112 protein-coding genes, 1 tRNA gene and 3 pseudogenes (2 of these 116 only partly in view) are annotated in these 109,855 nt (G+C 62.1%); 59 read left to right on the top strand and 57 right to left on the bottom strand.

Annotated features, from left to right (window positions below; translation table 11 throughout):
• On the bottom strand, positions 1 to 357 hold the 5' portion of the coding sequence (locus VGN93_RS18010) for a group II truncated hemoglobin (RefSeq protein WP_327508533.1). The gene continues 60 nt to the left of window position 1, outside the view; 357 of the gene's 417 nt are visible here — the first part of the coding sequence; the start codon lies at positions 355 to 357; its stop codon lies off the left edge, out of view.
• Between the two features lie 126 nt (positions 358 to 483).
• Between VGN93_RS18010 and VGN93_RS18005 the strand changes: the two genes are divergently transcribed.
• From VGN93_RS18005 to VGN93_RS17990, 4 genes are all read left to right on the top strand, one after another.
• Positions 484 to 1,044 (top strand): TetR/AcrR family transcriptional regulator, encoded by a 561-nt coding sequence (locus VGN93_RS18005; protein ID WP_327508532.1) that lies wholly within the window; start codon positions 484 to 486, stop codon positions 1,042 to 1,044.
• Positions 1,045 to 1,100: 56 nt separating this feature from the next.
• Positions 1,101 to 1,442: a DMT family transporter gene (locus VGN93_RS18000; protein WP_319323998.1), complete on the top strand. Its 342-nt coding sequence runs from the start codon at positions 1,101 to 1,103 to the stop codon at positions 1,440 to 1,442.
• 110 nt (positions 1,443 to 1,552) lie between these two features.
• Positions 1,553 to 2,338, top strand: a complete 786-nt coding sequence (locus VGN93_RS17995) for a ThuA domain-containing protein (protein ID WP_327508531.1) — start codon at positions 1,553 to 1,555, stop codon at positions 2,336 to 2,338.
• Positions 2,339 to 2,346: 8 nt separating this feature from the next.
• Entirely contained in the window at positions 2,347 to 3,390 is a 1,044-nt protein-coding gene (locus VGN93_RS17990) for a Gfo/Idh/MocA family oxidoreductase (RefSeq protein WP_319324000.1), read from the top strand.
• A gap of 3 nt (positions 3,391 to 3,393) precedes the next feature.
• Here the strand turns inward: VGN93_RS17990 and VGN93_RS17985 are convergent, their stop codons facing one another.
• Positions 3,394 to 4,410 carry a LacI family DNA-binding transcriptional regulator gene (locus VGN93_RS17985; protein ID WP_327508530.1) on the bottom strand — a complete coding sequence of 339 codons (1,017 nt, stop codon included), beginning with the start codon at positions 4,408 to 4,410 and terminating at the stop codon, positions 3,394 to 3,396.
• Positions 4,411 to 4,717: 307 nt separating this feature from the next.
• Here VGN93_RS17985 and VGN93_RS17980 point away from each other — a divergent pair, with 307 nt between their 5' ends.
• A complete protein-coding gene (locus VGN93_RS17980) occupies positions 4,718 to 5,830 on the top strand; it encodes a hypothetical protein (protein WP_327508529.1) in 1,113 nt (370 codons plus the stop codon).
• Between the two features lie 10 nt (positions 5,831 to 5,840).
• Here VGN93_RS17980 and arsC read toward each other — a convergent pair whose 3' ends face one another.
• Positions 5,841 to 6,263 (bottom strand): arsenate reductase (glutaredoxin), encoded by a 423-nt coding sequence (arsC, locus tag VGN93_RS17975; RefSeq protein WP_327508528.1) that lies wholly within the window; start codon positions 6,261 to 6,263, stop codon positions 5,841 to 5,843.
• 133 nt (positions 6,264 to 6,396) lie between these two features.
• On the opposite strand from arsC, the gene VGN93_RS17970 reads away from it, so the two are divergent.
• The 3 genes from VGN93_RS17970 (at position 6,397) to VGN93_RS17960 (ending at position 8,207) form a co-directional block, all read left to right on the top strand.
• Positions 6,397 to 6,891, top strand: coding sequence for a MarR family winged helix-turn-helix transcriptional regulator (locus tag VGN93_RS17970; RefSeq protein ID WP_327508527.1), 495 nt, complete (start codon positions 6,397 to 6,399; stop codon positions 6,889 to 6,891).
• Positions 6,888 to 7,568 (top strand): GNAT family N-acetyltransferase, encoded by a 681-nt coding sequence (locus tag VGN93_RS17965; protein ID WP_327508526.1) that lies wholly within the window; start codon positions 6,888 to 6,890, stop codon positions 7,566 to 7,568. The genes VGN93_RS17970 and VGN93_RS17965 overlap by 4 nt, the downstream gene beginning before the upstream one ends.
• A 75-nt stretch (positions 7,569 to 7,643) precedes the next feature.
• Positions 7,644 to 8,207, top strand: coding sequence for a dual specificity protein phosphatase family protein (locus VGN93_RS17960; RefSeq protein ID WP_327508525.1), 564 nt, complete (start codon positions 7,644 to 7,646; stop codon positions 8,205 to 8,207).
• 118 nt (positions 8,208 to 8,325) lie between these two features.
• Here VGN93_RS17960 and VGN93_RS17955 read toward each other — a convergent pair whose 3' ends face one another.
• Positions 8,326 to 9,297, bottom strand: a complete 972-nt coding sequence (locus VGN93_RS17955; RefSeq protein WP_327508524.1) for a LysR family transcriptional regulator — start codon at positions 9,295 to 9,297, stop codon at positions 8,326 to 8,328.
• Between the two features lie 44 nt (positions 9,298 to 9,341).
• Between VGN93_RS17955 and VGN93_RS17950 the strand changes: the two genes are divergently transcribed.
• Positions 9,342 to 10,379, top strand: a complete 1,038-nt coding sequence (locus VGN93_RS17950) for a zinc-binding alcohol dehydrogenase family protein (protein WP_327508522.1) — start codon at positions 9,342 to 9,344, stop codon at positions 10,377 to 10,379.
• A 19-nt stretch (positions 10,380 to 10,398) separates the two neighbouring features.
• Here VGN93_RS17950 and VGN93_RS17945 read toward each other — a convergent pair whose 3' ends face one another.
• Positions 10,399 to 11,466, bottom strand: coding sequence for an aldo/keto reductase (locus tag VGN93_RS17945; RefSeq protein WP_327508521.1), 1,068 nt, complete (start codon positions 11,464 to 11,466; stop codon positions 10,399 to 10,401).
• Positions 11,467 to 11,550: 84 nt separating this feature from the next.
• Here VGN93_RS17945 and VGN93_RS17940 point away from each other — a divergent pair, with 84 nt between their 5' ends.
• Positions 11,551 to 12,135 (top strand): helix-turn-helix domain-containing protein, encoded by a 585-nt coding sequence (locus VGN93_RS17940; RefSeq protein WP_327508520.1) that lies wholly within the window; start codon positions 11,551 to 11,553, stop codon positions 12,133 to 12,135.
• Positions 12,136 to 12,247: 112 nt separating this feature from the next.
• Here the strand turns inward: VGN93_RS17940 and VGN93_RS17935 are convergent, their stop codons facing one another.
• Positions 12,248 to 12,679, bottom strand: a complete 432-nt coding sequence (locus tag VGN93_RS17935) for a helix-turn-helix domain-containing protein (RefSeq protein WP_327508519.1) — start codon at positions 12,677 to 12,679, stop codon at positions 12,248 to 12,250.
• Positions 12,680 to 12,749: 70 nt separating this feature from the next.
• On the opposite strand from VGN93_RS17935, the gene VGN93_RS17930 reads away from it, so the two are divergent.
• Positions 12,750 to 13,703 (top strand): aromatic alcohol reductase, encoded by a 954-nt coding sequence (locus tag VGN93_RS17930; protein WP_327508518.1) that lies wholly within the window; start codon positions 12,750 to 12,752, stop codon positions 13,701 to 13,703.
• A 135-nt stretch (positions 13,704 to 13,838) separates the two neighbouring features.
• The gene (locus tag VGN93_RS17925) at positions 13,839 to 13,979 is read left to right on the top strand and encodes a hypothetical protein (protein ID WP_327508517.1); all 141 of its coding nucleotides are present in this window, start codon (positions 13,839 to 13,841) and stop codon (positions 13,977 to 13,979) included.
• Between the two features lie 340 nt (positions 13,980 to 14,319).
• Here VGN93_RS17925 and VGN93_RS17920 read toward each other — a convergent pair whose 3' ends face one another.
• Positions 14,320 to 15,294 (bottom strand): GlxA family transcriptional regulator, encoded by a 975-nt coding sequence (locus tag VGN93_RS17920; RefSeq protein WP_327508516.1) that lies wholly within the window; start codon positions 15,292 to 15,294, stop codon positions 14,320 to 14,322.
• 130 nt (positions 15,295 to 15,424) lie between these two features.
• On the opposite strand from VGN93_RS17920, the pseudogene VGN93_RS17915 reads away from it, so the two are divergent.
• A pseudogene (locus VGN93_RS17915) lies at positions 15,425 to 16,113 on the top strand (alpha/beta hydrolase).
• A 422-nt stretch (positions 16,114 to 16,535) separates the two neighbouring features.
• On the opposite strand, the gene VGN93_RS17910 reads toward VGN93_RS17915, so the two are convergent.
• Positions 16,536 to 16,949, bottom strand: a complete 414-nt coding sequence (locus tag VGN93_RS17910) for a helix-turn-helix domain-containing protein (protein WP_327508515.1) — start codon at positions 16,947 to 16,949, stop codon at positions 16,536 to 16,538.
• An 11-nt stretch (positions 16,950 to 16,960) separates the two neighbouring features.
• On the opposite strand from VGN93_RS17910, the gene VGN93_RS17905 reads away from it, so the two are divergent.
• Complete coding sequence (locus VGN93_RS17905) at positions 16,961 to 17,926, top strand: NmrA/HSCARG family protein (RefSeq protein ID WP_327508905.1); 966 nt, start codon at positions 16,961 to 16,963, stop codon at positions 17,924 to 17,926.
• 384 nt (positions 17,927 to 18,310) lie between these two features.
• Here VGN93_RS17905 and VGN93_RS17900 read toward each other — a convergent pair whose 3' ends face one another.
• Positions 18,311 to 18,994: a glutathione S-transferase family protein gene (locus tag VGN93_RS17900; protein ID WP_327508514.1), complete on the bottom strand. Its 684-nt coding sequence runs from the start codon at positions 18,992 to 18,994 to the stop codon at positions 18,311 to 18,313.
• Positions 18,995 to 19,266: 272 nt separating this feature from the next.
• Between VGN93_RS17900 and VGN93_RS17895 the strand changes: the two genes are divergently transcribed.
• Positions 19,267 to 20,211, top strand: a complete 945-nt coding sequence (locus VGN93_RS17895) for a hypothetical protein (protein WP_327508513.1) — start codon at positions 19,267 to 19,269, stop codon at positions 20,209 to 20,211.
• A gap of 113 nt (positions 20,212 to 20,324) precedes the next feature.
• Here the strand turns inward: VGN93_RS17895 and VGN93_RS17890 are convergent, their stop codons facing one another.
• Together VGN93_RS17890 and VGN93_RS17885 are read right to left on the bottom strand one after the other, a co-directional pair.
• The gene (locus tag VGN93_RS17890) at positions 20,325 to 21,233 is read right to left on the bottom strand and encodes a LysR family transcriptional regulator (RefSeq protein ID WP_327508511.1); all 909 of its coding nucleotides are present in this window, start codon (positions 21,231 to 21,233) and stop codon (positions 20,325 to 20,327) included.
• 168 nt (positions 21,234 to 21,401) lie between these two features.
• The gene (locus VGN93_RS17885) at positions 21,402 to 22,139 is read right to left on the bottom strand and encodes an SDR family oxidoreductase (protein WP_327508510.1); all 738 of its coding nucleotides are present in this window, start codon (positions 22,137 to 22,139) and stop codon (positions 21,402 to 21,404) included.
• A 51-nt stretch (positions 22,140 to 22,190) separates the two neighbouring features.
• Between VGN93_RS17885 and VGN93_RS17880 the strand changes: the two genes are divergently transcribed.
• Complete coding sequence (locus VGN93_RS17880; RefSeq protein WP_327508509.1) at positions 22,191 to 23,129, top strand: AraC family transcriptional regulator; 939 nt, start codon at positions 22,191 to 22,193, stop codon at positions 23,127 to 23,129.
• Between the two features lie 265 nt (positions 23,130 to 23,394).
• Here VGN93_RS17880 and VGN93_RS17875 read toward each other — a convergent pair whose 3' ends face one another.
• On the bottom strand, positions 23,395 to 24,294 hold the full coding sequence (locus VGN93_RS17875; protein WP_327508508.1) for a LysR family transcriptional regulator: 900 nt from the start codon (positions 24,292 to 24,294) through the stop codon (positions 23,395 to 23,397).
• Positions 24,295 to 24,413: 119 nt separating this feature from the next.
• Here VGN93_RS17875 and VGN93_RS17870 point away from each other — a divergent pair, with 119 nt between their 5' ends.
• Positions 24,414 to 25,031, top strand: coding sequence for an FMN-dependent NADH-azoreductase (locus VGN93_RS17870; RefSeq protein WP_327508507.1), 618 nt, complete (start codon positions 24,414 to 24,416; stop codon positions 25,029 to 25,031).
• Between the two features lie 69 nt (positions 25,032 to 25,100).
• Here VGN93_RS17870 and VGN93_RS17865 read toward each other — a convergent pair.
• Both VGN93_RS17865 and VGN93_RS17860 read right to left on the bottom strand, forming a co-directional pair.
• A pseudogene (locus VGN93_RS17865) lies at positions 25,101 to 25,289 on the bottom strand (isoprenylcysteine carboxylmethyltransferase family protein); the annotation flags it as partial.
• 21 nt (positions 25,290 to 25,310) lie between these two features.
• A complete protein-coding gene (locus VGN93_RS17860; RefSeq protein ID WP_327508506.1) occupies positions 25,311 to 26,207 on the bottom strand; it encodes an NAD(P)/FAD-dependent oxidoreductase in 897 nt (298 codons plus the stop codon).
• 118 nt (positions 26,208 to 26,325) lie between these two features.
• Between VGN93_RS17860 and VGN93_RS17855 the strand changes: the two genes are divergently transcribed.
• From VGN93_RS17855 to VGN93_RS17820, 8 genes are all read left to right on the top strand, one after another.
• Positions 26,326 to 26,973 carry a TetR/AcrR family transcriptional regulator gene (locus tag VGN93_RS17855; protein ID WP_327508505.1) on the top strand — a complete coding sequence of 216 codons (648 nt, stop codon included), beginning with the start codon at positions 26,326 to 26,328 and terminating at the stop codon, positions 26,971 to 26,973.
• 336 nt (positions 26,974 to 27,309) lie between these two features.
• Positions 27,310 to 27,621: a hypothetical protein gene (locus VGN93_RS17850; RefSeq protein WP_327508504.1), complete on the top strand. Its 312-nt coding sequence runs from the start codon at positions 27,310 to 27,312 to the stop codon at positions 27,619 to 27,621.
• Positions 27,618 to 28,913 carry a relaxase/mobilization nuclease domain-containing protein gene (locus tag VGN93_RS17845; RefSeq protein WP_327508503.1) on the top strand — a complete coding sequence of 432 codons (1,296 nt, stop codon included), beginning with the start codon at positions 27,618 to 27,620 and terminating at the stop codon, positions 28,911 to 28,913. Before VGN93_RS17850 ends, VGN93_RS17845 begins: the two co-directional genes overlap by 4 nt.
• 23 nt (positions 28,914 to 28,936) lie before the next feature.
• Positions 28,937 to 29,461, top strand: coding sequence for a hypothetical protein (locus tag VGN93_RS17840; protein ID WP_327508502.1), 525 nt, complete (start codon positions 28,937 to 28,939; stop codon positions 29,459 to 29,461).
• Entirely contained in the window at positions 29,458 to 29,688 is a 231-nt protein-coding gene (locus tag VGN93_RS17835; RefSeq protein WP_327508501.1) for a hypothetical protein, read from the top strand. Before VGN93_RS17840 ends, VGN93_RS17835 begins: the two co-directional genes overlap by 4 nt.
• Positions 29,685 to 31,148 carry a type IV secretory system conjugative DNA transfer family protein gene (locus VGN93_RS17830; RefSeq protein ID WP_327508500.1) on the top strand — a complete coding sequence of 488 codons (1,464 nt, stop codon included), beginning with the start codon at positions 29,685 to 29,687 and terminating at the stop codon, positions 31,146 to 31,148. Before VGN93_RS17835 ends, VGN93_RS17830 begins: the two co-directional genes overlap by 4 nt.
• Before the next feature lie 15 nt (positions 31,149 to 31,163).
• Entirely contained in the window at positions 31,164 to 32,273 is a 1,110-nt protein-coding gene (locus VGN93_RS17825) for a hypothetical protein (protein WP_327508499.1), read from the top strand.
• A gap of 19 nt (positions 32,274 to 32,292) precedes the next feature.
• Complete coding sequence (locus tag VGN93_RS17820; protein WP_327508498.1) at positions 32,293 to 33,144, top strand: hypothetical protein; 852 nt, start codon at positions 32,293 to 32,295, stop codon at positions 33,142 to 33,144.
• An 80-nt stretch (positions 33,145 to 33,224) separates the two neighbouring features.
• Here the strand turns inward: VGN93_RS17820 and VGN93_RS17815 are convergent, their stop codons facing one another.
• The 7 genes from VGN93_RS17815 to VGN93_RS17785 all read right to left on the bottom strand — a co-directional run bounded on the left by VGN93_RS17815 (position 33,225) and on the right by VGN93_RS17785 (position 37,407).
• Positions 33,225 to 34,532: a DUF6602 domain-containing protein gene (locus tag VGN93_RS17815; RefSeq protein WP_327508497.1), complete on the bottom strand. Its 1,308-nt coding sequence runs from the start codon at positions 34,530 to 34,532 to the stop codon at positions 33,225 to 33,227.
• A 34-nt stretch (positions 34,533 to 34,566) separates the two neighbouring features.
• Positions 34,567 to 34,869 carry an addiction module antidote protein gene (locus tag VGN93_RS17810; RefSeq protein ID WP_327508496.1) on the bottom strand — a complete coding sequence of 101 codons (303 nt, stop codon included), beginning with the start codon at positions 34,867 to 34,869 and terminating at the stop codon, positions 34,567 to 34,569.
• Between the two features lies 1 nt (position 34,870).
• On the bottom strand, positions 34,871 to 35,167 hold the full coding sequence (locus tag VGN93_RS17805; RefSeq protein WP_327508495.1) for a type II toxin-antitoxin system RelE/ParE family toxin: 297 nt from the start codon (positions 35,165 to 35,167) through the stop codon (positions 34,871 to 34,873).
• A 258-nt stretch (positions 35,168 to 35,425) separates the two neighbouring features.
• Entirely contained in the window at positions 35,426 to 35,698 is a 273-nt protein-coding gene (locus VGN93_RS17800) for a hypothetical protein (protein WP_327508494.1), read from the bottom strand.
• Positions 35,699 to 35,763: 65 nt separating this feature from the next.
• Complete coding sequence (locus VGN93_RS17795; protein ID WP_327508493.1) at positions 35,764 to 36,321, bottom strand: hypothetical protein; 558 nt, start codon at positions 36,319 to 36,321, stop codon at positions 35,764 to 35,766.
• An 88-nt stretch (positions 36,322 to 36,409) separates the two neighbouring features.
• Positions 36,410 to 37,153, bottom strand: a complete 744-nt coding sequence (locus tag VGN93_RS17790) for a hypothetical protein (protein WP_327508492.1) — start codon at positions 37,151 to 37,153, stop codon at positions 36,410 to 36,412.
• On the bottom strand, positions 37,153 to 37,407 hold the full coding sequence (locus VGN93_RS17785) for a hypothetical protein (RefSeq protein WP_327508491.1): 255 nt from the start codon (positions 37,405 to 37,407) through the stop codon (positions 37,153 to 37,155). Before VGN93_RS17785 ends, VGN93_RS17790 begins: the two co-directional genes overlap by 1 nt.
• Before the next feature lie 277 nt (positions 37,408 to 37,684).
• On the opposite strand from VGN93_RS17785, the gene VGN93_RS17780 reads away from it, so the two are divergent.
• Both VGN93_RS17780 and VGN93_RS17775 read left to right on the top strand, forming a co-directional pair.
• The gene (locus VGN93_RS17780) at positions 37,685 to 38,281 is read left to right on the top strand and encodes a recombinase family protein (protein ID WP_327508490.1); all 597 of its coding nucleotides are present in this window, start codon (positions 37,685 to 37,687) and stop codon (positions 38,279 to 38,281) included.
• A 573-nt stretch (positions 38,282 to 38,854) separates the two neighbouring features.
• Positions 38,855 to 40,498 carry a DUF6119 family protein gene (locus tag VGN93_RS17775; protein ID WP_327508489.1) on the top strand — a complete coding sequence of 548 codons (1,644 nt, stop codon included), beginning with the start codon at positions 38,855 to 38,857 and terminating at the stop codon, positions 40,496 to 40,498.
• Between the two features lie 75 nt (positions 40,499 to 40,573).
• On the opposite strand, the gene VGN93_RS17770 is transcribed toward VGN93_RS17775, so the two are convergent.
• The 4 genes from VGN93_RS17770 to VGN93_RS17755 all read right to left on the bottom strand — a co-directional run bounded on the left by VGN93_RS17770 (position 40,574) and on the right by VGN93_RS17755 (position 43,597).
• Positions 40,574 to 40,867, bottom strand: coding sequence for a DUF3768 domain-containing protein (locus VGN93_RS17770; RefSeq protein WP_327508488.1), 294 nt, complete (start codon positions 40,865 to 40,867; stop codon positions 40,574 to 40,576).
• A complete protein-coding gene (locus VGN93_RS17765; RefSeq protein WP_327508487.1) occupies positions 40,864 to 41,112 on the bottom strand; it encodes a hypothetical protein in 249 nt (82 codons plus the stop codon). Before VGN93_RS17765 ends, VGN93_RS17770 begins: the two co-directional genes overlap by 4 nt.
• Positions 41,113 to 41,520: 408 nt before the next feature.
• Complete coding sequence (locus tag VGN93_RS17760; RefSeq protein ID WP_327508486.1) at positions 41,521 to 42,123, bottom strand: hypothetical protein; 603 nt, start codon at positions 42,121 to 42,123, stop codon at positions 41,521 to 41,523.
• Position 42,124: 1 nt separating this feature from the next.
• On the bottom strand, positions 42,125 to 43,597 hold the full coding sequence (locus VGN93_RS17755) for a hypothetical protein (protein WP_327508485.1): 1,473 nt from the start codon (positions 43,595 to 43,597) through the stop codon (positions 42,125 to 42,127).
• A gap of 248 nt (positions 43,598 to 43,845) precedes the next feature.
• Between VGN93_RS17755 and VGN93_RS17750 the strand changes: the two genes are divergently transcribed.
• From VGN93_RS17750 to VGN93_RS17740, 3 genes and pseudogenes are all read left to right on the top strand, one after another.
• On the top strand, positions 43,846 to 44,076 hold the full coding sequence (locus VGN93_RS17750; protein ID WP_327508484.1) for a hypothetical protein: 231 nt from the start codon (positions 43,846 to 43,848) through the stop codon (positions 44,074 to 44,076).
• A 144-nt stretch (positions 44,077 to 44,220) separates the two neighbouring features.
• The gene (locus tag VGN93_RS17745) at positions 44,221 to 44,565 is read left to right on the top strand and encodes a hypothetical protein (RefSeq protein ID WP_327508483.1); all 345 of its coding nucleotides are present in this window, start codon (positions 44,221 to 44,223) and stop codon (positions 44,563 to 44,565) included.
• A pseudogene (locus VGN93_RS17740) lies at positions 44,562 to 45,572 on the top strand (recombinase family protein); the annotation flags it as partial. The gene VGN93_RS17745 and the pseudogene VGN93_RS17740, both read left to right, overlap by 4 nt.
• A gap of 72 nt (positions 45,573 to 45,644) precedes the next feature.
• Here VGN93_RS17740 and VGN93_RS17735 read toward each other — a convergent pair.
• The 5 genes from VGN93_RS17735 to xylF all read right to left on the bottom strand — a co-directional run bounded on the left by VGN93_RS17735 (position 45,645) and on the right by xylF (position 49,654).
• The gene (locus VGN93_RS17735; protein ID WP_327508482.1) at positions 45,645 to 45,848 is read right to left on the bottom strand and encodes a hypothetical protein; all 204 of its coding nucleotides are present in this window, start codon (positions 45,846 to 45,848) and stop codon (positions 45,645 to 45,647) included.
• Positions 45,849 to 46,068: 220 nt separating this feature from the next.
• Positions 46,069 to 46,145 (bottom strand) — tRNA-Arg (locus VGN93_RS17730).
• Between the two features lie 139 nt (positions 46,146 to 46,284).
• Positions 46,285 to 47,070: an ATP-binding cassette domain-containing protein gene (locus VGN93_RS17725; protein WP_327508481.1), complete on the bottom strand. Its 786-nt coding sequence runs from the start codon at positions 47,068 to 47,070 to the stop codon at positions 46,285 to 46,287.
• Positions 47,071 to 47,084: 14 nt separating this feature from the next.
• Positions 47,085 to 48,398, bottom strand: coding sequence for a sugar ABC transporter permease (locus tag VGN93_RS17720; RefSeq protein WP_319324102.1), 1,314 nt, complete (start codon positions 48,396 to 48,398; stop codon positions 47,085 to 47,087).
• Between the two features lie 215 nt (positions 48,399 to 48,613).
• On the bottom strand, positions 48,614 to 49,654 hold the full coding sequence (gene xylF / locus VGN93_RS17715) for a D-xylose ABC transporter substrate-binding protein (RefSeq protein WP_327508480.1): 1,041 nt from the start codon (positions 49,652 to 49,654) through the stop codon (positions 48,614 to 48,616).
• A 244-nt stretch (positions 49,655 to 49,898) separates the two neighbouring features.
• On the opposite strand from xylF, the gene VGN93_RS17710 reads away from it, so the two are divergent.
• Positions 49,899 to 51,119, top strand: coding sequence for an ROK family transcriptional regulator (locus tag VGN93_RS17710; RefSeq protein WP_327508479.1), 1,221 nt, complete (start codon positions 49,899 to 49,901; stop codon positions 51,117 to 51,119).
• Positions 51,120 to 51,345: 226 nt separating this feature from the next.
• On the opposite strand, the gene iolG is transcribed toward VGN93_RS17710, so the two are convergent.
• From iolG to VGN93_RS17680, 6 genes are all read right to left on the bottom strand, one after another.
• Positions 51,346 to 52,338: an inositol 2-dehydrogenase gene (gene iolG, locus VGN93_RS17705; protein WP_327508478.1), complete on the bottom strand. Its 993-nt coding sequence runs from the start codon at positions 52,336 to 52,338 to the stop codon at positions 51,346 to 51,348.
• A gap of 138 nt (positions 52,339 to 52,476) precedes the next feature.
• The gene (locus VGN93_RS17700; protein WP_327508477.1) at positions 52,477 to 53,496 is read right to left on the bottom strand and encodes an ABC transporter permease; all 1,020 of its coding nucleotides are present in this window, start codon (positions 53,494 to 53,496) and stop codon (positions 52,477 to 52,479) included.
• 38 nt (positions 53,497 to 53,534) lie between these two features.
• The gene (locus VGN93_RS17695; protein WP_327508476.1) at positions 53,535 to 55,073 is read right to left on the bottom strand and encodes a sugar ABC transporter ATP-binding protein; all 1,539 of its coding nucleotides are present in this window, start codon (positions 55,071 to 55,073) and stop codon (positions 53,535 to 53,537) included.
• 99 nt (positions 55,074 to 55,172) lie between these two features.
• Positions 55,173 to 56,102, bottom strand: a complete 930-nt coding sequence (locus tag VGN93_RS17690; RefSeq protein ID WP_319324108.1) for a sugar ABC transporter substrate-binding protein — start codon at positions 56,100 to 56,102, stop codon at positions 55,173 to 55,175.
• 254 nt (positions 56,103 to 56,356) lie between these two features.
• Positions 56,357 to 57,169, bottom strand: a complete 813-nt coding sequence (locus VGN93_RS17685) for a TIM barrel protein (protein WP_327508475.1) — start codon at positions 57,167 to 57,169, stop codon at positions 56,357 to 56,359.
• Positions 57,170 to 57,330: 161 nt separating this feature from the next.
• Positions 57,331 to 58,362, bottom strand: a complete 1,032-nt coding sequence (locus VGN93_RS17680; RefSeq protein WP_327508474.1) for a LacI family DNA-binding transcriptional regulator — start codon at positions 58,360 to 58,362, stop codon at positions 57,331 to 57,333.
• 134 nt (positions 58,363 to 58,496) lie between these two features.
• On the opposite strand from VGN93_RS17680, the gene VGN93_RS17675 reads away from it, so the two are divergent.
• The 5 genes from VGN93_RS17675 (at position 58,497) to VGN93_RS17655 (ending at position 62,253) form a co-directional block, all read left to right on the top strand.
• Positions 58,497 to 59,582: a fatty acid desaturase family protein gene (locus VGN93_RS17675; protein ID WP_327508473.1), complete on the top strand. Its 1,086-nt coding sequence runs from the start codon at positions 58,497 to 58,499 to the stop codon at positions 59,580 to 59,582.
• Positions 59,583 to 59,607: 25 nt separating this feature from the next.
• On the top strand, positions 59,608 to 59,922 hold the full coding sequence (locus VGN93_RS17670) for a MocE family 2Fe-2S type ferredoxin (RefSeq protein WP_319324112.1): 315 nt from the start codon (positions 59,608 to 59,610) through the stop codon (positions 59,920 to 59,922).
• 11 nt (positions 59,923 to 59,933) lie between these two features.
• Positions 59,934 to 61,157, top strand: a complete 1,224-nt coding sequence (locus VGN93_RS17665) for an NAD(P)/FAD-dependent oxidoreductase (RefSeq protein ID WP_327508472.1) — start codon at positions 59,934 to 59,936, stop codon at positions 61,155 to 61,157.
• Positions 61,158 to 61,171: 14 nt separating this feature from the next.
• Positions 61,172 to 61,966: a 3-methyl-2-oxobutanoate hydroxymethyltransferase gene (locus VGN93_RS17660; protein WP_327508471.1), complete on the top strand. Its 795-nt coding sequence runs from the start codon at positions 61,172 to 61,174 to the stop codon at positions 61,964 to 61,966.
• 62 nt (positions 61,967 to 62,028) lie between these two features.
• Positions 62,029 to 62,253, top strand: coding sequence for a hypothetical protein (locus tag VGN93_RS17655; RefSeq protein ID WP_256117672.1), 225 nt, complete (start codon positions 62,029 to 62,031; stop codon positions 62,251 to 62,253).
• Here VGN93_RS17655 and VGN93_RS17650 read toward each other — a convergent pair.
• Together VGN93_RS17650 and VGN93_RS17645 are read right to left on the bottom strand one after the other, a co-directional pair.
• Entirely contained in the window at positions 62,250 to 62,735 is a 486-nt protein-coding gene (locus VGN93_RS17650) for a hypothetical protein (protein WP_327508470.1), read from the bottom strand. The genes VGN93_RS17655 and VGN93_RS17650 overlap by 4 nt on opposite strands.
• An 11-nt stretch (positions 62,736 to 62,746) precedes the next feature.
• On the bottom strand, positions 62,747 to 63,754 hold the full coding sequence (locus tag VGN93_RS17645; RefSeq protein ID WP_319324116.1) for a LysR family transcriptional regulator: 1,008 nt from the start codon (positions 63,752 to 63,754) through the stop codon (positions 62,747 to 62,749).
• A 255-nt stretch (positions 63,755 to 64,009) separates the two neighbouring features.
• On the opposite strand from VGN93_RS17645, the gene chvE reads away from it, so the two are divergent.
• From chvE to VGN93_RS17610, 7 genes are all read left to right on the top strand, one after another.
• Complete coding sequence (gene chvE, locus VGN93_RS17640; RefSeq protein ID WP_319324117.1) at positions 64,010 to 65,083, top strand: multiple monosaccharide ABC transporter substrate-binding protein; 1,074 nt, start codon at positions 64,010 to 64,012, stop codon at positions 65,081 to 65,083.
• 121 nt (positions 65,084 to 65,204) lie between these two features.
• A complete protein-coding gene (gene mmsA, locus VGN93_RS17635; protein ID WP_327508469.1) occupies positions 65,205 to 66,740 on the top strand; it encodes a multiple monosaccharide ABC transporter ATP-binding protein in 1,536 nt (511 codons plus the stop codon).
• A complete protein-coding gene (mmsB, locus tag VGN93_RS17630; RefSeq protein WP_327508468.1) occupies positions 66,740 to 67,948 on the top strand; it encodes a multiple monosaccharide ABC transporter permease in 1,209 nt (402 codons plus the stop codon). The genes mmsA and mmsB overlap by 1 nt, the downstream gene beginning before the upstream one ends.
• A 127-nt stretch (positions 67,949 to 68,075) precedes the next feature.
• Positions 68,076 to 69,071 (top strand): AraD1 family protein, encoded by a 996-nt coding sequence (araD1, locus tag VGN93_RS17625; protein WP_327508467.1) that lies wholly within the window; start codon positions 68,076 to 68,078, stop codon positions 69,069 to 69,071.
• A gap of 51 nt (positions 69,072 to 69,122) precedes the next feature.
• The gene (locus VGN93_RS17620; RefSeq protein WP_327508466.1) at positions 69,123 to 70,556 is read left to right on the top strand and encodes an aldehyde dehydrogenase family protein; all 1,434 of its coding nucleotides are present in this window, start codon (positions 69,123 to 69,125) and stop codon (positions 70,554 to 70,556) included.
• A gap of 50 nt (positions 70,557 to 70,606) precedes the next feature.
• Positions 70,607 to 72,346, top strand: a complete 1,740-nt coding sequence (gene araD, locus VGN93_RS17615) for an L-arabinonate dehydratase (RefSeq protein ID WP_327508465.1) — start codon at positions 70,607 to 70,609, stop codon at positions 72,344 to 72,346.
• A 175-nt stretch (positions 72,347 to 72,521) separates the two neighbouring features.
• Positions 72,522 to 73,202 carry a hypothetical protein gene (locus VGN93_RS17610; RefSeq protein ID WP_327508464.1) on the top strand — a complete coding sequence of 227 codons (681 nt, stop codon included), beginning with the start codon at positions 72,522 to 72,524 and terminating at the stop codon, positions 73,200 to 73,202.
• Between the two features lie 45 nt (positions 73,203 to 73,247).
• Here VGN93_RS17610 and VGN93_RS17605 read toward each other — a convergent pair whose 3' ends face one another.
• From VGN93_RS17605 to VGN93_RS17595, 3 genes are read right to left on the bottom strand one after another with little or no spacing between them, the layout of a single operon-like run.
• Positions 73,248 to 74,069 (bottom strand): transglutaminase family protein, encoded by an 822-nt coding sequence (locus VGN93_RS17605; RefSeq protein ID WP_327508463.1) that lies wholly within the window; start codon positions 74,067 to 74,069, stop codon positions 73,248 to 73,250.
• A 17-nt stretch (positions 74,070 to 74,086) separates the two neighbouring features.
• Positions 74,087 to 75,028 (bottom strand): alpha-E domain-containing protein, encoded by a 942-nt coding sequence (locus VGN93_RS17600; RefSeq protein ID WP_327508462.1) that lies wholly within the window; start codon positions 75,026 to 75,028, stop codon positions 74,087 to 74,089.
• A 5-nt stretch (positions 75,029 to 75,033) separates the two neighbouring features.
• Positions 75,034 to 76,443: a circularly permuted type 2 ATP-grasp protein gene (locus VGN93_RS17595; protein WP_319324126.1), complete on the bottom strand. Its 1,410-nt coding sequence runs from the start codon at positions 76,441 to 76,443 to the stop codon at positions 75,034 to 75,036.
• Positions 76,444 to 76,763: 320 nt separating this feature from the next.
• Between VGN93_RS17595 and VGN93_RS17590 the strand changes: the two genes are divergently transcribed.
• Positions 76,764 to 77,648 (top strand): DMT family transporter, encoded by an 885-nt coding sequence (locus tag VGN93_RS17590; RefSeq protein ID WP_327508461.1) that lies wholly within the window; start codon positions 76,764 to 76,766, stop codon positions 77,646 to 77,648.
• A 56-nt stretch (positions 77,649 to 77,704) separates the two neighbouring features.
• Here VGN93_RS17590 and VGN93_RS17585 read toward each other — a convergent pair whose 3' ends face one another.
• On the bottom strand, positions 77,705 to 79,126 hold the full coding sequence (locus tag VGN93_RS17585; RefSeq protein ID WP_327508460.1) for a DEAD/DEAH box helicase: 1,422 nt from the start codon (positions 79,124 to 79,126) through the stop codon (positions 77,705 to 77,707).
• 300 nt (positions 79,127 to 79,426) lie between these two features.
• On the bottom strand, positions 79,427 to 80,527 hold the full coding sequence (locus VGN93_RS17580) for a DNA alkylation repair protein (protein ID WP_327508459.1): 1,101 nt from the start codon (positions 80,525 to 80,527) through the stop codon (positions 79,427 to 79,429).
• Positions 80,528 to 80,741: 214 nt separating this feature from the next.
• On the opposite strand from VGN93_RS17580, the gene VGN93_RS17575 reads away from it, so the two are divergent.
• Entirely contained in the window at positions 80,742 to 81,191 is a 450-nt protein-coding gene (locus tag VGN93_RS17575; protein WP_319324130.1) for a host attachment protein, read from the top strand.
• Between the two features lie 68 nt (positions 81,192 to 81,259).
• Here the strand turns inward: VGN93_RS17575 and VGN93_RS31330 are convergent, their stop codons facing one another.
• Entirely contained in the window at positions 81,260 to 81,412 is a 153-nt protein-coding gene (locus tag VGN93_RS31330; protein WP_414714103.1) for a hypothetical protein, read from the bottom strand.
• 250 nt (positions 81,413 to 81,662) lie between these two features.
• Positions 81,663 to 83,264, bottom strand: coding sequence for a trimethylamine methyltransferase family protein (locus VGN93_RS17565; protein WP_327508457.1), 1,602 nt, complete (start codon positions 83,262 to 83,264; stop codon positions 81,663 to 81,665).
• A gap of 224 nt (positions 83,265 to 83,488) precedes the next feature.
• Between VGN93_RS17565 and VGN93_RS17560 the strand changes: the two genes are divergently transcribed.
• Entirely contained in the window at positions 83,489 to 87,145 is a 3,657-nt protein-coding gene (locus VGN93_RS17560) for a PAS-domain containing protein (RefSeq protein WP_327508456.1), read from the top strand.
• Between the two features lie 4 nt (positions 87,146 to 87,149).
• On the opposite strand, the gene mnmD is transcribed toward VGN93_RS17560, so the two are convergent.
• A complete protein-coding gene (gene mnmD / locus VGN93_RS17555; protein WP_327508455.1) occupies positions 87,150 to 87,872 on the bottom strand; it encodes a tRNA (5-methylaminomethyl-2-thiouridine)(34)-methyltransferase MnmD in 723 nt (240 codons plus the stop codon).
• On the opposite strand from mnmD, the gene VGN93_RS17550 reads away from it, so the two are divergent.
• The gene (locus VGN93_RS17550; protein WP_327508454.1) at positions 87,871 to 89,049 is read left to right on the top strand and encodes an FAD-dependent oxidoreductase; all 1,179 of its coding nucleotides are present in this window, start codon (positions 87,871 to 87,873) and stop codon (positions 89,047 to 89,049) included. The two genes, mnmD and VGN93_RS17550, sit on opposite strands and share 2 nt — an antisense overlap.
• A 7-nt stretch (positions 89,050 to 89,056) precedes the next feature.
• Here VGN93_RS17550 and VGN93_RS17545 read toward each other — a convergent pair whose 3' ends face one another.
• Positions 89,057 to 89,431: a PRC-barrel domain-containing protein gene (locus tag VGN93_RS17545; protein ID WP_319324135.1), complete on the bottom strand. Its 375-nt coding sequence runs from the start codon at positions 89,429 to 89,431 to the stop codon at positions 89,057 to 89,059.
• Between the two features lie 82 nt (positions 89,432 to 89,513).
• Between VGN93_RS17545 and puuE the strand changes: the two genes are divergently transcribed.
• Genes puuE through uraH form a run of 4 tightly spaced genes read left to right on the top strand, consistent with a single transcriptional unit; the run spans position 89,514 to position 91,859 of the window.
• Positions 89,514 to 90,446, top strand: a complete 933-nt coding sequence (gene puuE / locus VGN93_RS17540; RefSeq protein ID WP_327508453.1) for an allantoinase PuuE — start codon at positions 89,514 to 89,516, stop codon at positions 90,444 to 90,446.
• A complete protein-coding gene (gene uraD / locus VGN93_RS17535; protein WP_327508452.1) occupies positions 90,443 to 90,940 on the top strand; it encodes a 2-oxo-4-hydroxy-4-carboxy-5-ureidoimidazoline decarboxylase in 498 nt (165 codons plus the stop codon). The genes puuE and uraD overlap by 4 nt, the downstream gene beginning before the upstream one ends.
• 52 nt (positions 90,941 to 90,992) lie before the next feature.
• A complete protein-coding gene (locus VGN93_RS17530; RefSeq protein WP_327508451.1) occupies positions 90,993 to 91,487 on the top strand; it encodes an ureidoglycolate lyase in 495 nt (164 codons plus the stop codon).
• A 9-nt stretch (positions 91,488 to 91,496) separates the two neighbouring features.
• Positions 91,497 to 91,859 (top strand): hydroxyisourate hydrolase, encoded by a 363-nt coding sequence (uraH, locus tag VGN93_RS17525; RefSeq protein WP_327508450.1) that lies wholly within the window; start codon positions 91,497 to 91,499, stop codon positions 91,857 to 91,859.
• Here the strand turns inward: uraH and guaD are convergent.
• The 4 genes from guaD to VGN93_RS17505 all read right to left on the bottom strand — a co-directional run bounded on the left by guaD (position 91,856) and on the right by VGN93_RS17505 (position 95,886).
• Positions 91,856 to 93,163 (bottom strand): guanine deaminase, encoded by a 1,308-nt coding sequence (gene guaD / locus VGN93_RS17520; protein ID WP_327508449.1) that lies wholly within the window; start codon positions 93,161 to 93,163, stop codon positions 91,856 to 91,858. The two genes, uraH and guaD, sit on opposite strands and share 4 nt — an antisense overlap.
• Positions 93,164 to 93,167: 4 nt before the next feature.
• Complete coding sequence (puuD, locus tag VGN93_RS17515; protein ID WP_327508448.1) at positions 93,168 to 94,394, bottom strand: urate hydroxylase PuuD; 1,227 nt, start codon at positions 94,392 to 94,394, stop codon at positions 93,168 to 93,170.
• A 76-nt stretch (positions 94,395 to 94,470) separates the two neighbouring features.
• Positions 94,471 to 94,953, bottom strand: coding sequence for a transcription elongation factor GreA (gene greA / locus VGN93_RS17510; protein WP_319324142.1), 483 nt, complete (start codon positions 94,951 to 94,953; stop codon positions 94,471 to 94,473).
• Between the two features lie 39 nt (positions 94,954 to 94,992).
• A complete protein-coding gene (locus tag VGN93_RS17505; RefSeq protein ID WP_327508447.1) occupies positions 94,993 to 95,886 on the bottom strand; it encodes a LysR substrate-binding domain-containing protein in 894 nt (297 codons plus the stop codon).
• A 102-nt stretch (positions 95,887 to 95,988) separates the two neighbouring features.
• Between VGN93_RS17505 and VGN93_RS17500 the strand changes: the two genes are divergently transcribed.
• Positions 95,989 to 96,168, top strand: coding sequence for a hypothetical protein (locus VGN93_RS17500; protein ID WP_319324144.1), 180 nt, complete (start codon positions 95,989 to 95,991; stop codon positions 96,166 to 96,168).
• Here VGN93_RS17500 and xdhC read toward each other — a convergent pair.
• From xdhC to VGN93_RS17480, 4 genes are all read right to left on the bottom strand, one after another.
• Positions 96,165 to 96,980, bottom strand: a complete 816-nt coding sequence (xdhC, locus tag VGN93_RS17495) for a xanthine dehydrogenase accessory protein XdhC (protein WP_327508446.1) — start codon at positions 96,978 to 96,980, stop codon at positions 96,165 to 96,167. The genes VGN93_RS17500 and xdhC overlap by 4 nt on opposite strands.
• 2 nt (positions 96,981 to 96,982) lie before the next feature.
• Positions 96,983 to 99,328: a xanthine dehydrogenase molybdopterin binding subunit gene (gene xdhB / locus VGN93_RS17490; protein ID WP_327508445.1), complete on the bottom strand. Its 2,346-nt coding sequence runs from the start codon at positions 99,326 to 99,328 to the stop codon at positions 96,983 to 96,985.
• A gap of 265 nt (positions 99,329 to 99,593) precedes the next feature.
• Positions 99,594 to 101,063 carry a xanthine dehydrogenase small subunit gene (xdhA, locus tag VGN93_RS17485; RefSeq protein WP_327508444.1) on the bottom strand — a complete coding sequence of 490 codons (1,470 nt, stop codon included), beginning with the start codon at positions 101,061 to 101,063 and terminating at the stop codon, positions 99,594 to 99,596.
• Between the two features lie 8 nt (positions 101,064 to 101,071).
• Positions 101,072 to 101,845 (bottom strand): 3-hydroxybutyrate dehydrogenase, encoded by a 774-nt coding sequence (locus VGN93_RS17480; RefSeq protein ID WP_327508443.1) that lies wholly within the window; start codon positions 101,843 to 101,845, stop codon positions 101,072 to 101,074.
• A gap of 195 nt (positions 101,846 to 102,040) precedes the next feature.
• Between VGN93_RS17480 and glpK the strand changes: the two genes are divergently transcribed.
• Entirely contained in the window at positions 102,041 to 103,534 is a 1,494-nt protein-coding gene (gene glpK / locus VGN93_RS17475; RefSeq protein ID WP_327508442.1) for a glycerol kinase GlpK, read from the top strand.
• Between the two features lie 5 nt (positions 103,535 to 103,539).
• Here the strand turns inward: glpK and VGN93_RS17470 are convergent, their stop codons facing one another.
• Complete coding sequence (locus VGN93_RS17470) at positions 103,540 to 104,190, bottom strand: hypothetical protein (RefSeq protein ID WP_327508441.1); 651 nt, start codon at positions 104,188 to 104,190, stop codon at positions 103,540 to 103,542.
• Positions 104,191 to 104,193: 3 nt separating this feature from the next.
• On the bottom strand, positions 104,194 to 104,475 hold the full coding sequence (locus VGN93_RS17465) for a DUF2188 domain-containing protein (RefSeq protein ID WP_327508440.1): 282 nt from the start codon (positions 104,473 to 104,475) through the stop codon (positions 104,194 to 104,196).
• Positions 104,476 to 104,592: 117 nt separating this feature from the next.
• On the opposite strand from VGN93_RS17465, the gene VGN93_RS17460 reads away from it, so the two are divergent.
• The 6 genes from VGN93_RS17460 to VGN93_RS17435 all read left to right on the top strand — a co-directional run.
• On the top strand, positions 104,593 to 104,967 hold the full coding sequence (locus VGN93_RS17460) for a YciI family protein (protein ID WP_327508439.1): 375 nt from the start codon (positions 104,593 to 104,595) through the stop codon (positions 104,965 to 104,967).
• On the top strand, positions 104,964 to 106,262 hold the full coding sequence (locus VGN93_RS17455) for an RNA polymerase sigma factor (RefSeq protein ID WP_327508438.1): 1,299 nt from the start codon (positions 104,964 to 104,966) through the stop codon (positions 106,260 to 106,262). Before VGN93_RS17460 ends, VGN93_RS17455 begins: the two co-directional genes overlap by 4 nt.
• Positions 106,263 to 106,300: 38 nt before the next feature.
• On the top strand, positions 106,301 to 106,786 hold the full coding sequence (locus VGN93_RS17450) for an SRPBCC family protein (RefSeq protein ID WP_319324862.1): 486 nt from the start codon (positions 106,301 to 106,303) through the stop codon (positions 106,784 to 106,786).
• 118 nt (positions 106,787 to 106,904) lie between these two features.
• The gene (locus VGN93_RS17445) at positions 106,905 to 107,957 is read left to right on the top strand and encodes an LLM class flavin-dependent oxidoreductase (RefSeq protein ID WP_327508437.1); all 1,053 of its coding nucleotides are present in this window, start codon (positions 106,905 to 106,907) and stop codon (positions 107,955 to 107,957) included.
• 46 nt (positions 107,958 to 108,003) lie between these two features.
• Positions 108,004 to 108,756, top strand: a complete 753-nt coding sequence (gene map, locus VGN93_RS17440) for a type I methionyl aminopeptidase (RefSeq protein WP_319324864.1) — start codon at positions 108,004 to 108,006, stop codon at positions 108,754 to 108,756.
• An 86-nt stretch (positions 108,757 to 108,842) separates the two neighbouring features.
• A protein-coding gene (locus tag VGN93_RS17435) for a YbfB/YjiJ family MFS transporter (RefSeq protein ID WP_327508436.1) crosses the window boundary here: on the top strand, positions 108,843 to 109,855 show its 5' portion. Its footprint extends 178 nt past the window's final position; 1,013 of the gene's 1,191 nt are visible here — the first part of the coding sequence; it begins with the start codon at positions 108,843 to 108,845; its stop codon lies beyond the right edge, outside the window.

Genomic DNA, 109,855 nt, shown 5'->3' with positions numbered 1-109,855 from the left:
CAAGCCTTCGCTCGGCACGGTCTCCTCCAGCGCGCGGGTGAAGCAGAGCAACCACTCGTCCCGTTCCGCCGGCCCGATCGAGGCTGCGAAATGCCGGCGGCGCAGCATGGGGTGGCCGCGCTTGTCCGTGTAGAGCGGCGGTCCGCCGAGCCAGCCGGTCAGGTATTCGTAGAACTTCTCTTCGCTGCCGGAGAGATCCGGCGGATGGATCGCGCGACAGCGCGCAGCTTCCGGCAGGGTATCCATCAGTTGGTAGAAGCGGTGCGTCAGCGCCCGCACGGCCACATCGCCACCGATCGCCTCGTAAAGGGTGATCGTTTCGCCCTGCCGTTCCCCGCTGCCGGTCGTGTCCGCCATCGCCGTTTTCCCGTTTCTCCGGTCTTAACGCCGGGCCATCCGCCAGGCAATGGCGGCGTTTTGCCTGCGACGAAGCGCGCATTTCAGCCGATTGACAAGAAACCGTCCAGACGGTATGTTTAGAGCATGAGCAAGGCACATCATCGCAAGAAACACCCGGAAGCCGTCCGCCAGCAATTGCTGGAGGTCGCGGCACGGCTGTCGCTGGAGAAGGGGCCGGGAAGCGTGACGCTCGATGCGGTCTCGCAGGCGGCGGGCGTCAGCAAGGGTGGGTTGCTGCACCATTTCCCCAACAAGCTGTCGCTGCTCGACGGCCTGTTCAGCGACCTGACGGAAAAGCTCGACCGGGTGCTGGCGGAAAAGATGCAGTCCGACCCGGAGCCGAAGGGGCGTTTCACCCGGGCCTATGTCGCAGCGTTTTTCGTGCCGGAGGGCATGGACGACAGCGAGCAATGGAAGGTGCTGACCATCGCGCTGATTTCCGAGCCGCATCTGCGCGAACGCTGGCGACAATGGGTCGAGCGGCATCTCGCGGAAAACATCGGCACGGATTCCTCGCCGGATGCCGTGCTCGTTCGCTATGCCGTGGACGGCCTCTGGCTCGCCGATCTGCTTGGCGTGCCGATCCTGGAAGGCGAGACGCGCACCGCCATGCTGGGCCGGCTGCTCGCGCTTTCGCGCTCCTGATCCAACACGTCGCACCCGCAGGCACCCATTGGCGCGATGCGCGCCGGAGACACGTCATGAACCTGCCCCTCGTCTATGCCGCCCTCGTCGTCGCCATCGTCTTCGAAGTGCTCGGCACCTCGGCCATGCAGGCCGCGCAGCATTTTACCCGCGTCGTGCCGACGGTCGCGATGGTCGTGTGCTATGCCATCGCCTTCTTCTTTTTGTCCTGGAGCCTTCGCTACGTGCCGGTCGGCATCGCTTACGCGATCTGGAGCGGCCTCGGTATCGTGCTGATCTCCGCTGTCGGCTATTTCGCCTTCGGCCAGAAGCTCGATCCGGCGGCACTTTTCGGCCTCGGCCTCATCATTGCCGGCGTGCTTGTGCTGAACCTTTTCTCCAAATCGACATTCCACTGAAAGGCAGCCGGAATCGACAGGTCCCCCGCTTGCCAAGAAACGGGTCTGGTCTTAATCGATTCCGGCAAATTGAAAGCGATTTCAATTCCCGGCTTCAAGAGGAATGGCACATGGTTATACGCACCATCGTATGGGGTGAGAACATCCACGAGCAGACGAACGAGATCGTGCGCTCGATCTATCCGAACGGCATGCACAACACGATCGCGGACGCACTCAACAGCGATCCGGCGATCCGCGCCACCACTGCGACCTTGCAGGAGCCGGAGCACGGCCTGAGCGAGGCGCGGCTTGCCGAGACGGATGTGCTCGTCTGGTGGGGCCACAAGGACCATGGCGCCGTGGACGACGCGGTGGTCGAGCGCGTCGCCAGGCGCGTCTGGGAAGGCATGGGCCTGCTCGTGCTGCATTCGGGCCATTTCTCGAAAATCTTCAAGCGCCTGATGGGCACGCCCTGCGCGCTGAAATGGCGCGAAGCCGGCGAGCGCGAGCGCCTGTGGGTCATCAATCCGCGCCACCCGATCGCCGAAGGCCTTGGAGAAAACTTCGTGCTGGAAAACGAGGAAATGTATGGTGAGCAGTTCTCCGTGCCGGAGCCGCTGGAAACGGTGTTCATCTCCTGGTTTGCGGGCGGCGAGGTGTTCCGCTCGGGCATGACCTGGCGCCGCGGTGCCGGCAACATTTTCTACTTCCGCCCCGGCCACGAGACCTATCCGACCTATCACGACGCCACCGTGCAGAAGGTGCTCGGCAACGGCGTGAAATGGGCCTTCAACCCGCAGGGCACCTATGCGGCGATCCACGATGCGCCGAACGTGCCGGTGGAAAACGCGCTGGAGCCGATCGTCGAGCGCGGCCCGAAGCTGCATGAAGCCGGCGAAGCCGGTTACCGCTGAGGCCCATTATGCGTCTTCTCATCCTTGGAACCGGCGGGATGGCGAACAGCCATGCCCAGCATTTTTCCGCAATCGAGGGCGTCGAGCTGGTCGGCGCGGTCGATGTCGATCCGTTGCGTGCCAAAGCCTTTGCCGACACGCATGGCATTCCCAACGTCTTCACCTCGCTGGAGGACGCGATCGCCTGGAACGGTTTCGACGCGGCCACCAATGTGACGCCCGACCGCGCGCATCACCCGACGACGCTGGCGCTGCTGGCGGCGGGAAAACACGTCATGTGCGAAAAGCCGCTCGCGGAAAACTATGCCAAGGCGGACGAGATGGCGCGCGCTGCGGACGCCTCCGGCCTCGTTACCATGGTGAACCTCACCTATCGCAACGTGGCACCCTTGCAGAAGGCGCGCGAGATGGTGCTGGCCGGCGAGATCGGCCATGTGCGCCATGTCGAGGCGTCCTACCTGCAAAGCTGGCTCGTCTCGAAGGCCTGGGGCAACTGGGCGACGGAAAGCCAATGGCTCTGGCGGCTGTCCACCCGGCATGGCTCGAACGGCGTGCTCGGCGATGTCGGCATCCACATCCTCGATTTTGCGAGTTATGGTGCCGCAAGCGACGTGGAGCATGTCTTCGCGCGGCTGAAGGCCTTCGACAAGGCGCCGGACAACCGCATCGGCGAATACCACCTCGACGCCAACGACAGTTTCACGATGACCGTCGATTTCGCCAATGGCGCGCTCGGCGTCATCCATTCCAGCCGCTGGGCAACCGGGCATCTGAACGAGCTGCGCCTGCGCATGCACGGTGACAGGGGCGCGCTCGAAGTTCTCCATTCGACCGAGGGCTCGCGCCTGCGCGGCTGCCTTGGCGAGGATGTCGAAAAAGCGGTCTGGCGGGAGCTCGATGCCGGCACGGTGCCGACCAACTACCAGCGCTTCGCCGCCGCGGTGACCGCGGGCGAAAGGATCGAGCCCGGCTTCCGCCACGCCGCCGAGCTCCAGAAGGTGCTCGACCTCGCCATCGAGACCGAAAAGGACCGCTGCGAACGAAAGGTCTAAGGTTCAGCCCGGGGCAGGGCCCGTCGATCCGCGAATAAGGAAATCGACCGGCCAGACGTCCTGCAACCGTTCCGGCGCCTCGCCCTGCAACAGCCTCAACGCCATATCGCCGATCCGCTCGCCCGCAGCGCGGATCGGCGATTGCGTCGTGGTGACGGCCGGCACGAGATTGTCGGGGCTGAGATAGGGGAAGACATCGTCATGGGCGATGAGGGAGACGTCCTGCCCGACGGTCAACCCCGCAATGCGGATCGCCCGCATGGCGCCAAGCGCCGACATCATCGACCCGGCGATGACGGCTGTCGGGGCAGGGCGCTGCGCCAGAAAGGACTGCATGAGGCGAAAACCGGTCTCGTCCGTAAATTCGCCATGGCCGACCAGCGTCGGGTCGACGGGGATGCCGTGCGCCGCGAGTGCTGCGCGAAAACCGTCGTCCCGGTCGCGCGCGTAGGTGCTCACCGTATCGCCGTTGATGAGGGCGATGCGCCGGTGGCCGAGCCCGGCGAGGTGCCGCGTCGCGGTCTCGATCGCTCCGAAATTGTCGATGTCGAGAAAGGCGAAGGGTTTTTGAGCCTCGCTTCGCCCGTGCACGATGAAGGGGAGGTCCAGTGCTTGCAGAAGTGCGATGCGGGCATCGGTGCAGGCGGGCATGTGCAGGATCACCGCATCCACCCGCTTGCTGGCGGCAAACCGGCGATAGGCGGCTTCCTCCTTCGCCTCCGTCTCGACGGTCGAGACGAGAATGTCGATGCCGTCCTCCTGAAGGCGAGTAGAAAGCCCGCCCATGAATTCACTGGAATGCGGCCCAAAACGCCCGCCGCCCTGGAAGACGATGCCGATCGCGCCCGCCCGGCCGGTGGCGAGCCGCTGCGCGCTGATGTTCGGCCGGTAGCCGAGCCGCTCCGCCGCCTCCAGAACACGCGCCCGCGTCTCCGGCTTCACCTCCGGATAGCCGCTCATCGCCCGGCTTACCGTCGTCTGGGACAGGCCGATGCGGGCGGCAAATTCCTTGAGGTTCATCCTGCCTCCCTGGGGCCGGTCGAAAGTCCGGCCTTTATGACCGTTCGTGCGCGGGGCGGCAAGCGATGGCCGGAATGGTACATCCGGACATTTAGCGGAGGTTGTATAATCCGCCTTGATTTTTGATAACGGCAAGTTAGAGTCTAAATATTAACGATAAGGTTGTATTGCGCGGGCGCAAAGCGCCTGCGAAAAATCGACGTTCAAATGGTGGTGGGCCGAGGAGGCGAACCTGGCTCACCGCTCGATTCCTTCCGCGGCAGGGACGGCCCGGAAGGCGATTGGCGACCATTTTCGGGGGAATTTCATGCGAGCGGGCTCTGAGTTGCCGGCTGCAACGGGTCCGTCTGCGCGATCGGATCTACGGCCGGACAATCGTGGCACACCAGCAGGCCGGTGGCTGTGGCGGACGCGCAAGGCCAAGGCCCTTCCGGGCGCACCACTGCTTTATTCCAGGCGGGAAAGCGGCCGCCGTCCTGCCTATCTGCGCCTTCTGGAGCGCCTGTTCGGCGCCCGCCGGGCCGGGTTGCGCGACCTCTTGTTTTCCCGCGCGCCCGTGCTGTTCCTGATGGTTGAAGAGGCCTTCCTCCTCTATGTGGCGGTGGGCCTGCTGCGCGCACTCACCGGGCGGCGCACCGCCGGCCTGCTGCTGCGGCCGATGCCCGTCACCGTCTCGCCGCGCCGGCGCTACCGGTGGAAGCGACGGGTTCTCGGCTGGCTGAAGCGCTTTCACGCGATCGAGACGCTGACCATCCTGCCTTTCAGCGTGCTGCCGGCGTCTTCCGCCATCGCCAAGGGCTGGATTTACGATTTCCAGCTGTGGGATCTGACGGACGAAGAGCGCGAGGCGGTGGAACTGCTGCGCAGCGAGCGGCGGCCGGGCGACCGCCTGGTGCTGACGGCCATCGGCACACAGAGCCCGCACAAGGGTTTCGATCTCTTTGCCGACATCTACGCCCGGGTTGCGGGCCTGCGCACGCGCTTCCGGTTCATCGCCTGCGGAAAATTCGCCCCGGTGGTCGCCGATTATGCGGCGGCCTTCTGCGCGGCGGGCGGCGTCGCCGTCGATCGCGCCGTCTCCGATGCCGAACTGCTCGGCGCCTATGCGGCGAGCGATGCGGTCTGGTGCCTCTATCCCCCCGTCGGCGACCACGCCTCCGGCGTGCTCGGACGGGCCGCCCAGCTCGGTATTCCCGTCGTCGTGCGCCAGGGTTCGCTGGCGCATCGCCTCTGCATCGTCGAGAACCTCACGCATGTGCCCGCAACGGCGGACGGTGTGGCGGAACGGCTCGCCGGGCCACTGCCGCCGCGCGACGAAGCCCGCGGGCGTCTCGCCGCAAACCGCTTCGCCCGCCAGAGCGAGGCGACGCTTCGCGCCGCCCTGGGCCTTGCCGCAAAGCGGGGGCCGCCGGAGGGCTGACCGCCAAGGTTCAGATGAGGCGCTTGCCGTCCTCGCCAATCACCTTCTCGCCATCCTCCTTCGCAAAGGCCGCCTTGTGCGTGTCCGGCAGGATATCGAGCACCAGCTCGGACGGCCGGCAGAGGCGTGCCCCGAGCGGTGTCTTCACGAAGGGCCGGTTGATCAGGATCGGTTGGGCGACCATGTGGTCGAGCAGAGCCGCGTCGGAAAGCGAAGGATCATCGAGACCGAGCGCCGCATAGGGCGTGTCCTTCTCGCGAAGCGCCGCGCGCACGCTCAGCCCCGCCGCCGCGATCATCACCTCCAACTCGGCCTTCGAGGGCGGCGTGGCGAGATAGTCGATAATCATCGGCTCGATGCCGGCATTGCGGATGAGGGCGAGCGTGTTGCGCGAGGTGCCGCATTTCGCATTGTGATAGATGATCACGTCCATGTGTCCGGCCTTTCGAGAGCGGTATTTGAGCCAAGACGGCTTACGCGATGACGGTCGATCGTCAAGCCTCTTCGATCCCTTGACGCCATCCCCAGATGAAAATATAACGCGTTATATAACCTGGGATTGACCTATGACGGAAGACATCGTTCGCGCCCTCGGCTACCTCTGCCTCGGCAGCCGGCTCAAACGCATCGGCGAGCAGGTGCAGTCGGATACGCAGCGCATCATGGAGCGGCTGGACGTCCCCCTGCAGGCGGGCCAATACCCGCTCCTGGCCGCAATCGATCGGCTGGGTCCCCTTTCGATCGGCGAACTGGCCGCGGCGCTCGGCATCACGCAACCGGGGGTGACCCGGGCGGCGGGCCTGCTGGCCGAGGCGGGCTATATCACGGCGCGCAAGGAAAAGGGCGACCAGCGCATCCGGCGTCTCTCGCTGACGCAGGAGGGCCAGGCGCTCATCGACCGTTCCAGGCAAGACATCTGGCCGGCCATCGAGGCGGCGGTGCGCGATACCTGCGACGGGCTCGACGGCAGCTTCATCGCCCAGCTCGACCAATTGGAGGATGCGCTCCAGGAAAAACCCCTCCATCGCCGCGCGCTTGAAAACGAAGGACGCCGATCATGAACGCCCTGCTCGACAGACCGATCTGGAGCGCGCTCGCCACCCGACAAGCACATCTCGGCGAGGGCGCCGGCCTTGCGCGTCGCTACCGTGCCGGCATCTTGCCGCTTGCCGCGATCGGGACCGACGACCCGCAGGCGCTGGCGGACCTTGCGGCGCTCGCGCAGCCGGGCGAGACGCTCATTTTCCTGATGGCAGACCCCATCGTGCCGCCGCCCGGTTTCGAGGTGCTGACGGCGGCGCCTGCGGTCCAGATGATCGCGACGAACGTGCCGGTGGTCGCGCCGGACGAGGCCATCGTGCCGCTTGGCGAAAGCGACGCGGCAGACATGTTGGCGCTCGCGACGCTGACGAAGCCAGGCCCGTTCTCGCTGAAATCCCAGACGCTCGGCCGGTTCTGGGGCGTGCGCGAGGGCAAGACGCTCGTTGCCATGGCGGGCGAGCGCATGAAGCAGCCCGGCTTCGTCGAGTTGAGCGGCGTCTGCACCCACCCCGATCATCGCGGCAAGGGTTATGCGCGGCGCCTTTCCTTGCATGTCGCCGCACAAATCACGGAAGCCGGCGACCGCCCCTATCTGCACGCCTATGCCGTCAACAGTGCCGCCATCGGCCTCTACGAGGCGATCGGCTTTACGCTCCGCAGCCCGATGCATGTCGCCGCCCTGCGCAAACCGGACTGAGCTTGAACCGTAACGTTCAGCGCCCTGTCAGCCACCTGCCTGATCCTGCCGCCACCATTGGCAGGACAGGACCTCATGAACCGACATTTGAAGACAGCGGGCCTTTTTCTCGTCGCCGTCGCCGCCGCGCTCGGCCTCTACCTCACCGCCATCCAGATGACCGGCAATTTCGCCGCGGTCGTGCCCGGCGAAGTCTACCGCTCGAGCCAGCCCACCGGTGCCGACATCACGACCTACGCCGCCCGCTACAACATCCGCACCGTCATCAACCTGCGCGGCCGGCACGACACGGCCAGCTGGTACAAGGACGAGGCCGCGGCAACCAAAACCCTCGGCCTGAACCTCATCGATTTCCCCCTGCAAGCCGACCGCCGCCTCGACGCTGCAACTGCTGCAAAACTCGTGGCGATCCTGCGCGACGCCCCCCGCCCGATCCTGATCCACTGCCGCTCCGGCGCCGACCGCACGGGCCTCGCCGCCGTCATCTACCTCGCCCGCATCGCAAACATCGACGAGGAAACCGCCGAGCGCCAACTCTCCCTCCGCTACGGCCACATCGGCATCCCCTTCCTGTCCCCGACCTACGCGATGGATGAAAGCTGGGAGGATCTTGAGCAGGCGGACGGTGCGGCAAGCTAGCCGGCAAGGGCTTCGCGGGTTTGTGCTGCACGACGTGTAATCACGGCAGCTCCCGGCCTTGCGGCGAAACCTGAAAAAAAGATTGGCGCGCCGCGCCGGGCGATGATGAGAACTATGTCTACGCTATAGCACTCCCCGATCGCTCGTTTGATGCCTGCAAAAACGAGATCAGCGCGCGCAGGCCGGGCGGCGTCTGATGACGGCTGGGGTGATAGAGGTAAAAGCCCGGGATGGGCGGGCACCAATTTTCAAGCACCCGGACGAGCCGGCCGCTTGAAATATGCGGTAACACAGCCGCTTCCGGAAGATACGCCAATCCCAGACCGGCGAGCGCCGCATCCCGGATGAGCCCCGTATCGTTGACGACTATTGGCGCTTCGACATCGACCTCAATCTGACCATCAGGGCCCCTGAAGGACCATTTGAACAGTTGGCCCGTATTCGCCCATCGATAGTTGACACATCGATGCGCCGAGAGATCATGTGGCGTCTCCGGCCGCTCATGGACGTCAAAATAGCCAGGCGACCCGACCACTGCGATCCGGATTGGCGGCGTGAGACGCACGGCGATCATATCCTGGGCCAGCCTCTCGCCAATTCTGATCCCTGCGTCGAAGCCTTTGGCCACGACATCGGTCAATGCATCGTCGATCACGATCTCCAGCCGCAGGGCCGGATACATCGCGTTGAATCGCAAAAGGTTTGGCATCAGGATCAGCTCGGCGGCAAGGCGCGGCACATTGAGCCGAACGGTCCCGACCGGAGCGCCGTGATGTGCGACCGCATCGCTGACGGCCTCCTCAAGGCGGGCAACGGCAGGCACGAGTTTGGCGTAAAGCAGCGCCCCCGCCTCGGTCGGGCTGACGCTGCGCGTTGTCCGGTTGAGCAGACGCACGCCAAGTCGCGTTTCCAACCGACGCAGGGTTCGACTAAGCGCTGACGGCGTCACGCCCAGCCGAAGTGCGGCATCTCTGAAGCTTCTGGCGTCATAGATTTCCGTGAAAGCCGTAAGCTCGGCGTAATGGGCTCCGTCCAAGATTGTTTCTCCAAAGTCAACAGACCATGCCATTCTATCGACTTTTTCGAGCATAAACGAACGCCTAGCTTTCGGGTATATCCACCCGGAGAAAAACCATGACGAAAAAGATCGCCAATCAGGTCGCCTGGCAGCGCACCGCAGGACTGTCGCTGCAGATCGGCCCTGCCGACGTGCGAAAGCTGGAATCCAACGAAATTCTGATCCGCAATGCGGCAGTTGCGATCAATCCGATCGACTGGCTTTTGCAAGACGATGCGTTGCTGCCCTGGCTTGATTACCCCATGATTCTGGGCAGCGATGTTGCCGGGGAGGTGGCTGCGGTCGGCGATAGTGTGAAGCGTTTTAAAGTCGGCGACCGCGTGATCGGCCAGGCTGTCAGCACCACCGTCAACGAGGCTGCCCAGGGCGCCTTTCAGAACTATACGGTTGTGCTCGAGCATATGGCGGCGCCCATTCCAGACTGGATGCCGTTCACGGCGGCGGCCGTGCTCCCCCTTGGGCTGGGAACCGCCGCGGTCGGGCTCTACGGGAAGACCCACCTCGCGCTCAAGCCCCCGTCCCACGCACCGCAATCCCGCGAGGAGGTCGTCCTCGTCTGGGGCGGATCGTCAAGCGTGGGCTGTAATGCGATCCAGCTCGCAGCAGCGTCGGGCTACCGGTGCATCACGGTTGCGTCGCTTTCCAATAGCGGGATGTTGAAGGGCCTTGGCGCGGAGGAAGTGCTTGACCGCGGCAGCCCCAACATCGTCGAAGACGTGATCGAGGCGACGCGCGGCCGGCGTCTCGCCGGTACGCTGCATGCCACCGGCAACATGGACGACTGTTTTGCTGCGGTCACCGCATGTGAGGGTGCAAAGACAGTGGCTGCGACGTTGATGCCGCCGGAAAGGCGGCCGGGCACCGTCGAGGCGACCCACATCATCGGTCCAAGCCTCAAGGATGATGAAGTCGGCCCGCTCATATATCGTGATTTCATGCCGCGCGCACTGGCGGAGGGTTCCTTTGTCCCGGCCCCTCCCGCAAAGATCGTCGGGCATGGGCTCGGGGCTATCCAGAAAGCGTTGGAGATCCAGAAGGCCGGAGTGTCTGCCGCCAAGATCGTTGTGACGATCGATTCGAAGATGGACCTGTAGGGAACCGAACCGGCAAGGTTCATGACGCCTTGCCCGGTTCACGGACCGGGAGACGGCTGATGCTGTGTCCTGTGGCTGTTTCGGCGGCGCGACGCAGCATGGCCGGGTCCGACATGCCTTGATGGTCGAGCCGCGGCGTATAGGGCGCCTCCAGCCTTGCTGCCTCGTCGTCGGTGAGGCTGATCGACAGGGAAGCCACGGCGTCGTCGATATGCTCTGCCTTCAGCGCACCCACGATCGGCGCTGCCACCACAGGATTGCGACGCAGCCAGGCAAGCGCGATCATCGACCGACCGACGCCCCGTTCCTCCGCGATGGCCCCCACCGCGTCGACAATCCGCTTGTCGCTGTCGGCCGTGGCTGCACCCAGCTTGTAGACCGCTTCGGTTTCCGCCCTTGCCGTGACCGCTCCCCACGGCCGGGCCAGCCGGCCACGGTTGAGAGGGCTATAGAGAATGGTCTGCACCCCTTCGTCGATGCACAGCGGATGCATCTCGCGTTCTTCCTCGCGGTCGAGAAGATTGTAGGTATCCTGCATCGACACGAAGCGGGCCCAGCCCTCGGATTTCTGCAGGTGCAGCGCCTTGCCGAATTCCCAGGCCCTCATGGACGATGCGCCGAGATAGCGGACCTTGCCGGCCTTGACGACATCATTCAGGGCCTCGAGCGTTTCTTCCCAGGGGGTAGTGCGATCACGACGATGGATCTGGTAGAGGTCGATATAGTCCGTGCCCAGGCGCCTGAGGCTCCTATCGATCTCGGTCATGATCGCCTTGCGCGATAGCCCTATACTATTCGGTCCGTCGCGCATCGGTGCGCTGATCTTGGTGGCGATCACGACGTTTTCGCGGTGCGCAAAATCCGCCAGTGCCCGCCCGAGGATCTCCTCGCTGGAACCGTTCGAATACAAATTGGCGGTGTCGAAGAAATTGATGCCCGCCTCGAGCGCGCGGCGAATGAGACGGCGGCTTGCTTCCTCGTCCAGCGACCAGGAAGGATAAGCGCGCGACGGCTCCCCGAACCCCATGCAGCCGATACAGACAGGCGAAATATCGAGGCCCGTGCGGCCGAGCTTGGCATATTGCATGTCCGTCTCCACATGGGCTATATTCGGACAACTGTCCGCTTGTCGCTACGTAACGGACAATTGTCCGTTTAGTCAAGAGGCAATATGGCTGCACAAGAGGATGGATTGCGGGCAGACGCCCGCGCAAACCGCGATCGCATCCTTGAGGTGGCACGAAAGATGCTGATCGCTGATCCCGAAACGCCGCTCAGCGCCATTGGCAAGGCAGCCGGGGTTGGGCAAGGCACGCTCTATCGCCACTTCCCGACACGGGAAGCTCTGGCCCTGGCCATGTATCGCAAGGAGATCAGCGCCGTTGCGGCTCTCGAATCCACGCTTTTGCAGGAGCATCCTCCGCTTGAGGCGTTCCGTCTGTGGTGTGCCCAGCTGGCCGATTCCAGTGCGATGAAGCGCGGCGTGGCAAAACTTTTGCAAGGGGCCACGTCCGAGGATGATCAACGCGAGGCCTATCAGCAGATGGTGTCGGCGGTGCGTTCACTCATAACTGCATGCGAGGCCGCGGACGCGATTGATCGCGGTGCCAATGCCGAGGATGTTTTGATGCTTCTCGGCGTGCTCTGGCAGATCCCATCCCATGCCGGTAGGGATGCTCAGGCAGCGAGGATAATAGCGCTCATCTTCAAGGGGATGGGCGCCAAAAACGAGCCAGGCGGCCTTGCTGGACCATGAGGCTCGTTCTTGTCTGGGGCGCTTGCCGAGAGACCGGTTCGTCGGGAGCGTCGGGCGGGAACGGACCTCCGTCCGACGTCGAACGGAGGTCCGGCCTGCGATTGGCAGGCAGTCAGTGGCCATCGCTCCAGGCGTCGAAGGCTTCCCTGGACTTCCGGAAGCCATCCGCGTTCTCGACGATCCACGTCCACAACGGGATCATGCGCAGGAGCAGATCCATGCCCGTTTCGGACAGCGCGTATTCGACCCTCGGCGGGTTTTCATTGAAGTCTGTTCGGACGACCAGACCGTCACGCTCCAGCTGACGCAGCGTCCGTGTCAGCATGCGCTGCGTGACGCCGTGCATGCGTCTCCCGATCTCCGCATGGCGCAGCCTCCCGTAGACGCCGAGCGTGTGGATGATGCCGAGCGACCAGCGGTTACCGGCATGCGCCAGCACTTCGCGGCGCACGCCGTCGTCGTCGTCCCTCAACCCGTCGCAGACGGTCTGGGAATATCTAAGAACCTCTTCCCTGCTCAAAGTCCGGTTCACAGTATCACGCATGTACCTTCTTTCATGTGCTTAAGCGCATCGCTAGATCGGGGCCGCAACGCATTCTCGATGAGGCAAAACGATGAGCGATACAGTATACAACACAATGCCGCGGTCCATTCTCGTGCTCGGCGCCGGGGAACTGGGCCAACCCGTCCTTCGCAATCTGGCACGCCGTGCAGGCAAGGCACAGGGGACGACGGTCAGCGTCCTCCTGCGCGCCGGCACGGTCTCGTCCGATGACCCGGACAAGCAGCGCGCCGTTGCGGAGATCCGGGAGCTCGGCATCGAGATCGTCATCGGCGATCTGGTCAAGAGTTCCGTCGACGAACTCGCCTCGCTGTTTGCACGATACCACACGGTGATCGGTTGTGCCGGCTACGCCGCCGGGATCGACACCCCCATGAAGCTGGCGAAAGCGGCGTTGCAGGCCCGCAGCCCGCGCTATTTCCCCTGGCAGTTCGGCGTCGATTTCGACGTGATCGGACGCGGCAGTCCGCAGGACATCTTCGATGCGCAGCTGGACGTCCGCGAGCTGTTGCGGGCCCAGACCCGGACCGAATGGGTCATCATCTCGACCGGGATGTTCATGAGCTACCTGTTCGAGCCGGAGTTCGGCGTCGTCGACCTGAAAAACTCAGCGGTTCATGCGCTGGGAAGCCTTGATACGGCCGTGACGCTGACCACGCCTGAGGACATCGGCAAGCTGACCGCGGAAATCGTCTTCACCGAACCGCGCATCCGCAACGAGATCGTGTTCCTGGCGGGCGACACGGTGACCTACGGCGAGGTCGCAGACAAACTGGAGGCGGGTCTCGGACGTCCCTTCCGGCGCTCCGAGTGGAGCGTGCCCTTCCTGATGGAGGAACTGGCGAAAGATCCGCAGAACATGATGCGCAAATACCGCGCGGCCTTCGCCATGGGTCGGGGCGTCGCGTGGGACAAGGCCGGGACGTTCAACGAGCGATACTCCATCCCCGTCACGGACATCGATGCGTGGATCCACGCAAACCTGGATGCCTCCCGTCGTGCCTAGCCCGCGACGCTCTCCCGCTCCGAAGTGCGGCTGCCCCTCAGCCCGTCAGCTTTCGCTGCCGGGCACGATAATGAGCGGACAGCGCGGCTTCTCGATGCGCTCGGCATTGCGAGGGTTCACGTGGTCGGACGGTCCATGGGCGATACGGCGCTTTCCATCCCGCGTGCGATCCCTCTGCCGATCGAGGGCATGGGACACGATCTGCCACCCGAGTTCGACCAGACGGTGATCGAAGCGATCTGCGATGTGGCGAAACAGGGATCACATCTGTCGTGACGACCCATCGAACGCCAATCGATCCTGCCCAATCACCCGTGCTGATTTTGACAAGTCTGCGTACGTGCCGACGATGGCGGCGAGATATGCGACATCCGCATAAGGCGGAAATCGGCGGCCCGACGTTTGCAATCGAAGTAGAAACAGAGGGTTTTGGCGCGCCAACTACCCCTAGATTTTCTTTAGTTGCGAACGCCGAACGCCGCCGATTTCCCGCATAAAGTGGCCAGGAGCGGTCGCAGCAGTCCTGAGTCCGCAACCTCCACGCGCTGCGCAAGCGCACCCAAATGCTCCGGCCGATAGTCACGGATTTGCGACGGATCGATGTGAGACAAGCGGGTCAAGCTCCCCGAAAAGATCGCCGCCACTGAGCAGGACTGACACCAAGTCTGACGAGGAATTGTTCGCGGAAGGTCTTGGTATTGCCGAAGCCGGCATCGAGCGCGATCTGGTCAACCGACTCGTTGGTTGCTTCCAGATCGCGCCGAGCCTTGAGCAAGCGTTCGTTGATCAGCCATTCGCCAAAGCTGACCCCCATGATCTGATGAAAATGCCTCGTGAAACTGCGACGGCTCATCGCGAGGCTTGAGGCGAGCGTATCGATCGAGTGCTTCCGGCCAAGATTCCTGACGATTTCGTCAAGCGCGCTGCGAAACCGTGCGTCACGCAGGTTCTTTCCCAGCGGACGCTCGATGAATTGAGCCTGACCACCGGCACGATAAGGCGGGGCCAGAACGTTGCGTGCGATCCGATTGGCCTGGTGGGCGCCGTAGAGGCGCCTTGCGATATGTAGGCAGCAATCGATCCCAGCCGCCACGCCCGCTGACGTCAGGAGTTCGCCTTCATCGACATAAAGGAGCATTTCATCCAGTTCGACTGCAGGGAAGCGTTGCCGAAATTCCTGCGAAAACGCCCAATGGGTGGTCGCGCGTTTTCCATCGAGCAACCCCGTCTCGGCGAGGATGAAGGCGCCAAGGCATAGACCGACGATGGTCGCGCCGTTGGTGTGCGCTTCTATGAGGGCGTCGATGAGCTCTGGCGGCGGAGGTTGATAGGGAAGCCGCCAGCTCGGAATAAAGACCACGTCCGCCCTTGGCACATCGGCGAGGCTATGCGTCGTACCAACGGAAAAGCCGGAACTCGTTCGAAGCAGCCCCGGTTTGAGGGCGCATACCCAGAGTTCCGGATCCACGCCCTCGCAATGGACCTCGCCGAAAATCTCGCATGGCACCGACAACTGAAACGGGCGGACACCCTCATATGCGAGGACCGCCATCGTCGTGCGTTTGTAATCTGCCGCCGCGATTGTGCCCATCCTATCATCCATTGCCTGTCAGGCACGATTTGCAAATTGGCCCGATCGTTCCATTCTTTGCCCATCAGGCCACTGCGGTCAATGCGAGGTTGCGCTATAGTTCAGGCACGATGCCAAGAGGAGACGTTCCATGACGAAGCCCGCAATCATTCTCGTTCACGGCTTTTGGGGAGGAGCCGCGCATTGGGCAAAGGTGATCCCGCAACTTGCCGACCAGGGTTATTCGGATCTGCACGCCGTCGAAATGCCGCTTACTTCCCTCGCCGATGACGCAGAGCGACTGCGCAAATGATCGCGCAGCAGAACAGCCAGGTCCTGCTCGTCGGACACTCTTACGGCGGCGCGGTGATCACCGAGGCGGGCAACGAGCCCAATGTGGCGGGGCTGGTTTACATTGCCGCCTTCGCGCCCGATGCGGGCGAGAGTCCCGGCGGAATTTCGCAGGCCAATCCCCCCGCCGCCTTCGCCAATATCGCGCCCGATAGCGACGGCTACCTCTGGATCAAACCGGACCTATATCACGAGAGCTTCTGCCAGGATTTGAGCGCGGAGGAAGCGTTTGTCATGGCGGTCACGCAAAAGGCGCCCATCGGCGCGACTTTCGGAAATGAGATCAGCCTGCCTGCATGGAAGAATAAGCCGGTCTGGTACCAGATTTCGAGTGCGGATCGTATGATCAATCCCGAGAACCAGAAAATGATGTCGGCGCGCATGAAGGCGCGGAAAGTCATTACTCTCGACGCAAGTCACGCATCGCTCGCATCGCGCCCCAAGGAAGTTACCGCGCTTATTGTCGAGGCGGCCCGCTCTCTCGGTTAGCAGCCAGTCGCGTTAAAAGGTGTCCAGGCGCCCTTACCCATCGGGGCGCCTAGGCGCTTCTGGAGCGATCAGTCGCATGGTTGCAGCGGCGGAGTCGAGCAATCAACCTTGAGCCGTGATCTTTAAAAGTCGGGTTCCAGAGAACTATAGAGTAGACATAGTTCGAATCCCACTCCCTCCGCCAGCCCCGCCGATTGCCCTCTATCGCGCGATATCGCCGCCGGTTCCCCATCGCCACCAAGCGGCATGGTGAACCGTCGATTCTTCGCTACAGTCCGATATATCTTGAGGCGACAACGGCAACTGTCGACCCCAAGTCGGCCGTCCAGGGCAACGATCGACGATGCTGAAAGCGGGCGTAGCCGAGCATTGCTGACCTGGACCGACATCTGAGCTTCTCAGCCAATTTCGGGGATTTGGATTTACAACTCCGCCTGGTCGTAAGCGCGCCGGCGCGCCTTGATGGAGTCCAGCTTGTCGTGGACCCAGAAGTTGAATCCCTCAAGGGCGCGCAAAGCTCCGTGGCCGATCTCCGTCAGCTCATACTCGACACGCGGCGGCACTTCAGGGAAATAGTGGCGTATGATAAATCCGTCGCGCTCGAGATTGCGCAGCGTGAGCGTCAGCATCCGCTGGGTGATTTCGCCGACCTCTTTTCTCAAAGCTGAAAATCGGAGCCGATGATCCTTCGCGAGCGAAAGACGCCAAAGAACCGGCAGAGTCCATTTGTCACTCAGCAGGCTGCAGACCCCGTTTGACGGGATGGGTCTGAAGTGTCTGTCGTTTTCTGATCCGCGCAATGTGCCGGCATCGATCTCTTTAGCCAAGAGTATCATCCTTGTGCCTGATGCTGAAAAATGTGCCGTCTTCCGACGAAACATTATTCGTATATATGGATGGCCCTTGTTTAACGCGAGGGTTTCAAGTGACCAATAGCAAGCACCCCATTCTGGTTTTCGGCGCTACCGGAAGGCAGGGAGGATCAGTCGCCAAAGCCTTGTTGAAGGCGGGATGGCCTGTTCGCGCACTCGTTCTGGATCCCACCAAAGCTGCATCGCTGCAATTGCAAAATGCAGGCGTCGAGCTTGTGCAGGGTTCATTTGAAGAGATCGATGTTATCCGCTCAGCGATGAAAGACGCTTACGGTGTCTTTAGCGTGCTGCCAGCCAACCTTGCCGCCGAGGACGAAGTCCGTCATGGCATTTCGATTGCGGATATCGCTGCTGAAACCGGCATCAGCCATTTTGTCTACTCGTCGGGCGCCAGCGTGGGGAATGAACTGACAGGTGTTCCGCGTTTCGACGCTAAGCCTCGTATCGAAGCACATGTTCGGGAACTGGCCATGACCACGACCATAATCCGGCCGATGATTTTCATGGAAATGTTGGTGCGACCCGGCTTCGGTCTGGCTGAGGGCCGGCTGGTGTCCCTGATCCGACCGGAGCATTCCATTCAGCTTACCGCCGTGGAAGACATCGGCAGGTTTGTCGCTGCAGTGTTTGCCGACACGCCCCGTTTCGGCGGCAGGACGCTTAAGATCGCGAGCGACCGCCTGACCGGGCGCGAGCTTGAGGCAGCCTTCAGCGATGCAGCCGGCTGGCCGATAACCTATGAACGGTTTCCCGAAGACGTTCTCGCTGCAAACGCTGATCTCGCGCATATGGCAAAGAGCCTGGAAGATGGGCCGCTTGCTGAGCGCGTCGATTTGGAAGTCATGCGTGAGATCAACCCCGATCTTCTCACTTTCAGGTCCTGGCTTGCGGGCAATGGGCGCAAGTCGCTTGATGAAGCCTTGCGAGGATCATCCTGCTGACCCGCCTTCGTCCTCTTCAGAGTAATAGCGTTTCCATAGCGGACTGGCAGGAAACCACCCCGTTCGAGCCATTCGGTTGCAGTTCTATTTATGAGGGCTGTGGAGGGATAAGCGTAGACGTAGTTCTCGGCTTCGTCGGCTTCGGCCCGCCAAACACCGCCGATTGCCCTCTATGGCGCGATATCGCCGCCGGTTCCCGCATCGCCACCAAGCGGCATGGTGAGCCGCCGATTCTTACCTCCCGAAAGATGAAGTCCAGGCGTCGCGCGCTATGGCAGTTCTGCCGTGGGAACCGGTCAGCCCATCAAGCCGAGCTGTTTCATCAGGTCGAGCTGGTCCGCGCTCAAGGGTCTGACGGACTACGCCAGATGATGCGCCGCGAGGTCAAGCCACCTGCTTCTCGTTCTGCGGGAACATTGCCTTGCGCGCCTGGTCGTCCAGTTCACCCTTGAATACATGAGCCGATTTCATCTCCAGCGCGTGCTGGACGGCTGGACGGGCCGCCATCTCCTCCATGAACCGCTCGACATTGGGGTAGGCAGTCAATCCATCGACGCCAAAGACATACCCGGCCGAAGCAGCCCAGCCCCAGAGCGCCATGTCGGCAATCGTGTAGCGGTCGCCCGCGAGATAGCGGACCCGCCCCAGGCGTTCATCCAGCACCCCGTAGTGACGCGCGACCTCCTTGCGGTAGCGATTGATCGCATAGGGGATCTGTTCGGGCGCATAGTGCATGAAGTGGATGGCTTGGCCCGAGAACGGCGACAGGCCCGTCGCCACCAGCATGAGCCAGGACAGCATGGTGGCGTATTCGCGCCGGTCCTCCGGCACGAAGGTACCATGCTTGTCGGCGAGGTAGAGCAGGATGGCATGCGAATCGAACACCACCGCGCCGCCATCGACGATCGCCGGCACCTTGGCGTTGGGGTTGATCGCCCCGAAGGCCGATGTGTGCTGCTCGCCCTTGAAAATGTCGATCGGTTTGACGGCGAACTGTAGCTCAAGCTCCTGGAGGAGCACGGCCACCTTCATCGAATTGGGTGTGGCGTGGAAGTAGAAATCGAGCATCGGGTTAATCCTTGTTCTGCGCTTCGCATCACCCATCCGGTGGGCGATCGCGGTCTGGCAGGACCATGCTCGCGGCACGAAGACGGCACAAATCGATACCGCGCGTGGGTGTGATCGACAGTCTTGATGGCTGGTCGCCATGGTTGACGGCGGGTGTATCCGCAAGAGACGAACCCATTGAGCCGATCGATCGGACATATCGGGGATCGGCGTTTCAGCCTTGTTTGGGCAGCCCCTAGATCACCGCCACCGATGATCGAAAGGAACGCAAAATGATCCGTCGTAATCTTCTGGCCAGTGTGGCACTGGCCATCCTCGCTCTTGCCACACCCGCCATCGCACAGGATATCGCTTTCAGCTCAGACCAGTCCTATCCCGAAAGCGTTACTTACTCGGCCAAGCAGGGCATCTTCATGCTGGGGTCGGTGACACAGGGCCTTGTCGCCAAGCTCGACAAGGCAGGCAAGTATGCTCCGTTCATCTCCGATGACCGGCTCGTTTCCACTGTTGGCCTGCTGGTCGACGATGCCAGCAACACGCTCTGGATAACCAATTCCGACCCGGGCGTCGGCGCGCGCACCACGGCGGTGACGCAGGGGACGCTGGCAGGCATCGCCACCTATGACGCCACGACCGGCACGCCCAAGGCCTATTACGATCTGGGCGGCCTCAGCCAGGGCGCACACTTTGCCAATGACATCGCGCTCGATGCAGCCGGCAATGCCTATGTCACCGACAGTTTCGCACCTGTGATCTACAAGATCGACACCAGCGGCAAGGCATCCATCTTCGCCCAAAGCCCGCTTTTCCTGGCGGGCGAGGGCTTCAACCTCAACGGCATCGCGTGGCACCAGGATGGCTACCTCCTGGTCGGCAAGTACAACAGCGGCGAGCTGTTCCGGGTCAGCACCACCGACCCCGGCGATATCGAACAGGTCAAGCTGCCCGCGGCACTTGTCGGCGCAGACGGCATCCGCCTGATCGATGGCGAACACCTGCTGGTGGCGCAGAACCTGAAGGCCAACCGGACCGTCGAGCTGACATCCGCCGATGGCTGGCAGTCTGCCACGATCACCCGTGAAGTGGCCAGCGAGCGTTCGATGCCGACTGCCGCGGTGACCGTGGGCGATGATATCTATGTCCTGAACTCCCGTCTCGACACGCTGTTCGACCCCAAAGCTGCCAAGGTGGGTGACTATCTGCTGCAGCAATTCTAGAGTTTGTCAGGGAAAGTGGGAACCGGTTTTCCCGAAAAGACAAACGAAAACAAAGAAACTAGAGTATGTCTGGTTCAGTCTGAACCTGACATACTCTAGCCTGCGTGCCGTCCCTATCGGGCGCTCTGGAGCACCTGCTTGCGCAACCAGGCATGTGCCGCATCCGCGCTCATGCGCGAATGCCAGAACAGGCTCATCTCGAATGGCGCCAGCTCGAGCGGGGATTCGATGAGATCGAGCACCTGCTCGAACCGTTGCAGGAACCGGCGCGGCAGCGTGCAGATCAGATCGGTGCTGCCCAGGATCAGCGGTGCCAGCGCATAGCTCTGCGCCGACACGCTGACGCGGCGTTCCCGGCCAAGCTCCGCCAGAGCGGTGTCGATCATCCCGGCAAAATGGCCGCCGCTGGTGGAGATCAGCAGATGATCGAGTGCGCAGAACTCGTCCAGCGACAGCGGACCATTGCCCCTTGGATGTCCGCGCCGCTGTGCGGTGACGAACTCTTCCTCGAACAGCTTGCGCACCATCAAGCCGGGTGCGCCATCCTCGGCCACGCCGATGAAGACGTCGATTTCGCCCTGTTCGAGCGCCTCGGCGATGCGCGCCTTGTCGGGCATGGTAAAGGCCACCTTGACATGGGGCGCCGTCGATTTGAGCCGCGGGATCAGATCGGGCGCCAGGATCGACACGGGATTGTCGGTTGCGGCGATGCGAAAGACGCGCTTGCTCGTTGCCGGGTCAAATATTCTGGCCGTGCCGACGAAGTCGCTCAACTGCTCGAGCAGGCGGACCAGTTCGGGCTGAAGGGCTAAGGCATGCGGCGAGGCGACCATGCCTCGCCCCGAGTTGGACGGAATAAACAGTGGATCGCCCAGCAACTGCCGCAGCCGCATCAACCGCGCCGACAGCGCCGACTGCGTGATGTTCAATCGCGCCGCAGCATGGGTGACGTTCTTGTCCTTGAGCAAGGCATCGAATGTCAGCAATAACCCGACATCGAATTTAGCGAGCAAGTGATTCATCAGGGTCCCATCATCTTGAATGCGGCAGGCTCAACTTGGCACCAGATCACCCAATGCTGTCGATAGGAAGTCCAGTTGTGGTGACTTGAACTGCAAGCGTGCAGGCGCCGGGCAAACAGCAGCGATCAAGCCTGGCAGCCAAGGCCGAGCCGATGCACCCCGCCAACGTCAGTCCTGCGCGGTCGGTCGTACCACGATACTGCCAATTTCGACGTCGTCGGGCTGTTCAATCGCGAAGGCCACTGCTCGTGCGATTGCGCCCGGCGAGATGGCGAGTTCTTCCTTGCGCTTCAGGAGTGCGGCCTTCACGTCCGGATTGCTGATGGAGCTATCCGCAAAACCGGTGTCGATAAGGCCCGGCGACACTTCGGTAACGCGCAGATGCCGGCCTGATTCCTGCCGCAACGCTTCGGTGGCGGTGCGCAGGGCATTCTTGGTGGCAGCATAGACACCCATCGTTGGCACGATCTTGATGCCGGCCGTCGACAGGACATTGACGATATGGCCTCTTTCCTGACGGGCGAACACGGGCAGCGCTGCGGCGATGCCATAAAGCGTGCCCTTCAGGTTCACGTCGATCATGGCGTCCCAGTCGTCGACGCGCAGCTCGTCGAAACGGGAGAGCGGCCCGATGCCGGCATTGTTGACGATGACGTCGAGCCGCCCAAACCGCTCACAGGCAAGGCCAACCAATGCCTCGAAATCCTCCCGTTTCGTCACGTCCGTCACTCTGCAGACGGCCTCGCCGCCCGCCGCTTCGATTTCGCTCACGACGGCGACAATCTCCGCCGCGCTTCGGGCTCCGAGGACGAGTTTTGCCCCGCGCGTTGCCAAGTGAATGGCAGTCGCCCGACCGATCCCGCGCCCGGCCCCGGTAATGACAACAGTCTTGTTCTGAATGGTCATGGAAGGCTCCTTCTTTGCAGTCCGAAGCCTTAGCTATGCATAGACCTTTGGATGATCTATGCTCAAAGAGCCATGTTTATATCGCAATCCGCCATAATTCCGCGCGATCCATTCTCCGAGGTCCTTGCAGCGCTCGGTGCGCGGAGCGTTCGCGGAACCGGCCTCGAAGCGGCAGGCGATTGGGCGATCGCTTTCGATGGGCGCGCGCGGCTGAAGTTCGTCGCGATCACGCACGGTCAGTGCTGGCTCGTTCTTCCCGATCATCCCCCGGAAGCGTTGATGCAAGGCGACGTCTTTTTGCTCAGCAATACGCGGTACACAGTGGCGAGTGATCCAGCGCTCGAACCAATCGACGGCATGTCGCTCTACGCCTCGCCAGGACAGGACATTGTGCGTCTCGGCGATGGGCGTGAAACTGTCATGATGGGTGGCGGCAGCGGCTTTGCGAATGGCAGCGCCTCATTCGTTCTGAATGCCTTGCCCGCCTTCCTGCGCGTCGATAGGACGTCTCCGAGTGCCGAAGCCGTCGCCCGGACGCTCAAGTCCTTGCAGGCGGAAGTCGATCATGGAGCGTTGGGCGGATCGCTGGTTGCGGAACGGCTTGCGGAAATTCTTGTCGTCGAGGCGGTTCGAGCCTATGTCGCAACCAGTTCGTCAGACAGCATCGGCTGGATCACCGCCTTGGCAGACCCCCGGATCGGTAGGGCCCTCCGACTGATGCACAGTGACGCCGCACGCCGCTGGACCGTGCCGATGCTTGCGGCGGAGGTTGGTATGTCGCGTTCGGCGTTCACACACCGCTTCTCGGCGCGCGTCGGCTGCCCCCCGATGGATTACCTTATCCGTTGGCGGATGGTATTGGCCGAGCGAAAGCTCGACGCAGGCCAAGCTGTGGCCACCGTTGCCAGCACAGTCGGCTACAATTCCCAAAGTGCATTCGCTCACGCCTTCAAGCGCACCGTCGGTCGGACCCCGCGCTCCGGTAATTAACAACGTCCTTTCGAGCCGTCGTCAGACGCCCAGGACTGGTCTCGAAGGCCGACGATCCTCGTAGCGGAGTTTTTGAACCTTGGAGAAGGGCAGCTTTTCGTCATCCTCTGCCCGAAAGCCGCCTGGCCGGTTTCCACGCATTGTTGCCACATGATCGTGCCTCAGATTGGAGGGCTATAGCATAGACGCAGTTCTCGGCTTCGACGGCTTTTCTTCCGGTATCTCTCAGGGATTGAGCGATACTGACGACAAGTGTTTAACCGGATCAGAGCGACAGCCGGACCTGCAGGTCGTCAAGGAGCCACCGGCCGGCCGGGCCAGGTTCATGGTCCGCCATGCGGGCGGCGTAGATGGTCAGGGCGTCTGCCGGGTCACGGGCATCTTCGGCCAGCTCGAGCCGAACCAGATCGCCGGCTGCGAGATGATCGGCAATCAGATGCTCCGGCATCCGGCACCAGCCGAAGCCGGCCAGCAGGAAATCCAGTCTGCGGCCGAGGTCGACAAAGCGCCACCGCGTGGCGCTGGCCAGGCCGTAATTGTTCGCCTCCCGATCGACCGGATCGGACAGGACGAGCTGGATATGGCGCTCCAGGTCGTCGCGGGTTGCCGGACGGCCAAGCGTTGCCAATGGGTGTCGGGCGCTGACCACGGGCGTCAGCGCCACGCGCAGCAGCGGCGAAGCCACGACGTCCCCGGGCACCACCGGCAGCAACAGGCAGATGGCCAGCGCGACGTCGCCGCTGCGCAAACGGCGCAGCGCCCCGCCCAGGCCCTCGGTCGAGAAGCTGACGGGAAGATGCGGATAGGCGTGGTGCAACGCGCGCAGGCTTTCGATGAGCGGGGCGGTGGGCACCAGCGGATCTATGGCCAGGGCGAGCTCGGGCTCGACCCCGCCTCGCGCGCCAGTCGCGACGGCTTCGAAGCGGGCCGCGCTCGACAGCACCAGCCGGGCCTGATCGACCAGAACCCGGCCCGTTTCCGTCAGGCGGGGGCGATGGGTGCTGCGGTCAAAGATCTGGACGCCCTGCGCGGCTTCCAATGTCGCCACCGACTGGCTGATTGCCGATTGCGCACGGCGCAATTGCCGCCCGGCCGCCGAAAAGCTGCCGGTATCAGCAATGGTCACCAGAATGCGCAACTGGTCGAGGCTGAGACTGCCGATCATGATCCATCACATTAGACGATAGAGATGATCGCTTTGTTATCGCTTCTGCCGCTAGATGGAAAGCCATATATGTCGTCTGCATCTGTCACGGCTGTTCAGCCCAAAACCTTGAGGACGCCATGCCCAACCTTCTCGTTGTCGAAACCAGCGCGCGCGGCGAAGCTTCGATTTCCCGTCAGCTGACCAAACGCCTTGTCGCCAATTGGCTCGAGGTGCATCCGGATGGCGCGGTCGTGCGGCGCGACCTGGCCGTGGATGCGCTGCCGCACGTGACCATGCCGTGGTTATCGGCCTATTTCACGCCACCGCATGCCCATACCGCGGACATGGCCGAGCAGCTGCGTCTCTCGGACGCGCTGGTTGCCGAATTGCTGGCAGCCGACGAGCTTGTCATCGCCACGCCGGTCTACAACTATAATATCCCGGCCAGCCTCAAAGCCTGGATCGATCACATCGTGCGCAAGGGCGTCACGCTTGGCTTCGACGGCAAGGGACTGCTGACCGGCAAGAAAGCCACCGTGGTGCTGGCGTCCGGCGGCATCTATGGCGAGACCTCGCCCATCGACCACCTCAATTTTGCTCCGCGATACCTCAAGGCCATTCTCCACGTGCTCGGCATCACCGACGTGAGGATTATCCATGGCGAAGGTGCCAAGGCCGTGGATATGGGTGAGGCAACGATGGACACGTTCATCGACGCCGTCATTCCGAAACTCAATAGCCCTGCGGCAGCCTGATTGATCGGGAGTATGCGGGCCCCCGATGGAGCCCGCTTGCTTCCACCGAGTTCAGGCGTGCTGCAAGATCGCCGCCGCAAGCATCACCGCCGCGCTGGCAACGAACAGCAGCGCGCCCGTCGCGACCGGCAACCGCCAGTCGATGCCGAACGAGCGCAGGGCGACGAACCATTCCGCCGCCAGCCCCAGCAGCAGCGCTCCCAGATAGATGAAGGGCGGAGGGAAGCGCACACCCGCGCTGTCCGGTTCGACGGGCATGCTCACCGCCAATCTGTAGTCTCAAACCAGCATCGACTGCTGGGCGAAGATACCTGCCATCGCGCCGTGCGATGATGCCAGGGTGACCGATGGCGGCGTAACGGGGTTGGCGAGGTCGCCGGCGGCGTAGATGCCGGGCGTGCTGGTCTCGCGGCGCTCGTCGACCTTGAGGATGATGCCGAGGGGCGTATCGACCGTGGCGAGGCCCAATGATTGATGCAGGCTTGCGGACGGCTTGTTGCGTGGATGCGCGAACAGGATGTCGACCGCGAGATCGTGACCGGCATCGAGCTTGACGGTGGCGTTATGGCCCCCGTGACGGGCGATCTCGATGATCCGGCCATCGACGACAGGTGTGTTGCGGCGCGCCAGATCGGCCCGGATATCGGGCGGAATGTCATGACCATCGGCGAAGACCGTCAACCTGTCGGTCCAATCGTGGAACAGCCTGACCTGATTGTGCGACTGCCGGCCGGACCAGACGAGGCCCCAATGCTGGCCGGCGACTTCAAAGCCGTCGCAATAGGGGCAGGGTACGATGGAGGTGCCCCAGGCTTCGGCAAAGCCAGGAACATCAGGCATCTGGTCGACGATGCCATAGCTCAGGATCAGACGGCGCGCCCTAAGGGTTTCGCCATCGGAAGTGAGGACGGAGAAATCGTCGATGGCGCCGGAGACGCTGTCGGCCCGGGTATTGACCAGCTTGACCGTGGGATAGCGGGCCAGCTGCTGCCGCGCCTCGGCCAGGATGTCCAGTGGCGGCTTGTGATCGTGGCCGAGCAGTCCATGCGAATGGCCGGCGAAGCGATTACGCGGCAGGCCGGTATCGAGAACGGTGACCTTGCGGCGGGCACGCCCGAGCTGCAGCGCGGCGGCGAGACCGGCAAAGCTGCCGCCGATGATGATGACGTCATCCATGGAAATGGGCTCCGTGTTGTGGATGAAGCGCTGGGCCCGGGGCACAACGACTTGCATTTTAGATACTATGCGGTATCCTAATGCAGGAATTACGATACTGTCAAGGACTGGAACTATCGTGACTGAATATAGCCGGGGCCGGCGCGGCCGGCCCGCCAACGAGGCGCTTGGCCAAACCATAGTCGACGCCGCGGGCGAACTCTTCGCGGAATTGGGTTTTCAAGCGACGACATTGGACATGGTCGCCCAGCGGGCAAAGATATCCAAGCTCAGCATCTACCGGCACTTCGAGAACAAGGAGGCCCTGTTCAGCGCGGCCTTTGCGGCCCGCTGCCATCAGTTAATACCACAGGCCCTTTTTGAAGACGTCGATGGTTCGGCCGAAGATCAGCTCATGGCGGTGGGATCATCCCTGCTTCGCACGCTGTTGCGCCCGGGCGTCCGCAGTGTCGAAGCCATGGTCATGACCGACAGCACGAATCAACAGGCGTTGAGCAAGCTCCATTACGAAGCCGGCCCGGCCCACATCATCGCTCAAATCGAGGCCCTGCTGCGTCAGTTGCACGCGAAAGCGGTTCTGAACGTGCCCGATCCTCTCCGGTCCGCCCGCTTGTTTGCCGCGCTTTTCAAAGGATGCGATCTCCTGATGATCGCACGCTTCGATGAGACGAGAGCAGAGGACGACACCGAAATCGAATCCTATTGCCGGTCCGCCGTCGCCATGTTCATCGCCGCGCACGGGGGCAACGACCACGCGGGTGGATAGCCTAGGCGTACTTGCGTGATGTTTTGGATGCTCGCATTGACATCAACCCGACTATTCTCGTTGAGCAGCGGGCTGACCAGCGGCAATAGAGGGCAATCGGCGGAATTTGGCGCGCCTTAGTGAAGAGACGTCGAACGAATTGTTCGAGGTTTTGACGGACTGGTGCGAGTTTCTTGAGCGCCGGGAATCGAAAGATTCTCCGGTGCCGCCATGCCCTTAATAGATACTTTTAATTCAGCAACCACTGAAACAGCCTACGGCAAAGCCGCCCCGAAACAAAGGCGTAAACGTCCTGCGCCATTTAGCATAAGGCTGTCGGACGCCGACCGCGCCCGCTTGGCTATTGAGGCCGCGGGCGCTCCGCTGGGCGCCTATATCAAGGCCAAGGTGCTCGGCGAAGCGCCGTTGCCTATGCGGCGGACGGGTTTATCCGTCGAGGATAGACAGGCCCACGCGCGGGCGCTGGCCCTGCTCGGCCAGACGCGCCTTGCCAGCAACCTCAACCAGATCGCCCATGCGGTGAATATCGGCGTCCTACCTGTTACGCCGGAAACGGAACTGGAGCTGTTCGGCGCTCTCGCCGACATTCGGGAAATCCGCCGCCTGTTCATGACCGCCCTCGGCCTCAAGCCGGAGGGCAGGCCATGATCCTCAAAGCGTCCCAACGCGCGGGCGGACAGGATTTAGCTGCCCACCTCATGCGCGCCGACGAAAACGAGCATGTGCGGCTGCACGAGCTGCGCGGCTTCGCGTCCGACAATCTCAAGGACGCCTTCAAGGAAACCGAAGCGATCAGTCGCGGCACGAAATGCACGCAATACCTTTTTTCCTTGAGTTTAAGTCCCCCAGCCGACGCGCGTGTCTCCATCGAAACATTTGAACTCACCATCGACCGGATTGAAGACCGCCTCGGCCTGCAAGGCCAGCCCCGCGCGACGGTGTTTCATACCAAGGAAGGGCGAGCCCACGCGCATTGCGTGTGGTCACGCATTGATGCCGAAACGCTGACCGCGAAGCAGATGAGTTTCTTCAAGACGAAACTCACGGCGATTTCCCGCGACTTGTATCTGGAACACGGATGGTCTCTCCCTCGCGGTCTTGAGAATTCAGCCGAACGCAACCCGACGAATTTCTCGCTCGCGGAATGGCAGCAAGCCAAGCGCCAGAACATCGATCCGCGCTGGCTGAAACAAGCGGTGCAGGATTGCTGGAAACAGGCCGACGACTGCAAAGCATTCGAGCATGCCTTGCAGGATCGCGGATTCTTTCTCGCCAAGGGCGACAAGCGTGGCTTCGTCGTGCTCGACCATGGCGGCGAAGTCTGGTCGCTGCCGCGTCTGCTCGATGAGAAAACGAAAGACGTTCGCTCACGGCTCGGTGATGGCGAAGACCTCTCGTCCGTCACCGACACGCGCAAGATGATCGGCGCGCGCATGACGCCCGCCATCCGCCGCCATATCGAAGAATCCCGTGATCGGTTCGTGCAGCGCTCGGCGCAGCTTGGCCGCAAGAAAGAAGACCTGACGCGGGCGCATCGCGCCGCGCGGGTCGAACAGGAAGAGCGCCAGAAACGGGAATGGGATCTTGAAACCCTCGCCCGCGCGGGCCGCCTACCCAAGGGCCTGCGCGGTCTCTGGCACCGCCTCACTGGACACTATCAGGATGTGCGCCGCCTCAATGAAGAGGAAGCGCGGCGCTCGGCGATACGGCAGGCCGAAGAACGGCAAAAGCTTGCCGACAGGCAGCGCGAAGAACGCGCCGTGCTTCAAGAGCGGTTCAAGGAACTGCGCAAGGAGCAGGCCGAACAGCTTCTCGACCTGCGCAAGGATATAGGCCGCTTCCTCAAATTCACGCGCGGCGTCGATCCGCCATCGCAAGGCCGCGACACGGGCCGCGAGCAGTCCCGCGCGCCCTCACTTCATCTGAAACTCGAACGCTGACCTTTTTAACAAGGAGACAGGTCATGTCCCAGAAAAACGATGAAACCGCCGCCATCGCCATGGTGATGGCGTTTCTCGGTGCCGCCGTGATGATGTTCTTTTTCGTGATCTTCACGATTGCCGCCTTCGTGACGTTCGTGCTCACGATCCTGTGCCTGCTGTCGTGGAACAAGCCGCTGCAAATCGGCAGGCTGGTCTTCATGCCCCACGAATCCCGCGCCTTCGTGCATTTCGGCCTAGCAGGCTCGCTACTCGTGCCAACCTTCATCCTGTTCGCGAATCTGTTCCTCAACATCCATATCAACTGGAACTATCTGCCTTACATGATGCTCGGCGGGTACATGCTCGGCTCGCTCGGCCTCATGATGATGCTGGGACAAGAAGCGCAGCAGGTCGCGCCGCCTACTGAATACATGCCGCGGCGCCACCAGCTTCCGGCACCACCGCAACGCGCCCAGCCGCGCCAGCAATCAGAGAGTTTCCGCTTTGCCAGTTGGGACGACGAGGAATCGCAGAGCAACTGGGAAGATGAGGACGACCAGGAATGAGCGTCCGTCGCCTCGTGGAAATCTATCAATTTTTCTGGATGCTGGAATCCCATGCGGAGCAACGCCTCGCATGGGAAGACGCCGCCGAGGCACGGATAGCCCGCGACCGCGCCGAAGCGCAAGCGGCGGCGCAACTGCAAGCCATGCTGGATGCCAACCCGAGCGGCCAGCTTGGCAACGCGCAGCTAAACGACCCGCAAAGCCTTGAGGATTCGGGACTGCTATGAAGGATGTAACGACCTATCAAAATATCCGGCGCGGCATAGAAATGGGCTATCTCAACGGAACGGCCCTCGTCTACGGCGGCACGGAACCCGTTGCCATCGACGCGCAGGCGGGCAAGGGAAAGCTGGCCCGCTTTCTCGGCGTCAATCTGGTGTCGCCGCGCACGGCGCACCTGACAAAGATCATCACCGACCCCAAGGACGCGGAACTGGCGTGGATTTCTTGGAAGACGCTGGAGCGGCAAGGCTATATCGTGCGCTTCATCAACGCGGGCCAGCTCTACGGCTATCCGTCCGAGACGTATAATTTTAACACGCGGCTGCTGGAGATCGCGGCGCAACCTGCGCTGCGGTCCATCGTCGGCGAAGTCGCCTATGATTGCGCGAGCTATCTTGTCGCTATCGACCCGCACCCCTCGCACCGCTGGATAGGCCAAGGCGTGCGGACGGCCTTCGCGCTCTACAACAAGATAACGGCGCTCTATCCGTCTAAACGCTGGCCCTGTACGGCTGGCGGCTTGTGGGACTTCTTCGGACGGGGCCGCGAGGAAATCGCCGACGATCTTTATGTATGGGCGAGCGACGGGCGGATGCAGGAAGACTCCGGCATGTGCCGCCAGATTGCCAGCCTGACGCAATCGCGCGACCAGTGGAACGCCTATTCGTCCGTCATTGTCGAACGGCTGCAAGGCTTCCAGCCAGGTTCGGCGGCGCGGGCCGCGACGGAACGCAATTCGTTCGATCCTGCCGATATGAAGCACGAGCGCACGGCGCTGTTCATCATCGGCTCGGCTCGTTCCGAGACTAGCCGGAACTTCGTCGGCTCCATGACCGCCGCCGTGATCGAGCGCTTCGCCGACGCGCACGGCCCCTTGCGGGCGCTTGTCGTCGGCGAGGAATGGGGCCAGCTTTACGTGTCCAACTTCTATGAAATCCTCACCCTCTACCGTCAGGGCGGCGTCAATTTCCGTGGCGTGTTCCAGAACGCGGCGGCGCAGATCGAGGCCAAGTACGGGCGCGAAACCGCCCGTATCTGGAAAAAGGCCGTGGCGCACACGCTGTATCGCGGCCTGCCCGATACGGACACGCTGAAAGAGATCGAGCACCGTTCCGGCAAAACTTCGGTGATGGTGCGCGGCTTCAACGTCAACAACAATCAGGTGAACGGCTCTGGCGACAATCTCTCGGAACAGGCCCGCCCCCTGTTACAGGTCGAGGATATACGCGCCGCAACGGGCTTTGAGTCCGGCCTTCTCGAAAGCCGCGACCATGGATATTTCACTGTCGATATGCCTTATTTCTGGGAACGGGAAGAGATGAGCGGCTTGCTCCGCGATGTGCGCAACAAACCCGATAAATATCGTTGGCTCGGAAAGCCCGAAAACATAAGCGCTATGCGATCTCCTAAATTAACGAATCCCTCTATGCTCGAATACCTTTATTCGTCGGACAGAGAGCAATAGGAGCGATTCTCCGTCATGAAAAACACTTTTGATTACCATCGCGCCAATCCGCAAATTTCTCTCGATAAATACGTCTCGGCGAAAACTGCGGAACTGGGAAAGTCGCTAGAAAGCAGAAAGGCAATCTATCTGGACATGAATTTCTGGATAGATCTTCAAAAAGCGGACCAATCACATGATACATCATCACGCCATTCAGAGCTTTTGCGGCTGGTATCGGAAGCGGTTGCAGGCGGATCAGTATTCTGCCCGATAAGTGAGAGCATCTTTCTTGAGCTTCTCAAGCAAACCGATTTGAATTCACGCGTTCAGACCGCTTCACTTATAGACAGGCTCAGCTTGGGCACCACACTTGTCGATCCTGAAACACGCGTCATCATCGAATTAACGCACCTCGCCCGTACCTCCATATCGGAAACTACCCTCTCACAGCTCCGGCATCTTGTCTGGACAAAACTACCTCATGTTCTGGGTGTAGCACATCCCGTTCCGTCAGGATTCGACGAGCCGACCCTGCTAGTAGTCCAAAAGGCCTTTTTCGATCATCTGTGGGATTTCCCGCTAGAAGAGATAATGCGGCTGACCCCTAATATTCCCGACGCCCATCAGCTTAAGCTAAAAGATGCGACCGATATGCTGAACACCGGAATCGCTCAACATGCGAAAACCATCGCCAATTTTCAACAAGCGCTCGATGCGGAACTGCTAGGCATGGCCGACCTTCTCTCCGCTAAGCTGTTGCAGATTCTTCCGCCTTTCCCTCCCGAGGTAAGTGATGCAGCATCAGGGGTGCTTGATGATAGCTCGCGGAACGGGGCTTTGGGCCTGCTCTACAGCGCGTTGAAATCAAATAAGGAGATCAGAAAACGCCTGCCGACGGTTTACGTCCATGCGTGTCTTCATGCCGCGATCAGATGGGATAAGCACAGACGATTAAAGGGAAACGATTTATACGATTTTAATCACGCGTCTGCCGCACTATCGTATTGTGACGCCTTTTTCACGGAAGGACCTTTAAAATCACTGCTTTCCGCTCGAAATATCGCTTTGGATAAAGAGTTCGATTGCAGAATAATCTCGAACGCGAGTGAAGCAATAACTTATATTTCGGAATTAAAACATTAGCCCCACTCGGATAGGCGGTATGGCAATAGAATTGAATTTTGGGTTTCTCCCCCAACGACTTGATTTATCGATAGGGCCGATTGCCATTGCATCCCTTGACGATCTCGATGAAATGATCCGCGAATACCCAACTTGGGAGGGAGTCGAAAAGAACTGGATATATGCTGGCAACCATCCCTCCGACCGAGTATTCGGCTTACCGAAAACACACCGGATTAGCCATGCAGATGCGGATAGCGAAGAACATGTGGAATTTCTTGTATGGTGCCTTTCATTTTTCATCGGCATGCGACTTACCACAACAACGGCAGGATTTCTTGACGCCACACCGCTCAAACAAGGAGCGTTGGTGGATTTCCTGTGCCGCGATAAGGACATTGCGAGTGGGGTAGAGGCGGCGGATATGTTCTGGTGTCAAAACAGAGCACATCCCGAGCGATGCAAGAGAGTCGTTTCGGCGATCCACGCGCTTTTTATCGCTCAATACCCACACAATTTGCAGTTCGAGCGGTTTATCTACTTATACACCGCGCTTGACGCATGCTTCGCGCTGACAAAAGTAGTCAAAGGTGTACGAGCGCGCATACCACATGCCAAACTCATTGACTGGATGTGCGGCCAATTTGGGATGGACACGCCCGTATGGTCGGCCCAAGCTGCCGACCTTCGCAATAATGCTATCCATGAAGCTATGTTTTCAGAACAACCTCTCGGCTTCGCCATTTATGGGAGCGGAGGAAATTTAAACCTCACAATGGAGATGGAGGCATTTATCAATAGGATAATTGTAGCAATATTATGCGGAACGCATATTGATTATGTACAAACACCTGTCAACTCGGGAATGACGCATATAATAAAATTGGCGTAATTATTTCAATAACTAAGTTCGTATAGCAGCTTCAACATCCATTTCCCTCCGCACTCTGCGGAAACCCCAACATGACCACCTTAATTAACCGATTTATTATTTCTATTTTCAGATTTCGTACGTGCAGAGCGCTTAATCCGCTTCGTTATGTCAGCAAAACATTTAGGGCATGGTTCAATCAGCATTTCAGTTTTAAGGTAATGCCATGGCAGCCAAACCCGCATACCCTCGACATCAATCATCTCAACCATCATACCCCCGCCTTCATCGATCAAAATATCTGAAAATGGCAGGTTGTTCGGATTGTATATCCGAACAAATTCTTGTTGATTTTCATACATCTCTTCGTTCTGCGGCTTTCCGGCTGCTATATCCATAGCTCTTATCCAGTTTATTCGTTCCGCACTCCGCGCATACTGAACGATCTTATCAATATTCTCTTCATTTATTCTTTTAAGATATGTTCCATGCTTACTGCACGGCCAAAGCTCCGCAACCGAACCCGCGGAAAAAGCGTAAGAATGTGAGCCGCTAACAAGCGGAAGTTGCTCATAGCTCCAGTGATCTGGAACACCTGCCACGGATGATTTCAGAATATCCATTAGCCTAAGATAAAATAATGAAAGACAGTTCCCCGTATGATCGGGAAAACCGTAAACGATGGGACTTTCTAGTCCTTTTAAATCCTTCTGCTCAAGACAATACTTCTTATCAGAACCCGCTACAAAGTAACCCTTGTCGAGAATGAATATCCCGTTCGGGAAAAATTCTGCCGGATTTTCAGCGAGAAAGGAACCCAGCTCCCTGCAAATCTCGCCCCACTCCAGCTCGTATTCATATGCGAACAAAATTCCAAAACGTCTTTGCAAAGGAGTCGAGACAGAAAACCCGCCGAGTCCCCGTTCAGATCTACCTGGCGTAAGAGATTTGAATGACTTTATGTTCTCCAATCCTTCACGAAGCGCGGTCTTTGTTAGTTTCGATTTAACCTGAATTGTTCCATGAACGGATTCAATCGGAAAATACTCAAGAGTTCCCGAAAACCGTTTTAATACAATACTCTCACTTTTATCATATATTAATATATCAAGCTCTGGGCTAATTCGCCCATCACTCGATACCGCCCTTGTACTAAGCGACGACACCGCATATTTTTCAGGAATTAGGCCGTGAGATACAAGAAAATGTCTGAGAATCTCTTCCCGTTGATCCCCCTTATCGCGAGGATGCTTTATCGGCTTTGTTCGCTCATACGTTTCTAAGAGGATTTTTTGAAGCTCTCTTAGTTCATGATGTAGACCATGAAACTCCGCAATCATCGAGCGCTTGGCAAGGGCGTCATCGGTTATGTCGCGTATCCATTTGTACCGATCTGTGAGATCATCCACGTCGCTACGTCTTGCCATGCGTTTGAGCCAGTCTTTATGCGTGCGTCAGTTGCGTATGTGGTCTTGTAGTCAACTCTATGCCGAGTGCCTTCATCACCGCAATCGTCGTTTTCAGCGTTGGATTGCCGTTCTCGCTGAATGAGCGGTAGAGCTGTTCGCGGGAAAGCCCCGTTTCGGTGGCAATCTGCGCCATACCCTTGGCGCGGGCGACGACACCGAGCGCATGGGCGATATAGCCCGCATCTTCCGATGCAAAAGCTTCAGCCATGAACGCCGCAATCGCCTCATCGGTCGTTAGCCCCTCTGCGAGGTCGAAGGTGGTAATTTTCTCTGCCATTTCACTCACTCCATTCTGCTGCCAGACGTTTCGCCGTTTTGATATCCTTGCTTTGGGTGCTCTTGTCGCCGCCGCTTAGCAAAAGGATGATTTCGTTGCCGCGCTTCTCAAAATATACGCGATAGCCGGGGCCGTAGTGGATGCGTAGTTCGCTAATGCCTTCGCCGACAGGCTCCACATCGCCCGCATGCCCGTAAGCAAGACGGTCAAGCCGTGCCAAAATCACGCCTCGGGCGCGCTGGTCTTTCAGCTTGGTCCACCACTTACGGAAGGTTTCCGTCTGCTTTAGTTCGATCATATCTAAATGTAGTTTTTAAACTACATTTTGTCAATAAAAATGATCTGTTCCCTGTTCGATGCGGGCCGCAGGCCGCGAGACCCCGCCCGCAGGGCGGAAGCGATGTTCCCCGTCCCGATGGCTTCCGGCTATCGCGGAAGCGGGCAAATTGCATAAGCGGATGCGTTGCAATAGGCGGTTTTCCGGCTGGCCGGAAAATGCCCCAACGGGGCAAGCCGGTTGCCTGCGCCGTGATACCCTACGATGACCGGATGAGGATTATTTGTACTGCGCGCACATGGGGCCGACCTTCCGATAGGTCTTGAGGCCGACCATGAAGAGCGGCTGCACGAGGAAACTGCGCTGATCGACAATGGCCTGCGCCTGGCAGGCGCAAAAGGCGGAACTGTCTCCGCAATGCTTGATGATGTCGTTGTACTGCTCGTCGGTCGAATAGATGAAAGACAGGGCAAGACACAGACCGAGCCATATGCCGATAAGGCTGAATACCCATCCGAACTTCTCAAACCCATTGGCGGCGCTGCCAGACATAGACGCTCCGTTGCAGAATATGCGCGATGCCCACCGATTGTCGCAACCGGCGGGGATTGAGGGATTTACGACTGTTTCGAGCTATGCGCGGCGTCTCGCTCGTAGAGAACGCGCCAATCGCGTCCACGGACAAAGCCGCCGATGAGATAGCAAGCTGGATGCCCGATGGCGCATAGCAGCGCCCCAAAGCGGTTGCGGCGGGCGGTGTCGCCGTAAAGAAAAGCGATGTGATCGGCGCGGGCGTGCGCAAGCACGCGCCAGAAGGCTGTCGCCCGTTTTGAGCGGCGCAACACCCGCACCAAGGGGATCGCCCATGCATGGTAGCCGCGATAATGGCGCTCGGTCAGATGGGCGCGGGTATACTCCAGCCCTTGGAGATAGTCGGCGCGGCTCATGAGGCCCTTGCCGTGCAAATAGGTGCAGATAACGGTGGCACTGTCATCCTGCTTGGCGCTCCGTCTGGCCTTGCGCTCGTTCTCTTCGCGTTCTTCGCGCAATCTGCGGTCGAGATAGGATTCTTGGTTTTGCTTTGCGCGGTTATGATCGACGGCCCCGAGCATGACGCCCATGGTGCCGTCGTTGTGGCCGGTGTTTTTCGCTCGATCATATGAACTGCCCCACATATCGTTCTCCTTCGATTGAGTGGTTGCCTCGGATGCGAAAACTGGCGGCAGAAACGCCGCGATGCGTCAGTACGGATGCGGCGGCGGATTAGCCGCCGAAGATGGGAGACATCACGCGCGATGCCGGTGAGGTCGGCGCCATGTCGTCCGTGCGATCGAACTCCTCGCCGTGCGTGGTGGTGTGGTCTGGTGAAGCTTCAGGCTGGATGCCCATACGGCGTTTGACAGGCTCGGGAGCGTTTTCGGCAAGCAGGTCTTCCAACTCGTCCATCCGGTCCTTGGTCATCGGCCGCTCGCTTTGCTCGTCGCGAATCTCATCTTGGAAACGCTGATATTCCAGCAAGTCGCCGCGCCGCTCGGATAGGCTGATTTCCCGCTCGAAGGGGTTTTCATAGCGCTCCCATTTGGGACGCCACTCTTCGATCATCATCGGGTCGATGTCTTTGACCTCAGCACCATGCTCATCGAATACGCTGGTCCCGTCTTCCGTACGGAATACCCGTCTGCCGTCCGGCAAGACATAAGCCTTGGAAAGCAGGCCTTGCAGCTCCTCGCGAACGGTGGCGAGTTCCTCTTCATTTTCCATGAGCGCGTCTACGGTGGCGGCATCATAGAGGTCGAGCTTTGCGGTGAAGGCGACGATGTCCGTATCCGTTGCGAGCACGGACACGGCGAAATCGAAGAAGGCTTCATGCTGGTCGTCCAGCGCCTCTTCGCGCTTTTTTTCACGCTCCTGCCGGTCACGCTCCAGCACACGCTGTTCATCTTCCCGCCGCCATGCAGCATGCTTCATGAATTCCTCACGGAACGAGCGAAGTGCGATTGTCTGCATCAGCGTCCGCACTCCTTCGTCAGCATGGCCGCGACGACTGCGCCCGCTGTGTAGTCGGGAAAGCGTTTGAAGGCCGCGAGGATTTCATGCGGCCTTTCCTTGTTCTCGTAGAACCAATCGTAGATGCAGCGCATCGCCTCGGCATCCTTGCCGTTTCCGGCATAGCGGGCGTAGGCAAGACCCTCGACAATACCCGCCATAAATGGATAGCGCTCTTCGGCCTTCATTTCTTTGAGAATGACGCCCGCCGTCATGGCGGTGTCGGCGTTTGCGGGCGCGGCCATCCCGAGAGACAGCAGAAAGGCAGCGGATGCCGTTACTTTGGCAACCCGCGAAAACGACCGTTTGTGTTGGAATTTGAAAAGACGATCTTTGCTATGAGACAATAGTGAAGAAATTAAGGAAAATCAGAATGTTGGTAGTAGCGGCAAATTCGCAGAAGGCTTACGGGAGCGTCCCGCAAAAACGGTCGTTTATGTCAATCACAAACGTGAGCCTAGCGACCACCTAACATATTGATTCACATGCGAAATGATCGAGAAACTCAATGAATACAATGGTAGGCGAGTGGGCTATCTGCGCTGCTCCCGCCCGGATCAATGCCTTGACCGCCAGATAAACGCGCTGCGGCCCCATTGCGATGAACTGCACCCGGAGTCCGGCAGCGCGGTTGCCCGCAAGCGGCCCATATTTGAATGGATTATCAATAGCTTGCGAGAGGGAGACGTCTTGGTCGTGCTTGATGTGGATCGCGCCTTCAGATCGCCCATCGACGCGCTACTTACAGAGGAAAAGCTAAGTAAGCGCGGCGTCTTCCTCCACATCGTCAATGCGGCCATCGACACATCGACAGCGGAAGGTGAGTTCATATTCACGATTCTGACGGCGCAGGCACGGCTGGAACGGCGGCACATATCGCGCCGCACCAAGGAAGGGCTGGCGGCGACCCGCCAGCGCGGGACACGGCTGGGCCGTCCGCCAAAGCTGACGGTCGATCAGCTATCGGCGGCGCGGCATCAAATCGAAGGAAAGCTGGCGACCATCGGGGCCATTGCCGCCGAATTCAAGGTCGATCCGTGGACGCTGACGCGCTCGTTGCGCAGGTGGATGGATGCCGAAGCGCACTGACGTTTTATGCGATGGGGTCATGGGGAGAGCGGCAATCTCGCCCCTGTCGGGCGCCGCAGCCGAAACAGCGGTCGTGGTCGAGGGGCGCGAAAGCCCTTCGTCGGTCCCAAGGCGGAACGCTTTGGCGGGATGGGTCAAGGGAAGACGCGGCGTCTTTCCTTGTCTTGGGGTATCGGGGAGCAGGAACGCGCCCTGATTGGTGGCGCAGCGGCCAGTCGGTGCGAGTGGTTGATCGGCGATACGATCAGATGGTGCGGGACAGGCTCTAGGCCTGATCTGCGCCACAGCTGGGGGGGTGCAACGGGGGCGTGCAACGCCCCCTTGCCAAGATTGCGGGGGGTAGTACCCCGCACATCTTGCGATCAGCGGAATGAACTTATTGAACGAAATTAGCGCCATTGCCTTGCAGCTCTCAGGCCGTCCGACTTTCGTTAAAATGGCCTTAAGCATCCCGGCGCGGCCCACTTTTATTTTCCAGAACTTCGATCCGCGTCGCACCCCAAAAACAGGATTTGCGTTTCGGCATGCAACGTCACATTGTGATGCGGGGAGCATTCAGGTGAGGGGAAATCGATGGCAAAGAAGTCATATACGCTACATCTGGCAAAACCCGATGTTGAAGAATTCCATCAGGTGTTGTCCGAAAGCGCAGCCAGGAAGATCGGCACGCCGTCGGTACACGCAGTAGCCAAGCAAGACTTCGCTGAAGGCGCATGCCTCTACGTTTTCGACTCGCCAGAATTTCCACCCAAATGGCTAAGGGAGCTACGCGGCCATTTTCGCGTTCCCGGAAATATACAGACAAGCTCAGCCTGTGCAGTCCTTGTTTTCCGTCAATCGGAGCGAATTTTCGCGGCCACCTTTGCACATGGATGGATGTTGCTCGATGAAGATAACTTCGAGGGCGACTTTGGACTGCGCGCAGCGATCAACGCACTCGACGACGGTAAACTAAAACGGCTCGAACGCGCCAACCTCGGAGACGCGATGAGAGGGATATCTTTGTCGCCGTTCCAGCGCGACCTGCGCTCATTCGGTCTTGACGATGCTTTGGATCTCGTTCGGAAGGTGAGCGGTAAGACGCGGGATGACGCAACCGCAGATGCGCTCACGGGCGCCCGCTCGCTGAAAGTTACCGGTGAATACTCGCTCGATGACCTTCCTGCCATTGCGACCGAAGCGCTGGAGAACTTTACCGCAATCCGTTATCGAGAGACCGCCTTTCAGATACTCGACGTTGTGACCCCTATTCCAGATAGCCGCCTAATCTCGACACTGGACGATTTAGCCGCTCTGAGCATTCGGAACCTTCAGGAGGAGTTCGAACTCGGGCTTCCCGCCAATTATGAAGACGACGGCATCGCTTTTCGGTTCGCAGGACCCAGATTGCGTGGAAGGTTTCCCGACCTATTGCTACGCAATTACGTTTCAGCTCTAGGCGAAAAAATCCAACAAGTTGAAGCGCAAACCTTGAAAGAGCATAAGATCATCGCCGAGTTCGAAAACGACGGTCGGCCCGATCAAAAATGGACAATACGTAAGGCTCTCGTTGGCTCATTGGTTCACGAGGGCGGCCGCTACGCCGCAAACGAAGGTGAATGGTATCGCATCGATGAGATATTCAAAAACGCGATCGAGGAATCCTACGCGGACTTGATAGCAGACTGGGAAATTCAACCCGTCCCGCTTCGAAAAGAATATGACGAGGATGACAATGGCCGCTACCAGACAGAGGCTAGCTACAATGCAGAGCGCGCCGCCGCCCTGGGTTATGTGCCGCTCGACACGCGTAGCGTGAGAGTGCCGGGCGTTCAACGATCCGACTTCGAGCCGTGCGACATGCTGGATATTGCTCAAAAGCGCTTCATACACGTGAAGAAAAGCTCGCGCCGTTCCAGCGTCCTCAGCCACTTTTTCAAACAGGGCTCGAACGCGGCGCAAAATTTCAAACGCTATCCAGCGGCATGGGATCAGCTCGTTGAACTGACTGACCAAATTTCGGGCGTCGAGGCCTCAAACGCGCTCAGGCGAGCAATTGCGGATGCGGAAAGAAAATGGACGGTAGAATTTTGGATTGCCGATACTCCGCGTGTCAACGGTGCTTTCAATATTCCTTTTTTTAGCAAAATTTCGTTGCGCGACGAGGCTACAAGACTTGCCGCAATGGATTACCATGTGCGGATACGCTTTATCGGCCTGGAGGCTGTCGTCGTTTAGACAATAGCCACTGAGTACTGGAACACGAAAACACCAGCGGGGTATCCCGCCGGTGTTTGGTGTTGAGCGGACGGCTCAATATTCCGACGCCAGCATGATCGTTAGGACGCGCGCGGTGGCTTCGTGGTAGTAGTCGATCTTCCAGAAGACGCGACCTGCGTCGAGGTGGTCGATCGAGCCGAAGTCGTGTTCGCCGTACGGGTCATTGTCGGGGCCGAAATCGGAGAAGCAGCGGACTTGCGTCAGCACGTCTTCGCGAACATTTTCAGGCAAGGCGCGGAAGCCTTCGGTGAGGACCACCTTCCCCGTGAGGAAGGTGGTGCGCAGCAGATCGTTGAGATCGGCGATTTTGTGGGTCGGGAGGCTCATAGCAAGTCTCCTTGCGCGGGCTTCGCATCCACGGGCAGCAGGAAGAGGACGCCTTTGCGCTGCGCCAGTTCGACGGGGATGATGTCTAGGGTGAGGACACCGCCTTGCTTGCCGTTTCTACGCGGCCATACCGCGCCTATTTCCTTTGCGTGGGCGAGAATGTCCCTGTCGTCGTCGTCCTTGCCTAGGATGCGGGCGAAGGTGACGCGGTAGAGCGGCTTCGCGGGATTGTTTTTCGTGTTCATGTCGATTTCTCCTTTGTTCAAGGGCTGAACCATTCAGCCGATGGGCCGGAGAAATCAGGCCGGGACGAGAGTGGCTGTCATCGCCAACCCGGGAGCCGCGCCCGCGCGGCGAATGGAGCGGGCCGGCGCTTGATAGACACTCGCCGGCATGATGTGACGCCCATACGGTCGGCTGGACGGTCAGCCCGGGGAGAAACGGCACGAAGAACCGTAACAAAACCGCGAGCGCGGTTTCGCTGTCACTTGATCCGAGCGCGGATGTGGGCGATGTCTATACCCTTGGTTTCTATTCTCTATTCAAGCTCAACCATCCACGAGACCATAATATTGCGCGGCGCGAACAGTCATTACATTTGTTATTAAGTTAAACGAAGGCACGCAATGCAATTTCTACATAGAGAGCGGGGACTATTGAGGTTCGCTCGTTGTCTGCCTATGACGCCTATAGTAGCGAGCAGTTGCAAGACGGTTCCCTACCATTAACCCGGCATCAATGAGGAACTTATTCCATTGCGCCAAAGTAGGGAGATTAATCGACAGTTGGTTTTTGGGATCAGCTAGCCATCTATGTAAAGCTGAATATAAACTGGGATCGGCCGTGCGTAAATCAGCTTGGGTAAACCCGCGTCCAAGCCGTTCCCCATAAATCGTGGATATAAACGCCTCCGGTGAAAGCTCCTTAAGCCGATTGTGGTCTTTTCTGTCTAGCCATTTGACGATGCCGGGCTTCCTCAAAGTCTCCCGTGGCAATATCTCACGTACATTCTCAGCAACATACTTTTTCGTGGGCCGGGATAACAATGCCGCACGCACCCAATGATTGCCGGGGGCTAGTTCCGCTAAAATTTCGATAGCCTTCTCAATTCCAACTGCCTTCTGCATATCTGCTGCAGCGGACCGCGCCAGCTTTTCGCGCGCCGCAATTGAGAAACTGTTACCGAGTGACCTTTTTGACATCCAATTGAATTGCCTCCAACCCAATGGAGACTTAAACTTGTTAAGTATATACATATTATATATCCAGAAATACGGAAGTGTCAAATAGTCTACGGAAAGCTTTTTTCCTAACAAACCTCCCTTCCTTTGGGTCATTGTCAATTGATTTCGAGTACGCTATAGCTAATGATCCTGTTAAATCAATATAACGCCTGTTTTTCCTAGGGACTGATACGATAATATTTTCTATATTATCAGTTCTAAGTGCATCAGATAGCGGATATCCGTTGGTTAAATTCTTTAACTTTTCTTTAGTTTTTTCAATGACAGGAGAAGTGCAAAACCGCCCCGTAAGAAGTATTCTATCTGGAACCATCGCAGATAACGCCATTTGATGGACAATTTGAGAAATATAGTGAGAGTATATATCGACGCCCAAGGATTCTTTACTGGACTTGTCGTCCCCAATCACACTATTAAATAACGCCCTAGCAACATCCCCAACACCATCCTTGATAAGGCGCAGATAGATTTCACGCCATTCTGGAATAGGAGTTACATTTGGGTCACTAGGAAAAGCCCTTTCCAGAATGGATTTTTCTCCAATCATCCCTTCCAAGCAACTTCCGTGGAAGGGGCATACCCCGCGAAATCCATTATCGATATCGATATCATGTAAGGCTGGATAAATATGGCCCGTCTCTGGATGGCTGGCTCTCGTCGAAAACCGTCGGTCGGCTATAAAGGCGGAGTTTACGCCATTGTGAACGCGGACAAGCGCAATCCGCGTGGCGCCACCTAATTCTGCTTCTGGCATACAAACCGTAGCCGCAGCGGCGGCCACCGCATCATTCACCGCAATGAAGTTGACATTTACATCGGTTGGAAGCGACTGGGCCGCCTCGGCCCCAATGATGCCAGTGCAAATTTCCTCAATGACTTCTGTGAGGCTGAAATGCACGCGGCGGGTGCCGTCTGGGCCTTGCCAGACGATTTCTGGCTGCGTTGGCCAATCCCAAAGCGGAAGCTGTATAAGAATACTAGCGCCACGGACAACGCCAGCTACGCTTACCCCCAAACACTCGATATCCTCTAATGGCGACCGTCCAGAGTTTGCATAGTGAGCATGCAACTCCGTGAGAGCCTCCTGCATTAGCCCATACACTTCCTCATGATAGCCTCGTCCCTCAACGGGAATGCGGCGACTAAAGAAGTAATCCCTCCTACCGCCATTGGCGTTTGGGGATTTAGCAATGGAGTGCCTACCCGACACAAGAGTAGGGGGGTTCAATATCACCTCCGCAACCCCCTCTTCTGCAAGGTCTATGAATCGAAAATCAACTCTGTCTTCGATCGCAAAGGCGGCCACTGTATGCCGCCGCCGTGCAATTCGATTGCTTTGCATAAGACCTACTCCAAAAAGCGCGCACATGATCGACGTGAAGTCATGCATTCGCAAGTGACTTGACGTGCTCATAACGGTTTTTGGATAAAAGTGCCATTTCCTTAACAGGCGCTTCCACTGAGCCTCCAACACGCTGTCGTCCACTGTTTTCGCTAGTTAAATTAGCGGAAGCTGCAAAAAGCTCGTAGCAAAATCTGTAGGTTACAAAGACGTTAAAATGCTAATCGTTTTAATAGTGGCATAGTTTATTGCATGCTACGTAACGAATGATACTATGTGTCAAACGTTATGGTTTTTGATAACGCCGCCGTTTCCCGCAGGGCGACTATTGCGTTTCTAACTGCGGACAGTGGCTTGTGCAGGCTTGAATTCATCCTACTTCGGAGGCCGACATGAGATTTTTCTTAACCGAATACAAAGTCGCCAAACGCCTGAAACTCACTCTGAAAGAATGCGCCACATTGCGTGAATGGGACACCTTTCCCGTGGGCGTGCGTGTTGGCGGAGCCTGCCTCGCCGTTTATGACGCCGCCGAGGTCGAACAGTTCTTCATCGACAGTCGTCCCGGCGGGCGACTTCATCCCACCATCGAGTACCTGCTTGGCAGGGCTCTGGAAATGTAATGAAAGCGCCGCGCAAACCTTGCGCGGCGCTTCTTTTCTTGGAGCGACCCATCAAAATATAGGATTTTATTCCTTGACGCAGAACCGCTTCGATCTACCTCATTTTGCTCTCCAATAGGGGGGCGGCGGAAAAGGAGGCCGATTATGAATAGTACGACAATTAACGGCACCGATGCCAAAACCGTCATTGCAGAGGACAATGCCACATCTGCCCCGCCACCGCTCGAACTCGACACCGCCAAATACGCGCCGCTGGTCGCGGATTTGGACATGGATGAGGCCCAGACGCAGGCGATGCTGGAAGCCATTTGGTCTATCATGAAAGGCTTTGTCGATCTCGGCATCGACCTTCGCACCGTAGATTTCAGTGGGTCGATTTCCGGAACCTTCAACGAGCGCGCCGATACCGGCACGGATACGGTACAATCTTCTCATCCCACGACAACGGAGACAGACGCTACAACGACCGGAAAGGAAGGCCCCGCATGATTGATAACGAAACACAAAGAGACGCGATCATCTATTGCAGGGTGTCCGATCCCAAACAGGCTTCCGTGCGTGGGGATGGGCTGCACTCGCAGGAGCGGACATGCCGCGATTACGGCCTCAACAAGCGATACAACATCCGGCATGTGTTTGAGGACATGATGACGGGCGAGCGCGCAGACCGCCCCGGCCTAATCGAAGCGAAGAACTACATTCGCCGACACAAGGGCACGATTCTTATTATCGACCATCCGAACAGGCTGGGCCGCGACCTTCTGAACTATCTGCTTTTGCGTGAAGAGATCAGGAAGATGGGAGGCATTCTGGAATGCCCCGTCATGGAATTCGGCGATACCTCTTCATCCCTGCTGGTGGAAAACGTCGTCGCGAGCGTTTCGCAATATCAACGTCAGCACAACGCGGAGCAAACTAAAAGCCGGATGAAGGCGCGCGCTCTCAATGGATTCTGGGTTTTCCAGGCCCCCGCCGGATTTCTTTACAAGCGCGCCGGACGCGGCAAGATTCTTGTACGTGACGAGCCTGTGGCATCGGTGGTGCAGGAAGGCCTTGAGGGGTTCGCTTACGGTCGCTTTGAGACGCAAGCCGCCGTTCAGCATTTCCTACAGAACCATCCTTTGTTCCCCAAAGACGGTACAGGGATCGTGCGGCATTTCCGCGTTACGCAGATGCTGAATCAGCCGCTCTACGCGGGGTACTTGGAATTGCCCGATTGGGACGTGTCTCTGCGGCCCGCAGAGCACGAAGGGCTTATCAGCTTCCAGACCTACCAGAAGATACAAGAACGCCTGCATGGCGGCATCTATGCGCCGCGCAAGCGCAATGTGAACGAAGACTTCCCTTTGCGCGGGTTTGTCATGTGCAGTTGCGGAACGCCTTTGACCGCTTGCTGGTCGAAGGGCTCGCATGGCAAATACCCGTATTACCTCTGCCCGAAGCGCGGATGCGAGAATTACGGCAAGTCTATCCGCCGCGATAAGATCGAAGGCGAGTTCGAGGCCCTGCTTGCAAGTGTCCAGCCGAGCGAAAGCCTGTTCAAGGTCGCGCGGGCGATGTTCAAGGATTTATGGGATCATCGCGCCGCGCAAACGCAAAGCCAGACAAAGGCGCTCGGTGCGCAACTCGTCAAAATCGACCGCGAGGTGAATCAGTTCCTCCAGCGCATTGTCGAAACGAACATGCCCGCTGTTATATCGGCCTATGAGGAACGCATTCGCAAGCTGCAAGAAGAGAAGATTGCCGCGCAGGAAAAAATGGCAAACGGACACCGACCTGCCGCCAGCTTCGACGAAGCACTTAGAACGGCGCTCGACTTTATCTCAAGTCCTTGGAATATATGGAAGAAAGGTAATTTAGAAGACAAGCGGACAGTACTAAAACTAACCTTCCCGAAGCCCCTGCAATACACGCGAAATGAAGGTTTTAGAACGATAGACTTATCGTTACCGTTCAAGATGTTAGCGCAGATTTCCGGTGAGAAAAAAGATATGGCGCACCCGGCAGGATTCGAACCTGCGACCTTTGGAATCGGAATCCAACACTCTATCCAGCTGAGCTACGGGTGCTTGCCTTGGCGATGACTCGCCTGTCCGATGAGAGGGTTCTTAGCCTAGGTGAGGGCGGGCTTCAATCGGGAAAATGCGGAAAGGCGTTCTGTTTCGTGGTGCGGGCCGCCCTCTGTTGCCGGCGGCCCGCACTGATTGCTCAGGCGGTCTGCATGGCGCCGGGGCCGGGGATGGCTTTGGCCGGCACCTTGCCGAGGATGATCATGCCGAGCACTTCGTCCTTGGTGACGTCCTCGGTGCGGGCGTGGCCGACGACCTGGCCGTTCTTCATCACTGACACGCGATCCGCGAGGTCGAAGACGTCGTGGATGTCGTGGCTGATCAGGAAGATGCCGATGCCTTCCTTCTTCAATTGCTTGATGAGCTCGCCGACCTGGGCCGTTTCCTGTGGGCCAAGTGCGGCCGTCGGCTCGTCCATGATGAGGATGCGGGCGTCGAAGAGGATGGCGCGGGCGATCGCCACCGACTGGCGCTGGCCGCCGGAGAGCGCCTTCACCGGCTCCTTGAAGCGCTGGAAGTTGGGGTTGAGGCGGCCCATCACTTCGCGGGTCTTCGCCTCCATCGCGACGTCGTCGAGCGTGCCCCAGGGGGTGCGCAGTTCCCGGCCGAGATAGAGGTTGGCGGCAGCGTCGACATTGTCGGCGACGGCCAGCGTCTGGTAGATCGTCTCGATGCCGTATTTCTTGGCGTCGCGCGGGTTGTTGATCTCGGCCGGTTCGCCGTTGATCAGGATCTCGCCGCCATCGCGCTTGTAGGCGCCGGAGAGAGCCTTGATCAGCGTCGACTTGCCGGCGCCGTTGTGGCCGAGAAGCGCCACGACTTCGCCGGGATAGAGATCGACCGAGGCATTGTCCACGGCGTGGATGCCGCCGAAGGAGATGGAAATGTTCTTCATTTCCACGAGGGGCGTACGGGTGTCCGTCATTGGTCCAACTCCTCTTACTTGGCGCGGGCGCGGTAGACCGTGTCGAGCCAGACGGCGACGACAAGGACCATGCCCACCACGATGCGCTGGAACGGGGTATCGATGCCGACCAGCACCATGCCCGATTGCAGCGATTGCATGACGAGGGCGCCGAGCATGGCGCCGGCGATTGTGCCCATGCCGCCGCCAAGCGAGGTGCCGCCGATGACGGCTGCGGCGATGGTGTAGAGCTCGTCGAGCTCGCCCTGCGCGTTGGTCGCGGCATTGAGGCGGGCGGTGGAGATGGCGGCGGCGATGGCGCAGAGAATGCCCATCAGCGCGAAGATTTTCACCGTCACCCAGCGGGTCTTGATGCCCGCGAGTTCCGCCGCCTCCTGGTTGCCGCCGATGGCGAAGACATAGCGGCCGAAGCGCAGGCGCGTCGAGATGAAGGTCATGACGATGCCGACGACGATGGCGATGAGCACCGGGATGGCGATGCCGTGCGGGATGAACAGGCCGCCGTCCGGCCAGGCAATGCCGTTGGCGTCGGCATATTTGCGGGCGATGGCGACGGGCCAGGGGTAGCTGTTGACGACGGCGATGGCGCCGAGCACCAGGGCGCAGCCGACGGCGGTCAGGAAATACTCCGCCCACATCGGGCGCTGCGGGAAGCCGAAGCGCTGGCGCTGTTTGCGCGAATTGATGATGGTGGCGACGATGGCGATGCAGGCGAGGATGCCGACGACCCAGCTCGCCGTGGCGCCGATCGAGCCTTCGGTGCCGCCGCCCATCAGGCGGAAGGTCGAGTCCATCGGGGCGACCGTTCGGCCGCTGGTGACGAACCAGGTGGCGCCGCGCCAGACGAGCAGGCCGCCGAGCGTGACGATGAAGGAGGGCACGTTGAGGAAGGCGATGATCGAGCCGTGCAGCGCGCCGATGGCGGCGCCCAGCGTGATGCCGGCGAGAAGCGTCACGATCCAGATGGCGGGATGGTTGAAGCCGAGCAGTTGCGGCAGCAGTTCGGCCTGCAGCACGCCCATGCTCATGCCGACGAAGCCGAGGATGGAGCCGACGGAAAGGTCGATGTTGCGCGTGACGATGACGAGCACCATGCCGGTCGCCATCACGGCGACGGAGGCGGTCTGGACGGAGAGGTTCCAGAGGTTGCGCGGCGTCAGGAACAGGCCGCCGGACAGAATGTTGAAGCCGATCCAGATGATCAGCATGGCGCCGACCATGCCGAGCAGACGCGTGTCGATCTCGGTTGCGCGGAAGAAGCGTTTTACCGGGTTCTCGCTTGCCGATCGCGCGCGATTGGCTTGTGCGGTAGTCGTGATGTCGGCCATGGCTTTGCCGTCCCCCCACTTTTGTTGACGTGTTCTTCGGGCGTGGTCTGAAGTTCAAGCGGGATGTTACGGAAAACCGGTTCCCACTTTTCCGCATCCCGCTTCGAGGATATCGCCGCCTTCATCCTCCGCCCGCTGCCCATCTTGCGCAAGCGCCGCAACGTTTGACGTTGCGGCGCCTGGCGATGGTCAGATCAGTACCGGATGGCGGCTGCTCAGTTGCAGGCTGCGACCGAGCCGGCGGCAACGCCCTGGCAAGCCGTTTCCTTCGGGATCCAGCCGGCGTCGATGACGACGTTCAGGTTGTCCTTGGTGATCGGCAGCGGGGCCAGGAAGACCGACTTCATTTCGACGCCCTTCGGGCCGCCGTTGAAGGTGGTCACGCCTTCGATTTCGTCCATGGTCTTGCCGCTGGCGAGCGTTGCCGCAATTTCCGCGGCGCGCTTGCCGAGTTCACGGCTGTCCTTCCAGACGGAGACGGTCTGGGTGCCGAGTGCCACGCGGTTCAGCGCGGCGTGGTCGGCGTCCTGGCCGGAGACCGGTACGGAGCCGGCGAGGCCCTGTGCCGTCAGGGCCGCGATCGCGCCGCCAGCCGTGCCATCGTTCGAGGCGACGACCGCGTCGACCTTGTTGTCGTTCGCCGTCAGGAACTGTTCCATGTTCTTCTGGGCGTTTTCCGGCTTCCAGCCATCGGTATAGGCTTCGCCGACGGTCTTGATCTTGCCGGCGTCGATCGCTTCCTTCAGCACTTCCTGCTGGCCAGCGAAGAGGAAGTCGGCATTCGGGTCGGACGAGGAGCCCTTGATGAAGACGTAGTTGCCTTCCGGCTTCACCTTGAACACTTCGCGGGCCTGCATGCGGCCGACTTCCTTGTTGTCGAAGGTGATGTAGAAGGCGGCCGGGTTTTCGATCAGGCGGTCGTAGCCGACGACCGGGATGCCTTCAGCGGCGGCCTTTTCGATGGCCGGGCCGATGGCTTCCGAATCCTGGGCGAGAACGATGATGGCGTTTGCGCCCTGGGCGATCAGCGATTCGACGTCGGTCAGCTGCTTTGCGGCGGACGACTGGGCGTCAGCCGAAATGTATTTGTCGCCGGAAGCTTCGAGTGCTGCCTTGATGGCGGCTTCGTCGGTTTTCCAGCGCTCTTCCTGAAAGTTCGACCAGGAAACGCCGACCACGAGGTCCTTGGCGTGTGCAACGGAATGCAGGGAAACGATGACGGCAGCCCCTGCCATCAGCTTCAAAACGAATTTCATATTATCCTCCCAAGTGAACACCGGCCGCCTGGACGAACCTCCCGTCCAATCAACGACCGGCCACGATCTTACTGTCTCGATACCCCTCCCGACGGTGCCGGGACTTTTTTCTCGACAGTCGAGAAAATAAATGTCAGAAGTTTTTCGGGCTGTCAACAAGGCTTTGAAACCCTTGATAGGCGGCACGGCAGATGCTTTGGGAGGAGCATGTGTTGCGGCATGTGAAAGCGAGTGGGAATCGGGGATGCTGACCAAGTCGAGCACTGAGCTTGTGCGGCAGCAGAACAGCGCGCTCGTTCTGGCATCGCTGCGGCGGCACGGACCGCTCGCGCATACCGATATTTCCCAGCATACCGGGCTCGCCTCGGCGACGGTTTCGGCGATCACCACGGAACTTGAAAAGGCCGCGGTGCTTGAGCGGCGCGAGCAGCAGGTGTCGGCCGCACGCGGGCGGCCACGCGTCATCTTCGGCCAGCGGCGGGCCGCCGGTTATCTCGTCGCGGCGCGCATCTCTTCCGACATCGTGCAATATTCGCTCGCCGATTACGGCGGCACGCTGTTGGACCGGTTCGAGGAGGTGCGCAACCACACGGATGTTTCGACTGGACCCTTTGCGGCGGCCTTCGTTGCGGCGCTTGACAAGCTGGTGCATCGGTCTGCGATCGACCGGAGCCAAGTGCTGGTGGTGTCGATCAGCAGCAAGGGCCTCGTCGATCCTGCCTCGGCGCGTCTCGTCTGGTCGCCGGTGTTCGGGTCTGAGCAGGTCGATTTTGCGGCGCTGCTGAAGCCGGACTGGCGGGCGAAAATCCTGCTCAGCAACGAGACGCTGCTTGTCGCGCACGCCATGGCGCTGCGCATGGAGAAGGCGGGCGTGGAAAACCTGCAGGCGGTTGCGGCGCTGTCGCTCGGCCACAGCATCGGGCTTGGTATTGCGCGGTTCGATCGCTCCGGCGAACTTTTGGTCACGGCGCCGAATTTCGGGCACATGCTGAATTCGTCGGATGGAAAATTGTGCCGCTGCGGCGCGCAGGGCTGCATCGAGGCGTCCGCCGGTTTCTACGGCATCCTGCGCACGGCCTTCGAAGTGCCGCCGGATACGATCCCCGCAAAGTTCGTGCCGCTCGCCGAGATGGACAAGATCGCGCTACGCGCCCGCCAGGGCCACCGCATGTCCGAATATGCCTTCCGTCAGGCGGGCCTTGCGCTGGGGCAGGGGCTGTCGCGCATGGTGAGCCTCTACGAAAACATGCCGATCGCCATCACCGGGCCGGGCACACGCTATTTCGATCTGATCCATCGCGGTCTGGAGGAGGGGCTCGCGCAGTCGCAGCAGGTGCGCCTGTTCGGTGCACCACCCATCTCCGTCGTACCGGAAGAGGCGACCCTGGTGCTGGAGGGGCATCTCGACCGGGCTTTGGCGGAGATGGATCATGATATTATTTCAACCAAGACCGATGGGAGTTGATGGGCTGCGGGATGTCGGGTCCGATGGTCGAGGCACCAACCTCTCCTCCGTCATCCTCGGGCTTGACCCGAGGATCCACGTAGCACGGGCATGCCTTGAGTTTGTGGCATGGATCCTCGGGTCAAGCCCGAGCCCGAAGATGACAGAGGAGAGTGAGGAGGGAGCCCCCGACAAAAAAGACCGGGCGACAAAATCGCCCGGCCAGTTGCTTGGGAGGTATTTTCCGTCAGGCGACGGAGATCAGGCGCTTTTCCTGGACGGACTTCACGGCCGCGTCGGCCAGCGCCAGTGCGGCAAGGCCATCGGCGCCCGAGGGCGAGATGGTGGCGCCCTTTTCGATTGCCGCGATGAAGGCGGCGATCTCGTTGGCGTAGGCTTCCGTGTAGCGGGTCATGAAGAAGTCGTGCAGGGGCGGGCGGGTGTAGCCGTCGCCGTTGGCGATTTCGATGGAGACCGGGCGCTGGTTTTCGGCGGCGACCATGCCCTTCGAGCCGTGCACCTCGATGCGCTGGTCGTAGCCGTAGGTGGCGCGCCGCGAGTTGGAGATGATGGCCTGCTTGCCGGATTCGGTCTGGAGGATGACGGAGACGCTGTCATAGTCGCCGGCCTTGCCGATTTCGGGATCGACCAGCACGGCGGCGGTTGCCGAGACGGAGACGACCTCTTCACCGAGCAGGAAGCGGGCCATGTCGAAATCGTGGATCGTCATGTCGCGGAAGATGCCGCCGGAGCGCTTGATATAGTCGACCGGCGGGGCGCCGGGGTCGCGGGACGTGATGGTGACCATCTCGACGTCGCCGATGCGGCCGTCGTCGATCGCCTGCTTGACGGCCATGAAATGCGGATCGAAACGGCGGTTGAAGCCGACCATCAGCTTGCCCTTGGCGCCTTCCACCACCTTCATGCAGGCGCGCACGCGCTCGACGTCGAGGTCGATCGGCTTTTCGCAGAAGATCGCCTTGCCGGCGCGCGAAAAGCGCTCGATCAGGTCGGCATGGGTGTCGGTCGGCGTGCAGATCACGACGGCGTCGATGTCCTTGGCGGCCTCGATCGCCTCGATCGTGCGCACATCGCAGCCATATTGCCTGGCGATGGCGTCGGCGGCGGCGGGGAAGGCGTCGGCGACGGCGACGAGCACGGCGTCCGCATTGCCGGTCACGGCCTTGGCATGCACCTTGCCGATGCGGCCGGCACCTAGAAGACCAAATCTTACAGTCATGTTGTCCTCGTTATGTGTGGGAGGGGGTAGGCAATAGGCAATAGGCAGTAGGGGATAGTAAGCCGCTGAGGAAGCCTGCATTTCTACTGCCGACTGCCGACTGCCTACTGCCTACTGCCTACTGCCTATTTGCCCAATCTACGTCTTGCGCTTCTTCTGGCGATAGACGTCGACGACGACGGCGGCGACGATGATCACGCCCTTGACGATCTCTTGGTAGAAAGCATCGACGCGCAGGAAGGTAAAGCCAGATGTCATGACGCCGAGGATGACGGTGCCGATGACCGTGCCGGTGATGCGTCCGACGCCGCCGGCAAGCGAGGTGCCGCCGATGACGGTCGCGGCAATCGCGTCGAGTTCGTACATCACGCCCATGCCGGCCTGCGCCGTCTGGGCACGCGCCGCGGTGACGACACCGGCAAGGCCAGCGAGCGCGCCGGCGATGGCGTAGACCTTCACGAGGTGCGATTCGACATTGATGCCGGAGACGCGGGCGGCCTGCACGTTGGCGCCGATCGCATAGGTGAACTTGCCGTAGCGGGTGTAGCGCAGCGCGATGTGGAAGATCACGGCGACGACGAGGAAGATGACGACGGGCCAGATGCCGGTGCCGATGAAGCTGAACTGATCGCTGAGGCCCGAGACCGGCTGGCCTTTCGTGTACCACTTGGAGATACCGCGCGCCGACACCATCATGCCGAGCGTGGCGATGAAGGGCGGGATCTTCGTCCTGGCGATGAGCTGGCCGTTGACGAAGCCGGCGAGCAGGCCGACGCCGATGCCGAGCGCCACCGGCACGATGACGGGCATGTCGGTCAACGAGGGATAGAGCGCGCGCGGCCAGGTGGAGGCCTGCGCAAGGCTCGCCGAGAACATGGCGGTCATGCCGACCACCGAGCCGGAGGACAGATCGATCCCGCCGGTGATGATGACCTGCGTGACGCCGACGGCGATGATGCCGATGACGGAGACCTGCAGGATGATGATCGTCAGGCGCTGCGTGTTCATCAGGAAGCTCTGGCCGACGAAAATCCAGCCGAGGATTTCGTAGACCAGCGCGATGCCGACGAGGACGAGAAAGATGCTGAGTTCCGGCGGGAGCCGGCGGGCAGTCTTCTGCGCGGCGGCTTGAGCCTGCGCGGCGGAATTCGTGCTCATGATTACCTCCCTTGCGGCCGCTTGGGCGACCTTAAAACTTACTGGGCAGCCAGTTCCATCACCGCGACCTGCGTGGCGTCGGCGCGGTCGAGGATGCCGGTGACGCGGCCCTCGTGCATGACCATCACGCGGTCGCTCATGCCGAGCACTTCCGGCATTTCCGACGAGATCATGATGACGGCGACGCCGTCGCGGGCGAGCTCGGTGACGAAGCGGTGGATTTCCGCCTTGGCGCCGACATCGATGCCGCGGGTCGGCTCGTCGAGGATGAGGATGCGCGGATGGGTGAGCAGCCAGCGGCCGATCAGCACCTTCTGCTGGTTGCCGCCCGACAGGTTCTCGATGCGCTCCGACAGGTTCGGCGTCTTGACGCGCAGCTTCTTGCTCATCTCCTCGCAGACCTTGGTCAGCGCACCCTCCGACACGAAGCCGTTCTTGACGAACTTGTCCTGAAGCACCGCGATCTGCATGTTTTCCAGCACGTCGAGGATCAGCAGACAGCCGGTTTCCTTGCGGTCTTCCGTGAGGAAGGCCATGCGGTTGCGGATCGCGGTGTTCGGGCTGTCGATGGTGACCTTTTTGCCGTTGATCTCGATCGTACCCGAGGTCGCCGGCGTCACGCCGAAGATGGTTTCCGCGACGTTCGAGCGGCCGGAGCCGACGAGGCCGGCCAGTCCCAGGATTTCGCCTGCGCGCACATCGAAGGACACGTCGTGGAAGACACCCTTGAGCGAGAGGTTCTTGACAGACAGCACGACGTCGCCGATCGGCACCTCTTCCTTCGGGAACATCTGGGTGATCTCGCGGCCGACCATCATGCGGATGATGTCGTCGCGCGTCACGTCGGTGGAGGCATGCGTGCCGATATATTTGCCGTCGCGGAACACCGAGAATTCATCGGCGATCTCGAACAGCTCGTTCATCTTGTGGGTAATGTAGACGATGCCGATGCCCTGCGAACGCAGGTCCCGGATGATCGTAAAGAGGTGTTCCACCTCGCGCTCGGTCAGCGCCGAGGTCGGCTCGTCCATGATCAGCACGTCGGATTCGTAGGAGACGGCCTTGGCGATCTCGACCATCTGGCGGTTGGCGACCGAAAGGTCGCGCACCTGGACTTCCGGGTCCATGACGATGTTGAGGCGCTTGAAGAGTTCGGCCGTCTTGCGGTGCATCTCGCCGTGATCGACGAAGCCGAAGCGGTTCTTCGGCTCGCGGCGGATCCAGATGTTTTCCGCCACCGTCATGAAGGGCATCAGGTTGAGTTCCTGATGGATCATGGCAATGCCGTTTTCCAGCGCATCGAGCGGCGAGCGGAGCCGGATCTTCTGGCCCTTCAAGAGCACCTCGCCCTGGTCCGGCGTGTAGATGCCGGCAAGGATCTTCATCAGCGTGGATTTGCCCGCACCGTTTTCGCCCATCAGGGCATGCACGGTGCCGCGCTTCAGCTTGAACTGGACGTCATCGAGGGCGACGACGCCGGGGAATTCCTTGCGGACACCTTCCGCGGACAAGAGATATTCGGCATTCGGAATGGCGCCGCTGGCACGAACCGCGGCCATGGTGGTCGGACTGACCATCGTCCCCTCCCTCGCAACCTGAAACGGGTCGGACGCGCGCACGCCTGCGTGCGCGCGTCCTTCATGGTCTATGTTCTTTTCAAGCGGCCGGTGAGCCGGTCAGTTCTTCGACTGGAAGTCGGCGATGTTGGCCGGGGTCACGAGCTGGAAGGGGATGTAGACCTTCGTCTCGACCTTTTCGCCCTTGGCGAGCTTCAGCGCGGTATCGACCGAGCCCTTGCCCTGGCCGGCCGCATCCTGGAACACCGTTACGTCGAGGTCGCCCGCAGCCATGGCGGCTAGTGCATCCTGCGTGGCATCGATGCCGGCGACGACGACGCTGTCCATCGAGCGGCCGGCGGCCTTCAACGCCTGGATGGCGCCGATCGCCATTTCGTCGTTGTTGGAGATGACGGCATCGAATTCCAGGCCGGCGGAGAGCCAGTTGGTCATCAGGTCGGAGCCCTGGGTGCGCGACCAGTTGGCGGTCTGCTCCTCGACGATTTCGAGGCCCTTGCACTCGTCGGTCGCAATCACGTCCTTGACGTCCTGCGTGCGCATGCGGGCGGCCTGGTTGGAAAGCTCGCCCATCATGACGACGACCTTGCCCTTGCCGTTCAGGAGCCGGCAGACTTCCTTGGTTTCCAGCGTGCCGGATTCCATTTCGTTGGAGGCGACGAAGGCCTGCTTTTCCGGCAGTTCGTTGACGTTGACCGGCTCGCGGTTGACGTAGACGAGCGCGATGCCGGCGTCGGCCGCAGCCTTCGACATGGCGGCGGTCGCGTCGGTGTCGACCGGGTTCACGATGATGGCGCTGACGCCGGAGGCGATGAAGTTCTGGATCTGGCTCTGCTGCTTGGCGACGTCGTTCTGTGCGTCCTCGATCTGCAATTCGACGCCATCGAGCGTCTTGGCATAGTCGGACATGCCGTTGCGCAGGACGGTCAGGAAGTTGTCGTCGAACTGCGCCATCGTCACGCCGATCGTCTCGGCATGGGCGGCGGTGGACATCATGACGGCGAGCGCCGAGCCAAGAATGAATTTTTTCATGTCGTTCTCCTCCTCAACGTGGTGTCCGGTCGCACCACAGACTGATCCGGATGGCGCGTCCTTTCGGGGCCGGCCGACCCTCGCTCCTCCCGGGAGGCAGGGGTCAAAACAGAATAAACAAACCGCGAATTCCGTCTTACGGAATGTTTATTCCATTTTCCGCGGGGAACGTCAAGCCTGTTCCATTTTTTCCGTCGCGGGGTTCATTCTGCTTGGGGAAAAGTGCCGGCGGAACGCCCGCCGGCGACCAGCTTTCAAGTGTTTTCGCGCAGGAAGGCAATGCTTTCGGCGACCGCCGCGTGCGGGTCTCTAACGTCGTGCACGGCCGCCGAGAAGGGCTCGAAGGAGAGCGGGCCGCTATGGCCGGCAGCAAGCAAGGCATTGATCTGGCCGATATTTCCAAGCCGATCCGCCGGGCCGACGAGAACGCGGTGACCGTCGCGCATGTCGGAAACGGCGACGGCGGGGTCCTCGACGCCGGAAATATGGACGAGGCCGGTGAGGTCGGCGAAGAGATCGGGTTCGCCGGCCAGATGATGGTGGAACGTGTCGTGCACCAGACGGAATGTCTGTTCTCCGCCGACGGCCTTGATGGCCTCCACGGCCTCGCGCTTGGAGCGCAGCGAGCAGATCTCGAAGCCGAGCGGTTCGACGAGGCCGATGATGCCGGCGGCATCCAGCAGGGGTTTCAGCGCGGTCAGCGCTTCACGAAGATTCGCCTGCCGCTCGCCGTCCGCCTGGCCGGTGCCGTCGTTCTTCGGCACGAGCACGAGTGCGCGCGCACCGCAGGCGCTCGCATAGTCGATGAGCTCCTTGGCCTCCGCGGCGCGGGCCGGGGTCCATTCGTTGAAGCGCTGGAGGGCGTTGATCGAGATGATGGTGACGCCGTGGCGCGCGGCGAGCGCCTTCACCTCGGCCGGCGTCGTGCCGTCGAGGATGGCGTTGCCGTCAAGGTCGTTGCGGATTTCGACGGCCGTCATGCCGAGCGAGACGGCCAGCGCGAAGAAGGCGTCGAGCGTCAGCGCGGGCGCCGTCATGTGGTTGAGGGCGAAAGTCAGGGCGGGCATGGAATGGGTCCTCCGGTCTTCGAGGCGGCGACAGGGTGGCCTCGCATGCACGCATGAGGATCGGGACGCATTTCGCGAAGGTCAAAGCCGAAGGCCGTGAAGGCGCTCTCATTGCTGAGAGATTAGCAGCGGGGGATGATGGAAAACCATCATCTTCCGCCTCAGATATTTTCCGGCACGAAGATGTCGAATGGCAGGAATGTCTGGCCAGGCACGGCGTTTCCACCCTTCTCGATGGCGGTGATCATCAGCGTGACGAGTTCGCGGCACAGCGCCGCGAGCGGCGTATGGATGGCCATGGTGACCACGTCGTCGGCAAGCCCCGCCTTCGATTCCGGAGTCAACTCGTTGACGATCAACTGCACCTTTCCCGCATAACCCTCTTCCCGCACAGCGGAAATCGCCCCCTCCATGCCGCCGCCGGCGACGTAGAGGCCGACCAGATCGGGGTGCTGCGCCAGCAGGTTGGCGGTCGCCTCGTGGGTGATTTCGCTGGTGTCGAGATTGACCAGCGTGTCGAGCACCTCGAAGCCTTCGCCCTTCTCGCGGAAGAAGGAGCGGAAGCCGATCTCGCGCAGTTCATGGCCGTGGAAGCGGTGGCTGCCGACGAAGATCGCCACCTTGCCGGGGCGCTTGGCGCCCTTGGCGATCATCCAGGCGGCCGTGCGCCCGACCTTCATGTTGTTGAGGCCGATATAGCCCTGGCGCACGTCCATGGCGAAGTCGGAGAGCAGGCAGAACAACGGAATGCCCCGGCTTTTCAGGTCTTCCACCATGGTCGTCGTCGCCGGGTAATCCGGCGCCACGACGGCGAGCGCCTGGTTGCGGGTCGAGAGCTGGCGCAGCATTTCGGCCATCGCGGCGGGCGTCTGCGTGGGGATGAAATCGATCTGCGGCACGATGCGCGCGGTGGTGCAGGCATTGCAGGCGATTTCGACCTCGCGGGCAAAGTTCTGGTAGAAAGCCTGGTTGGGGCGCTGGAAGCTGAAGCCCAGCCGGTACTGCGGCAGGTCCTCGAAGACACGCTGCCGGATGAGGCCGAGCGCGTGATAGCCGATGGCATTGGCGGCGTCATAGACCCGGCGCGCCGTTTCCTCGCGCACCTTGTGGCGGCCGTTCAGCACGCGGTCGACGGTCGCGACGCTGACGCCGGCTGCTTTGGCGAGATCCGTAATGGTGGGCCGCGATGCCATGTTCCCCTCCCTGAAATCTTTCCATCAAAACCAAATGATGGTGAATGATAGTATTTGACGCATTCTATCATGGCAGGATTGAGAGACGCAAGCATCGGTATTATCGTTTGCCCATCAGATGGAGGAGACGGGCGATGAAGCCGACGAAGCGGGACTACAGCCTTCTTGGCCGCGATGCCGAGGCAGCCGTGGCGAACGGCCTTGCGGCAGCCGAGTGGTATCACACCGACATCCCGCGCAAGGAGATGAAGGCGCTGATGCAGCGCAGCGACGGCCCGGCGATCCGCGACACCGCCATCTGGCTCGGCACGATGCTCGTCACCGGCGCTCTCGGTGTCTGGTTCTGGGGAAGCTGGTGGGCGCTGCCGTTCTTCCTGGTCTATGGCGTGCTCTACGGTTCGGCGTCGGATTCCCGCTGGCATGAATGCGGCCACGGCACGGCCTTCAAGACGATGTGGATGAACGACGCCGTCTACCAGATCGCCTGCTTCATGATCATGCGCAATCCGGTGACCTGGCGCTGGAGCCACACCCGCCACCACACGGATACGGTCATCGTCGGCCGCGATCCCGAAATCGCCGTCATGCGCCCGCCGGATCTTTTGCGCCTCGTGTTCAACTTCTTCGGTCTTCTCGACGCCTGGCATGCCGTGGTCGACATGGTGCGCAATGCTTCCGGCGTGATGAGTGCGGCGGAAAAGACCTTCATCCCCGAATCCGAGCAGCCGAAGGCGATCCGCATCGCCCGCATCTGGCTGGTGATCTATCTCGCGACCATCGCGCTGTGTTTCGCCATCGGCTCGATCCTGCCGGCCATGCTGATCGGCCTGCCGCGACTTTACGGCGCCTGGCATCACGTGCTGACCGGCCTGCTCCAGCACGGGGGCCTCGCCGACAACGTCATCGATCACCGGCTGAACAGCCGCACGGTCTACATGAACCCCTTCAGCCGCTTCATCTACTGGAACATGAACTACCATGTGGAGCACCACATGTTCCCGATGGTACCCTATCACGCACTGCCGAGGCTGCACGCCATGATCAAGCATGACCTGCCGACGCCGAACCCGTCCATGTGGCACGGCTACAAGGAAATGCTGCCGGCCTTCCTGCGGCAACTGCGCAACGAGGACTACTTTCTGAAGCGCGACCTGCCGATGACGGCCCGGCCTTACAAGGAAGAATTCCACGCAGAACCGGCCGTCGCGGCCGCCGAATAACGCCCCAGTCTTGGAGGAGACGACCATGAGCGACACCTGGATCGAGGTCTGCGCAGCGGACGAGATCGACGAGGAGGATGTCATCCGCTTCGACCATGCGGGCCGCACCTTCGCGGTCTATCGCAGCCCGGAGGATACCTACCACGCCACCGACGGGCTCTGCACCCACGAGAAAATCCATCTCGCCGATGGCCTCGTGATGGACCACGTCATCGAATGTCCCAAGCACAACGGCCGGTTCAACTACAAGACCGGCGAGGCCAAGGGCGCGCCTGTGTGCGTCGACTTGAAAACCTATCCGGTCAAGGTCGAAGGCGGCACCGTCTTCATCGGGCTCTGAGGAATCATTCCATGGCAAACTTCGTCATCGTCGGCGCCGGCGAATGCGGCGCGCGCGCAGCCTTCGCGCTGCGCGACAAGGGTTTCGACGGCACGATCACGCTGATCGGCAGCGAGACGCATCTGCCCTACGAGCGGCCGCCGCTTTCCAAGGACGCGCTGATCGCCGGTGCCGGCCCGAAGCTCGTCGCCGATGCGGAGCGTTATGCGGAAGCGCGGATCGATGTGCTCATCGGCAAAACGGTTTCCGAAATCGATCGCACCCGCAGGCGCATCGTGCTGAGCGATGGTACGGCGCTGCCCTATGACAAGCTGCTGCTCGCCACCGGTGCCCGGCCGCGGGTCCTGCCTGGTACGGCCCATGGCGGACGCATTGCCGCACTTCGCAGCCATGACGATGCCGCGCGTATTCGGGCGCATCTGGTGGAGGGCAGCCACATCGCCATTCTCGGTGGCGGCTTCATCGGCCTGGAGCTGGCGGCAAGTGCCCGCAAGCTTGGGGCGACGGTGACGCTGGTCGAAGGGCTGCCCCGCGTGCTGAGCCGCGGCGTGCCGGCGGAGATTGCCGCGATCGTGGCGGAGCGCCATGCGGCCGAGGGCGTCGAGATCCTCTGCGGTGCCAAGGTTGCGGGTGTCGAGGACTTGCCGGGCGAGGTGCGCATCGCGCTCGAGGACGGCCGCGTCGTTTCGGCAAATCTTCTGGTCGTCGGCATCGGCGCGGCGCCGAATACGGAGCTCGCCGAAGCAGCCGGCCTTGCAGTCGAGAACGGCATTGCCGTCGATGGAATGCTGCGGACCTCCGACCCGGATATCTTTGCGGCCGGCGATTGTACGTCTTATCCGCTCCCTCTCTATGGCGAGCGCCGCATTCGCCTCGAATCCTGGCGCAATGCGCAGGAGCAGGGTCAGCTTGCAGCGGCCAACATGCTGGGCGGCGCGGAGGCGCATGCAGCTGTACCGTGGTTCTGGTCGGATCAATACGACATGACCTTGCAGATCGCCGGCCTTGCCGATGGCGCGGTGACGACGGTCCGGCGCGACATGGGCGAGGGGGCATTCATCCTCTTCCACCTCGATGCCGAGGGCCGGCTGATCGCGGCGAGCGGCATCGGGCCGGGCAATGCGGTGGCGCGCGATATCCGCCTTGCGGAAATGCTCATCGCCGCGCGCATCCATCCCGACCCGGCCGAATTGGCCGCGCCGGAAACCAAACTCAAGAAACTGCTCGCTGCCTGAGCCGGGAGATCACCGTGAAGAACAAGAGACCGACCGTCGCCGACCTTCAGGCGATGAAGGGCAAGCGCCAGCTCACCATGCTGCGTGTCGTGACGCTGGAGGAGGCCGCTGCCGCCGAGCAGGCGGGCATCGACCTCGTATCCGTGCCGCCTGCGCTTCTCGGGCCCGCCTTTCGCGAGGCGGCACCCACGGTCTTCGCCTTTCCCGGCCTCGAATATGGTGATCTCGTCACGGCGGACGATTATCTGCGCGGCGCCTTCCAGGCGATGAAGGCGGGCGGCGATGCCGTTTACTGCGCGGCCGGCCTTTCCACCGTCCGGCGCCTGCGCGAGGAGGGCATCCCGGTCTGCGGCCATGTCGGGCTCATCCCCTCCAAGGCGACGTGGACGGGCGGCTTCAAGGCGGTGGGCAAGACGGCTGCGAGTGCGCTCGAAATCTGGCGGCAGGTGAAGGCGCTGGAAGAGGCGGGGGCATTTGCGGCCGAAATCGAGGTCGTGCCGGGCGCGATCGCCGCGGCGATCAGCGCGAAGACGTCGCTCCTCATGCTCTCGATGGGCGCCGGCACCGGCTGCGATGCGCAGTACCTCTTTGCCGACGACGTGCTCGGCCAGAACCGCGGCCACTATCCGCGCCATGCCAAGGTCTATCGCAATTTCACCGCCGAATATGATCGGCTCCAGCAGGAGCGCATCGCGGCCTTCCGCGAATATGCGGATGACGTGCGATCCGGTGCCTATCCGGAGAAGAGCCATTCGGTCGGCATCGAGCCCTCGGAGCTTGCCGCTTTCCTCGATCGTCTCGATGCCTGAAAAGCCGGTTTCCCCGCGCGGAAAAACCGCCTATAGACGGGCGAAGGCGTGAGGAGACGTTCATGAAAATCATCGATACCGACCATCCGTTCTACCGTCCGCTCTGGCGGCGGCTACTTCTGGTCGGGGTCTGTGCCGCATGGACGGGCGTGGAATATTATAACGGCGAGCAGACCTGGGGCACGATCTTCCTCGTCGTCACCGCCTATGCCTTCGCCAACCTCATCCTGTTCTTCAAGCCCTCCGATCCCGCCGCAAAGCCGCCGGAAGAGCAACCGAAGAGCTAACCCGACAGCCCCAAACGCTTCTCGACATGGATCCGGCGGATCGTCTCGTCGATCAGCATGTTGGCGATCTTCATGCGCAGGGTCGCGTTGTCGCGCAGGTCCGGCGGCACGCCGTCCGGGTGGTTTTCGCGGGCAAAGCTGCGGCGGCGGGCGAGCAGGTCGTCCACGCTTTCGCTGCCGTGCAGGGCGAGGTCTTCCGCCACCTCTTCCGGTGCGACGCGCAGGAGATGCGGCGGTGGCTCGGGCGGCAACGGTTCCGGCTCCGGTGGCACGGGAACTGGCTCCTCGTAGAGATCGAGATAGGCGGCGGCGGCCTGCGAGCCGGAGACGAAGGTTGCGCCCATTCCCAGCCCGGCAAAGCCGGAGGTCAGCCCGCAGATCACGCCCGGGCCTTCTTCCTCGAGCGCGTCGTCTTCCTCCGCTTCGCGCGCCTCGGCCTTCAGCCTTTCCAGCACGGATTCGAAAACGGTCATGCCGAACATCAAAGATCTCCTCAGTCCGGCGAAAGCATCCGGCTGCGTTGCAGGATCAGATCATAGAGCAGTTTGGCGCTCGGCGGCAGCGCCCTGCCCTTGACGGAAATGAGGCTGTAGGGCTTGATGTCGATCTCGAAATCGGTGTTGAGAATGCGCACGTCCCCCGCCTGCGCGCCGACATCGGCGATGAAGACCGCCATGTCGCGGGCGACGGGGGCGATCGCATTCGAGCCGCAGACGATGGCCGTGGTGAGCAGGATCGACGAGGTGTTGACCACGGTGGAGGGCAGCGCCACGCCCGCCGCGATGAACAGTTCCTCGATGCGCCGGCGCAGCAGCGTGCCGGCCGGTTGGAACACCCAGTCGTAATGGGGCAGGTCGGCGAGGCCGACGACCGGTTTTTCGAGCAGCGGATGGCCCTTGCGCACGATGAGACAGGCCTTTTCGATACCGATCTCGGTGACGTTGAAGAGGCGCGGGTTGAGGTCGTCCGGCACGCGGGCGATGATGAAATCCTGCCTTGCCGCCAGCAATTCCCGGGCGAGCACGTTGCTCGTCTCGACGCGCACATTCACCTCGATGCCGGGATAGGCGGCACTCACCTGCTGGATTGCCGGCACGGCGAGGCTGATCGCCGGTGCGGTCACCGAGCCGAGGAAGACCGAGCCGCCGGTGCCGGATTTCAGCGCGGAAAGCTCGCGGTCCACCTCGCGCAGTTCCAGCAGGATGGTGCGCGCGCGGCGTGCGAAGGCGCGGCCGAAGGCCGTCAGCGCCACGCCGCGCGAGACGCGCTCGCACAGCTGGGCCTTGAGGATCGTCTCCATTTCCGTCAGCATGCGGGAGGCCGCGGGCTGCGAGATGTTCAGCGCTTCGGCCGCGGCACTCACCTGTTTGTGCTCCTCGATCGCGACGATCATGCGCAGGTGGCTGAGCTTCAGGCCGCTGCGCAGCAGGCCGACGCCCTGGAGGCCGTCGGCGCTGTCATCGGGAAAGAGGCTTTCTTCGATATCATCGTCCAAACGCATGGTTACTCCGATTCATAAAATAGTATATTTGCCGGATAATATACCAGTTCTGGTATCAATTTAGAAGCTTATTGCATTTGACAGTTATGGCAATTCGTACGACCTTGCGCCAATGTGCGCTGGGGTCCTTGGGAGTGGGGACCGGCGGGTTTTATGCCCGACCAGTCAGACCGTCGTCTGAATGCGACCCCGCCTGCGCACAGAACAATGCCTGGCCGCGATATCGGCCAGCGCGCACCAGGGAGAGACCTTTCAATGAAAATGATCACTTCGCTTCTCGCCGCCGCCGCCATTAGCGTCGCGTCGTTCGTGGCGCCGTCCTTTGCCCAGGACAAGGGCATGGTCGGCATCTCCATGCCCACCAAGACCTCGACCCGCTGGATTTCCGACGGCGAGACGATGGAAAAGCTGTTCAAGGAAGCCGGTTACACGCCGGACCTGCAGTTTGCTGACGACGACATTCCGAACCAGCTCGCCCAGATCGAAAACATGGTCACCAAGGGTGCCAAGGTTCTCGTCATCGGCGCCATCGACGGCACGACGCTCTCCGACATCCTCCAGAAGTCGGCCGATGCCGGCGTGAAGGTCATCGCCTATGACCGCCTGATCCGCGATTCGGGCAATGTCGACTACTACGCCACCTTCGACAACTTCCAGGTCGGCGTTCTCCAGGCCACCAGCCTCGTCGACGGCCTCAAGGCGAAGTTCCCGGACACCAAGCCGTGGAACGTCGAGCTCTTCGGCGGTTCGCCGGACGACAACAACGCCTTCTTCTTCTACGATGGTGCCATGTCGGTTCTCCAGCCGCTGATCGATAGCGGCGACATCGTCGTCAAGTCCGGCCAGACCGGCATGGAAACCGTCGGCACGCTGCGTTGGGACGGTGCGGTTGCCCAGGCCCGCATGGAAAACCTGCTCTCCTCGACCTACACCGATGGTCGCGTCGATGGCGTTCTGTCGCCCTATGACGGTCTCTCGATCGGTATCCTGTCGGCCCTGAAGGGCGTCGGCTACGGCTCGGGCGACCAGCCGATGGCGGTCGTCACCGGCCAGGACGCCGAACTCCCGTCCGTCAAGTCGATCCTCGCCGACGAACAGTATTCGACGGTCTTCAAGGACACCCGCGAACTGGCCAAGGTCACCGTTGGCATGGTCAACGCGATCCTGGAAGGCAAGGAGCCGGAAGTGAACGACACCAAGACCTATGACAATGGCGTCAAGGTCGTTCCGTCCTACCTGCTGAAGCCGGTTGCCGTCGACAAGTCCAACGCCGAGAAGATCCTCGTCACGGACTCGGCCTACTACACGGCCGACCAGCTGAAGAACTGATCGTTCTTCACTCTCTCGGGGGTTCGCGTCTCGTGCGCGAACCCTCTTTTCTCCGGATCGCAGAGCGAATAGGCTCGGTTTACCGCCGCAGGGTGGAGGACCGGCTGCTGGAAACTGATACATGAGCAAGACCCTTCTCGAAATGCGTGGCATCACGAAGACGTTTCCGGGCGTAAAGGCGCTCGACAACGTCAACCTGAAGGTCCGCGAAGGCGAGATCCACGCCCTGGTCGGCGAAAACGGCGCCGGCAAATCCACCCTCATGAAAGTGTTGAGCGGCGTCTATCCGGCCGGCTCCTACGAGGGCGAAATCCATTTCGACGGCGAGGTCCGTCGCTTCTCCACGATCTCCGACAGCGAGCATCTGGGCATCATCATCATCCACCAGGAGCTGGCGCTCGTGCCGCTCCTGTCGATCGCCGAAAACATTTTCCTCGGCAACGAGGTGGCGACGAACGGCATCATCGACTGGAAGCTCGCCTTCCGCCGCACGCAGGAACTGTTGAACAAGGTCGGGCTCAAGGAGCCGCCGGGCACGCTGATCACCGATATCGGCGTCGGCAAGCAGCAGCTCGTCGAGATCGCCAAGGCGCTCTCCAAGAAGGTGCGCCTGCTCATCCTCGACGAGCCGACCGCCTCGCTCAACGAGAAGGATTCCGATGCGCTGCTGAATCTGCTCGTGGAGTTCCGCGCGCAGGGCATGACGTCGATCATCATCTCGCACAAGCTGAACGAGATCAAAAAGGTCGCCGACCAGATCACCATCCTGCGCGATGGCGGCACGGTGGAGACGCTCGACTGTCATCACGAGGATATTTCCGAAGACCGCATCATCAAGGGCATGGTCGGCCGCGAGATGGAAGACCGCTACCCGGCGCGCGAGCCGAAGATCGGCGAGACGCTGCTGGAAGTGAAGAACTGGAACGTCTTCCACCAGCACCACCGCGACCGCCAGTTCCTGCACAATATCAGCTTCAACGTGCGCGCCGGCGAAGTGGTCGGCATTGCCGGGCTGATGGGGGCAGGGCGCACCGAGACGGCGATGAGCATCTTCGGCAAGTCCTGGGGCCACAAGATCACCGGCGAGGTCGCCATGCGCGGCAAGCCGGTCGATGTCAGCACGATCCCCAAGGCGATCGACGCGGGCCTTGCCTATGTGACGGAAGACCGCAAGCATCTCGGCCTCGTGCTGATCGACAACATCATGCACAACACGACGCTCGCCAACCTCAAGGGCGTCTCCAAGGCGGCGGTGATCGACAATCACCAGGAGACGAAGGTCGCCTCCGGCTACCGCTCGCGGCTGCGCATCCGGTCGCACTCGATCTATCAGGAAGCGGTCAATCTTTCGGGCGGCAACCAGCAGAAGGTGGTGCTGTCGAAGTGGCTGTTCACCGATCCGCAGGTGCTGATCCTCGACGAGCCGACGCGCGGAATCGATGTCGGCGCGAAGTTCGAAATCTATACAATCATCAACCAGCTTGCCGCCGAGGGCAAGGGCATCCTCATGATCTCGTCGGAGATGCCGGAACTGCTCGGGACCTGCGATCGCATCTATGTCATGAACGAAGGACGCATCGTGGCCGAGCTCTCCAAGGCGGAAGCAAGCCAGGAATCCATCATGCGCGCCATCATGCGCTCCGGGGAGAAACACTGATGTCCACCGACACCGCGACAAAGACGACCCAGCCTTCGGTGGGGGAATACCTCAAGAAGAACATCCGCGAATATGGCCTGCTGGTCGCGCTCGTCGTGATCATGATCTTCTTCCAGGTCATCACCAACGGCGTGCTCTTCCGCCCGGTCAACATCACCAACCTCGTGCTGCAGAACTCGTTCATCGTCATCATGGCGCTCGGCATGCTGCTGATCATCGTGGCAGGGCATATCGACCTCTCTGTCGGCTCCATCGTCGCCTTCATCGGGGCGATCTCGGCGATCATGCTGGTGAAATGGGGGCTGCCGGCGATCATCGTCGTGCCCGCCTGCATTCTCGTCGGCGCTCTCATGGGCGCGGCGCAGGGCTACTGGGTCGCCTACCAGAAGATCCCGTCCTTCATCGTCACGCTCGCCGGCATGCTCGTCTTCCGCGGCATGACCTATGTGGTGCTCGGCGGCCGGCCGGTCGGCCCGTTCCCCAAGGAGTTCCAGATCCTCTCCACCGGTTTCGTGCCCGATTTCCTGTCCATCACCGATCCGGCGACGAGCCTCATCAAGAACTATTTCGCGCTCATCGTGGTCATCCTGCTCGTCGGCTACGCCATCTATGCCGGCCTGCGCGAGCGGAGCCAGAACGCGCTGCATGAGACCGAGAACGAGCCCTTCGCCTTCTTCGCCGGCCAGATGCTGATCATCAGCGCGGTCGCGATCTTCCTCGGCTTCCAGCTTTCCACCTATCGCGGCCTGCCGAACGTTCTCGTCATCATGGGTCTGCTCATCGTGCTCTACACGTTCGTCACGACCCGCACGACGATCGGCCGACGCATCTATGCGATGGGCGGCAACGAGAAGGCGGCGAAGCTTTCGGGCATCAATACCGAGCGGCTGACCTTCTACACCTTCGTCAACATGGGCGCGCTCGCGGCGCTGGCCGGCATGATCATCGCCGCCCGTCTCAACTCGGCGACGCCGAAGGCCGGCGTCGGCTTCGAGCTCGACGTCATCGCGGCCTGCTTCATCGGCGGCGCGTCGGCATCCGGCGGCGTGGGGAAAATCACCGGTGCGGTCATCGGTGCCTTCATCATGGGCGTCATGAACAACGGCATGTCGATCATGGGCATCGGCATCGATTACCAGCAGCTCATCAAGGGCCTGGTGCTGCTCGCGGCCGTGTTCTTCGACGTCTACAACAAGAACAAGGGCTGACCGGGAGCCGGCCAGCCATACGAACTGCAAGAATGTTTGACGGGCTGCGGAAGCGGCCAGTGCGGTGACGTTTGTCAACCGCAGGTGCGGAGCCTTGGCCGAGGCCGGCTCAAGGAAGGAAACGGAAATGCTGATTTCGCAGGTAGCAAATGCCGACGGCTCGATTACCGTCATCGTGCGGGAAGAGGGTGGCACGGGCCGCGCCGTGAAGGACACGGCAAGCGTCTATGCCCTCGCGCTCGAAGCCGCCAACAGTGGCCAGTCGCTGAAAGCGGTCATCGATGCCAAGGGTCTTGGTGACGAGGTCGATCTGGAAGAAGCCTATGCGGATGGCCGGCTGCTGTCGCCGATCACCCATCCGGATGCCGCGCACCTGCACCTGACCGGCACGGGCCTCACCCATCTCGGCTCCGCCGCGACGCGTGATTCCATGCACAAGAAGACCACGGAAGCCGCAGAAGAGACGCTGACGGATTCCATGAAGATGTTCCGCATGGGCCTCGAAAACGGCAAGCCGAAAGCCGGCGAGAAGGGCGTTCAGCCGGAATGGTTCTACAAGGGCAACGGCTCGCAGGCCGTCGCACCCGGCGCGGCACTCACCTCGCCCTCCTTCGCGCTCGATGGCGGCGAGGAGCCGGAAATGGCCGGCATCTACATCATCGCTGCCGACGGCTCGCCGTTCCGCATCGGCTTTGCGGTCTCGAACGAATTCTCCGACCATGTGACGGAGCGGATCAACTATCTCTACCTCGCCCATTCGAAACTGCGGCAGGCGAGCTTCGGCCCGGAAATCCGCGTCGGCGCGGCGCCTGACGATATCCGCGGCTTCTCGCGCATCCTGCGGGGCGGCACGGTTCTGTGGGAAAAGCCCTTCGTCTCCGGCGAGGCGAACATGTCCCACACTTTCGCCAATCTCGAATATCACCACTTCAAATACGGCCTGTTCCGCGCGCCAGGCGACGTGCATGTCCACATGTTCGGCACGGCGACGCTGTCCTTCGGTGACGGCATCCGCACGGAAGAGGGCGACGTGTTCGAGATCGGCGCCGGCGGTTTTGGCCTGCCGCTGCGCAATCCGCTGGCGATCGCCAGGGAAGACGAGATCGAAATCCGCCAATTGTAACCGACGCGGCGGCCACACGGCCGCCATGACAGACAGGAGGCTCGACAGCCCATGATCATGCACCAGAACCTGATTGCCGGCGAATGGGTCGGCTCGGACGCGGTCCGCAACATCAACCCGTCGAACACCGACGACGTGGTCGGCGAATATGCCCGCGCCTCCGTCGAGGACACCAAGGCGGCGATCGCGGCGGCGAAGGCTGCCTTCCCGGCCTGGTCGCGCTCCGGCATCCTCGAGCGCCATGCCATTCTGCGCAAGACCGCCGACGAAATCCTCGCGCGCAAGGATGAACTCGGCCGGCTGCTGTCGCGCGAGGAGGGCAAGACATTGGCGGAAGGCATCGGCGAAACGGTGCGTGCGGGCCAAATCTTCGATTTCTTCGCAGGCGAAACCTTGCGCCTTGCCGGCGAGGTGCTGCCGTCGGTGCGCCCCAACATCGGCGTCGAGATCACCCGCGAGCCGGTCGGCGTCGTCGGCATCATCACGCCCTGGAATTTCCCGATCGCCATCCCCGCCTGGAAGATCGCACCGGCGCTCTGCTACGGCAACACGGTGGTCTTCAAGCCGGCCGAACTGGTGCCCGGCTGCTCTTGGGCGATCGTCGATATCCTCCACCGCGCCGGCCTGCCGAAGGGCGTGCTCAACCTCGTGATGGGCAAGGGTTCGGTCGTCGGCCAGACCATGCTCGACAGCCCGGATGTGCATGCCATCACCTTCACCGGCTCGACCGGCACCGGAAAACGCGTCGCCACCGCCTCCATCGAGCATAACCGCAAATACCAGCTCGAAATGGGCGGCAAGAACCCCTTCGTCGTGCTCGACGATGCGGACCTCACGGTTGCCGTCGAGGCCGCCGTCAACTCGGCCTTCTTCTCCACCGGCCAGCGCTGCACCGCCTCCTCGCGCGTCATCGTCACGGAAGGCATCCATGACCGGTTCGTTGCGGCCGTCGGCGAACGGCTGAAGAGCGTTGTCGTCGACGATGCGCTAAAGGCGGGCACGCATATCGGACCGGTGGTCGACGAGAGTCAGCTGAAGCAGGACACGGACTATATCGAGATCGGCCAGAAAGAGGGCGCAAAGCTCGCCTTCGGCGGTGAGCTTCTGAAGCGCGACACGCCCGGCTTCTATCTGGCTCCGGCGCTGTTCACCGAGGCGACGAACGACATGCGCATTTCGCGCGAAGAGATTTTCGGGCCTGTTGCCGCAGTCATCCGCGTCAAGGACTTCGAGGAAGCGCTGGCCGTCGCCAATGACACGCCGTTCGGCCTCTCCTCCGGCATCGCCACCACGAGCCTGAAGCATGCGACGCATTTCAAGCGCAATGCGGAGGCCGGCATGGTGATGGTGAACCTGCCGACGGCGGGCGTCGATTTCCATGTACCGTTCGGCGGTCGCAAGGGCTCGTCGCACGGCTCGCGCGAGCAGGGCAAATACGCCAACGAATTCTACACAACCGTCAAAACCGCCTACACGCTGGCGTGAGGCAAAGGCCACCCGGCTGTTCGGGGCAGGCCCTTCAAGGACTGAAAGACATGACGAAGAAAGCGGAATGGCCGCGCAGGCTGAGATCGCAGGAATGGTACGGCGGCACCAGCCGTGACGTGATCTATCACCGTGGCTGGATGAAGAACCAGGGCTATCCGCACGATCTGTTCGACGGCCGCCCGGTGATCGGCATCCTCAACACCTGGTCAGACATGACCCCGTGCAACGGCCACCTGCGCGAACTCGCCGAGAAGGTGAAGGCGGGCATCTGGGAGGCCGGCGGCTTTCCGATGGAAGTGCCGGTGTTCTCGGCCTCCGAAAACACCTTCCGCCCGACCGCGATGATGTACCGCAACCTGGCGGCACTCGCGATCGAGGAAACGATCCGTGGCCAGCCGATGGACGGTTGCGTGCTGATGGTCGGTTGCGACAAGACCACGCCGTCGCTGATCATGGCGGCAGCGTCCGTCGACCTCCCGTCGATCGTCGTCACCGGCGGCCCGATGCTGAACGGCTACTTCCGCGGCGAGCGCGTCGGCTCCGGCACGCATCTGTGGAAGTTCTCCGAAATGGTGAAGGCCGGCGAGATGACGCAGGAGGAGTTCCTCGAGGCCGAGGCCTCTATGAGCCGTTCCTCCGGCACCTGCAACACGATGGGCACGGCCTCCACCATGGCCTCCATGGCCGAAGCGCTCGGCATGGCGCTTTCAGGCAATGCGGCCATTCCGGGCGTCGATTCTCGCCGCAAGGTGATGGCGCAGCTCACCGGCCGGCGCATCGTTCAGATGGTCAAGGACGACCTGAAGCCGTCCGACATCATGACGAAACAGGCCTTCGAGAACGCCATCCGCACCAATGCGGCCATCGGCGGATCGACCAATGCCGTCATCCACCTGCTCGCCATGGCCGGCCGCGTCGGCATCGACCTGACGCTGGACGACTGGGACCGTTGCGGCCGCGACGTGCCGACCATCGTCAACCTGATGCCGTCGGGCAAGTACCTGATGGAAGAGTTCTTCTATGCCGGCGGCCTGCCGGTCGTTCTCAAGCGTCTCGGCGAGGCCGGCCTCCTCCACAAGGATGCGATCACGGTCTCGGGCGAAACCGTCTGGGACGAGGTCAAGGACGTCGTCAACTGGAACGAGGACGTCATCCTTCCGGCCGAAAAGGCGCTGACGCAATCGGGCGGCATCGTCGTCGTGCGCGGCAATCTCGCGCCCAAGGGCGCCGTGCTGAAGCCGTCGGCCGCCTCACCGCATCTCCTGACGCACCGGGGCAGGGCGGTCGTGTTCGAGGACATCGACGACTACAAGGCCAAGATCAACGACGACGCTCTCGACATCGACGAGACCTGCGTCATGGTCATGAAGAATTGCGGGCCGAGGGGCTATCCGGGCATGGCCGAGGTCGGCAATATGGGGCTTCCTCCGAAAGTGCTGAAGAAGGGCATTACCGACATGGTGCGCATATCCGATGCGCGCATGTCGGGCACCGCCTACGGTACCGTCGTGCTGCACACCTCGCCGGAAGCGGCCGTCGGCGGACCGCTGGCGGTCGTGAAGGACGGGGACATGATCGAGCTGGACGTGCCGAACCGCCGCCTGCATCTCGACATTCCCGAGGAGGAACTGGCGCGCCGGCTCGCCGCGTGGACGCCGAACCATGATCTGCCGGTGTCGGGCTATGCCTGGCTGCACCAGCAGCATGTGCAGGGTGCCGATACCGGCGCCGATCTCGACTTCCTCAAAGGGTGTCGCGGCAGCGCGGTCGGCAAGGACAGCCATTGACAGGTCGCGGTGAGGAGAATGCCCTGCATTCTCCTCATCTCCATAACGTCAAAACATGTTTCATGGCTCGATCTGACTTTTGGTTACAAAGCCGTCGTCTCCGCACGTTATGGTGTTGAAGGTGGGCAGAAAATACGATCAATTACGCTGACCACCCAAATGGAGGAAAGCGTATATGCCAGGTCCTGATTCCGCGTCGTTCAAGGAAGGCAAGTCCACCACATTCACCGCGGATGTCGCCGACGAAACCGATCTCGGTTCGGCGGTGACGGTCAAAGGCGAGGGTTATACCATCACCTTCGAAGGCAATGGTTTTGCCAGCAAACACATGCGGCGCATCCGGCGCAACAGCGTCAGCCTGCTGCAGAGCCCGCAGACAAGCCCTGATAAGCTCGCAGCTTACGCCAAGGAGGCGCGCGCCCGCGCCGCGATCCGCTGGGGTGGAAAAGAAAGCAGCACGAACTCGGTTGTCTATCTCGATCTGGGTCAATTCTGCCAGTTCGGTGCGCAGATCATCAAGTTCCTGAAGAGCGATACGGCGAATGCGTGGTCGCCATATCCTGCGAACGCGCCCACCACGTTGCAAAAGCACGCGACCGTCACGATCGGCCGCTGCCTTGCATATTCCCACAGCGGGGTCGGCGCAGTGCGCTCCGGCGGCGATGGTACGGTGGAGGGCGGCGTTGGCATCACGCTCCAGGTCACCGTACGACAGGTCGGTGGTTCGACGACCATGGTGGAGGTTTGCCACTACGAGGGTGGAAGCGTCACCGGCAAGTTGTCGAGCGACAAGCTCAACCCCAAAACGCAAGGCGCGAAAATGCACGGCATCGCCGGGACCATCGTCACCGTGTAACCGGGAAACATCGGCACGCCATCTAGGCGATGGCGTGGTCCGTTGTCAGCTCTGGCTTTGTGACTGGCTCTGGCCGGAAGGCTCCACCGTGATGGCAACGCTCATCGTTTCCGCCGCCAGGCCCACCACCATGCCGGAAATGGGGGCGGCGTCGGTGTAGTCCAGGCCGACGGACAGGCGGACATAACGCGCATCCGGGCAGATCTTGTTGGCCGCATCGAAGCCGACCCAGCCGAGGCCCTGCAGATGCACTTCCGCCCAGGCATGGCTTGCCGTCTGCTCGGGTGTTTCCATCAGCAGGTAGCCGGAGACATAGCGGGCGGGCAGGCCGAGGGAACGCGCGGCGGAGACGAGGATGTGCGTGTGATCCTGGCATACGCCCTGCTTCATCTCCAGTGCCTGCTCGGCCGTGGTGCTGGAAACGGTTTCGCCGGGCTTGTAGGCCACGGTCTCGTGGATCGCTTGCATGAGCGTATGCATGCGCGCCAGTTCGTTTTCGCCGCTGGAACTCGCCGCCAACGCGTGGATCAGCGCGCCGGGCTTGGTCAGCGGGGTTTCGCGCAGATAGAGCCAGAGCGGCACGAAACCCTGGTGCGGGCCGAAGACGCCCGCGCGATCCTCCGTTTCCACTTCGCCCTCGGCGACGATGCGGATCGCCACCTGCTCGCCATTGGTGCTGACAAGATCGACATGGTTGCCGAAATGGTCGGTGTAGCCCGCCTCCAGGCGCGCGCCGTGCACGGTGGTCGCCCATGCGTGCACGCGCTGGCCCGGATGGTTTTTCGGCGTCAGCCGCAGCCGTTGCAGCGAATACTGGACCGGGTCGTCGTAGTGATATTCCGTCGTGTGGCTGATCTTCAGTCGCATAATTTGCCCCGTCAGCCCTATCGGTAGAAGCGGTAGCCATCGGAGATTTCTGCTCCGAGGCGGTTGTTGTGCACGATGAACTCCTCGATGAATTCATGGAGACCCTGTTCCATGATGTCTTCGATGCTGCGGCTGCGCAGCAGCATCAGCGTGGCGGATGCCGTCTCGTGCGCCGCGTGGTTGTCGCCGTAGAGTTTGGCGAGATAACCGAGATTGCTGACGATCTTGTCGTAGCTATAGGCGAGCGAGCGCGGCATGCGGTCGTTGAGGATCAGAAAATCCGAGATGTTGCTCGCGGAATAGTCGCCGTCATAGACCCAGCTGTAGGAGCGGTGCGCCGAAACCGACCGCAGGATCGATTCCCACTGCATGTTGTCGAGCGAGGAGCCGACCTTGGCGATCGCCGGCAAGAGCACGTAGTACTTCACGTCGAGGATGCGGGCCGTGTTGTCCGCCCGCTCGATGAAGGTGCCGATACGCGAGAAATTGTAGATGTCGTCGCGCAGCATGGTGCCGTGGAAGGCGCCGCGGATGAGGGCGGTGCAACGCTTGATCGTACCGATCACCTCCGGCATGTCGGCGGGCTTCACGCGTTTGGAGAGCGCCAGCTTCAGCTCGATCCAGCACTCGTTGGTCGCTTCCCAGGTCTCCCGCGTCAGCGCCGTGCGCACCATGCGGGCATTGTTGCGCGCGGAATCGATGCAGGACATCACGCTGGACGGGTTGGCGGTGTCGCGCAGCAGGTAGTCGATCGCGTCGGCACTCGTGAGCTTGCCGTGCGCCTCGTCGAAATCCTCGCGCACGCCCGCACTCTGCAGCACGCCGTCCCAGTCCTCGTCGCTGGACCCGCTGCGCGTCAGCGCCATGCGCAGGCCCGCGTCGATGAGGCGGGCTATGTTTTCGCCCCGCTCGATATAGCGGAACATCCAGTAAAGGCCGTTTGCGGTTCTTCCCAGCATCGGCATCAATCCTCCAGTACCCAGGTGTCCTTCGTGCCGCCGCCCTGGCTGGAGTTCACCACCAGCGAGCCTTCCTTTAGCGCCACGCGGGTCAACCCGCCCGGAATGATCTGCACCTTGTCGGAAACGAGCACGTAGGGCCGGAGGTCGACGTGCCGGGGCGCAATGCCCTTGTTGACGAGGATGGGGACTGTGGAGAGCGACAGCGTCGGCTGCGCGATGTAGTTGGACGGCCGGGCCTTCAGCTTTTCGGCAAAGGCCGCGCATTCCTTCTTCGAGGCGGTCGGGCCGACGAGCATGCCGTAGCCGCCCGAGCCGTGCACCTCCTTGACGACGAGCTCTTCGAGATGTTCGAGCACGTATTTCAGGCTGGCTTCTTCCGAGCAGCGCCAGGTCGGCACGTTCTCGAGCAGCGCCTTGCGGCCGGTATAGAACTCGACGATTTCCGGCATGTAGGAATAGATCGCCTTGTCGTCGCAAATCCCGGTGCCCGGCGCATTGGCGATGGTGATGTTGCCTGCCTTGTAGACATCCATGATGCCCGGAATGCCGAGCGCCGAATCCGGCCGGAAGGTGAGGGGATCGAGGAAATCGTCGTCGACGCGGCGGTAGAGCACGTCGATCGCCTCGTAGCCGCGGGTCGTGCGCATCTTCACCTTGCCGTCGACGACGCGCAGATCCGAGCCCTCGACCAGTTCCACGCCCATCATGTCGGCGAGGAAGGCGTGTTCATAATAGGCGGAGTTGAAGATGCCGGGGGTGAGCACCGCGACGCGCGGTTTTCCCGAACAGCGCGGCGGGGCGAGCGAGGCGAGGCTCTGGCGCAGCAGCTTCGGATAGTCTTCGACCGGGCGCACCTTGTTGAGATGAAACAGCTCCGGGAACATCTGCATCATGGTTTCCCGGTTTTCCAGCATGTAGCTGACACCGGAGGGGGTGCGGGCATTGTCTTCCAGCACGTAGAACTGGTCTTCGCCGGTGCGCACGATGTCGGTGCCGACGATGTGGGTATAGACGCCGCCCGGCGGCTTGAAGCCGATCATCTGCGGCAGGAAGGCGACGTTGCGCTCGATCAGTTCGCGCGGCACGCGGCCGGCCTTGATGATTTCCTGCTTGTGGTAGATATCGTCGAGGAAGGCGTTGAGGGCGATGACCCGCTGTTCGATGCCCTGGGCGAGCCTGCGCCATTCTCGGCCGGAAATGATGCGGGGGATGATGTCGAAGGGGATGAGCTTTTCGGAGCTGTCTTCGTGGCCGTAGACTGCGAAGGTGATGCCGGTTTTTCGAAAGAGGTTTTCGGCGTCCCTCGATTTGGCGATCAGGCGAGCCCGATCCTGCCCCTCGTACCAGTCATGGTAGTTTTCATATGGCTGCCGCGGGTTGGAGTCCGCGCTGATCATTTCGTCAAATGCCAAAGGCGTGTTCCCTATTTTTCGCCATTTGAGTACAACATCAGGGGCAATGCAAGAACCATGCTCAATTAGCGCTGAAGAATTCTCACACCGCTTTGAGCACAGCTAAACCGGCCGGCAAGACGGTTCTTTCGGGCGCACGAACACGCCGGCGCATCCGCCGCGCCGGCTTCCCGCGGCGAGCCTGCCGAAAAGATGGGCAGATGCCGAAAAGCTGGTCCGTCCCGCCTTTCGTTGAACCTAATCATCAAGGAAATTCCTTTGACCATCACCGGGGCGCCGCCTATCGCTCGCGCACCGATTGTCCTTCTGCCGGAAGTCCCATGTCCCTCGATCGCCTGGCTCCGGCCATCTTCGTCCTGCTCTGGTCGACCGGCTGGGTCGCCGCAAAGTTCGGCGCCATCGTTTCCGAACCGCTGACGTTCCTGAGCATCCGTTACGTCACGGCCGCCATTCTCTTCGCCGGCCTGTGCTTCGTTTCCGGCGTCGCCTGGCCACGCGACCGGCGCACGATCGTTCATGCCGTGGTCTCCGGCGCCTTCCTGCACGGGCTGTATCTCGGCGCGGTGTGGTGGGCGATCGGCGAGGGCGTGCCGGCGGCGCTGTCCTCCATCATCGCAGCACTCCAGCCGCTGATGACGGCGCTGGCCGCGCCCTATTTCATCGGCGAGCGGCTGAGCGGCACGCAGAAGGCGGGCCTCTGTCTCGGCTTCCTCGGCGTGCTGCTCGCGGTGCTGCCGAAGTTTTTCGGGCAGGGCGCTGCGGAAATCCCGGCCTTCGCGCTTGTCGTCAACATGCTCGGCATGGCCGCCGTCACCTATGGCACGATCTACCAGAAGCAATATCTGCCGACGGGGGACATCAGGGCGATCGCGACGCTGCAATATGCCGGGGCCCTGATCGTCACCGTGCCGCTTGCGCTGGGCCTCGAAAGCCTGCATGTCGATTTCGGCTGGGCCTTCGTCGCGGCGCTCGCCTGGTCGGTGCTCGGCATTTCGATGGGGGCGGTCCTGCTGCTGCTCTACCTGCTGCGCCGCGGTCAGGTGTCCCGCGCGGCGTCGCTCATCTATCTCGTGCCGCCGATCGCCGCCCTCCAGGCTGCCGCCATCTTCGGCGAGGAACTGACGATCCCGATGATCATGGGCACGCTGATCGTCGTGGTGGGCGTCTACCTCACCAACCGCAAGGATCCAGCGCCGGCGGAGTGAGCAAACGAAAACGGCGGGCCGAAGCCCGCCGTTTCCTCATTTCCTAATGCTGTAGCTTACGCCTGTTCGCGGCGCTGGCCTTCCGAACGGCGCGGCTTGCCGCTCTGGTTCGGGCGGCCCTGGCCGTTGCCGGCGCCGTGGTTGCGGTTCTGGCGCTCGCCCTGCTTCTGCGGCGGGCGGCTGCCATGCGCGCGCTTGCCGGCTGCCGGTGCGCCGCCATCGGCCTGCGCACCTTCGCCGAACGGCTTGCGCGCCGGACGCTGGCCTGCGCGACCCTGGCTGGCACGATGGCCGCTGCCCGAACGGGGCTTGCGCGACTTGCCGCCGGGACCGGCGGTGATGACGGCAGGCGCTTCACCGCTGGCGACGGTGATCTGGATGCCCATCAGCTTTTCGATATCGCGCAGCAGGTGCGCTTCGTCCGGCGTGCAGAAGGCGATGGCGATGCCGTCGCGGCCGTTGCGGGCCGTGCGGCCGATACGGTGGACATAGGCGTCCGGCACTTCCGGCAGGTCGTAGTTGTAGACGTGGGTGACGCCCGGAATGTCGATGCCGCGGGCGGCGACGTCGGTGGCGACCAGCACGCGGATCTCGCCGTCACGGAAGGCCTTGAGGGCGCGCTCGCGCTGGCCCTGGCTCTTGTTGCCGTGGATGGAGGCGGCCTTGAAGCCGATATGGTCGAGATGCTTCATCAGCTTCTCGGCGCCATGCTTGGTGCGCGAGAAGACGAGCGACAGGCCGTCCGGATTGTCGGTGAGCGTCTTGCGCAGGATCTGCGCCTTCTGGTCCTTGCCCGGAACGTGGTGGACATACTGTTCCACCTTGTCGGCAGCCTTGCCGGGGGGCGTGACTTCGACCTTCTTCGGGTTGACGAGATATTCGCCGGCCAGTTCGCCGATCAGCTTCGGCATGGTGGCCGAGAAGAGCAGCGTCTGGCGGTTCTTCGGCACCATCTTGGAGATCTTGCGCAGATCATGGATGAAGCCGAGGTCGAGCATCTGGTCGGCTTCGTCGAGCACGAGGTAGCGGGCCTGGGTCAGCGTCACGGCCTTGCGGTTGACGAGGTCGAGCAGGCGGCCGGGGGTCGCGACGAGGATGTCGGTGCCGCGCGAGAGCATTTCCGACTGCTTGTTGATGGAGGCGCCGCCGACGACGGTGACGATGCGCAGCGGTGTGCGCTTCACGAAGTCGCGCAGGTTGTCGGCGATCTGGTTCACCAGTTCGCGGGTCGGCGCGAGGATGAGGGCGCGGATGTTGCGCGGGTCGGGACGGCGGGCGTCAAGAAGAAGCTTTTCGATCATCGGCAGGCCGAAGGCGGCCGTCTTGCCGGTGCCGGTCTGGGCGAGGCCGATCAGGTCCGAGCCTTCCATGACGAGCGGGATGGCCTTTTCCTGGATCGGCGTTGCTTTTTCAAAACCGAGGGTGGTGAGCGTGTCGACGATGGTCTTCGAGAGGCCGAGGTCGTGGAAAGTGGTCAAGTCAAATACCTTTCGGGGCGCCAAACGCGATAAGCCGGAACGCACCATGCGTTTCCGGTTTCGTTCGGCGTCAAGAACCCCGCGTGAATTGGGAACTTGTGGGTTGGTTGGGTAGTCGTCTGCGCAGGCATCCGCAAATGGGAGGCGGATCGTTCTCTTGCGCTAGTCCTTCTCAGCATCCCGGTCTCGGGACATCTTTGGCTCGCTCACGCGGCGGCCGAAGGGCGACGCTGAGGCTCATGTCGTTGTTTTGCGTCGAAAAGTCAAGTCCTAGTTTTCGCAGGTGCGAAAGGATCGACGTCAGGCCATGCGGAGATCGAAGTCGGCAGACGCGCAGATCGCGCCGTTGATCAGGATCTCGATGCGGTGTGCGCCGGGGTAGTAGCGCCGCGTGGTGATCGCCCGGATCGCGTGGTCCCTGGCGATACCGTGGCTCGCGCCGGCCGGCAGGTCGAGCTGTTTCCACTTGAAGACTTTCGGCGCCAGCGTGCCGTTCGCCTTCACATGATGGATCGCATAGTCGATCATCAGCCGCTGCGGAGCGGCCTCCGCATTCGTCACGACGATCGAGAAGCCGAGCTTGTCGCCGAACTCGACCACGGGTGCCGCGAGCGTCAGCGTGGCCGCTATGCCCTTGGCGGCGGCGAAGCCGAAATTGGCGAGCGCCTTCGCATCGCCCCTCTTGAGCAGGGTGCGCGAGGCGTGGCGCAGCAATTGCCGCCGCTCGGCCGAGGCATTCGCGATGTGCCGCTCGACGAAATCGGCAACGAGGGCCGGGTGATCCTTGGCGATGTCGTTGAGGCTGTTGGCGACGGAACGGCGCACATAGTCTTCCGGATCGTCCAGCAGGGCGACGAGGATCGGCAGGACCGGCTGCGGGTCCTTGACGAGCGCCGGCAGGCGCATCGCCCAGGGCAGGCGCGGGCGGGTGCCCTCGCTGGCAAGCCGGCGGACGTGGTGGTTGGCATCCGTTACCCAGTCGGAGATTTCGGCGAGCGCCCGGTCCTGCTCGGCATGGATGAAGCGGCGGATGCCGAACTCCGCGGTGAAGTGCGGCGTCAACGCCTTGAGGAGCGCGAGCGACAGGTCGAAATGCCGGAGACCATGCTGGGCGACGAACTGGTTGACCGGCAGAAGCGCCCAGCCGCTCAGGCCCGGATTGCCATCCTGCGGCAGGGCCTTGCGCAGGATATCCGCTGCGGCGGCATAGTCGGCAGGCAGCGTCTCGGCCAGCGCGTCCTTGATGCGTTCCGCGCGCTGCATCAGCTCCAGTGCCGCCATGTCGTCCGTTGCGAGACGCGTGAAGCGGGCGGCGTCGAAATCCGCAGCGTGGCGGGAGATGTGGCCGGCCATGTCCGTCACGAGGCCGGGATGCAGCAGGTTCTTCAGCGGTTCGGCCACGATCGTATCCTGTCGTTTCGGGCACCCTAGCCAGCCTTTGCGGCATGGCGATAGGGCTGCCTTCGCCTTTCCAACAGCTTCGTGTCCCGCGCCACCCGGAACACGCGGCCGACCTCTTGCGTTGGGACCATGCGCATCCTGGCCACAATCGTGCAGGATGCTCGTCTGCGCAGATTCGTCTGCCTATCCATGAATATCGCTACGGGAGTGAAACATGACCGCTACGACTTGGATTCTCGCCGCTGACGGCAATCAGGCTCGCCTGCTCAAGGGGGTAAACCTGCTGAAGGACGGCCAACAGAGCCCTGAGCAGGAAGTCTATCGCTCCGAGACGAAGAAGACGCAGGACATCATGGCCGACAAACCCGGCCGCAGCCATTCCTCCGTCGGCCCCGGCCGTTCCGCGATGGAGTATTCGAGCGACCCGGTGCGGGAGGAACAGCTGAAATTCACCGCTGAAGTCGCGAGCCGCATCGACGACTACGCCGCCGAAGGCGCGTTCGACCGGCTAGTCGTGTGCGCGGCACCGCAGACGCTGGGGGATCTCCGCAACAAGCTTTCGGATAAATCCCGCACGCTGACCATGGCCGAGATCGACAAGAACTTTTCCAATCTGCCGACGGAGAAGCTGATCGCTTCCGTGCAGGCCGCCATCGGGCGGTGAAATCGACGGCGAAGTGAAAATGCCACGGGCAGGCCGCAAGCCTGCCCGTTTGAATTTATAGTGCCGCGTCAGGAGCAGACACGCGCCCTGTACTGGTCGCCCCAGGCGTTATGGCGCCAGACGACATGGCAGGTCGGATAATCGTTGACCACCACATAGGGCCGGTAGACCGGACGGTAGATCGGCGGCGCATAGTAGCGTGGCTGAAGCGCGTCGGCCACGAGGGCTCCGCCTATGATTCCGGTGGCCAGTCCGGGCAGAAAGCGGTTATGGGCCTCTGCCTGCGATGTGGTTGCCAACGTTGTGCCTGCCATGGTCAGTGCGATGAGACCGGTGGCGATGGCTGTCTTCAACGAAAACATGGTCTTTGTCCTGATCCGGGGATGACCGCCTATCGGTCATGAATTGCTCGGACACCAGATAAATCCACAACGCAAAATTTGGTTTCAGGTCGGTTTCATTAAATTCCTGTTAGAAATCGGTGGGCACGCCCCCTTCCGCTTTGCGCCGGGCGACGAAGGCGTCGAGCTCCTCTTCGATCGCCGGGTCGAGCGGCGGGCGCTCATAGGTGTTGAGCTTTTCCTTGAAGACCCGGTTGGCGTGATCATAGGTGGTCGGCCGGCCGGCTTCCGTCCAGGTCTCGAAATTGCGCCAGTCCGACAGGATCGGCGCATAGAAGGCGGTCTCGTAGCGCGCCAGCGTGTGCGGCGTGCCGAAGAAATGCCCGCCGGGGCCGACGTCACGCACGGCGTCGAGGCCGAGCGCATCGTCGCTCACATCGAGCGGCTGTAGATATTCCGCCACCATCTGCAGCATGTCGACGTCGAGGATGAACTTTTCGAAGGAGGCCGTCAGCCCGCCCTCGCTCCAGCCCGCCGAATGCATGATGAAATTGCCGCCGCCCTGGGTCAGCGCCCAGAGCGAGAAGGCGGATTCATAGGCGGCCTGCGCATCGAGCGTGTTCGAGGCATTGGTGTTCGAGGTGCGATAGGGGATGTTGTATTTGCGGGCGAGTTGGCCGCCGGCGACCACCGCCTTCATATATTCCGGCGTACCGAAGGCCGGCGCGCCCGTCTTCATATCCACGTTGGAGGTGAAGCCGCCATACATGACCGGCGCGCCGCGGCGCACCATCTGGGTGAAGGCGATGCCGGCGAGCGCTTCCGCATTCTGCTGCACGACGGCGCCTGCGATCGTCACCGGCGCCATGGCGCCCGCGAGCGTGAACGGCGTCACGACCACGACCTGGTTGCGCGAGGACATTTCGATGATGCCCTGCAACATCGGTCCGTCGAGGCGCAGCGGCGAGGAGGTGTTGATGATGGTGAAGAGCGAGGGTTCGCGCTCCATCTGCTCCATGGAAATGCCGCGGCCGATGCGGGCGATCTCGATGCCGTCGAGGTTGCGCTGCTTGCCCAGCGAATAGACGTGGAAGGCCTTGTCCGTCAGCTTCACCATGTCCGACAGGCAGTCGAGATGGCGGATCGAGGCGTGGATGTCGATCGGCTCGACGGGGTAGCCGCCGGTCGTGTGGATGATGTCGTAGGATTGCGCGAGCTTCACCAGCTTGCGGAAATCCTCCTGGTTGCCGGCGCGCCGGCCGCCGTCGCGATCGGCGACGAAGGGGGCGGAGGCGATCTGCGCGAAGACCAGGTTGTTGCCGCCGATCTCGACATTGCGGATCGGGTTGCGCGCATGCAGGGTGAAGGCCGGCGGCACGGAGGCCATCATGTCGAGGATGAGGCCGCGGTCGAAGCGCACGCGGTCGGTGCCCGGTGTCACGTCGGCGCCGGCCGCCTTCATGCGCTCGCGCGCCTCCGGCAGGATGACGTCCATGCCGATCTCTTCGAGGATGGTCAGCGAGGCCTGGTGCACGGCCTCCAGCGCATCGTCGGACAGCACGGTGGACTTGGCGGTCGTGTTGACGAGATTGAGATATTTCGAGGTGGTCGGCGCGCGCCGGCTGCGCTCGGCCCCGCGTCCGCCGCTTCGGCGGCGGCGTTCGACCGGCGTGTCGGTCGCCTCCGCCTCCGGTTGATCGAGGTGATTTTCGAGTTTGATCACGTCGCCCATGTGCAGAAAAGCCCCGGTCTGGTTTGCCTTTTCTCCTTGTTGCATATCCGGAAATGCGATGCCCCGTCATTTGCGACAGGGAAATGCTCTGGTGGATAAGAGGGCCTTTCGAGGGGCGATGCGTGATTTCCGGCAACGAACGGTTAACCATCCGTTCAAGGATTGCTGATACTCCCCAAGGGGTATGAATCCCTCCCTCCGTCCCGCTTCGGGGAGCTCTAGGCGTGGCTGAATCTCAAGACGAATTGCTGGTGGCGGCCTGTGCGCGCGTTCGCGAACACCCGCATCCGGCTTACGTCAAGAGCAGCGAGCTGCGCTACCTGGCGGTGAACGACGCCTATGCCCGCCTGTTCGGCCATACGGCTGCGGAGATGATCGGCCTTCGCAGCGACGAGATCGGCGAGGCGCTCGGCCATGGCGACCGGGACGATCCCGAACGCCGCTGCCTGATCTTCGGCAATCCCGAGCGCGCCCGCTACATCCATCCCTTCGGTGGCGGCAGCTTTGAGATCGCGCTGAAACGCGAGCGGATTTCCCCGACGCTGTCGATCCTCGTCGGCCTCTTTACGCCCTCGGTCGAGACGCTGGCCACGACGGTGTGCGCCGCCAATGTGAACGTCGATGCCGTGCGGCCGCCGGCCGCCGCCGCTTACGACGATGACAGGCAGGAGCGCCCCGCCGATCACGTCGAGGGCGCCCTCGATGCGCTCGGCGCCGGCGTCGCCGTCTTCGGCGCCGACAACCGGCTGAGTTATGCAAATCGCAGCATGCGGGAATTCTACCGGACGCTTGTCGGTGAGCTCGCGGATGGGCCGGTGCGCCTGACGACCCTCACCGAGGCGCTGCACGATATCGAAGTGGGGCGCACGCCCGCGGCGGAGCGCGAGCGCTGGGTTGCCGCGCGGCTCGCAAGCTACGACCTGCCCGTCTACGAATCCGTTGCGCGCGTCGCCGGCGGCTGGATGCGCCTTGTCACACAGCGCCGGCCGGATGGCGTGCTCGTGGCACTCAGGCTGGACGTGACGGCGCTCAAGGAAAGCGAAGGGCGGCTGAAGCAGCATTCGCAGGAGATCAGCCTCTACCGGGCGCTGCTCGACGAGCTGCCGGTCGCAAGCTTCATGCGCGACGAGAGCCAGCGCATGATCTTCGCCAACCGGGCCTATGTCGAGATGACCGGCAAGCAGCCGGAACAGCTGCTCGGCCTGTCGACGCTCGAAATGTACCCGGAACAGGGACAGGAATTCCACGAGCAGAACCAGTTCGTGCTCGACACCGGCGAGCTGCTCGAATCCGAGATCGACTATTTCCGTCCCGACGGCTCCACGCTGCCGACGATCTCCCGGCTCTACCGCGTCACCACGCTCGACGAGAAGAGCTACCTGATCGGCTCGATCACCGACACGACGGTGCTGAAGAAGCGCGAAGACCAGCTGATCGAGGCGCAGCGCGCGGCGGAAGCGGCACGCTCCGACCTCGAAAGCATCGTTGCCTCGCTTCCCGTCGGCATCGTCGTCGTTGACGAGACCGGCATCATCGAACTGGTGAACGGCGCCTTCGAAGACCTGTGGAACGGCGAGTTGCCGCCGATCAGGGGCAAGGCGCTCGGCGTGCTTCTGCGCTTCCAGCAGGCACAGGGCGGCACCTGCGAGGACGGCGATTGCGACCAGGGCTACGAGCAGCGCCTTTCCGATATCCGCGCCGGCGAGATGCCGGTGCGCGAAGTGCCCTATGCCAATGGCCGCACGGTGATCGAGGCGGGCTGTGCGATCTCCGGCGGCCGCTGCCTGCTCACCTTCATCGACATCACCGAGCGGCGCGAGCGCGAGCGCGAGGTGCTGGAGACCCGTAGCGCGCTGGAAGAGGTCGGCAGCCTCGTCAAGGATGCGGTCACCTCGATGAGCCAGGGCCTGCTGATCATCGAGGACGACCGGGTCGTGCTCTCCAACGAGGCGCTTGCCACGATGATCGCCATGCCGCGCGAGCTGTTGCAGCCGGGCGCGCTGGTCAAGGACGTGCTGCAAAGCTGCATCGACCGCAAGATCGCCGGCTTCCTCGACGAAGTGCCGGTCGATGCGAGCGATTTCGGGGCGATCCTCTTCACCGGCAAGCCGGCGTCGCTGACCGTGTTCAGCGGCTACCAGCGCTGGCTGCGCCTCGACGTGACGCCGACGAGCCGCGGACGCTCCGTCCTGGTCTTCTCCGATATCACCGACCTCCAGAGCCGTCAGGAGGAGCTGCGCCAGCTCGTCACCCGCGCCGAGACCGCCGACAAGGCGAAGTCGGAATTCCTGGCCAATATGAGCCATGAAATCCGCACGCCGATGAATGGCGTGCTCGGCATGGCGGAGCTGCTCGCCAAGTCCAATCTCGACACGCGGCAGAAAACCTTCATCGACATCATGGTGAAGTCCGGCAATGCGCTGCTGACCATCATCAACGACATCCTCGATTTTTCGAAGATCGATGCCGGCCAGATGACGCTGCGCGACGTCGCCTTCAACCCGGTCGAGGCGATCGAGGACGTGGCGACGCTGCTTTCGGCCAAGGCCGCGGAAAAGGATATCGAGCTCGTCGTGCGCGGCGCGGCCAACATGCCGGCCGCCGTGATGGGCGATGCCGGCCGCTTCCGCCAGATCGTCACCAACCTCGTCGGCAATGCCGTCAAGTTCACCGATCGCGGCCATGTGCTGATCGACCTCGCATGCCACACGAAGGCCGAGGGCGGGGTCGAGATCGTCATCCGCGTCGAGGATACCGGTGCCGGCATCCCGACCGAGAAGATGGAATCGATCTTCGAAAAGTTCTCGCAGGTCGATGCCTCCTCGACCCGTCGCCACGAGGGCACCGGCCTCGGCCTCGCGATCACCGATGGCCTGACGCGGCTTTTCGGCGGCACGCTTGACGCGATGAGCGAGATCGGCAAGGGCTCGGTCTTCACCGCGCGCCTGCCGATGACGCTCGCGGTCGCCGCGCTGCCGGCGCGCATCCTGCCGGCGAAGATGCCGGGCGCGCGCATCCTCGTCGTCGATGCGCACGATCTTTCCCGCAAGGCCTCGCACGACATGCTGCTCGACTGGGGTTTCGATGCGACCGCCGTCGCCTCCGAGGCCGAGGCGCTCGCCGTGCTCGCGGCGGCGACCGGCATGGGCCTTTCGGTGGATGCGATCCTGCTCGATTACCAGCCGGACCACGCGCCCCATTTCATCCGCGCGCTCCGGGAAAGTCCGGCGACGGCCGATGTTTCCGTCATCGTGCTCACCTCGATGAACCTTTCGTCGGAGGACAGGCTCCTGTCCTCGAGCGATATCCAGGCCCATCTCATGAAGCCTGCCCGCGCCGACCTGTTGCGCGAGACGGTTTTCGAGGTGCTGCGCGCGACACGCAGCGTGCGGTCATCCGTGACGGCGCCCGAGGGCAAGGTTCTGCCGCTCCGGACCCATACCGCACCGCCCGGTCCCGCGGCCGTGGAGGGCGAGGTGCTGGACGTGCTGGTCGCCGAGGACAACGAGGTCAACCAGATCCTCTTCACACAGATGCTGATGGCTTCGGGGCTGAGGTTCCGGCTGGCCGGCAATGGCGAGGAGGCGGTGGCGGTCTATCGCGAGAGCCGCCCGCGCATGATCCTGATGGACATTTCCATGCCGGTCATGGACGGCCTGCAGGCGAGCCGGGCGATCCGCGAGATCGAAAGCGGCAGCGGCCACCGCGTGCCCATCGTCGCCGTCACCGCCCATGTGCTCGATGGCGACCGCGAAGAATGCCTTGCCGCCGGCATGGACGACTATCTGGCAAAGCCGATCAGCATCGAGAAGCTGGAAGAAAAGCTCGACCGCTGGCTGAAGCGCGGCAAGGTGCCCGCCGCGACCGGCACCGTGCACTGAGAGCTCAGACCGCCGGCCTTTCCCCGCAGAGCATTTCGCGTTTCCCGGCAAAACCCGGCCGGCGCTCCACCGCAAAACCCGCGGCCGCCAGGTTGCGTCGCACGAAGCCCGCCGCCGCATAGGTCGCGAAGCGCCCGCCGGGCACGGTCAGGCGAAAAACCTCCGCCATGAGCCCGGCCGACCACATGTCCGGATTGCGCGCCGGCGCGAAACCATCGAGATACCAGGCGTCGAAGGGCGTCTCCTCCCGGCCGAGGCTGTCCAGGGCCGCGCCGCAGACGACGGTGAGGCGGACGCGGGGCTCCAGATCGATCTCGACGCGGCCGGCCGGTGCATCCGGCCAGTTTTCGGTGAGGATCACGCGTTCCCGGTCGATCTCCGGCCAGTGCGAGAGCGCCCGGTCGATATCGGCGCGCGCCATCGGATATCGCTCGAAGGAGGTGAAGGAGAGACTTGCTTCCCCCGGCGCTGTGTGCCGCCACTGGCGCCAGGTCTCGCAGAGATTGAGGCCGGTGCCGAAGCCGAGCTCGGCGATGCGGAAGGGGTTTTCGCGTTGCCAGCGGAGCGGCAGGCCGTTGCCGGCGAGGAAGACGTGGCCGCATTCCAGCCGGCCGTCGCTGCGGCAATAAAAGTGGTCGTCAAAGGCCGGGGAATAGGGCATATCGCCCTCGTGCCAGTCGAGGACCGCTTCGTTTTGCGGCATGTTTTCAGGATCGTGCTCAGCCATGGCAAATGCCGATAGTCGCGTGAAGGCCGCCGGTCAACCGGGCGTGGACCTGCTGGTCGTCGGCGGCGGGGTCATGGGCCTGTGGACCGCGCTCTTTGCCGCCCGCGACGGGCTGTCCGTGCGCCTGGTCGAACGTCGCGCGATCGGCGCGGGCGCCAGCGGCGGCGTGCTTGGCGCGCTGATGCCGCACGTGCCGGATCGCTGGAACGCCAAGAAGGCCTTTCAGTTCGCCGCACTGGTCTCGCTCGAAGCGGAGATCGCCGAACTCGAAGCGGGGACGGGGCTGTCCGCCGGCTACCGCCGCTCCGGCCGCTTCATCCCGCTCGTGAAGCCCCACAACCGCGACATCGCGCTCGGCCAGGTGCGGGATGCGCTTTCGGTCTGGAGCACTCCGGACCGCACTTTCGCCTTCGAGGTGCTGGACACCGCGCCCGTTGCCGGTTGGCCCGCCGAAGCGGCGATGGCGCATGGGCTCGTGCACGATCACCTCGCCGCCCGCCTTGCGCCGCGCAGCCTGCTGGCCGCCTTGCGCGCGGCGCTCGACCGTTTGCCGAATGTTGCTATTGTCGAGGGTGTCGGCGTCGAGACGATCGAGCCTGCCACCGGTCTCGCCCGCTTCGATGATGGCACCAGCCTGAGCTTCGGCCATTGCGTTCTGGCTGCCGGCGTCGAGACCTTCGGCCTGCTCGCATCCCTCAACCCGCCGCTCGCAAAGCCGGTCGGTGCCGCGGTCAAGGGGCAGGCCGCGCTTCTGAAGGCGGCTGTCGATCCGGCGCTGCCCGTGATTTTCGCCGACGGCCTCTACATCGTGCCGCATGAAAACGGCCTCGTCGCCATCGGCAGCACCAGCGAAAACAGCTTTGCCGATCCGCTGGCAACCGACGCCCTGCTCGATGCCCTCATCGACAAGGCAAGACGCATGGCGCCGGCGCTTGCCGATGCGCCCGTGGTGGAGCGTTGGGCGGGCCTGCGTCCCAAGGCGATCGGCCGGGAGCCGATGGTCGGCCTTCATCCGGATCATGTGAACATCAGCCTGATGACCGGCGGCTTCAAGGTGAGTTTCGGCATGGCGCATGCCCTAGCGCATCAGGTTCTGAACGAAATCAAGGGCGGCACGCTTGGCGTGCCGCCCTCGTTCACCGTCGCAGCCCACCTGGAGGAGGCCGGACGGGATTAGTCCGCTTTTACATCCAGTAGGGCGGCACGCCGTAATAGTCGCTGATCACCTTGCCGTTGCGGCGGTTCCAGTCGTATTCCGCGTCGCTTTCATAGTGCGGCGCATTTTCGACCTGTTCCTTCGTCACATCGACGCGGTAGCCGCCGAGGCCTTCGTCATAGTTCAGCTTGCCCCAGGGCAGCGGATAATGATCGTGACCGATGCCCAAAAAACCGCCGAAGCTCAGCACGGCGTAGGATACACGACCGCTGCGCTTGTCGAGGATCAGGCGTTCCACCGAGCCGATATGCTTGCCATCGGCGCCGTAGACACTTGTGCCTTCCACCTTGTCGCTGGAAATCAGGTCCTGGGTTTCGCGAATATTTGCGTCCTGCATGGCCATAGGTGTTTCTCCTTGCTTGTGATGGACAGGAAACGGCGCAAGGCGGTATTGGTTCCTCAATGCCCATTTCCGAGGTGACAGAATGACCGAGAAGACTTACGCGCGCGACCTGATCGGCTATGGCCGCAACCCGCCGAAAGTGCGCTGGCCGGGCGACGCCCGCATCGCCGTGCAATTCGTGGTGAATTACGAAGAGGGCGGCGAAAGCTGCATCCTCGATGGCGACGCGGCCTCGGAAAACCTGCTCTCGGAAATCGTCGGCGGAGCCGCCTGGCCGGGCCAGCGCAACCTCAACATGGAATCGATCTACGAATACGGTTCGCGCGCCGGTTTCTGGCGGCTGCATCGCCTGTTCACCAGCCGCAACGTGCCCGTCACCGTCTATGGCGTGACGCTCGCCATGGCGCGCAACCCGGATGCCGTCGCTGCCATGAAGGAAGCGGACTGGGAAATCGCCAGCCACGGCTACCGCTGGCTGGAATACAAGGATTTTTCGGAAGAGAAGGAGCGCGAGCACATCCTCGAAGCGGTGCGCCTGCACAAGGAACTGACCGGTTCGCACCCGCTCGGCATGTACCAGGGCAAGCCCTCCGAAAACACCTTGCGCCTCGTCATGGAGGAGGGCGGTTTCGTCTATTCCTCCGATTCCTATGCCGACGATCTGCCCTACTTCGTGCCGGGCCTCGACGGCAAACCCTTCCTGATCATTCCCTACACGCTCGAAACGAACGACATGCGCTTCGCCACGCCGCAGGGTTTCAACGCCGGCGACCAGTTCTTCACCTACCTGAAGGACGCCTTCGACGTGCTCTACCAGGAGGGCAAGGAGGGTAGCCCGAAGATGCTCAATATCGGCCTGCACTGCCGCCTCGTCGGCCGCCCCGGCCGTGCCGCGGCGCTCGCCCGCTTCGTCGATTACGTGCTGGAGCACAAGAAGGTGTGGATCCCGCGCCGCATCGATATCGCGCATCACTGGATCGAGAACCACCACCCGACGACGGGCAAGAGCGCATGATCGACCGCGCCGACTTCCTCGCCCGTTTCGGCGGCGTCTTTGAGCACTCGCCGTTCATTGCCGAGCGGGCGCTCGATGCGGGCGCGCTCGCGCTGCCGCTGACGGCGGACGGCGTGCATGCGGCGCTGACGGACGCCTTCCGCAAGGCGAGCGCCGCAGAACAGCTCGGCGTGCTCACCGCCCATCCGGACCTCGCCGGCAAGCTGGCCATTGCCGGCGGGCTGACCGAGGACAGCCGGAAGGAGCAGGCGGGCGCCGGCCTCGACCGGCTGAGCCCGGACGAACACGCCCGTTTCACCGCGCTCAACGCCGCCTATGTGGAAAAATTCGGTTTCCCCTTCATCATCGCGGTAAAGGGGCTTACCAAGGACGATATTCTCGCGGCCTTCGAAGTCCGCGTCGGCAACACGACCGACGAGGAATTCGAAACCGCGAAAACCCAGGTGGAGCGCATCGCGCTCCTCAGATTGAAAGCTGCTCTCCCCGGAGATTGACAATGCCCGACGACCGAACGACCGCCCTTCCTCTCCCCGGTAGGGCCGTCTGATGGCTGAAAGACTGACCATCCAGCCGCTGACACGAGAGGCCTTCGCGCCCTTTGGTACGGTGATCGAAGCCGATCCCGCATCGATGCGCCATATCAACGGCGGCACGACGGAGCGGTATCATGCGCTCGCCGAGGCCGAGGCCGTCGGCGAAGATGCGAAGGTGATCATCAACCTGTTCCGCGGCGCCCCGCGCGCCTTCCCTTATTCTGTCGACATGATGGAGCGCCATCCCTTCGGCAGCCAGAGCTTTTCGCCGATCGACGACCGACCCTGGCTGGTAATCGTGGCGGAGGACGAGGACGGCAGGCCGGGCCGGCCGCAAGTGTTTCGCGCCGGCGGACGGCAGGGCGTCAACTACCGCCGCAATGTCTGGCACCATCCGCTGATGACGCTCGAGGCGCCGAGCGACTTCCTCGTCGTCGACCGCCTCGGCGGCGGCGTCAACCTGGAAGAGTTCTTCTTCGAGACCCCGTTCATCATCGAGCAACCCTGAGAGAGAAGCATGAACAAGCCCGGCCGCCTCACGACCCATGTGCTCGACACCGCGCTCGGCAAGCCGGCCGCCGGCCTGAAGATCGACCTCTACTGGATCGAGAACGAGGAGCGCCAGCATATCCTGAGCGCGGTGACGAACGATGACGGCCGGGTCGATGCGCCGCTGGTCGAAGGCGTCGGCTTCATGGCCGGCACCTATGAACTGGTGTTCCACGCCGGTGACTATCTGCGCGCCTCCGGGGCCGACGTCACCGAACCCGCCTTCCTCGACCGTATCCCGCTGCGCTTCGGCGTGGCCGACCCGTCGAGCCACTATCACGTGCCGCTGCTGCTCTCGGCCTACAGCTACTCGACCTATCGCGGCAGCTAAAGGGCCGCTTTCATCGCCTTGCCCGCCACATAGGTTTCGCGCACCGCGCGGTCATCGCCCATCGTCTGGAGCAGGAAGAGTTCGTCGGTGAGCGAGCGCACCACTTCCATCTTCAGCGCCATGGCCGGCGTGGCGGCGGCGTCGAGCACCACGAAGTCGGCATCGGTGCCGGCCTCCAGCGTGCCGATGCGGTCGGCGAGTGACAGGGCCTCCGCATTGCCGAGCGTCATGTGATAAAAACTGTCGAACGGGTTCAGCCGCTCGCCGAGCAATTGCTGGATCTTGTAGGCCTCGTCCAGCGTCTTCAGCATGGAATAGCTCGTGCCGCCGCCGATATCGGTGGCGACAGCGATGCGGACCGGCTTCTCCCGCCGCGACAGCGCCTTCAGGGGGAACAGGCCGGAGCCGAGGAAGAGGTTGGAGGTGGGGCAGTGCACCGCTACGGCACCCGCCTCGCTCATCGCGTCGGCCTCGCGGTCCGAGAGATGGATGCAGTGGCCGAACAGGCTCTTGCGCCCGAGCAGCCCATATTTCGCATAGACATCCGTATAGTCGATCGCATCCGGATAGAGCTCGCTGGTGAAGCGGATCTCGTCGTGGTTTTCGGAGAGATGTGTCTGGATGTGCAGGTCCGGGAATTCGCGAGCGAGTGCCGCCGCCATCTCCATCTGCGCCGGCGTCGAGGTGATGGCGAAGCGCGGGGTGATGGCGACATGGTTGCGGCCCTTGCCGTGCCATTCGGCGATCACCGAGCGGGTCTCGTCATAGCCCATTTCCGGCGTGTCGAGCAGGCCCTGCGGCGCATTGCGGTCCATCATCACCTTGCCGCCGACCATGCACATGCCGCGCGCCAGCGCCTCCGCGAAATAGGCATCGGCGGAGGCCTTGTGCACCGAGCAATAGGCGACCGCCGTCGTCGTGCCGTGGCGGATCATCTCGTCGTAGAAGTGGCGGGCGATACGGGCGGCATGCGCGCTTTCGACGAAGCGGCATTCTTCCGGAAACGTATAGGTGTTCAGCCATTCCAGCAGGTTGGCGGCATAGGAGCCGATCACCTGCATCTGTGGGAAATGCACATGCGTGTCGATGAGGCCGGGCAGGATGAGATGCGGGCGGTGGTCGATTTCTTCAACGTCGTCCGGCGCGGCGGCACGCACTTGCGCATAGGGGCCGGAGGCCGCGATCCGGCCGTCCTCGACCAGCAGTCCTCCATCCTCCTCGTAGCGGTAGCTCGCCGCGTCGTCGATCGCGTCCGGCCGGCGGAGGAAGGAGAGCAACCGCCCGCGGATGAGGGTTTTCGTCATGGGGTTAGCTTCCTTCAGCGGATGTCTCGAACCAGGCGGTGATGAGCGCGCGCTCTTGCTTCGTCATGCCGGTGACATTGCCCGGCGGCATGGCGTGGCTGCGGCCCGCCTGCAGATAGATCTCGCGGGCATGGAGGGCAATCGCCGAATCGCTTTCGAAGATCACATCCTTCGGCGCCGCGCGCACGCCCTCCCAGACGGGCTCCGCCGCATGGCACATCGAACAGCGCGTCGAGACGAGATCGCGAACCGCCGGGAAATGGTCGTTCGAGGCGAAGCGCTGGGCCGATGGCGCAAGGCCCGCGCTTTCCCCGGTCAGCACCTTCGGCACGGTGGAAAGCCACATGATGAGCACGAAGAGGAGGGCGGTGACGAGCCAGGTCCAGGTCGGCTTGCCTTTGCGGGCATGCGTCGTGTTGAACCAGTGCCGGATCGTCACGCCCATCAGGAAGACCAGCGCCGCGATGATCCAGTTGAAGGCCGTCGCGAAGGCGAGCGGATAGTGGTTCGACAGCATGAAGAAGATGACGGGCAGCGTCAGGTAGTTGTTGTGCGTCGAGCGCTGCTTGGCGATGACGCCGTATTTCGGGTCGGGAATGCGCCCGGCGATCAGATCCGCCACCACCACCCGCTGGTTCGGCATGATGATGAAGAAGACGTTGGCCGACATGATCGTCGCCGTGAACGCTCCGAGATGCAGGAAGGCGGCACGGCCGGTGAAGACCTGCGTATAACCCCAGGCCATGGCGACGAGGATGAAATAGAGGACGATCATCAACCCCCAGGTGTTTTTTCCCAGCGGCGACTTGCAGAGCAGGTCATACAGAATCCAGCCGAGGCCGAGCGAGGCGAGCGAGATGAGGATCGCCACCGGCGTCGAGACGTCGAGTACGTTGCGGTCGATCAGGAAGAGGTCCGCGCCGCCGTAATAGACCAGACAGAGCAGCGCGAAGCCGGAGAGCCACGTCATGTAGCTCTCCCATTTGAACCAGGTCAGGTGTTCCGGCATCGAGGCCGGCGCCACGAGATATTTCTGGATATGGTAGAAGCCGCCGCCATGCACCTGCCATTCCTCGCCGTAAGCGCCGGGTGGCAGATGCGGCCGCTTCACCAGGCCGAGATCGAGCGCGATGAAGTAGAAGGACGATCCGATCCAGGCGATGGCCGTAATGACATGCAGCCAGCGGACCGCGAAGGTCAGCCATTCCCAGGCGATGGCATATTCATACATCTGCGCGCGTTCCCTTCCGTCCTGTCTCCCAGTGTGCACATTGCGCAATATTCGCGGGCGAGGGAAGGGAGCCGACTCAGGATATGGCGACGATCTCCAGTTCCTGTTCACCGACGCTCACGACGTCGCCGACCGCCTTGCCCATAAGGATGCGTGCCACCGGCGAGACGTAGGAGATCGAACCGGCCTTGGGGTCCGCCTCGTCCTCGCCGACGATGCGGTAGGTCTGGGTGCGGCCGTCGTCGCGGCTGAAGGTGACGGTGCTGCCGAAGGCGACGGTGTCGCTCGACGCCGGGTCGGGCATGACCTGCGCCGTGTGAACCCGTTCGGCGAAATAACGCAGGTCGCGCAGCGGACCGGCCGTCTGCCGGCGCCGTTCATTGATGTCCTCGACCGTGCTTGCGGCCTCGCTGGCCGCGCGCGCCTCGGCAAGCTGCGTTTCGAGCGCCTTCAGGCCTGCCTGCGTTACCAGGTTCGGATGCGGCGAAATCGGCCGGTCGGGCAGCTGGGTTTCCGCTGCCGCTTCGGCACTTTCTTCCTTCATGAAGGCAACGCTCAAGATCAAAACTCCATTTCCATTCTGTCGGCGCGAACCATCTTACGCCTCTGTCGGCAGGGTCGCCAGAATCCACTCGCGAAACGCGCGGATCTTCAAAATGTTGCGACGGTTCTCCGGGTAGGCCAGCCAGTAGTCGCGTCCGTCGTTGCAGGTCAGCGTAAACGGCTGGAAGAGCAGGCCGGCGGCGACCTCCGCCCGGAAATGGCCGGGATTGAGGATCGCCACCCCCTGGCCGGCCATCGCCACCTGCGCGTCGATCGTCTGCACGCCGAGTTCGTTGGGGGGATAGCGTCCGAGATCCGGATTGTCGATGCCGGCGGCGGAAAACCAGGTGCGCCACCAGATGTCCGGCGGGCTGATGATCGGCAGTTTCAGGAGGTCGGCCGGCTCATGCACGCCGCCGATCGTCTCTGCCAGCGCCGGGCTCAACATTGGTCCGAAATCCATGCGCATGACGCGGTGGCATTCGAGGCCCGGCCAGTCGCCCTTGCCCCAGCGGATCGAGACATCCGCCTCCTCCCTGGAAAAGTCGATCAGGTCCTGCGAGGTGGAAAGCCTGACGGCGATGCTGGGATGTTTGAGCTGGAAATCGCCGAGCGTGCGGCTCAGCCATTGCGTGGCGAAGGTGGGCGTCGAGTGGATGTGCAGCTTCTGCTCGGCCGCCCCGCGCAAGTCCGCCACCGCTTCCGCGAGCTTGGCAAGCCCTTCGGCGACCTTGGGCGCAAGCCGTTCGCCTGCCTCGCTCAGCATCACCTGCCGCGGCTGGCGCAGGAACAGCGTCTCGCCCAGCGTCTCCTCCAGGAGCTTCACCTGGTAGCTGACGGCCGTCTGCGTCATGCCGAGCTCGTCGCCGGCGCGGGTGAAGCTCGCATGCCGCGCGGCGGCCTCGAAGACGCGGAGCGCATTCAGCGGGAAGTTGCGCGACATCTTCATGGCCAAGTTCTCTTCATGCATGCAGACAAAGGTTCGATTGGAATTTCATCACCTTTCGGCGCACCCTGCAAGCAATGGAAAAGAATTTACGAGGTTCTCCCAATGACATGCATCACCGAAGACGCGCCGATGGGCGCGCTGGAATTCCGCAGGCCCGGCTTGTGGCATAAGCTCTCTCTCGTCTTTCGCAGGAAGAAGAGAGATCGCGCTCCCAGGCTCGACCCGCGCGCGCTGTCCGACTACATGAAGCGCGACCTCGGATTTCTCGACGGCCGCGGTTAGCGGTTGCGCCACGCCGCGAAGGCGAGCAGAACTTCGGAGGCGGTCATCGCGGCGATGACCTCCGGGCGCTTGTCATCGACATCAGTGCCGCCGATCGGCAGGACCAGCCGGTCGGCCTCCGCGCGATCCACACCCTGCTCCTCGAGATGATGGAGGAAGGAGCCGCGCTTCGACTTGGACCCGACCATGCCGATATAGGCGAAGTCCTTGCGCTTGAGCGCTTCGTGCCCGATCAGGAAATCGAGGGCGTGATCATGCGTGACGATGACCACGGCGGAACCCGCCGGGATATCCGCGATCAGCGATTCCGGCATGGCGGCGATGCGGCGATGAACCTCCGAGGTCAACTGGTCGAGTTCGGTTTCCCGCGCCTCCACGACGAAGACCTTGAGCGGCAACAGCGTGAGCGCCTCGGCGAGCGCCCGGCCGACATGGCCGGCGCCGAATACCCAGACCTGCGGCTTGCGCCGTTCTTCTTCCGCCACCCGCGCGTCGAGTGCCGCGCGCGCGGCCTCGTCGGCAAAGGTGAAGGTGAGCTCGACGCGGCCGCCGCAGCATTGGCCGATATCGGGGCCGAGGGGGATGGCGAGGTGCGGCTCGCCGCCGGCATTGCCCAGCATTTTCCGCGCGTTGTCGATCGCCATATATTCGAGCTGGCCGCCGCCGACGGTGCCGTGGATTTCGCTCGGCGCCACCAGCATGAACGTGCCTTCGTCGCGCGGTGCGGAGCCTTTGACGGCGGTAATATCGACGATGACGACACGGTGTTCCCGGGCCAGAAAGCCCTCAAGACTGTCCTGCAGAAAGTTCATCTTTACTCTTCTTTTTGTGCCTTCAGCCATTCGATGGCCATCAGGACGCGTTCCGGCGTGGCCGGCGCATCGAGTTTCGGGCATTGGCGGTAGCCGGCGGTGCTGGCGACGGCCATGGAAAGTGCTTCCAGGACGGAGACCGCCAGCATGAAGGGCGGCTCGCCGACGGCCTTGGAACGGCCGATCGTCGGCTCGGCCGCTTCCGCCCATTCGGCGAGCTTGACGTTGAAGATTTTCGGGCGGTCGGAGGCGAGCGGGATCTTGTAGGTGGAGGGAGCGTGCGTGCGCAGCCTGCCCTTGCCGTCCCACCACAGTTCCTCCGTCGTCAGCCATCCCATGCCCTGCACGAAGGCGCCCTCGACCTGACCCTTGTCGATCGCCGGGTTCAGCGAGCGGCCGACATCGTGCAGGATATCGACGCGATCGACGAGATATTCGCCGGTCAGCGTGTCGATCGAGACTTCCGAGACCGAGGCGCCATAGGCGAAATAGTAGAAGGGCGTGCCCATGCCCTTCGCCCGGTCCCAATGGATTTTCGGCGTCTTGAAAAAGCCCGCGGCGGAAAGCTGTACGCGCGCCATATAGGCCTGCTTGACGAAGTCCGCGAAGGGGATGAGCGCATCGCCGACGCGCACATGATGCGGCACGAAGGCGACGTCTTCCGGCGCCACGCCCCATTTTTCAACGGCGAAGGCGACGAGGCGCTGCTTGATCTGGCGCGCGGCGTCATAGGCCGCCATGCCGTTCAGGTCCGAGCCGGAGGAGGCGGCGGTGGCGGACGTGTTCGGCACCTTGGCCGTCGTCGTCGCGGTGATTTTCACCCGCGATATATCGACCTGGAAGGCATCGGCGAGCACCTGTGCCACCTTGCTGAACAGGCCCTGGCCCATCTCCGTGCCGCCATGGTTCAGGTGGATCGAGCCGTCCTGGTAGACATGCACCAGCGCGCCCGCCTGATTGTACCAGGTGGCGGTGAAGGAAATGCCGAACTTGACCGGCGTCAGCGCAATGCCCTTGCGGATCACGCGGCTTTTTTCGTTGAACGCGAGGATGGCCTGGCGGCGCGCCTGATAGTCGGACGACGTTTCCAGCTCGTCCACGATGCGGTGGATGATGTTGTCCTCGACCGTCTGGTGATAGGGCGTCAGCACGCGGTCGGAGCCGGGCAGGCCGTAGAAATTCGCCTTGCGGATCTCCAGCGGGTCCTTGCCCAGCGCGTAGGCGATCTCCTCGATGATGCGCTCGCCGCCGACCAGCCCCTGCGGCCCGCCGAAACCGCGGAAGGCGGTGTTGGAGACGGTGTGTGTCTTCAGCGGCTGCGAGGTGAGCAGCACGTGCGGGTAGAAATAGGCATTGTCCGCATGGAACAGCGCGCGGTCGGTTACCGGGCCGGAGAGGTCCGAGGAATAGCCGCAGCGCGCGGCATAGTTCGCCTTCACCGCCTGGATGCGGCCTTCGTCGTCATAGCCTGCCTCGTAGTCGACGAGGAAATCGTGCCGCTTGCCGGTCGCCGTCATGTCCTCGTCGCGGTCCGGGCGGAATTTGACGGCACGGTTGAGTTTCTTCGCGGCGACGGCGGCGAGTGCGGCAAACTGGTTCGACTGCGTCTCCTTGCCGCCAAAGCCGCCGCCCATGCGGCGCACCTGCACGGTCACGGCATTTGAAGGCACGCCGAGAACGTGGCCGACCATGTGCTGCACCTCGCTCGGATGCTGGGTGGAGGACCAGACGGTGACCTCGTCGTCTTCTCCAGGAATGGCGAGCGCGATATGGCCTTCGAGATAAAAATGATCCTGCCCGCCGACGCGCATCTGGCCCTTCAGCCGGTGCGGCGCCGTTTCGAGCGCGGCTTCCGCATCGCCGCGCTTCAGCGTCAGCGGTTCGGTGACGAGCGCCGCGCCATGGGCGAGCGTGTCGGTGACATCGGTCCAGTGCGGCAGGTCGCGGTAGTCGATCTTCGCCAGCCGGGCGGCGCGGCGCGCTATGTCGCGGGTCTCGGCGATGACGCAGAAGATCGCCTGGCCGTGAAACTCGACCTTATCCTCCGCCAGCACCGGCTCGTCGTGGCGGCCGGAGGGGCTGATGTCGTTGACGCCGGGCATGTCGGCGCCGGTCAGCACCAGCACGACGCCGGGATAGGCCTTTACGGCGGACAGATCGACGGCAAGAATGTCCGCATGCGCCCGGTCGCTCATGCCGAGCGCCGCATGCAGCGTACCTTCGGGCTCCGGCATGTCGTCGATATAATCGGCGGTGCCTGCGACATGCTTGTGCGCCGAATCGTGGCGCAGCGATGCGTGCATGGGGGCGGAGATCGTCTTGCGGTCTTCGAAGGCGGACCGGTCCATCAGCGGGGTCCTCCCAGCGTGATGGTGTGTCGCCCCTGCCTCGAGATGAAGGAGAGATTACCCGAGGCACCCCCCTCTGCCCTGCCGGGCATCTCCCCCTCAAGGGGGGAGATCGGATGGAGCGCCGTGTCGCCAATCAATGACGTTGCAGTGAGAGCAAGGTCTGGGCCTCTTGCCGATCTCCCCCCTTGAGGGGGAGATGCCCGGCAGGGCAGAGGGGGGTGTTGTCTTGCCGGTCTTATGGAGGCCTTGTTCAAAAGCATCATCATGCCACCTCCTCGAACCGCCGCAGCTGGGCGGTTTCGCCGGAGGTTTCGAGATGGAACCGCGTCAGCAGGTTCTTCGCCGCCAGCATGCGGTAGTCGGCCGTGGCGCGCCAGTCGGTCAGCGGCTTGTAGTCCGCGTCGAAGGCCGTCCGGGCGGCGTCGATGGTGGCTTCCGTCCAGGGTTTGCCGAGGAGAGCGGCTTCGACATTGCTCGCCCGCTTCGGCGTGCCGGCCATGCCGCCGAAGCAGAGGCGGGCGTCGGTGACGGTGCCGTCCGGCGAAAGTGTTACGCGGAAAGCGCCGCAGAGTGCGGAAATGTCCTCGTCGCGGCGCTTGGTGATCTTGTAGACGGCGAAGTGGGTGTTGGCGGGAAGGGCAGGCACGAAGAGGCTTTCGACGAATTCGTGCGCGCGGCGATCCTGCTTGCCGTAGTCGATGAAGTAGCTTTCCAGCGGCAATTCGCGCCGGCCGTCTTTGGAGCGCAGGGTGAGCGTCGTGCCAAGCGCGATCAGCGGCGGCGGGGTGTCGCCGATGGGCGAGCCGTTGGCGATGTTGCCGCCGATCGTGCCAATGTTGCGCACCTGCTCGCCGCCGATGCGGTCGATCAGCGGGCGGAGCGCCGGTATCAAACGACAGAGTGCGTCGAAAGCCTGGCTGTAGGTGACGCCGGCGCCGATGCGGATGCCGCCCGCCGTCTCCTCGATCGATTGCAGTTCAGTGAGGTGGTTGATGAAGACGACGGGGTTGAGGTCGCGGAACTGTTTGGTGACCCAGAGGCCGACATCGGTGGAGCCGGCGACGACGGTGGCTTTTGGCTCATCCGCCAGAATGCCCGCGAGATCGTCGAGCGAGGCTGGCACGATCACCCGGCCGTCGCCGTCGCCGATGCGGATGGTTTCCGTCGGCGCGAGCGCCGTAAGCTTCGCCAGCATCTCGGTCCGTGTGCGCTCGATGGGATCGAACACGGCGCTCGGCCGCGCCTCCGCTATCGCTTCTGCCGCGCGGACGATCGGCTCGTAGCCGGTGCAGCGACAGAGATTGCCTTGCAGCGCCTTTTCGATGCGCGCGCGGTCCGGCGCCGGATCGGCAAGCCAGAGGCCATAGAGCGACATGACGAAACCGGGCGTACAGAAGCCGCATTGCGAGCCGTGATAGTCCACCATCGCCTGCTGCACCGGATGCAGCAGGCCGTCGGCGCCCGCCAGATGTTCGACGGTGACGACATGGGTCGCATTCATCGAGCCCAGCAGGCGGATGCAGGCATTGACGCTCTCATAGGCAAGCCGGCCCTCGACCACGCGGCCGACCAGCACGGTGCAGGCGCCGCAGTCGCCCTCCGCGCAGCCTTCCTTGGTGCCGGTGAGGCGGCGGCGCAGCCGCAGCCAGTCGAGCAGGGTGCCCGTCGGCGACACATGGCGGAGCGCGATGTCCTCGCCATTGAGGATGAAGCGGATGCTGCCAGTGTCCATTTTTATCCTTATTGCGCGGTCCAGCCGCCATCGACGGATATATGGGTGCCGGTGATCGATTTTGCCGCATCGCTCGCGAGGAACAGCGCGATGGCCGCGACCTCGTCGACGCCGACGAATTCCTTGGTGGCCTGGAATTTCAGCATGACGTCGTTCTTCACCTCGGCCTCGCTGATGCCGCGCGCCTTTGCCGTGTCGGGGATCTGCTTTTCGACGAGCGGCGTCAGCACGTAACCGGGGCAGATGGCGTTGGCGGTGATGCCGTTTTCGGCCACTTCCAGCGCCACGGTCTTCGTCAGCCCCATGATGCCATGTTTCGCCGCGACATAGGCCGCCTTGAACGGCGAGGCGACGAGGCCGTGTGCGGAGGCGACGTTGATGATGCGGCCAAAACCCTTGCGCTTCATGTGCGGAATGGCGTTGCGGATGGTGTGGAACGAGCTCGACAGGTTGATCGCGATGATCTGGTCCCACTTTTCCGGCGGAAAGTCCTCGATCTTCTCGACATGCTGGATGCCGGCATTGTTGACGAGGATGTCGACGCCGTCGAACTCTTCCACGGCCGTCTGGATGAGGTCGGAGATTTCGTGCGGCTTGGTCATGTCGGCCGGATGGTAGATGACGCGGCCCTTGCCGAGGCCGTCGAGCTTGGCGCGCGCCGCCTCGATCTCGGCGGCCGCGCCAAAACCGTTGATCACGACATTGGCGCCACCTTCCGCGAAGGCGGTGGCGATGGCGAGGCCGATGCCGCTGGTGGAGCCGGTTACGACGACACTCTTCATGCTTTTCAACTCCCGATATGCTGCTTCGCGTCAGCCTACGCCTAAAAACAACGCGATGACAATTGCGTTTTCCGCGCTGTAGAGTGGCGTGGGGCGGGTAGCGCGATTTGCGTTTTATTTTCCTTTGACATTCGTTTTGATGTCGTATTGAAGATTCCGAAGGGTCTGGGAGCGACCTTCAGCTGGGAGGCAAGTATGGGCGGATATGTTCTCGCGATCGATCAGGGCACGACATCGAGCCGGGCGATCGTCTTCGACGGCAACCAGAAGGTCGTCGGATCCGGCCAGAAGGAATTCACGCAGATCTTTCCGCAATCCGGCTGGGTCGAGCACGATCCGGAAGAGATCTGGGACAGCGTCGTCTGGTCGGTCAAGGCCGCGCTGAAGAAGGCCGACGTGAAGGCCGCCGACATTTCCGCCATCGGCATCACCAACCAGCGCGAGACGGTCGTCGTCTGGGAGCGCGAGAGCGGCAAGCCGATCCACAATGCCATCGTCTGGCAGGACCGCCGCACCGCCTCCTATTGCGAGAAGCTGAAGAAGCAGGACCTCGAAAAGACCTTTACCAAGAAGACCGGCCTGCTGCTCGATCCCTATTTCTCCGGCACCAAACTGTCGTGGATGCTCTCCAACGTGAAGGGTGCGCGGGCGCGCGGCGCCAAGGGCGATCTCTGCTTCGGCACCATCGACACCTTCCTGATCTGGCGGCTGACGGGCGGCAAGTCGCATGTCACCGATGCCACCAATGCCAGCCGCACGCTGATGTACAACATCGCGGCGAACGATTGGGACAACGAGCTCCTCGACATCCTGCGCGTGCCGAAGGCCATGCTGCCGGAGGTGCTGGATTGCGCGGCCGATTTCGGCGTGACGGAAAAGGGTCTGTTCGGTGCGGAAATCCCGATCCTCGGCGTGGCCGGCGATCAGCAGGCGGCCACCATCGGCCAGGCCTGCTTCGAACCGGGCATGATGAAATCCACCTACGGCACCGGCTGCTTCGCGCTGCTCAACACCGGCGCCGATATGGTGCGCTCGAAGAACCGCCTGCTCACCACCATCGCCTACCGGCTCGACGGCGAGACGACCTATGCGCTGGAAGGCTCGATCTTCATCGCAGGGGCGGCCGTGCAATGGCTGCGCGACGGGCTGAAGGTCATCAAGGCCGCGCCCGATACCGGCGAGCTTGCGGCACAGGCCGACCCGACGCAGAACGTCTACCTCGTGCCCGCCTTCACCGGGCTCGGCGCGCCGCACTGGGACCCGGAGGCCCGCGCCGCGATCTACGGCATGACGCGCAATACCGGCCCCGCGGAATTCGCCCGCGCGGCGCTGGAGGCCGTCTGCTACCAGACGCGCGACCTGCTCGACGCCATGCACAAGGACTGGAAGGCCAACGGCAAGGAAACCGTGCTGCGCGTCGACGGCGGCATGGTCGCCTCCGACTGGACCATGCAGCGCCTCGCCGACATCCTGGACGCGCCGGTGGACCGCCCGACCATCCTGGAGACGACGGCGCTCGGTGCGGCGTGGCTTGCGGGCCAGCGTGCCGGTGTCTGGCCGGACCGCAAGGGTTTTGCCAAGTCCTGGGCGCGCGATAGGCGCTTCGAGCCGAAGATGGACGAGAAGACGCGGGCCACGAAGATCAAGGGCTGGAAGGATGCTGTGCGGCGGACGCTGAGCGACGGATAAACCGACTACGCCTCAAGAGTAACGAATTCCGAGGGCCGGCCGGCGACATTCCATGCTTTCATTTCGTCAAGGCGCTCCTGCGTGGGAAGGTTTAGCGCCTCCTTTTCCGAGTGCCCTTCGTGAATTTTCTTTTCTGTCATCCACCCGAGGAAAGTGGCATAGTCGGAAATCAGTCGTGCTGGTCCGGGCGCATTGACTCCAGCCTCCACGCGAAAGAAATCCCGCACCTTCTTGATTACTATTTCATAATCATCCCGATGCGATTCGACATCTTGCCCGGCAATGTCGGAAAGCGAACGTTTCAGATCATAGGGATCGCGCTCAAATATCAGAAACTTCTTCTTCTCCGCCTGCGCAATTCCGCTTCGGCGATATCCGAGATCGAGCCCGAGTTCGAATGGCATATTCATACGGAATGTTTCGCCCACGCCGGTCGATTTGCAGCGAGACAGATCATGAACCGAAAACTGCGCCTGCTTGATCAGCCCGATTATTTTGTCTAAACGATTTTCTCCGGCCTCCAGCCTTTCGCTGGCAAGGTGAGGCGTGAATCCAAAGTAGGTTATGCAAAAAACAATCGCTTCAAGAAGCGGAGCGAATTCTGAATCAAAAGGGCAATTGACGAAGACATTCTTGTTAAGGGGCTCGTCGCTCAAAGGCTATCCTTTGGAGCTTCTTGGATCATTTCCGTACGAAACGCGATCGCGAATCCTACCATTTGCTCCATGGATATAAAGCTCGGCGCCTTGATTGCGGGCAATTTCTTTTGCAACTTTTATAGCTTCGCCCTGCGTTGAAAAAGTGTGCGAAGCTCGTGACGAGCCCGCTTGGCGAACACTCCATTTTCCGCTGCTAGGCACTACGTGCTGACTCTTACGGGACATACAAAATCTCCACGAAAACCCGAAATTAAAGATAGCAATTTTCTTGCTTTCTTCCAAGGCGCTTGTCTCCTTGCGATCTTCTTTTAGCCCCTTCATCCAACCATCAAAAATATTCCGTTCCGCCCTGTCGGCTGAGACGCTACTTCTACGTCTTCCAACCAACGGGAGTTCACCATGCTGTATGCCGTTCTTTGTTACGATGACGAAAATGAAGTCAGCGCCTGGAGCAAGGAGCTTGACGAGAGGGTCATGGCCGATCTGGGCGCCGTCAACCAGCGTTATGCGGAGGCCGGCAAGCTTGGGCCGGTCGCGCGGCTGATGCCGACCACGGCGGCTGTCACCGTGCGCAAGGGTGCGACGGACGATATCGTCATGGACGGGCCTTTTGCCGAAACCAAGGAACAGTTCCTCGGCTTCTTCGTCATCCAGGTGGAAACGCTGGAGGAGGCGATCACCTTTGCGCGCGAGCTTTCCGCCGCCAATCCGGCCAACGGCACCTATGAAATCCGACCGTTGCAGTTCTTCAATCCGGGAGTACCGATAAAATGACCGAGCTTGCCTGGATCGATCTGGCGCTGACGTCGGCACGGCCGCAGGCCATGGGGGCGCTGCTACGCTACTTCCGCAACCTCGACCTTGCGGAGGAGGCTTTTCAGGAGGCCTGCCTTCGCGCGCTGAAAAACTGGCCCGAAAAAGGTCCGCCGCGCGATCCGGCAGCATGGCTGATCTTCGTCGGCCGTAACAGCGGCATCGACCAGGTGAGGAAGCGCGCCAAGCACCAGCCGCTTCCTCCCGAGGAGGTGCTTTCCGATCTTGAGGATACGGAGAGCGACCTCGCGGACCGGCTGGACGGCGCGCATTACCGCGACGATATCCTGCGCCTGCTCTTCGTCTGCTGCCATCCGGACCTGCCGGCGACGCAGCAGATCGCGCTGGCACTGCGCATCGTCTCCGGCCTTTCGGTCAAGCAGATCGCGCGCGCCTTCCTCGTTTCGGAAGCGGCGATGGAGCAGCGCATCACCCGGGCGAAGGCGAAGGTGGCGGCGGCCGGCATTCCCTTCGAGACGCCGGATGCGGTGGCGCGGGCCGAACGGCTCGGCATCGTCGCGGCGATGATCTATCTCGTCTTCAACGAGGGTTATTCGGCCGGCGTGCCGGAGCGGGCGGATGCGCCGTTCTGTGCGGAAGCGATCCGGCTCTGCCGGCTGCTGCTCACGCTTTTTCCCTCCGAACCGGAGATCATGGGGCTAACGGCGCTGATCCTCATCCAGCATTCGCGGCTTGCGGCGCGCTTCGACAAGCAGGGCCAGATCGTGCTGCTCGAAGACCAGGACCGTGCGCTTTGGGACCGCGGCCTGATCGACGAGGCGCTGGTGCTGATCGACAAGGCGATCCGCCATCGCAGACCGGGCGCCTTCCAGATCCAGGCGGCGATCGTAGCCCTGCATGCCCGCGCCAAAACGGCGGCGGAGACGGACTGGCTGCAGATCGACCTGCTCTACCAGACGCTGGAACGCCTCCAGCCGTCGCCGGTGGTGCGGCTCAACCGGGCGGTCGCCGTTTCGAAGCGCGAGGGGCCGGAGGCGGCACTGGCGCTGGTCGAGCCGCTGGCGGAGAAGCTCAACGGCTATTTCTATTTTCATGGCCTGCGCGGCGGCCTTCTGAAGCAACTCGGCCGCTACCGCGAGGCGCATGAGGCCTTCGACCGCGCCATTGCGCTCGCCACCACGCCGGCCGAGGCCGCGCATATCCGCCAGCATCTCGACAGCGTGCAGCGCGAAATGGCGAATGCGGAAAATAATCCGGCTTCGCTGTCGGTTCTGCCGCCCGCCGGCCGTCCTTGATACGAACCGACCGATCACACCCAAAGAGGAAACGGACCATGACCGACACCAACGAAATCAAGCCCGCCAACAACCGCGAACTGGTGCTGACCCGCGTGCTGAACGCCACGCCCGCCCAGCTCTTCAAGGCCTGGACGACGCCGGAGATCCTGAAGGAGTGGTTCATGCCGAAGCCCTATGCGCTCGCGCTCGTGGACATGGAGCCGCGCGACGGCGGCAAGTTCCGCACCGTCATGACCGGTCCGGACGGTTTTCACATGGACAGCACGGGCGTGTTCCTGAAGGTGGAGAAGGACAAGCGCATCATCACCACGGATGCCTTCGGCCCGGACTGGAAGCCGACGGAAAAGGCCTTCTTCAGCGCTGAAATCCTGTTCGACGACCTCGGCAACGGCCAGACCCGCTACACCGCCATCGCGCGCCACTGGAATGTCGAGGATGCCGAGGCGCATGAGAAGATGGGCTTCCATGAAGGCTGGGGGCAGGTGGCGACCCAGCTGGAAGAGGTCGCCTCGAAGCTCTGAACGGACGAGCAGGGCGGGCCCGTTCCCTTTCGGTAAACACACTGTTTCCCCATCCGCCCTTTCAAACCGCCGCCGCGGGACATATGTCCGGTCAGATCCCTCTTGTCCGGAACATCCCATGGAACTTGGCCTCTACACATTTGCCGACGTCGATCCCAATGCTGCCGACAAGGGGCGGGAAGGGGAGCGGCGGCTGAAGAACCTTTTGGAAGAGATCGAGCTTGCCGATCAGGTCGGGCTCGATGTCTTCGGGCTGGGCGAACATCACCGGCCGGATTATGCGGCGTCCGCACCCGCCGTGGTGCTGGCGGCAGCGGCGGCGCGGACAAAGAACATCCGGCTGACGAGCGCGGTGACGGTGCTGTCGTCGGACGATCCGGTGCGGGTGTTCCAGCAATATTCGACCGTCGACCTTATCTCGGGCGGCCGGGCGGAGATCATGGCGGGGCGCGGCTCCTTCATCGAATCCTTCCCGCTCTTCGGTTATGCGCTCGACGATTACGACAAGCTCTTCGAGGAGAAGCTGGACTTGCTGCTGGCGTTGAACGAGAGCGAAAAGGTCTCGTGGAACGGCACGATGCGGCCGCCGCTGCCGGGGCTCGGCGTCTATCCGCGCCCGGCGCATGGCAGGCTGCCGATCTGGATCGCCGTCGGCGGCACGCCGCAATCGGTGGCGCGCGCGGGCGCCTATGGCCTGCCGCTGGCGCTTGCCATCATCGGCGGCACGCCGTCGCGGTATGCGCCGCTTTTCGATCTCTACCGCGAGGCCGCGCGTCGCGCCGGGCAGGACGAGGCGAAGCTGAAGACCAGCATCAACGTGCACGGCTTCATTGCCGACACGACGGAAGCGGCGGCCGATGCCTTCTACGGGCCGCAGGCGGAAGTGATGAACCGCATCGGCCGCGAACGCGGCTGGGGGCCGACGAGCCGGGCGCAGTTCGACCAGTCGACCGGCCCGACGGGGCACCTTTTCCTCGGCGATCCGGAGACGGTGGCGAGGAAGATCGCGGCGCATCAGCGGATTTTCAAGAACGACCGCTTTCTGCTCCAGATGGCGATCGGCCCGATGCCGCATGACAAGATCATGCGCGGCATCGAGCTTTACGGCACGAAGGTCGCGCCGCTGGTGCGCGAGATGCTGGCGGAGGCGCCGGCGGCCGCTTCGGCCTGACAAGGGTTCGCAGGCGTGATAAGACCGCCCGCGAAAGAGAGATGCGATGACCCTGGAAAATGATGAAGACCTCAACGGCCTGAAGGCGATCGGGCGGATTTGCGCCAATGTGCTCCAGCACATGTCGACCTCCATCCAGCCGGGCATGACGACGGCCGAGCTGGACCTGATCGGCCGGCGCATGCTGGAGGCGGCGGGTGCAGTTTCGGCACCGGAGAGCTGCTACAAGTTTCCGGGCGCCACCTGCATCAGCATCAACGAAGAGGTGGCGCACGGCATTCCGGGCGACCGGGTGATCAGGGAAGGCGACCTCGTCAATATCGACGTCTCCGCCGAGCTCGACGGCTATTTTGCCGATACGGGCGCCTCCTTCACCGTCGGGCGTTCGACGCCGGCCGTGGAGCGCCTCTGCCGCGATGGCAAGCGTGCGCTCTGGGTCGGCCTCAAGGAGGTCAAGGCCGGCAAGCCGCTGGCCGAAGTCGGCAAGGCCATCGGCCAGTTCGCGCGCAAGAACCGCTACACGCTGATCGCAAACCTCGCGAGCCACGGCGTCGGCCGCTCGCTGCACGAGGAACCGACGGAAATCGCCACCTGGCCCGATCCGCAGGAAAAGCGCCGCATGACGGACGGTCTCGTCTTCACGGTCGAGCCGTTCCTGTCGCTCGGCGCCAACTGGGCGGAAAGCGGCACGAAGGACGAGTGGACGCTCTACAGCGATCCGCGCGCGCCGACGGTGCAGTTCGAGCACACGGTCGTCGCCACCCGCAGCGGGCCGATCGTCGTGACCCTGCCGGGTTAAGCTGTCCATCAAGCCTTCACCGGCGCTGATCCGTCGATCAATAATTGTCGTTTGCCGGTCTCATGTTGCAGTGCGAAGGTCGCGGCATGATGCAACACCTTCCCTCCCTGTCGCGCGAGCCCGTCCGGGCGGCCATTGCCGGGGCGCTGGCCATGGCCGTCGCCATGGGGCTCGGCCGGTTCTTCTATACGCCCGTGCTGCCCGGCATGATGGCCGGTCTCGGGCTCAACGCCGCCGACGCCGGCATCATTGCGGCGGCGAATTTTGCGGGTTACCTGCTCGGCGCGGTGCTCGCCGCCTATGGGTGGGCGGCCGGCCTCGAGCGGCGCCTGGCGCTCGGCTCGCTTGTCGCGACGGTTCTGCTGCTCCTCGCCACGAGCCTCCTTTCCGGCGTTGCGGCACTCTCCGTCGTGCGTTTCCTTGCGGGGCTCGCCAGCGCCTTCGCCTTGATCTTCACCACCGGCATCGTGCTTTCCGTCGGCCTCGCGCACCGGGATCCGCGCGTACAGATGGCGCATTTTTCCGGTGTCGGCATCGGCATCGCGGTGTCGGCGGTGCTCGTCTACCTGCTGTCCCTCGTTCATGTCTCCACGATTGCGCCTTGGCGCGTCGACTGGCTTGCCGGCGCCGTGCTCGGTGCCATCGGCCTTGCCGTCGTCATGATGCTGCTGCCGCGCCCGGCGGGCAGTGCGTCGGCGGTGCGCGAACCGCCGATCGTCTGGACCCGGCCGATGGTGGCGCTGACGGTGAGCTATGGACTGTTCGGCATCGGCTATGTGGTGACGGCCACCTTCATCGTCGCCATCGCGCGGGAAGGGGCGCAAAGCCCGCTGCTCGAATGCCTCACCTGGCTCGTCACCGGCGCCTGCGCGGCGATTTCCGTGGTGGCCTGGAAGCCGATGGAGCGGCGCTACGGCGTTGCGAGAGCCTATCTCGCGGCGCTCCTCGTCGAGATGGTGGGCGTCGCGGTCACGGTCACGCTGCCCTTTCCCGCCTCGGCGCTCATCGGCGGCGCGCTGCTGGGCCTCACCTTTATCGTCATCACGGCTTACGGCTTGCAGCTCGGCCGGGTTCTCGCCAGCGAAAGCCCGCGCCGCGT

The sequence above is a fragment of the Shinella sp. genome (assembly GCF_035998705.1).
In the GTDB taxonomy this organism is placed as follows: Bacteria; Pseudomonadota; Alphaproteobacteria; order Rhizobiales; family Rhizobiaceae; genus Shinella.
The sequence above is the reverse complement of the archived record's forward strand: the minus strand, read 5'-3'. Positions and strand labels throughout refer to the sequence as shown.

Excerpts from the sequence above, each read along its gene's own strand:
- VGN93_RS17690 (WP_319324108.1), bottom strand. The coding sequence starts at position 56,102 with ATGAAAAAATTCATTCTTGGCTCGGCGCTCGCCGTCATGATGTCCACC.
- VGN93_RS17710 (WP_327508479.1), top strand. The coding sequence starts at position 49,899 with ATGCTGACCAAGTCGAGCACTGAGCTTGTGCGGCAGCAGAACAGCGCG.
- VGN93_RS17970 (WP_327508527.1), top strand. The coding sequence starts at position 6,397 with ATGACGGAAGACATCGTTCGCGCCCTCGGCTACCTCTGCCTCGGCAGC.
- VGN93_RS17765 (WP_327508487.1), bottom strand. The coding sequence starts at position 41,112 with ATGAACACGAAAAACAATCCCGCGAAGCCGCTCTACCGCGTCACCTTC.
- VGN93_RS17445 (WP_327508437.1), top strand. The coding sequence starts at position 106,905 with ATGGAACTTGGCCTCTACACATTTGCCGACGTCGATCCCAATGCTGCC.
- VGN93_RS17870 (WP_327508507.1), top strand. The coding sequence starts at position 24,414 with ATGCCCAACCTTCTCGTTGTCGAAACCAGCGCGCGCGGCGAAGCTTCG.
- VGN93_RS17455 (WP_327508438.1), top strand. The coding sequence starts at position 104,964 with ATGACCGAGCTTGCCTGGATCGATCTGGCGCTGACGTCGGCACGGCCG.
- VGN93_RS17795 (WP_327508493.1), bottom strand. The coding sequence starts at position 36,321 with ATGTGGGGCAGTTCATATGATCGAGCGAAAAACACCGGCCACAACGAC.
- VGN93_RS17610 (WP_327508464.1), top strand. The coding sequence starts at position 72,522 with ATGCCAGGTCCTGATTCCGCGTCGTTCAAGGAAGGCAAGTCCACCACA.
- mnmD (WP_327508455.1), bottom strand. The coding sequence starts at position 87,872 with ATGGCTGAGCACGATCCTGAAAACATGCCGCAAAACGAAGCGGTCCTC.
- VGN93_RS17885 (WP_327508510.1), bottom strand. The coding sequence starts at position 22,139 with ATGACCATTCAGAACAAGACTGTTGTCATTACCGGGGCCGGGCGCGGG.
- VGN93_RS17840 (WP_327508502.1), top strand. The coding sequence starts at position 28,937 with ATGTCCCAGAAAAACGATGAAACCGCCGCCATCGCCATGGTGATGGCG.
- VGN93_RS17680 (WP_327508474.1), bottom strand. The coding sequence starts at position 58,362 with ATGGCATCGCGGCCCACCATTACGGATCTCGCCAAAGCAGCCGGCGTC.
- VGN93_RS17480 (WP_327508443.1), bottom strand. The coding sequence starts at position 101,845 with ATGAAGAGTGTCGTCGTAACCGGCTCCACCAGCGGCATCGGCCTCGCC.
- VGN93_RS17830 (WP_327508500.1), top strand. The coding sequence starts at position 29,685 with ATGAAGGATGTAACGACCTATCAAAATATCCGGCGCGGCATAGAAATG.
- chvE (WP_319324117.1), top strand. The coding sequence starts at position 64,010 with ATGAAAATGATCACTTCGCTTCTCGCCGCCGCCGCCATTAGCGTCGCG.
- araD (WP_327508465.1), top strand. The coding sequence starts at position 70,607 with ATGACGAAGAAAGCGGAATGGCCGCGCAGGCTGAGATCGCAGGAATGG.
- VGN93_RS17790 (WP_327508492.1), bottom strand. The coding sequence starts at position 37,153 with ATGCAGACAATCGCACTTCGCTCGTTCCGTGAGGAATTCATGAAGCAT.
- VGN93_RS17665 (WP_327508472.1), top strand. The coding sequence starts at position 59,934 with ATGGCAAACTTCGTCATCGTCGGCGCCGGCGAATGCGGCGCGCGCGCA.
- VGN93_RS17590 (WP_327508461.1), top strand. The coding sequence starts at position 76,764 with ATGTCCCTCGATCGCCTGGCTCCGGCCATCTTCGTCCTGCTCTGGTCG.
- VGN93_RS17875 (WP_327508508.1), bottom strand. The coding sequence starts at position 24,294 with ATGATCGGCAGTCTCAGCCTCGACCAGTTGCGCATTCTGGTGACCATT.
- VGN93_RS17985 (WP_327508530.1), bottom strand. The coding sequence starts at position 4,410 with ATGAACCTCAAGGAATTTGCCGCCCGCATCGGCCTGTCCCAGACGACG.
- VGN93_RS17645 (WP_319324116.1), bottom strand. The coding sequence starts at position 63,754 with ATGCGTTTGGACGATGATATCGAAGAAAGCCTCTTTCCCGATGACAGC.
- VGN93_RS17575 (WP_319324130.1), top strand. The coding sequence starts at position 80,742 with ATGACCGCTACGACTTGGATTCTCGCCGCTGACGGCAATCAGGCTCGC.
- VGN93_RS17800 (WP_327508494.1), bottom strand. The coding sequence starts at position 35,698 with ATGTCTGGCAGCGCCGCCAATGGGTTTGAGAAGTTCGGATGGGTATTC.
- VGN93_RS17750 (WP_327508484.1), top strand. The coding sequence starts at position 43,846 with ATGAGATTTTTCTTAACCGAATACAAAGTCGCCAAACGCCTGAAACTC.
- VGN93_RS17725 (WP_327508481.1), bottom strand. The coding sequence starts at position 47,070 with ATGACGGACACCCGTACGCCCCTCGTGGAAATGAAGAACATTTCCATC.
- VGN93_RS17605 (WP_327508463.1), bottom strand. The coding sequence starts at position 74,069 with ATGCGACTGAAGATCAGCCACACGACGGAATATCACTACGACGACCCG.
- VGN93_RS17825 (WP_327508499.1), top strand. The coding sequence starts at position 31,164 with ATGAAAAACACTTTTGATTACCATCGCGCCAATCCGCAAATTTCTCTC.
- mmsA (WP_327508469.1), top strand. The coding sequence starts at position 65,205 with ATGAGCAAGACCCTTCTCGAAATGCGTGGCATCACGAAGACGTTTCCG.
- VGN93_RS17930 (WP_327508518.1), top strand. The coding sequence starts at position 12,750 with ATGAGCGATACAGTATACAACACAATGCCGCGGTCCATTCTCGTGCTC.
- VGN93_RS17745 (WP_327508483.1), top strand. The coding sequence starts at position 44,221 with ATGAATAGTACGACAATTAACGGCACCGATGCCAAAACCGTCATTGCA.
- xdhB (WP_327508445.1), bottom strand. The coding sequence starts at position 99,328 with ATGGACCGGTCCGCCTTCGAAGACCGCAAGACGATCTCCGCCCCCATG.
- VGN93_RS17810 (WP_327508496.1), bottom strand. The coding sequence starts at position 34,869 with ATGGCAGAGAAAATTACCACCTTCGACCTCGCAGAGGGGCTAACGACC.
- VGN93_RS17835 (WP_327508501.1), top strand. The coding sequence starts at position 29,458 with ATGAGCGTCCGTCGCCTCGTGGAAATCTATCAATTTTTCTGGATGCTG.
- VGN93_RS17685 (WP_327508475.1), bottom strand. The coding sequence starts at position 57,169 with ATGCCCGCCCTGACTTTCGCCCTCAACCACATGACGGCGCCCGCGCTG.
- VGN93_RS17935 (WP_327508519.1), bottom strand. The coding sequence starts at position 12,679 with ATGCGTGATACTGTGAACCGGACTTTGAGCAGGGAAGAGGTTCTTAGA.
- VGN93_RS17675 (WP_327508473.1), top strand. The coding sequence starts at position 58,497 with ATGAAGCCGACGAAGCGGGACTACAGCCTTCTTGGCCGCGATGCCGAG.
- VGN93_RS17955 (WP_327508524.1), bottom strand. The coding sequence starts at position 9,297 with ATGCTCGAAAAAGTCGATAGAATGGCATGGTCTGTTGACTTTGGAGAA.
- iolG (WP_327508478.1), bottom strand. The coding sequence starts at position 52,338 with ATGACTGTAAGATTTGGTCTTCTAGGTGCCGGCCGCATCGGCAAGGTG.
- xdhA (WP_327508444.1), bottom strand. The coding sequence starts at position 101,063 with ATGGACACTGGCAGCATCCGCTTCATCCTCAATGGCGAGGACATCGCG.
- VGN93_RS17700 (WP_327508477.1), bottom strand. The coding sequence starts at position 53,496 with ATGAGCACGAATTCCGCCGCGCAGGCTCAAGCCGCCGCGCAGAAGACT.
- xdhC (WP_327508446.1), bottom strand. The coding sequence starts at position 96,980 with ATGAACTTTCTGCAGGACAGTCTTGAGGGCTTTCTGGCCCGGGAACAC.
- VGN93_RS17845 (WP_327508503.1), top strand. The coding sequence starts at position 27,618 with ATGATCCTCAAAGCGTCCCAACGCGCGGGCGGACAGGATTTAGCTGCC.
- VGN93_RS17890 (WP_327508511.1), bottom strand. The coding sequence starts at position 21,233 with ATGAATCACTTGCTCGCTAAATTCGATGTCGGGTTATTGCTGACATTC.
- VGN93_RS17960 (WP_327508525.1), top strand. The coding sequence starts at position 7,644 with ATGAACCGACATTTGAAGACAGCGGGCCTTTTTCTCGTCGCCGTCGCC.
- VGN93_RS17895 (WP_327508513.1), top strand. The coding sequence starts at position 19,267 with ATGATCCGTCGTAATCTTCTGGCCAGTGTGGCACTGGCCATCCTCGCT.
- VGN93_RS17910 (WP_327508515.1), bottom strand. The coding sequence starts at position 16,949 with ATGATACTCTTGGCTAAAGAGATCGATGCCGGCACATTGCGCGGATCA.
- VGN93_RS17530 (WP_327508451.1), top strand. The coding sequence starts at position 90,993 with ATGGCTGAAAGACTGACCATCCAGCCGCTGACACGAGAGGCCTTCGCG.
- puuD (WP_327508448.1), bottom strand. The coding sequence starts at position 94,394 with ATGTATGAATATGCCATCGCCTGGGAATGGCTGACCTTCGCGGTCCGC.
- VGN93_RS17650 (WP_327508470.1), bottom strand. The coding sequence starts at position 62,735 with ATGTTCGGCATGACCGTTTTCGAATCCGTGCTGGAAAGGCTGAAGGCC.
- xylF (WP_327508480.1), bottom strand. The coding sequence starts at position 49,654 with ATGAAATTCGTTTTGAAGCTGATGGCAGGGGCTGCCGTCATCGTTTCC.
- glpK (WP_327508442.1), top strand. The coding sequence starts at position 102,041 with ATGGGCGGATATGTTCTCGCGATCGATCAGGGCACGACATCGAGCCGG.
- VGN93_RS17545 (WP_319324135.1), bottom strand. The coding sequence starts at position 89,431 with ATGGCCATGCAGGACGCAAATATTCGCGAAACCCAGGACCTGATTTCC.
- VGN93_RS17695 (WP_327508476.1), bottom strand. The coding sequence starts at position 55,073 with ATGGTCAGTCCGACCACCATGGCCGCGGTTCGTGCCAGCGGCGCCATT.
- VGN93_RS17950 (WP_327508522.1), top strand. The coding sequence starts at position 9,342 with ATGACGAAAAAGATCGCCAATCAGGTCGCCTGGCAGCGCACCGCAGGA.
- uraD (WP_327508452.1), top strand. The coding sequence starts at position 90,443 with ATGATCGACCGCGCCGACTTCCTCGCCCGTTTCGGCGGCGTCTTTGAG.
- VGN93_RS17780 (WP_327508490.1), top strand. The coding sequence starts at position 37,685 with ATGATCGAGAAACTCAATGAATACAATGGTAGGCGAGTGGGCTATCTG.
- VGN93_RS18000 (WP_319323998.1), top strand. The coding sequence starts at position 1,101 with ATGAACCTGCCCCTCGTCTATGCCGCCCTCGTCGTCGCCATCGTCTTC.
- VGN93_RS17775 (WP_327508489.1), top strand. The coding sequence starts at position 38,855 with ATGGCAAAGAAGTCATATACGCTACATCTGGCAAAACCCGATGTTGAA.
- VGN93_RS17925 (WP_327508517.1), top strand. The coding sequence starts at position 13,839 with ATGGGCGATACGGCGCTTTCCATCCCGCGTGCGATCCCTCTGCCGATC.
- arsC (WP_327508528.1), bottom strand. The coding sequence starts at position 6,263 with ATGGACGTGATCATCTATCACAATGCGAAATGCGGCACCTCGCGCAAC.
- VGN93_RS17920 (WP_327508516.1), bottom strand. The coding sequence starts at position 15,294 with ATGGGCACAATCGCGGCGGCAGATTACAAACGCACGACGATGGCGGTC.
- VGN93_RS17860 (WP_327508506.1), bottom strand. The coding sequence starts at position 26,207 with ATGGATGACGTCATCATCATCGGCGGCAGCTTTGCCGGTCTCGCCGCC.
- VGN93_RS17805 (WP_327508495.1), bottom strand. The coding sequence starts at position 35,167 with ATGATCGAACTAAAGCAGACGGAAACCTTCCGTAAGTGGTGGACCAAG.
- uraH (WP_327508450.1), top strand. The coding sequence starts at position 91,497 with ATGAACAAGCCCGGCCGCCTCACGACCCATGTGCTCGACACCGCGCTC.
- VGN93_RS17655 (WP_256117672.1), top strand. The coding sequence starts at position 62,029 with ATGAAAATCATCGATACCGACCATCCGTTCTACCGTCCGCTCTGGCGG.
- VGN93_RS17940 (WP_327508520.1), top strand. The coding sequence starts at position 11,551 with ATGGCTGCACAAGAGGATGGATTGCGGGCAGACGCCCGCGCAAACCGC.
- VGN93_RS17620 (WP_327508466.1), top strand. The coding sequence starts at position 69,123 with ATGATCATGCACCAGAACCTGATTGCCGGCGAATGGGTCGGCTCGGAC.
- VGN93_RS17785 (WP_327508491.1), bottom strand. The coding sequence starts at position 37,407 with ATGACGGCGGGCGTCATTCTCAAAGAAATGAAGGCCGAAGAGCGCTAT.
- guaD (WP_327508449.1), bottom strand. The coding sequence starts at position 93,163 with ATGACGAAAACCCTCATCCGCGGGCGGTTGCTCTCCTTCCTCCGCCGG.
- VGN93_RS17450 (WP_319324862.1), top strand. The coding sequence starts at position 106,301 with ATGACCGACACCAACGAAATCAAGCCCGCCAACAACCGCGAACTGGTG.
- VGN93_RS17900 (WP_327508514.1), bottom strand. The coding sequence starts at position 18,994 with ATGCTCGATTTCTACTTCCACGCCACACCCAATTCGATGAAGGTGGCC.
- VGN93_RS17670 (WP_319324112.1), top strand. The coding sequence starts at position 59,608 with ATGAGCGACACCTGGATCGAGGTCTGCGCAGCGGACGAGATCGACGAG.
- VGN93_RS17550 (WP_327508454.1), top strand. The coding sequence starts at position 87,871 with ATGGCAAATGCCGATAGTCGCGTGAAGGCCGCCGGTCAACCGGGCGTG.
- VGN93_RS17505 (WP_327508447.1), bottom strand. The coding sequence starts at position 95,886 with ATGAAGATGTCGCGCAACTTCCCGCTGAATGCGCTCCGCGTCTTCGAG.
- VGN93_RS17995 (WP_327508531.1), top strand. The coding sequence starts at position 1,553 with ATGGTTATACGCACCATCGTATGGGGTGAGAACATCCACGAGCAGACG.
- VGN93_RS17905 (WP_327508905.1), top strand. The coding sequence starts at position 16,961 with ATGCTGAAAAATGTGCCGTCTTCCGACGAAACATTATTCGTATATATG.
- map (WP_319324864.1), top strand. The coding sequence starts at position 108,004 with ATGACCCTGGAAAATGATGAAGACCTCAACGGCCTGAAGGCGATCGGG.
- VGN93_RS17965 (WP_327508526.1), top strand. The coding sequence starts at position 6,888 with ATGAACGCCCTGCTCGACAGACCGATCTGGAGCGCGCTCGCCACCCGA.
- VGN93_RS17880 (WP_327508509.1), top strand. The coding sequence starts at position 22,191 with ATGATCTATGCTCAAAGAGCCATGTTTATATCGCAATCCGCCATAATT.
- mmsB (WP_327508468.1), top strand. The coding sequence starts at position 66,740 with ATGTCCACCGACACCGCGACAAAGACGACCCAGCCTTCGGTGGGGGAA.
- VGN93_RS17945 (WP_327508521.1), bottom strand. The coding sequence starts at position 11,466 with ATGCAATATGCCAAGCTCGGCCGCACGGGCCTCGATATTTCGCCTGTC.
- VGN93_RS17980 (WP_327508529.1), top strand. The coding sequence starts at position 4,718 with ATGCGAGCGGGCTCTGAGTTGCCGGCTGCAACGGGTCCGTCTGCGCGA.
- VGN93_RS17990 (WP_319324000.1), top strand. The coding sequence starts at position 2,347 with ATGCGTCTTCTCATCCTTGGAACCGGCGGGATGGCGAACAGCCATGCC.
- VGN93_RS17565 (WP_327508457.1), bottom strand. The coding sequence starts at position 83,264 with ATGGGCGACGTGATCAAACTCGAAAATCACCTCGATCAACCGGAGGCG.
- puuE (WP_327508453.1), top strand. The coding sequence starts at position 89,514 with ATGACCGAGAAGACTTACGCGCGCGACCTGATCGGCTATGGCCGCAAC.
- VGN93_RS17720 (WP_319324102.1), bottom strand. The coding sequence starts at position 48,398 with ATGGCCGACATCACGACTACCGCACAAGCCAATCGCGCGCGATCGGCA.
- araD1 (WP_327508467.1), top strand. The coding sequence starts at position 68,076 with ATGCTGATTTCGCAGGTAGCAAATGCCGACGGCTCGATTACCGTCATC.
- VGN93_RS17760 (WP_327508486.1), bottom strand. The coding sequence starts at position 42,123 with ATGTATATACTTAACAAGTTTAAGTCTCCATTGGGTTGGAGGCAATTC.
- VGN93_RS17600 (WP_327508462.1), bottom strand. The coding sequence starts at position 75,028 with ATGCTGGGAAGAACCGCAAACGGCCTTTACTGGATGTTCCGCTATATC.
- VGN93_RS18005 (WP_327508532.1), top strand. The coding sequence starts at position 484 with ATGAGCAAGGCACATCATCGCAAGAAACACCCGGAAGCCGTCCGCCAG.
- VGN93_RS17820 (WP_327508498.1), top strand. The coding sequence starts at position 32,293 with ATGGCAATAGAATTGAATTTTGGGTTTCTCCCCCAACGACTTGATTTA.
- VGN93_RS17770 (WP_327508488.1), bottom strand. The coding sequence starts at position 40,867 with ATGAGCCTCCCGACCCACAAAATCGCCGATCTCAACGATCTGCTGCGC.
- VGN93_RS17460 (WP_327508439.1), top strand. The coding sequence starts at position 104,593 with ATGCTGTATGCCGTTCTTTGTTACGATGACGAAAATGAAGTCAGCGCC.
- VGN93_RS17500 (WP_319324144.1), top strand. The coding sequence starts at position 95,989 with ATGACATGCATCACCGAAGACGCGCCGATGGGCGCGCTGGAATTCCGC.